This window comes from Ruegeria sp. HKCCA0235A (assembly GCF_013033235.1).
Taxonomy (GTDB): domain Bacteria; phylum Pseudomonadota; class Alphaproteobacteria; order Rhodobacterales; family Rhodobacteraceae; genus Ruegeria.
Window position 1 is genome coordinate 1 of sequence record NZ_WQDQ01000013.1, and the last position, 111967, is coordinate 111967.

Annotated in this window: 116 protein-coding genes, 2 tRNA genes and 1 riboswitch; of the genes, 57 read left to right on the plus strand and 61 right to left on the minus strand. The window is 58.1% G+C overall.

Annotated elements, in window-relative coordinates; all coding sequences use genetic code 11:
- Positions 1 to 123: 123 nt before the first annotated feature.
- Genes GOW56_RS18730 through GOW56_RS18740 form a run of 3 tightly spaced genes read right to left on the minus strand, consistent with a single transcriptional unit; the run spans position 124 to position 2090 of the window.
- Positions 124 to 474, minus strand: coding sequence for an antibiotic biosynthesis monooxygenase (locus tag GOW56_RS18730; RefSeq protein ID WP_171206850.1), 351 nt, complete (start codon positions 472 to 474; stop codon positions 124 to 126).
- Between the two features lie 12 nt (positions 475 to 486).
- Entirely contained in the window at positions 487 to 1257 is a 771-nt protein-coding gene (locus GOW56_RS18735; RefSeq protein ID WP_171206851.1) for a nuclear transport factor 2 family protein, read from the minus strand.
- 38 nt (positions 1258 to 1295) lie between these two features.
- Positions 1296 to 2090: a VOC family protein gene (locus tag GOW56_RS18740; RefSeq protein WP_171119609.1), complete on the minus strand. Its 795-nt coding sequence runs from the start codon at positions 2088 to 2090 to the stop codon at positions 1296 to 1298.
- A gap of 104 nt (positions 2091 to 2194) precedes the next feature.
- On the opposite strand from GOW56_RS18740, the gene GOW56_RS18745 reads away from it, so the two are divergent.
- A complete protein-coding gene (locus GOW56_RS18745; protein ID WP_171119608.1) occupies positions 2195 to 3076 on the plus strand; it encodes a LysR family transcriptional regulator in 882 nt (293 codons plus the stop codon).
- A 304-nt stretch (positions 3077 to 3380) separates the two neighbouring features.
- Here the strand turns inward: GOW56_RS18745 and GOW56_RS18750 are convergent, their stop codons facing one another.
- A complete protein-coding gene (locus GOW56_RS18750; protein WP_171119607.1) occupies positions 3381 to 4538 on the minus strand; it encodes an AraC family transcriptional regulator in 1158 nt (385 codons plus the stop codon).
- A 50-nt stretch (positions 4539 to 4588) separates the two neighbouring features.
- Between GOW56_RS18750 and GOW56_RS18755 the strand changes: the two genes are divergently transcribed.
- Both GOW56_RS18755 and GOW56_RS18760 read left to right on the plus strand, forming a co-directional pair.
- The gene (locus GOW56_RS18755; protein ID WP_171206852.1) at positions 4589 to 5923 is read left to right on the plus strand and encodes a DUF1254 domain-containing protein; all 1335 of its coding nucleotides are present in this window, start codon (positions 4589 to 4591) and stop codon (positions 5921 to 5923) included.
- A gap of 32 nt (positions 5924 to 5955) precedes the next feature.
- Positions 5956 to 7449 (plus strand): DUF1254 domain-containing protein, encoded by a 1494-nt coding sequence (locus GOW56_RS18760; protein ID WP_174829437.1) that lies wholly within the window; start codon positions 5956 to 5958, stop codon positions 7447 to 7449.
- A gap of 460 nt (positions 7450 to 7909) precedes the next feature.
- On the opposite strand, the gene GOW56_RS18765 is transcribed toward GOW56_RS18760, so the two are convergent.
- Positions 7910 to 7996: transfer RNA gene (locus tag GOW56_RS18765), tRNA-Leu, on the minus strand.
- 141 nt (positions 7997 to 8137) lie between these two features.
- On the opposite strand from GOW56_RS18765, the gene GOW56_RS18770 reads away from it, so the two are divergent.
- The gene (locus GOW56_RS18770) at positions 8138 to 8797 is read left to right on the plus strand and encodes a DsbA family oxidoreductase (RefSeq protein ID WP_171170660.1); all 660 of its coding nucleotides are present in this window, start codon (positions 8138 to 8140) and stop codon (positions 8795 to 8797) included.
- Between the two features lie 39 nt (positions 8798 to 8836).
- Positions 8837 to 9493 carry a lipoyl(octanoyl) transferase LipB gene (lipB, locus tag GOW56_RS18775; RefSeq protein WP_152457642.1) on the plus strand — a complete coding sequence of 219 codons (657 nt, stop codon included), beginning with the start codon at positions 8837 to 8839 and terminating at the stop codon, positions 9491 to 9493.
- Positions 9494 to 9808: 315 nt separating this feature from the next.
- On the opposite strand, the gene GOW56_RS18780 is transcribed toward lipB, so the two are convergent.
- Positions 9809 to 10750, minus strand: coding sequence for a cation diffusion facilitator family transporter (locus tag GOW56_RS18780; RefSeq protein WP_171206853.1), 942 nt, complete (start codon positions 10748 to 10750; stop codon positions 9809 to 9811).
- Positions 10751 to 10833: 83 nt separating this feature from the next.
- On the opposite strand from GOW56_RS18780, the gene GOW56_RS18785 reads away from it, so the two are divergent.
- The gene (locus GOW56_RS18785) at positions 10834 to 11256 is read left to right on the plus strand and encodes a helix-turn-helix domain-containing protein (RefSeq protein WP_171170657.1); all 423 of its coding nucleotides are present in this window, start codon (positions 10834 to 10836) and stop codon (positions 11254 to 11256) included.
- Here the strand turns inward: GOW56_RS18785 and GOW56_RS18790 are convergent, their stop codons facing one another.
- Entirely contained in the window at positions 11257 to 11676 is a 420-nt protein-coding gene (locus GOW56_RS18790; RefSeq protein ID WP_171170655.1) for an HIT family protein, read from the minus strand. It lies immediately after the preceding gene.
- 305 nt (positions 11677 to 11981) lie between these two features.
- On the opposite strand from GOW56_RS18790, the gene ctaD reads away from it, so the two are divergent.
- The 3 genes from ctaD to GOW56_RS18805 all read left to right on the plus strand — a co-directional run bounded on the left by ctaD (position 11982) and on the right by GOW56_RS18805 (position 14899).
- Positions 11982 to 13640, plus strand: coding sequence for a cytochrome c oxidase subunit I (gene ctaD, locus GOW56_RS18795; RefSeq protein WP_170346621.1), 1659 nt, complete (start codon positions 11982 to 11984; stop codon positions 13638 to 13640).
- Positions 13641 to 13763: 123 nt separating this feature from the next.
- Entirely contained in the window at positions 13764 to 14363 is a 600-nt protein-coding gene (locus tag GOW56_RS18800) for a 2-hydroxychromene-2-carboxylate isomerase (RefSeq protein ID WP_171206854.1), read from the plus strand.
- A 44-nt stretch (positions 14364 to 14407) separates the two neighbouring features.
- Entirely contained in the window at positions 14408 to 14899 is a 492-nt protein-coding gene (locus GOW56_RS18805; RefSeq protein WP_171119599.1) for a DUF2244 domain-containing protein, read from the plus strand.
- 18 nt (positions 14900 to 14917) lie between these two features.
- On the opposite strand, the gene GOW56_RS18810 is transcribed toward GOW56_RS18805, so the two are convergent.
- Positions 14918 to 15403, minus strand: coding sequence for a GatB/YqeY domain-containing protein (locus GOW56_RS18810; RefSeq protein WP_152457635.1), 486 nt, complete (start codon positions 15401 to 15403; stop codon positions 14918 to 14920).
- Between the two features lie 183 nt (positions 15404 to 15586).
- On the opposite strand from GOW56_RS18810, the gene carA reads away from it, so the two are divergent.
- Together carA and GOW56_RS18820 are read left to right on the plus strand one after the other, a co-directional pair.
- Positions 15587 to 16753 (plus strand): glutamine-hydrolyzing carbamoyl-phosphate synthase small subunit, encoded by a 1167-nt coding sequence (gene carA, locus GOW56_RS18815; protein ID WP_171206855.1) that lies wholly within the window; start codon positions 15587 to 15589, stop codon positions 16751 to 16753.
- Positions 16754 to 16834: 81 nt separating this feature from the next.
- Positions 16835 to 18712 carry a glycosyltransferase gene (locus tag GOW56_RS18820; RefSeq protein ID WP_171206856.1) on the plus strand — a complete coding sequence of 626 codons (1878 nt, stop codon included), beginning with the start codon at positions 16835 to 16837 and terminating at the stop codon, positions 18710 to 18712.
- A gap of 3 nt (positions 18713 to 18715) precedes the next feature.
- On the opposite strand, the gene GOW56_RS18825 is transcribed toward GOW56_RS18820, so the two are convergent.
- Entirely contained in the window at positions 18716 to 19363 is a 648-nt protein-coding gene (locus tag GOW56_RS18825) for a GntR family transcriptional regulator (protein ID WP_171119596.1), read from the minus strand.
- Between the two features lie 100 nt (positions 19364 to 19463).
- On the opposite strand from GOW56_RS18825, the gene GOW56_RS18830 reads away from it, so the two are divergent.
- From GOW56_RS18830 to GOW56_RS18840, 3 genes are all read left to right on the plus strand, one after another.
- The gene (locus GOW56_RS18830; RefSeq protein ID WP_171206857.1) at positions 19464 to 20108 is read left to right on the plus strand and encodes a pyrimidine 5'-nucleotidase; all 645 of its coding nucleotides are present in this window, start codon (positions 19464 to 19466) and stop codon (positions 20106 to 20108) included.
- An 85-nt stretch (positions 20109 to 20193) separates the two neighbouring features.
- Complete coding sequence (locus GOW56_RS18835) at positions 20194 to 20442, plus strand: hypothetical protein (protein WP_171206858.1); 249 nt, start codon at positions 20194 to 20196, stop codon at positions 20440 to 20442.
- A gap of 74 nt (positions 20443 to 20516) precedes the next feature.
- Complete coding sequence (locus GOW56_RS18840; protein WP_171206859.1) at positions 20517 to 21713, plus strand: UbiH/UbiF family hydroxylase; 1197 nt, start codon at positions 20517 to 20519, stop codon at positions 21711 to 21713.
- Between the two features lie 12 nt (positions 21714 to 21725).
- Here the strand turns inward: GOW56_RS18840 and GOW56_RS18845 are convergent, their stop codons facing one another.
- The gene (locus tag GOW56_RS18845; protein ID WP_171119592.1) at positions 21726 to 22853 is read right to left on the minus strand and encodes an aminotransferase class V-fold PLP-dependent enzyme; all 1128 of its coding nucleotides are present in this window, start codon (positions 22851 to 22853) and stop codon (positions 21726 to 21728) included.
- A gap of 230 nt (positions 22854 to 23083) precedes the next feature.
- Between GOW56_RS18845 and GOW56_RS18850 the strand changes: the two genes are divergently transcribed.
- On the plus strand, positions 23084 to 23785 hold the full coding sequence (locus GOW56_RS18850; protein WP_254705361.1) for a GntR family transcriptional regulator: 702 nt from the start codon (positions 23084 to 23086) through the stop codon (positions 23783 to 23785).
- 6 nt (positions 23786 to 23791) lie between these two features.
- On the opposite strand, the gene GOW56_RS18855 is transcribed toward GOW56_RS18850, so the two are convergent.
- Together GOW56_RS18855 and GOW56_RS18860 are read right to left on the minus strand one after the other, a co-directional pair.
- Positions 23792 to 24250 carry an Lrp/AsnC family transcriptional regulator gene (locus GOW56_RS18855; RefSeq protein ID WP_171206860.1) on the minus strand — a complete coding sequence of 153 codons (459 nt, stop codon included), beginning with the start codon at positions 24248 to 24250 and terminating at the stop codon, positions 23792 to 23794.
- Positions 24247 to 24702 (minus strand): Lrp/AsnC family transcriptional regulator, encoded by a 456-nt coding sequence (locus GOW56_RS18860; RefSeq protein WP_171119589.1) that lies wholly within the window; start codon positions 24700 to 24702, stop codon positions 24247 to 24249. Before GOW56_RS18860 ends, GOW56_RS18855 begins: the two co-directional genes overlap by 4 nt.
- Before the next feature lie 131 nt (positions 24703 to 24833).
- Between GOW56_RS18860 and ilvC the strand changes: the two genes are divergently transcribed.
- Together ilvC and GOW56_RS18870 are read left to right on the plus strand one after the other, a co-directional pair.
- Complete coding sequence (ilvC, locus tag GOW56_RS18865; protein ID WP_171170636.1) at positions 24834 to 25856, plus strand: ketol-acid reductoisomerase; 1023 nt, start codon at positions 24834 to 24836, stop codon at positions 25854 to 25856.
- A 131-nt stretch (positions 25857 to 25987) separates the two neighbouring features.
- Complete coding sequence (locus GOW56_RS18870; protein WP_171206861.1) at positions 25988 to 26890, plus strand: DMT family transporter; 903 nt, start codon at positions 25988 to 25990, stop codon at positions 26888 to 26890.
- Here the strand turns inward: GOW56_RS18870 and glmM are convergent.
- The 9 genes from glmM to GOW56_RS18915 form a co-directional block, all read right to left on the minus strand.
- Entirely contained in the window at positions 26887 to 28230 is a 1344-nt protein-coding gene (gene glmM, locus GOW56_RS18875; RefSeq protein WP_171170632.1) for a phosphoglucosamine mutase, read from the minus strand. The genes GOW56_RS18870 and glmM overlap by 4 nt on opposite strands.
- A gap of 33 nt (positions 28231 to 28263) precedes the next feature.
- Complete coding sequence (gene folP / locus GOW56_RS18880; RefSeq protein ID WP_171170630.1) at positions 28264 to 29262, minus strand: dihydropteroate synthase; 999 nt, start codon at positions 29260 to 29262, stop codon at positions 28264 to 28266.
- Positions 29259 to 30179 (minus strand): dihydroneopterin aldolase, encoded by a 921-nt coding sequence (locus GOW56_RS18885; protein ID WP_152457620.1) that lies wholly within the window; start codon positions 30177 to 30179, stop codon positions 29259 to 29261. The genes folP and GOW56_RS18885 overlap by 4 nt, the downstream gene beginning before the upstream one ends.
- A 101-nt stretch (positions 30180 to 30280) precedes the next feature.
- Positions 30281 to 31654 carry a multicopper oxidase family protein gene (locus tag GOW56_RS18890; protein ID WP_171206862.1) on the minus strand — a complete coding sequence of 458 codons (1374 nt, stop codon included), beginning with the start codon at positions 31652 to 31654 and terminating at the stop codon, positions 30281 to 30283.
- Positions 31655 to 31727: 73 nt separating this feature from the next.
- Entirely contained in the window at positions 31728 to 32402 is a 675-nt protein-coding gene (locus tag GOW56_RS18895; RefSeq protein WP_253285376.1) for a cell wall hydrolase, read from the minus strand.
- A gap of 154 nt (positions 32403 to 32556) precedes the next feature.
- A complete protein-coding gene (locus tag GOW56_RS18900; protein WP_171206863.1) occupies positions 32557 to 35097 on the minus strand; it encodes a pyruvate, phosphate dikinase in 2541 nt (846 codons plus the stop codon).
- An 89-nt stretch (positions 35098 to 35186) separates the two neighbouring features.
- The gene (glyS, locus tag GOW56_RS18905) at positions 35187 to 37421 is read right to left on the minus strand and encodes a glycine--tRNA ligase subunit beta (protein WP_171206864.1); all 2235 of its coding nucleotides are present in this window, start codon (positions 37419 to 37421) and stop codon (positions 35187 to 35189) included.
- A 9-nt stretch (positions 37422 to 37430) separates the two neighbouring features.
- Positions 37431 to 38639, minus strand: coding sequence for a sodium/glutamate symporter (gene gltS, locus GOW56_RS18910; protein ID WP_171206865.1), 1209 nt, complete (start codon positions 38637 to 38639; stop codon positions 37431 to 37433).
- Positions 38640 to 38647: 8 nt separating this feature from the next.
- Positions 38648 to 39169 carry a DUF6446 family protein gene (locus GOW56_RS18915; protein ID WP_171206866.1) on the minus strand — a complete coding sequence of 174 codons (522 nt, stop codon included), beginning with the start codon at positions 39167 to 39169 and terminating at the stop codon, positions 38648 to 38650.
- Positions 39170 to 39247: 78 nt separating this feature from the next.
- Here GOW56_RS18915 and GOW56_RS18920 point away from each other — a divergent pair, with 78 nt between their 5' ends.
- Complete coding sequence (locus tag GOW56_RS18920) at positions 39248 to 39880, plus strand: MarC family protein (RefSeq protein WP_171206867.1); 633 nt, start codon at positions 39248 to 39250, stop codon at positions 39878 to 39880.
- A gap of 8 nt (positions 39881 to 39888) precedes the next feature.
- Here GOW56_RS18920 and GOW56_RS18925 read toward each other — a convergent pair whose 3' ends face one another.
- Positions 39889 to 40818: a glycine--tRNA ligase subunit alpha gene (locus tag GOW56_RS18925; RefSeq protein WP_152457612.1), complete on the minus strand. Its 930-nt coding sequence runs from the start codon at positions 40816 to 40818 to the stop codon at positions 39889 to 39891.
- 206 nt (positions 40819 to 41024) lie between these two features.
- Between GOW56_RS18925 and GOW56_RS18930 the strand changes: the two genes are divergently transcribed.
- The gene (locus GOW56_RS18930; protein ID WP_171206868.1) at positions 41025 to 42764 is read left to right on the plus strand and encodes a serine protease; all 1740 of its coding nucleotides are present in this window, start codon (positions 41025 to 41027) and stop codon (positions 42762 to 42764) included.
- A 52-nt stretch (positions 42765 to 42816) separates the two neighbouring features.
- Here the strand turns inward: GOW56_RS18930 and GOW56_RS18935 are convergent, their stop codons facing one another.
- From GOW56_RS18935 to metZ, 5 genes are all read right to left on the minus strand, one after another.
- Positions 42817 to 44391, minus strand: a complete 1575-nt coding sequence (locus GOW56_RS18935; protein ID WP_171206869.1) for a thiamine pyrophosphate-binding protein — start codon at positions 44389 to 44391, stop codon at positions 42817 to 42819.
- Complete coding sequence (locus tag GOW56_RS18940; RefSeq protein ID WP_152457609.1) at positions 44391 to 45839, minus strand: TrkH family potassium uptake protein; 1449 nt, start codon at positions 45837 to 45839, stop codon at positions 44391 to 44393. Before GOW56_RS18940 ends, GOW56_RS18935 begins: the two co-directional genes overlap by 1 nt.
- A gap of 52 nt (positions 45840 to 45891) precedes the next feature.
- The gene (locus GOW56_RS18945; protein WP_217358842.1) at positions 45892 to 46815 is read right to left on the minus strand and encodes a hypothetical protein; all 924 of its coding nucleotides are present in this window, start codon (positions 46813 to 46815) and stop codon (positions 45892 to 45894) included.
- Positions 46816 to 46948: 133 nt separating this feature from the next.
- Positions 46949 to 48052, minus strand: coding sequence for a GTP cyclohydrolase FolE2 (folE2, locus tag GOW56_RS18950; RefSeq protein ID WP_171206871.1), 1104 nt, complete (start codon positions 48050 to 48052; stop codon positions 46949 to 46951).
- A 232-nt stretch (positions 48053 to 48284) separates the two neighbouring features.
- Positions 48285 to 49490 (minus strand): O-succinylhomoserine sulfhydrylase, encoded by a 1206-nt coding sequence (gene metZ / locus GOW56_RS18955; protein WP_171206872.1) that lies wholly within the window; start codon positions 49488 to 49490, stop codon positions 48285 to 48287.
- A 62-nt stretch (positions 49491 to 49552) separates the two neighbouring features.
- A riboswitch (SAM riboswitch) is annotated at positions 49553 to 49630 on the minus strand.
- Positions 49631 to 49752: 122 nt separating this feature from the next.
- Here metZ and GOW56_RS18960 point away from each other — a divergent pair.
- Positions 49753 to 50451: a glutathione S-transferase N-terminal domain-containing protein gene (locus GOW56_RS18960; RefSeq protein ID WP_171119572.1), complete on the plus strand. Its 699-nt coding sequence runs from the start codon at positions 49753 to 49755 to the stop codon at positions 50449 to 50451.
- Positions 50452 to 50520: 69 nt separating this feature from the next.
- Here the strand turns inward: GOW56_RS18960 and GOW56_RS18965 are convergent, their stop codons facing one another.
- A complete protein-coding gene (locus GOW56_RS18965; protein WP_171206873.1) occupies positions 50521 to 50907 on the minus strand; it encodes a hypothetical protein in 387 nt (128 codons plus the stop codon).
- 225 nt (positions 50908 to 51132) lie between these two features.
- Entirely contained in the window at positions 51133 to 51525 is a 393-nt protein-coding gene (locus GOW56_RS18970) for an OB-fold nucleic acid binding domain-containing protein (RefSeq protein ID WP_152459842.1), read from the minus strand.
- A gap of 127 nt (positions 51526 to 51652) precedes the next feature.
- On the opposite strand from GOW56_RS18970, the gene GOW56_RS18975 reads away from it, so the two are divergent.
- Together GOW56_RS18975 and GOW56_RS18980 are read left to right on the plus strand one after the other, a co-directional pair.
- The gene (locus tag GOW56_RS18975) at positions 51653 to 51976 is read left to right on the plus strand and encodes a 2Fe-2S iron-sulfur cluster-binding protein (RefSeq protein WP_152457603.1); all 324 of its coding nucleotides are present in this window, start codon (positions 51653 to 51655) and stop codon (positions 51974 to 51976) included.
- On the plus strand, positions 51976 to 52719 hold the full coding sequence (locus GOW56_RS18980) for a VCBS repeat-containing protein (RefSeq protein ID WP_171206874.1): 744 nt from the start codon (positions 51976 to 51978) through the stop codon (positions 52717 to 52719). The genes GOW56_RS18975 and GOW56_RS18980 overlap by 1 nt, the downstream gene beginning before the upstream one ends.
- A 135-nt stretch (positions 52720 to 52854) precedes the next feature.
- Here the strand turns inward: GOW56_RS18980 and purD are convergent, their stop codons facing one another.
- Positions 52855 to 54123, minus strand: coding sequence for a phosphoribosylamine--glycine ligase (gene purD / locus GOW56_RS18985; protein WP_171206875.1), 1269 nt, complete (start codon positions 54121 to 54123; stop codon positions 52855 to 52857).
- Between the two features lie 75 nt (positions 54124 to 54198).
- Between purD and xseA the strand changes: the two genes are divergently transcribed.
- Together xseA and GOW56_RS22030 are read left to right on the plus strand one after the other, a co-directional pair.
- Complete coding sequence (gene xseA / locus GOW56_RS18990) at positions 54199 to 55683, plus strand: exodeoxyribonuclease VII large subunit (protein WP_171206876.1); 1485 nt, start codon at positions 54199 to 54201, stop codon at positions 55681 to 55683.
- Between the two features lie 22 nt (positions 55684 to 55705).
- On the plus strand, positions 55706 to 55831 hold the full coding sequence (locus GOW56_RS22030; protein WP_367396925.1) for a glutathione binding-like protein: 126 nt from the start codon (positions 55706 to 55708) through the stop codon (positions 55829 to 55831).
- A gap of 96 nt (positions 55832 to 55927) precedes the next feature.
- Here GOW56_RS22030 and GOW56_RS19000 read toward each other — a convergent pair whose 3' ends face one another.
- Positions 55928 to 56308, minus strand: a complete 381-nt coding sequence (locus GOW56_RS19000; RefSeq protein ID WP_171206909.1) for a hypothetical protein — start codon at positions 56306 to 56308, stop codon at positions 55928 to 55930.
- Between the two features lie 155 nt (positions 56309 to 56463).
- Between GOW56_RS19000 and GOW56_RS19005 the strand changes: the two genes are divergently transcribed.
- The 5 genes from GOW56_RS19005 (at position 56464) to GOW56_RS19025 (ending at position 60700) form a co-directional block, all read left to right on the plus strand.
- Positions 56464 to 57102, plus strand: coding sequence for a lysoplasmalogenase (locus tag GOW56_RS19005; protein WP_171206877.1), 639 nt, complete (start codon positions 56464 to 56466; stop codon positions 57100 to 57102).
- A 58-nt stretch (positions 57103 to 57160) separates the two neighbouring features.
- On the plus strand, positions 57161 to 58300 hold the full coding sequence (gene ftsY / locus GOW56_RS19010; RefSeq protein WP_171206878.1) for a signal recognition particle-docking protein FtsY: 1140 nt from the start codon (positions 57161 to 57163) through the stop codon (positions 58298 to 58300).
- Positions 58301 to 58391: 91 nt separating this feature from the next.
- Positions 58392 to 59294 carry an EamA family transporter gene (locus GOW56_RS19015; protein WP_171170590.1) on the plus strand — a complete coding sequence of 301 codons (903 nt, stop codon included), beginning with the start codon at positions 58392 to 58394 and terminating at the stop codon, positions 59292 to 59294.
- Between the two features lie 16 nt (positions 59295 to 59310).
- Positions 59311 to 59916: an inner membrane-spanning protein YciB gene (locus GOW56_RS19020; RefSeq protein ID WP_152457594.1), complete on the plus strand. Its 606-nt coding sequence runs from the start codon at positions 59311 to 59313 to the stop codon at positions 59914 to 59916.
- 115 nt (positions 59917 to 60031) lie between these two features.
- Positions 60032 to 60700 carry a Crp/Fnr family transcriptional regulator gene (locus GOW56_RS19025; RefSeq protein ID WP_152457593.1) on the plus strand — a complete coding sequence of 223 codons (669 nt, stop codon included), beginning with the start codon at positions 60032 to 60034 and terminating at the stop codon, positions 60698 to 60700.
- 221 nt (positions 60701 to 60921) lie between these two features.
- Here GOW56_RS19025 and GOW56_RS19030 read toward each other — a convergent pair whose 3' ends face one another.
- The 6 genes from GOW56_RS19030 to rpiA form a co-directional block, all read right to left on the minus strand.
- Positions 60922 to 62436 carry a Do family serine endopeptidase gene (locus GOW56_RS19030; protein ID WP_171206879.1) on the minus strand — a complete coding sequence of 505 codons (1515 nt, stop codon included), beginning with the start codon at positions 62434 to 62436 and terminating at the stop codon, positions 60922 to 60924.
- A gap of 110 nt (positions 62437 to 62546) precedes the next feature.
- Positions 62547 to 62741, minus strand: coding sequence for a DUF2065 domain-containing protein (locus tag GOW56_RS19035; RefSeq protein WP_152457591.1), 195 nt, complete (start codon positions 62739 to 62741; stop codon positions 62547 to 62549).
- Positions 62741 to 63637, minus strand: a complete 897-nt coding sequence (gene hflC, locus GOW56_RS19040; RefSeq protein WP_171119562.1) for a protease modulator HflC — start codon at positions 63635 to 63637, stop codon at positions 62741 to 62743. Before hflC ends, GOW56_RS19035 begins: the two co-directional genes overlap by 1 nt.
- Positions 63637 to 64779 carry an FtsH protease activity modulator HflK gene (gene hflK / locus GOW56_RS19045; protein ID WP_171170586.1) on the minus strand — a complete coding sequence of 381 codons (1143 nt, stop codon included), beginning with the start codon at positions 64777 to 64779 and terminating at the stop codon, positions 63637 to 63639. The genes hflC and hflK overlap by 1 nt, the downstream gene beginning before the upstream one ends.
- Before the next feature lie 72 nt (positions 64780 to 64851).
- Positions 64852 to 66210, minus strand: coding sequence for a glutathione-disulfide reductase (gene gor / locus GOW56_RS19050; protein ID WP_171206880.1), 1359 nt, complete (start codon positions 66208 to 66210; stop codon positions 64852 to 64854).
- Positions 66211 to 66336: 126 nt separating this feature from the next.
- Positions 66337 to 67125, minus strand: a complete 789-nt coding sequence (gene rpiA / locus GOW56_RS19055; RefSeq protein WP_171206881.1) for a ribose-5-phosphate isomerase RpiA — start codon at positions 67123 to 67125, stop codon at positions 66337 to 66339.
- Positions 67126 to 67292: 167 nt separating this feature from the next.
- On the opposite strand from rpiA, the gene GOW56_RS19060 reads away from it, so the two are divergent.
- Genes GOW56_RS19060 through GOW56_RS19075 form a run of 4 tightly spaced genes read left to right on the plus strand, consistent with a single transcriptional unit; the run spans position 67293 to position 70769 of the window.
- Positions 67293 to 67994, plus strand: coding sequence for a glutathione S-transferase family protein (locus GOW56_RS19060; protein WP_171206882.1), 702 nt, complete (start codon positions 67293 to 67295; stop codon positions 67992 to 67994).
- Between the two features lies 1 nt (position 67995).
- A complete protein-coding gene (locus GOW56_RS19065; protein WP_171170577.1) occupies positions 67996 to 69369 on the plus strand; it encodes an L-serine ammonia-lyase in 1374 nt (457 codons plus the stop codon).
- Between the two features lie 23 nt (positions 69370 to 69392).
- Positions 69393 to 69809 carry a GFA family protein gene (locus GOW56_RS19070; protein WP_171206883.1) on the plus strand — a complete coding sequence of 139 codons (417 nt, stop codon included), beginning with the start codon at positions 69393 to 69395 and terminating at the stop codon, positions 69807 to 69809.
- Positions 69810 to 69854: 45 nt separating this feature from the next.
- Positions 69855 to 70769 (plus strand): DMT family transporter, encoded by a 915-nt coding sequence (locus GOW56_RS19075; RefSeq protein ID WP_171206884.1) that lies wholly within the window; start codon positions 69855 to 69857, stop codon positions 70767 to 70769.
- On the opposite strand, the gene GOW56_RS19080 is transcribed toward GOW56_RS19075, so the two are convergent.
- Complete coding sequence (locus GOW56_RS19080) at positions 70714 to 71421, minus strand: thiamine diphosphokinase (RefSeq protein WP_171206885.1); 708 nt, start codon at positions 71419 to 71421, stop codon at positions 70714 to 70716. The two genes, GOW56_RS19075 and GOW56_RS19080, sit on opposite strands and share 56 nt — an antisense overlap.
- A gap of 123 nt (positions 71422 to 71544) precedes the next feature.
- Between GOW56_RS19080 and GOW56_RS19085 the strand changes: the two genes are divergently transcribed.
- Entirely contained in the window at positions 71545 to 73245 is a 1701-nt protein-coding gene (locus tag GOW56_RS19085; protein ID WP_171206886.1) for a hypothetical protein, read from the plus strand.
- Between the two features lie 150 nt (positions 73246 to 73395).
- Here GOW56_RS19085 and GOW56_RS19090 read toward each other — a convergent pair whose 3' ends face one another.
- From GOW56_RS19090 to nthA, 5 genes are all read right to left on the minus strand, one after another.
- A complete protein-coding gene (locus GOW56_RS19090; protein WP_152457580.1) occupies positions 73396 to 73632 on the minus strand; it encodes a DUF2842 domain-containing protein in 237 nt (78 codons plus the stop codon).
- Complete coding sequence (locus GOW56_RS19095) at positions 73632 to 74927, minus strand: adenylosuccinate synthase (RefSeq protein WP_152457579.1); 1296 nt, start codon at positions 74925 to 74927, stop codon at positions 73632 to 73634. The genes GOW56_RS19090 and GOW56_RS19095 overlap by 1 nt, the downstream gene beginning before the upstream one ends.
- A 224-nt stretch (positions 74928 to 75151) precedes the next feature.
- Entirely contained in the window at positions 75152 to 75481 is a 330-nt protein-coding gene (locus GOW56_RS19100) for a nitrile hydratase accessory protein (protein ID WP_171170569.1), read from the minus strand.
- Positions 75478 to 76155, minus strand: coding sequence for a nitrile hydratase subunit beta (gene nthB, locus GOW56_RS19105; RefSeq protein ID WP_171206887.1), 678 nt, complete (start codon positions 76153 to 76155; stop codon positions 75478 to 75480). The genes GOW56_RS19100 and nthB overlap by 4 nt, the downstream gene beginning before the upstream one ends.
- The gene (gene nthA, locus GOW56_RS19110) at positions 76152 to 76766 is read right to left on the minus strand and encodes a nitrile hydratase subunit alpha (RefSeq protein ID WP_171206888.1); all 615 of its coding nucleotides are present in this window, start codon (positions 76764 to 76766) and stop codon (positions 76152 to 76154) included. Before nthA ends, nthB begins: the two co-directional genes overlap by 4 nt.
- Positions 76767 to 76917: 151 nt before the next feature.
- Between nthA and secG the strand changes: the two genes are divergently transcribed.
- The 12 genes from secG (at position 76918) to GOW56_RS19170 (ending at position 86160) form a co-directional block, all read left to right on the plus strand.
- Positions 76918 to 77280, plus strand: a complete 363-nt coding sequence (gene secG, locus GOW56_RS19115) for a preprotein translocase subunit SecG (RefSeq protein WP_170346559.1) — start codon at positions 76918 to 76920, stop codon at positions 77278 to 77280.
- Between the two features lie 160 nt (positions 77281 to 77440).
- Positions 77441 to 79084: a CTP synthase gene (locus GOW56_RS19120; RefSeq protein WP_170346558.1), complete on the plus strand. Its 1644-nt coding sequence runs from the start codon at positions 77441 to 77443 to the stop codon at positions 79082 to 79084.
- A 123-nt stretch (positions 79085 to 79207) separates the two neighbouring features.
- Complete coding sequence (locus tag GOW56_RS19125; protein ID WP_170346557.1) at positions 79208 to 79690, plus strand: bacterioferritin; 483 nt, start codon at positions 79208 to 79210, stop codon at positions 79688 to 79690.
- A gap of 168 nt (positions 79691 to 79858) precedes the next feature.
- Positions 79859 to 80635, plus strand: coding sequence for an isocitrate lyase/phosphoenolpyruvate mutase family protein (locus GOW56_RS19130; protein ID WP_171206889.1), 777 nt, complete (start codon positions 79859 to 79861; stop codon positions 80633 to 80635).
- A 75-nt stretch (positions 80636 to 80710) separates the two neighbouring features.
- On the plus strand, positions 80711 to 81004 hold the full coding sequence (locus GOW56_RS19135) for a DUF1330 domain-containing protein (protein WP_152457571.1): 294 nt from the start codon (positions 80711 to 80713) through the stop codon (positions 81002 to 81004).
- A 42-nt stretch (positions 81005 to 81046) separates the two neighbouring features.
- Positions 81047 to 81496, plus strand: coding sequence for a TerB family tellurite resistance protein (locus GOW56_RS19140; protein WP_152457570.1), 450 nt, complete (start codon positions 81047 to 81049; stop codon positions 81494 to 81496).
- A 20-nt stretch (positions 81497 to 81516) separates the two neighbouring features.
- On the plus strand, positions 81517 to 81954 hold the full coding sequence (locus GOW56_RS19145) for a TerB family tellurite resistance protein (RefSeq protein ID WP_171119546.1): 438 nt from the start codon (positions 81517 to 81519) through the stop codon (positions 81952 to 81954).
- Between the two features lie 5 nt (positions 81955 to 81959).
- Positions 81960 to 82718 carry a phosphate/phosphite/phosphonate ABC transporter substrate-binding protein gene (locus GOW56_RS19150; protein WP_174831921.1) on the plus strand — a complete coding sequence of 253 codons (759 nt, stop codon included), beginning with the start codon at positions 81960 to 81962 and terminating at the stop codon, positions 82716 to 82718.
- Between the two features lie 109 nt (positions 82719 to 82827).
- The gene (locus tag GOW56_RS19155; RefSeq protein ID WP_152457567.1) at positions 82828 to 83604 is read left to right on the plus strand and encodes an ABC transporter ATP-binding protein; all 777 of its coding nucleotides are present in this window, start codon (positions 82828 to 82830) and stop codon (positions 83602 to 83604) included.
- 33 nt (positions 83605 to 83637) lie between these two features.
- Positions 83638 to 84387, plus strand: coding sequence for a transporter substrate-binding domain-containing protein (locus tag GOW56_RS19160; RefSeq protein ID WP_171170557.1), 750 nt, complete (start codon positions 83638 to 83640; stop codon positions 84385 to 84387).
- An 82-nt stretch (positions 84388 to 84469) separates the two neighbouring features.
- Positions 84470 to 85357: an ABC transporter permease gene (locus GOW56_RS19165; RefSeq protein ID WP_171206890.1), complete on the plus strand. Its 888-nt coding sequence runs from the start codon at positions 84470 to 84472 to the stop codon at positions 85355 to 85357.
- Entirely contained in the window at positions 85354 to 86160 is an 807-nt protein-coding gene (locus GOW56_RS19170; protein WP_152457564.1) for an ABC transporter permease, read from the plus strand. Before GOW56_RS19165 ends, GOW56_RS19170 begins: the two co-directional genes overlap by 4 nt.
- A 94-nt stretch (positions 86161 to 86254) precedes the next feature.
- Here the strand turns inward: GOW56_RS19170 and GOW56_RS19175 are convergent.
- Together GOW56_RS19175 and GOW56_RS19180 are read right to left on the minus strand one after the other, a co-directional pair.
- A tRNA-His gene (locus GOW56_RS19175) sits at positions 86255 to 86331 on the minus strand.
- A 47-nt stretch (positions 86332 to 86378) separates the two neighbouring features.
- Positions 86379 to 86861 (minus strand): GNAT family N-acetyltransferase, encoded by a 483-nt coding sequence (locus GOW56_RS19180; RefSeq protein WP_171206891.1) that lies wholly within the window; start codon positions 86859 to 86861, stop codon positions 86379 to 86381.
- Positions 86862 to 86938: 77 nt separating this feature from the next.
- On the opposite strand from GOW56_RS19180, the gene GOW56_RS19185 reads away from it, so the two are divergent.
- Positions 86939 to 87127 (plus strand): DUF6324 family protein, encoded by a 189-nt coding sequence (locus tag GOW56_RS19185; RefSeq protein WP_171206892.1) that lies wholly within the window; start codon positions 86939 to 86941, stop codon positions 87125 to 87127.
- Positions 87128 to 87129: 2 nt separating this feature from the next.
- On the opposite strand, the gene GOW56_RS19190 is transcribed toward GOW56_RS19185, so the two are convergent.
- The gene (locus tag GOW56_RS19190; RefSeq protein ID WP_152457561.1) at positions 87130 to 87561 is read right to left on the minus strand and encodes an MmcB family DNA repair protein; all 432 of its coding nucleotides are present in this window, start codon (positions 87559 to 87561) and stop codon (positions 87130 to 87132) included.
- 114 nt (positions 87562 to 87675) lie between these two features.
- Here GOW56_RS19190 and GOW56_RS19195 point away from each other — a divergent pair, with 114 nt between their 5' ends.
- Together GOW56_RS19195 and GOW56_RS19200 are read left to right on the plus strand one after the other, a co-directional pair.
- Positions 87676 to 87999, plus strand: a complete 324-nt coding sequence (locus tag GOW56_RS19195) for a helix-turn-helix transcriptional regulator (RefSeq protein WP_152457560.1) — start codon at positions 87676 to 87678, stop codon at positions 87997 to 87999.
- Positions 87992 to 88417 carry an SRPBCC domain-containing protein gene (locus GOW56_RS19200; RefSeq protein ID WP_171170550.1) on the plus strand — a complete coding sequence of 142 codons (426 nt, stop codon included), beginning with the start codon at positions 87992 to 87994 and terminating at the stop codon, positions 88415 to 88417. The genes GOW56_RS19195 and GOW56_RS19200 overlap by 8 nt, the downstream gene beginning before the upstream one ends.
- Positions 88418 to 88631: 214 nt before the next feature.
- On the opposite strand, the gene GOW56_RS19205 is transcribed toward GOW56_RS19200, so the two are convergent.
- The 5 genes from GOW56_RS19205 to GOW56_RS19225 form a co-directional block, all read right to left on the minus strand.
- On the minus strand, positions 88632 to 88937 hold the full coding sequence (locus GOW56_RS19205) for a hypothetical protein (protein WP_171170548.1): 306 nt from the start codon (positions 88935 to 88937) through the stop codon (positions 88632 to 88634).
- A gap of 59 nt (positions 88938 to 88996) precedes the next feature.
- The gene (nusB, locus tag GOW56_RS19210) at positions 88997 to 89479 is read right to left on the minus strand and encodes a transcription antitermination factor NusB (RefSeq protein WP_171119535.1); all 483 of its coding nucleotides are present in this window, start codon (positions 89477 to 89479) and stop codon (positions 88997 to 88999) included.
- Positions 89476 to 90027 carry a 6,7-dimethyl-8-ribityllumazine synthase gene (locus GOW56_RS19215; RefSeq protein WP_171206893.1) on the minus strand — a complete coding sequence of 184 codons (552 nt, stop codon included), beginning with the start codon at positions 90025 to 90027 and terminating at the stop codon, positions 89476 to 89478. The genes nusB and GOW56_RS19215 overlap by 4 nt, the downstream gene beginning before the upstream one ends.
- A gap of 2 nt (positions 90028 to 90029) precedes the next feature.
- Complete coding sequence (ribB, locus tag GOW56_RS19220; protein WP_171206894.1) at positions 90030 to 91151, minus strand: 3,4-dihydroxy-2-butanone-4-phosphate synthase; 1122 nt, start codon at positions 91149 to 91151, stop codon at positions 90030 to 90032.
- A 99-nt stretch (positions 91152 to 91250) separates the two neighbouring features.
- Positions 91251 to 91838 carry a riboflavin synthase gene (locus tag GOW56_RS19225; RefSeq protein ID WP_171206895.1) on the minus strand — a complete coding sequence of 196 codons (588 nt, stop codon included), beginning with the start codon at positions 91836 to 91838 and terminating at the stop codon, positions 91251 to 91253.
- A gap of 141 nt (positions 91839 to 91979) precedes the next feature.
- On the opposite strand from GOW56_RS19225, the gene GOW56_RS19235 reads away from it, so the two are divergent.
- Genes GOW56_RS19235 through GOW56_RS19245 form a run of 3 tightly spaced genes read left to right on the plus strand, consistent with a single transcriptional unit; the run spans position 91980 to position 96496 of the window.
- Positions 91980 to 93305 (plus strand): capsule biosynthesis protein, encoded by a 1326-nt coding sequence (locus GOW56_RS19235; RefSeq protein ID WP_171206896.1) that lies wholly within the window; start codon positions 91980 to 91982, stop codon positions 93303 to 93305.
- Between the two features lie 53 nt (positions 93306 to 93358).
- Positions 93359 to 94492 (plus strand): polysaccharide biosynthesis/export family protein, encoded by a 1134-nt coding sequence (locus GOW56_RS19240; protein WP_152457552.1) that lies wholly within the window; start codon positions 93359 to 93361, stop codon positions 94490 to 94492.
- 3 nt (positions 94493 to 94495) lie between these two features.
- Positions 94496 to 96496, plus strand: coding sequence for a capsular polysaccharide biosynthesis protein (locus GOW56_RS19245; RefSeq protein ID WP_171206897.1), 2001 nt, complete (start codon positions 94496 to 94498; stop codon positions 96494 to 96496).
- A gap of 2 nt (positions 96497 to 96498) precedes the next feature.
- On the opposite strand, the gene ribD is transcribed toward GOW56_RS19245, so the two are convergent.
- The 4 genes from ribD to GOW56_RS19265 form a co-directional block, all read right to left on the minus strand.
- Positions 96499 to 97599 carry a bifunctional diaminohydroxyphosphoribosylaminopyrimidine deaminase/5-amino-6-(5-phosphoribosylamino)uracil reductase RibD gene (gene ribD / locus GOW56_RS19250; RefSeq protein WP_171206898.1) on the minus strand — a complete coding sequence of 367 codons (1101 nt, stop codon included), beginning with the start codon at positions 97597 to 97599 and terminating at the stop codon, positions 96499 to 96501.
- Positions 97596 to 98066 carry a transcriptional regulator NrdR gene (gene nrdR / locus GOW56_RS19255; protein ID WP_117869416.1) on the minus strand — a complete coding sequence of 157 codons (471 nt, stop codon included), beginning with the start codon at positions 98064 to 98066 and terminating at the stop codon, positions 97596 to 97598. Before nrdR ends, ribD begins: the two co-directional genes overlap by 4 nt.
- Before the next feature lie 120 nt (positions 98067 to 98186).
- On the minus strand, positions 98187 to 98600 hold the full coding sequence (locus GOW56_RS19260; RefSeq protein WP_171206899.1) for a secondary thiamine-phosphate synthase enzyme YjbQ: 414 nt from the start codon (positions 98598 to 98600) through the stop codon (positions 98187 to 98189).
- Positions 98601 to 98621: 21 nt separating this feature from the next.
- On the minus strand, positions 98622 to 99026 hold the full coding sequence (locus GOW56_RS19265) for a hypothetical protein (RefSeq protein WP_171206900.1): 405 nt from the start codon (positions 99024 to 99026) through the stop codon (positions 98622 to 98624).
- Positions 99027 to 99485: 459 nt separating this feature from the next.
- Here GOW56_RS19265 and GOW56_RS19270 point away from each other — a divergent pair, with 459 nt between their 5' ends.
- Positions 99486 to 100526 (plus strand): AraC family transcriptional regulator, encoded by a 1041-nt coding sequence (locus GOW56_RS19270; RefSeq protein WP_171206901.1) that lies wholly within the window; start codon positions 99486 to 99488, stop codon positions 100524 to 100526.
- A gap of 161 nt (positions 100527 to 100687) precedes the next feature.
- Here the strand turns inward: GOW56_RS19270 and rpoD are convergent, their stop codons facing one another.
- From rpoD to GOW56_RS19290, 4 genes are all read right to left on the minus strand, one after another.
- Positions 100688 to 102676 (minus strand): RNA polymerase sigma factor RpoD, encoded by a 1989-nt coding sequence (rpoD, locus tag GOW56_RS19275; RefSeq protein WP_170346534.1) that lies wholly within the window; start codon positions 102674 to 102676, stop codon positions 100688 to 100690.
- A gap of 113 nt (positions 102677 to 102789) precedes the next feature.
- A complete protein-coding gene (dnaG, locus tag GOW56_RS19280) occupies positions 102790 to 104736 on the minus strand; it encodes a DNA primase (RefSeq protein ID WP_171206902.1) in 1947 nt (648 codons plus the stop codon).
- A gap of 80 nt (positions 104737 to 104816) precedes the next feature.
- Positions 104817 to 105113 (minus strand): hypothetical protein, encoded by a 297-nt coding sequence (locus tag GOW56_RS19285; protein WP_171206903.1) that lies wholly within the window; start codon positions 105111 to 105113, stop codon positions 104817 to 104819.
- 119 nt (positions 105114 to 105232) lie between these two features.
- Positions 105233 to 106663, minus strand: coding sequence for a Glu/Leu/Phe/Val dehydrogenase (locus tag GOW56_RS19290; protein WP_152457543.1), 1431 nt, complete (start codon positions 106661 to 106663; stop codon positions 105233 to 105235).
- 390 nt (positions 106664 to 107053) lie between these two features.
- Between GOW56_RS19290 and GOW56_RS19295 the strand changes: the two genes are divergently transcribed.
- From GOW56_RS19295 to GOW56_RS19305, 3 genes are read left to right on the plus strand one after another with little or no spacing between them, the layout of a single operon-like run.
- Entirely contained in the window at positions 107054 to 108682 is a 1629-nt protein-coding gene (locus GOW56_RS19295; protein ID WP_253282461.1) for a Tad domain-containing protein, read from the plus strand.
- Positions 108679 to 109209, plus strand: coding sequence for a TadE/TadG family type IV pilus assembly protein (locus GOW56_RS19300; protein ID WP_171119523.1), 531 nt, complete (start codon positions 108679 to 108681; stop codon positions 109207 to 109209). Before GOW56_RS19295 ends, GOW56_RS19300 begins: the two co-directional genes overlap by 4 nt.
- 4 nt (positions 109210 to 109213) lie before the next feature.
- Positions 109214 to 109813, plus strand: coding sequence for a TadE/TadG family type IV pilus assembly protein (locus GOW56_RS19305; protein ID WP_152457540.1), 600 nt, complete (start codon positions 109214 to 109216; stop codon positions 109811 to 109813).
- Here GOW56_RS19305 and GOW56_RS19310 read toward each other — a convergent pair.
- Entirely contained in the window at positions 109772 to 110254 is a 483-nt protein-coding gene (locus GOW56_RS19310; protein WP_152457539.1) for a hypothetical protein, read from the minus strand. The two genes, GOW56_RS19305 and GOW56_RS19310, sit on opposite strands and share 42 nt — an antisense overlap.
- Before the next feature lie 157 nt (positions 110255 to 110411).
- Between GOW56_RS19310 and GOW56_RS19315 the strand changes: the two genes are divergently transcribed.
- Positions 110412 to 111323, plus strand: a complete 912-nt coding sequence (locus tag GOW56_RS19315; protein ID WP_171206904.1) for a pirin family protein — start codon at positions 110412 to 110414, stop codon at positions 111321 to 111323.
- A 21-nt stretch (positions 111324 to 111344) separates the two neighbouring features.
- On the opposite strand, the gene GOW56_RS19320 is transcribed toward GOW56_RS19315, so the two are convergent.
- The gene (locus GOW56_RS19320; protein ID WP_171119521.1) at positions 111345 to 111932 is read right to left on the minus strand and encodes a TetR/AcrR family transcriptional regulator; all 588 of its coding nucleotides are present in this window, start codon (positions 111930 to 111932) and stop codon (positions 111345 to 111347) included.
- Positions 111933 to 111967: the final 35 nt, after the last annotated feature.

Genomic DNA, 111967 nt, shown 5'->3' on the forward strand with positions numbered 1-111967 from the left:
CTTCGGTCGCTTGTTTGCCATTCTCAGTCCTCCGTTTCCTAAACATAACGGTGGACCCGTTCAGTTGGGGAGGCTCAGTGTACAGCACCCGTAATTCCTATGGATGCTGTGGAGGTTTATACGCTATCGCGCCAATTCATAGCGTTTCATCGACATTGAGGTTGCGTCGATCATACTCATGAACTTCTCGGCTGCTTGGGCGGAAGCAAAACTGTCCATCGACGCTTGCGCGGCCTCCGCGCTTTCCCAGTTCACCACGACAGCCCATTTGCCGTCCGCGAAGGCCGCTTGGCGTGAGATGAAGCCGGGCTGCTGGCTGACATGCTCTTCTTCGATGGCCTTATCGATCGGTTCGAATTCTTGTGCCGTGACATCTTCTGCGAGGTTCATAGTCACGATCTCAATTACACCAGCATCTTGCGCCATGGCTATACTTCCCAGCATCATCGTTAGAGTGATCAAGAACGTTTTCATGTTGCCGTCCGATCAGAACTTGCCGTTGTCATGGGCCATCTCGGATGGGATGTCTGCGATCACATCCCAGTGCTCGACGATCTTGCCGTCCTCAACGCGGAACAGGTCATAGAACGCGGTCGGTACGCCGCCCAATGTGCCCTCGGATGCGGTGAAGACAAAATTACCCTCGGCCACAACCATGTGCACATCGGAATAGATCATCTGGATGCCCTGATCCGCCATCGCCATCAAAGCGGCGCCCAGACCGTCCAGACCATCAGCGATCTGGCTGTTGTGCTGAATGTAGGTTTCGGCGGACAGGAAGTCGGTGATCCGATCAGTTTCACCACCTTTCAGGATGGTTTCAACGAAATCCGCGACCAGCGCTTTGTTCTCTGCTGTCCTGTCCAGATCAGTGATGTCGGTCGGGCCATCTGTTTGCGTGTGACCGGAAGGGTTTGGCGGGGCGAGCGGAGTCAGATTGTCCCAATGCTCTGCAACCTTTCCATCTTCCACGCGGAAGACGTCGAAGCCAACCAACGTATCTGCGCCAAAAGCCTGCGCATTGTTGTAGGTCGTGTGCAAAACAACCATGTCCCCTTCGGCGATCACGCGGTGAATGTTCACTTCGACCCCACTGTCCTTCAAGCCTGGAATGAAGCCAAGTATGGGGGCTGCACCTGTCGGCACGGCGGGGTTGTGCTGGATGTAGTCCGGCGCCAGCAGTTGCTGCGCTGCGGATGGGTCGAAATTGATAAAAATGGCTTCAACAGCCTCCCGTACGAGTTCTTTGGGGGTCATTGATTTTCTCCTTGTTTTGAAGCGGTGGTGATAGGAATTCACGCGGCGCGGGCTTGCGTCGCGGTGATTTTGAATTCAGTTCCCCACGGGTCGATCAGGCGACCAGGGTTTAGGCTTTCAGGTCCCGCCAGAAGTTCGACACTCGCGAGGCCTGTGCTCCATTCTGTGCGCTTCTTTGCCCCTTTGGATTGCCATTCGTTGACAGCAAGGTGATGGTGGTAACCGCCTGAACCGAACCAACGCGCCGAGGGCAGTTGGAACGTCTGCACCATTCCAATGGCCTGAGTAACAAATCGCGCGGCCTCATCCACGTCTCCAACACGCAGATGGACATGTCCGATGACAGTGCCGCTAGGCGCGCCGTGCCACGGCGTGGCATTTTGCTTCAGCGAATTCAGTTCAAGCGGTTGCGTTGTCATTTGCACTTGCTCGCCGCTGCGCTTCCAGGTCTCGCGCGGCAGGTCCCGGTAGATTTCGATGCCATTCCCCTCCGGATCACTCAAATAGAGAGCTTCGCTAACGCCGTGATGTGATGCGCCATCAAGTTGGAGTCCGCGTTCCTCTACATGGATCAACCAAGCGGCGAGGTCCTGCTGGGTTGGCAGCAAGAAGGCAGTGTGAAACAGCCCGGCTTCGCGCGGGAAAGGCCTGGCTTTGCGGTCCTGGCGGAGCTCGATTAGTGTCCCGTTACCGGTCCCCAGACAGGCGGTTTCGCCGTTGCGTTCGATCAGGCCAAGGCCAATCACGTCTTCATAAAACGCGGCCATGCCATCAAGGTCGCGCACTGTCAGGGCAACCTGACCAATCGAGATCGGGGCATGTGAACTTGCCATGTTCTTGTCTCCTGCGTTTGAGCTTGAGAAGAACTTAGATGTGGCTTTTGCTCGCTGAAATGGCGATAATTGAGAGTATGTATCGTCATTCTGGAGATAAATGATTGGACCGGATTGATGGAATGCGAAGCTTCGTGGCTGTCGTGGAAACCGGTTCCTTCGCTGCTGCTGGGCAACGCTTGGGGATTTCGAACAAATTGGTGAGCAAGCGTGTCGCCGGGCTCGAAAACCTGCTTGGCATGACGCTCCTTCACCGGACCACGCGCTCAATGTCTCTGTCTCACGAAGGAGAAAAATACCTGGAAGGGGCGCGACGTGTGCTTGCCGAGCTTGAACAGCTGGAAGCCGAATTCGATACTTCAGGTGGTTTGAAAGGTGTTATTCGCGTTGCGGCACCCCTCACCTATGGCGACACCGCGGTGGCGGTAGCCGCAACTCGTTTTGTTGAAAAACACCCGAGTGTCACGGTCGAGCTGGACCTGTCAGATCACTATGCTGATCTGGCCAAGGGTGGCTTTGACATTGCAATCAGGATTGGGAACCTTGATGACTCAAGCCTGATTGTCCGCAAGCTGGGCGAGACGCACATGAAGGTCGTGGCTGCACCGGCCTATCTTGCAGAGCATGGCACGCCTTCACATCCCGCTGAGCTTTCCGAACACATCTGTATCAGGGATGCGAACAACCCCGAACCGAACCGCTGGCCGTTTCAAGTCGAAGGCCAAACCATACAAGTGCCCGTATCCGGGCCGTTTCTCGCCAATAGCCCTCCTGCCTGTCTCGTGCCAACACGCGCAGGGCGGGGTATCTTTATCTGCCCCGATGTATTCCTCGGGGATGACCTGGAAACAGGGCGGTTGGTCGAGCTGTTCTCTGGAATCCACTCCCGCACGCTCCCGATCCAAGGTGTCCATTTGCCATCAGCTTTTCGCAAACCGCGCGTGAAAGCCTTTGTTGAATTCATGAAGGCCGAAATCAGAGCTTAGGTTCGTCAAAGATTTCGTTCAGAGTTGTTGCACGAGTACCCACTTTTGATAGGCGAACAAAGTGACGCTAAAAAAACTTGGTCGTGCGGTTAAAGGGTGCTTTTGGATTAAACTACAAGAAGGCGCTTGATAACCTGGCGGCGATGATTGCTTAGAAGGTTGAAAAATGGGGCGGTGATGCCGCTATCTCGCTCCTCTTAAGACGTCGGGCAACGATGCTCGAAGTTGCCGTTTCCTTCTTCTTCCATCAGTGACGAGTGGCAGCCCATACAAGACCTTCTAATCGAGAACTCTGTGTCCTATTTTATTTGCGATAAAGAGTGCTTCTGAATTCGGTGGGTGAAATGCCCATTTGCCTTTTAAATGACCGGCTAAAATTATTGGACGTTTCATATCCCAGCGCGGTAGCGATGTCGGATACCGCTTCCGTTGGTAAAGCCAAAAGTTCAGTCGCGCGTTCTATCCGGACTCTATTGATAATATTACGATAACGTCCGCCCTCCGCTTCAAGCCTACGCTGAAGGGTTCGCACTCCTACATCTAGAGAACGCGCAATTGAATCAATCGAAACCGCATCATCATGAAGTTGCTGGCGCGCGAGTTCTGCAACTCGTTCAGAAAGCGTCTCAGGAGGTCCTCCCAGACGCTCCCTAGCTATGTCGTCGACTGTGGTTGGATTTTCGGCGTTGGGTCGACTTGAGCGGCTGGCTTGCAAACAACACCTATCAAACTCGATCCCCAAACGCGGCGCGTCCCAAATAACCGGGCACCTAAACACATCTTCAGCTTCGTTCGCGTTCGTCACTTTGTGGAAATTCAACAGAACGGCACGCGGCGTCCAATTCGCTCCGAGATAAGCTTTAAAAATACTAAGAATGACTCCTATCGCGGAGAAGCCGACATCGGGATAGGCGCGGTGAGATTTAATACCAAAATCGTAGCAAAACCTGGCGGGTGATCCAGGGCTTTCCAACCATGCCCTATCTGTGGACGAGTGAAGCGGCATCACAAAAGAAGCACGATTGAGGGCCGTACCCAAGTTCGGGGCCGAAAGAACATAGCGCCCCCATGCGCCGTACTCTGCGACAGTCAGGTGAGGAGACCAAAAAAGACCGATGTTCTTTAGCCCGGTTGACCAAGCCGCTTCGTGTATGAACGTCGCCAGCGAATGAGCCGAAATATAGCCGGAACGTTCATCCACGAATTTATACGACAGTTCGGCTGCCCTCATCGCGGCGATAAGCCTTCTCTCCCCTGCCACATCCAAGACAAACTGCGGCATTGCTCCAAGTGCTTTCGCCGAAATCATTGGGGGTAAGCTCATGCCAGATTGTCTCGCTTCTACAAGTCCGCTGTCGTGAAATGATACGCATCCCATTTGGCTTTGTGCAATAAATTCACATCCAAGCATACGTGGAGAAAGCAATGTCGAATAACGTTCCCAGAATTGGATGCCTTTCAACTTGGGCCACCGCTGCGATCCTGTTTTTACCCATTAGCGCAAGCGCCGAGATGTCAGACGCACAACGGAACCTGATCGAACGTCGCGCGTGTGAAGCTGCGATTTGGGGCATGCCGGCGGTCGGCGTTTATGACATCGAACTTGCAATCCAGCGCGATGCCGGCGCTGATCGGGGCGTTATCGCCTATATGAGCGAGCCAATGGACAGTCGCCACGGCTTTCTAACGGCCAACGATGTCACGCCCTATGTATTCGGCGGCGGAATCACTGTTGACGAGCCTGTAGTCATTGATGTGCCCCCTGCCGGTGATAAGGCGGCCTTCTTTGGAACCATCGTGAATGCCTGGCAAGTCCCGCTGGCAGACGTCGGAACGACAGGCGAAGATGCGGGGGAAGGTGGCAAATACCTCATCCTTCCGCCTGGTTACGACGGAGACGTACCGTCAGACGGGTACTACGTTCACCAGTCCAACACCTATGGCGTTCATTTTGCTTTCCGTCCAGTTGCAAAAGATGGCGGCACAAGCGCAGACCAGGCCGCATATGCCCAAACGCTCCGAGTCTATGCCTTGTCGGATGCGGACAATCCTCCGGCAACACGGTTCATCGACGTAAAAGAGAACCCCATCAACACGCTGCCTGTATACGACATGACTTTCTTCACTGATCTGAATGCGGTCATTCAGCGCGAGCCTGTTTTGGAGCAAGACAAGGTAATGATGGCGATGCTGGCGTCTCTGGGCATTGTGCGAGGCCATCCTTTTGAACCTGACGAGGAGACACAAGCGGCCATGTTGGATGGTCTCCAATGTGCCTACGATACGATGCAAGAACACTTCATAACGCGCTCTGTCGTGCCTTTGTGGGAAGATCGCCAATGGGGTGTCTGGGCATTCGCCGAAGGCCAACCGGAAGCCGGATTTCCCTATGTTACGACAGATATGGTTTTGATCGACGACCGCGCGGGCGGGTCATATTCTTGGATCACTTACCTGCCCAAAAAGCTCGGTGGAGGCACGTTCTACCTGACAGGTTTAACCGACAGTGATGGCGCCATGCTCAACGGTGAAGATACCTACAAACTGACAGTTCCATCAGACACGCCCGCCGAGGATTTTTGGTCCGTCATTGTATACAGCATGAAAACTAAGGGCTTTGTAAAAGGCAACGAGCGGGTGGGATTGGCGACGCCTGACCTCCCTGACATACAGGTTAACGAAGATGGCTCGGCTGACGTGTATTTCGGCCCAATTGCTCCGGATGGGCTGGAAAGCAATTGGATTCCGACCGGCGAGGACTTTTTCTTGCTTTTTCGTCTCTATGGACCAGCTGAAGGCTGGATAGAAAGCGGTTGGAAACTACCCGATCTGGAAAAAGTGAATTGAATAGTAGACTTATCCCACTAGGAGAAAACGGTATGAAAAGACTGATGTTCGCAGGTGTAGCCGCATTGTCTCTTGCGATCCCGGCCTTAGCACAGGAATACAGTGCAAACGTCCCCGACAGCATCATTGTGCCGGACACAGTGGAAACACGTTTTGGTGCGTTGGAGTATTTCGATGGACTTCCAACGCCAGAAACCGCGAAGTTGTCGTACAACGCGCTTAACTTCGTGCGGGGTATGCAGATTTTCATGGATGGTATGCCCGCCGCATCGACCTATGCGATGTGTCATGGTCTTGAAGAAGGCGCTGGGGTTGATCCGATGAAAATCGGCATCTTTGAAGATTTGTATAACGCGCGTTCGCTACTGCTGACACCCAACACGACAACAATTTATATATTGAACTGTACCGATCTCTCCGAAGGTCCGGTGGTATATGAAGTGCCCGAAGGTATGCTGGGTTTCGTGAACGACGCATACATGCGATACGTCACCGATATCGGTAATGCTGGCCCTGACGAAGGCAAAGGCGGAAAATTTCTGATCGTGCCTCCCGGATTCGAAGGGGATTTGCCGGAAGAGGGCTATTTTATCGTTCAGCCACCAAGCTATCGTAACTGGTTTTTGCTTCGTGCGTTCTACGGGGATGACGGTGTTGAAGCGGCGGTAAAACGGGTCAAAGAAACTTTGCGTGTCTATCGCTGGGAAGACAGAGAGAACCCACCAGAGCAAGAGTTCGTGAATCTAACGGACAAACAGTTCAACACAATCCACGCAAACGATTTCAGCTTTTTCGATGAAATGAAAGCCGTCGTCGATAGCGAAGCCGAAGGTGCGCTGCCGGAAGAGTTGATGGGCGCAATGTTTTCGATAGGGATTCGCAAGGGAGAGCCTTTTGAACCTGATGATGAACTGAAGTCCTTGCTGAGCGAAGCCGTGGCACTTGGCACTGCTGCCGCGAAATCTCTTAACTTTGCCCCACGATCCCGCGCACCTTTCTACTATGACGACGGGTATTGGAAGACCGCGTTTGTCGGGGGCAATCACGAGTTCCAAGCCGGTGACGTCAAAATTCTAGATGCGCGGACTCTGTTCCATTACTACGCGACCGGAATCACGCCTGCGATGGTCGCTCAAAAGGTAGGAGTCGGATCGCAATACGCACTCGCGAATCGCGACAGCGATGGAAACTACTTCGACGGCGGTAAAACTTACTCGGTGACAATTCCCCCAAACCCGCCAGCAAAAGACTATTGGTCATTCGTTGTCTACGACACGCAAACCCGTTCGCTTCTCGAAACGGACCAGAAACTTGCAGGGGTCGATAGCAACCAACCCACTTTGGAAGCAAACGAGGACGGCAGTTTTACGGTTTGGTTTGCGCCAGAAGCGCCAGAAGGCAAAGAGGGCAATTGGATACAGACAATGCCCGGAAAATCCTGGTCCACGGTTCTAAGACTCTACGGTCCTTTGGAGCCTTGGTTTGAAGGAACATGGCGGCCCGGTGAGATCACACTAATCGAGTAGATCCTCGCTATCTTGGAGTAGTTTCAAAACAACGAAAAAGGCGACGTGTACTGACAACGTCGCCTTCCCTCTTGCGACCGTTCTGGATCCTCGTACTCGGTTGAGTGCTTTTTGCTTCCGGATTTCACCAGTTCAAACATCAGTTTAAAGAACACCTTCAACTATGGATTATGAAAGGTTGAAGGCAAATCGCTGCATAGGTGCGGAAGTGAAATATTGGCAACGCCAAATAGGCCGATAACATACGGACCAATCATTAGGTTCTAAACGTCGAATAGAGGAAAATTACTCAAACTTTGCAAAGTCAGCTTTCTGCGCATTTCAGTCACTATGTCAGCAAGCAGCTGCTATCGATTTTTTCCGTCCACTTCTAGCGGGCACAAGAAGGTGGTCCAAGAGGTGGCCTAATTCTTAAAGGATTCAATTATAATATTGTAATAAAACAATTATTTCAATTTTTTGGTGCGGTCGAGAAGACTCGAACTTCCACGGGAGTTACCCCACAGCGACCTCAACGCTGCGCGTCTACCAATTCCGCCACGACCGCACTGCCAATGACTTGGTAAAGCGGCGTATAGACGTTGGTGCGCGCGATGTGAAGAGGCAAAAACGCAGTGGTTTAAATTCCTTCACCACGGGCTTATCTCTGCCACTGGACAACACGCCATTGACCTGACAGGAGCCGCCGATGCCCCCGCCCGAAAACCTCCCGATCGTTCAGATCGATATCGTCTCGGATGTTGTGTGCCCCTGGTGCATTGTCGGGTTTCGACAGCTTGACATGGCGTTGCAGCAACAGGGTGTCCTTGCCCGGCTTTGCTGGCATCCGTTCGAGTTGAACCCGGACATGCCACCCGAAGGCCAGAACCTGCGTGAACATATCATGGCGAAATACGGCTCGACCGCCGAGCAAAGTCAGCAGGCACGGGACAAGCTTACCTCGATCGGGGCCGAGCTCGGCTTTGCCTTTAACTTCGACGATGACAGCAGAATGGTGAACACATTCGCAGCGCATCAGTTGCTGGATTGGGCGGAATCAGTCGGCCGACAGCATCCTTTGAAACTGGCTCTGTTCGACGCCTATTTCACAGCGCAGCGGGATGTCTCCGATATGGATGTTCTGCTGGAAGTTGTTCGATCCATCGGACTGGACGCGGACACGGCGCGACAAGCGCTTGAAAGCGGAGAACACATAGCCCCGGTGCGTGAAAAGCAGCTGTTCTGGACCAGCCGGGGAATTTCAGGCGTGCCATCCATGGTTTTTGGCGGGAAATACCTGCTGACCGGCGCGCAGGGTTCTGAAACCTATGCACAGGTGCTGCAACGTTGCCTGTCCGAGGCCGCCTGACCCCTTTTCTTGACCGATCCAGACGGATATGAGACCGGCATGGAATGGAAAATCACCGATGGTCTGACCAGCTATGACGACGCCGTTGCCTTTATGGAGGCGCGCGTCGCCGCAATCGCAAATGGCGAAGCTGAAGAATGTGTCTGGCTGCTGGAACACCCGCCGCTTTATACGGCCGGCACTTCGGCCAGGATCGAGGATCTGACCGACCCCGATCGGTTTCCGGTTTACGCTAGCAAACGCGGCGGCGAATACACCTATCACGGGCCCGGTCAACGTGTGGCCTATGTCATGCTGGATTTGAACAAACGTGGTCGCGACGTGCGTCAGTTTGTGAAACAGCTGGAGACCTGGGTGATCTCGGCGCTGGCGGAATTCAACGTGCAAGGCGAGATCCGTGATGGGCGCGTGGGGGTTTGGGTTCGGCGTGATGACAAGCCGTTGACAGCGACCGGCAAACCGGCGGAAGACAAGATCGCCGCCATTGGCCTGCGCCTGCGCAAATGGGTCAGTTTTCACGGGATCTCAGTGAATGTCGAACCGGATCTGGAGCATTTTTCCGGCATCGTCCCTTGCGGGATAAGCGAATACGGCGTGACCTCATTGGTCGACCTGGGCTTGCCGGTAACGATGGCAGACCTTGATGCCGCACTGAAAAAGACTTTCGCAGACGTTTTTGGCCCAGTGGCACCCTGAATCCATCTGTCGATCACTGCGCAGCGAATCGCTGCGCGCCACTGTTGCAAACAACAATCCCTGTGACCGGCTGGCTCTGTTTCCCATGCGTAAGGCAATTAACCCTGAATTCGGTGGGTTTATGGAAGTCTTAAAGCATTTTTTAACTCAGCTAGATACAAAGGCTCCGTTAACGAGTAATATGGAAATGCCAATCAAGAGTGAGTGGTATGTTAACCGGTGATCCAGGGCTCGCCCTCGAAATCCGAGAAGTGTTTGGTTACGAGTCTGCCGTTCCGACCCCAAATCGGAACGGCAATTCTCTTTCAGGCACCGCTATTCTTCCTGGTGGCCAAATCGGGACGAACCGACGCAGGCGCGGCCAGCCTGTTCCAGTTCGAGCGTCGCATGCCCTACCCCGAAACGAACTTGCAGCGTGTGCCTGACACTGTCCCGTACCATTTCGGCAGCTGACCACGCGTTCGCATCGATGACCAGATGCGCCGTCAGCGCGGGCTGCCGCTCCTGCATGGCCCACAAATGCACATGATGCACTTCGGCCACCCCATCCGTTTCTTCGATCGCCGCGGCTACCTGCTCTGGCTCCAGGTCGGGCGGAGCGCCCAGCATCAGAACGCGGACCGTCTCGCCTATCTCTTCTTTGACATGCCACATGATGTAGACCGAGATCAGGATCGTCACCGCCGGGTCCACCCATGTCCAGCCGAACAGGATCACTGCGGTGCCCGCTACGATCACGGCGATTGATCCCAAGGCGTCCGCAACATTATGGATGAATGCGGCCCGGATATTCATGCTATCCTTGGCCATGGTATACGTCAGAGCGGCGGTTACGAGATCGACCACCAATGCCAGCGCGGCGACCCAGACCACAAGCCATCCGTTGATCGGCTCGGGTTCAAAAAACCGCATGACGCCTTCGTAGAACAGGTAGACCGACAATACGATCAACGTAGTGTAATTGACCAAGGCCGCAACGACTTCGGCCCGGCCATAGCCAAAGCTCATCCGTGGATCGGCCGGACGCCGTGCGATCTTGCGGGCAAAAAACGCAATGATCAGCGCAACAGCGTCCGAAAAGTTGTGCAGCGCATCGGCAATCAACGCCAGAGAACCCGAAATGATGCCCCCGATGACCTGAGCCAATGTCAGGAACATGTTCACCGCAATCGCCCAGGCGACGCGCGCATCGCCAGCGTCTGGATCAATGTGGTTGTGCTGGTGACCATGCCCGGTGTGGGAATGCTGGTGTGCCATATCGTTTCATGTCCCTTGTTACGGCTTCCCAGAGCATGTAATTCCTCTAGCCACTAGAGGTTCAAGAGGTCAAAACCGGAAAAATGTATTCGATCGGGGACTTATCGCGCCGAACCGGAGTGAAAATTCCGACAATCCGGTTCTATGAAGACAAAGGCCTGTTACCCAAACCAGAGCGAACCGCGGGCAATCAACGCCGGTATGACGCAGCCGCGTTGAAACGGCTGATCTTCATTCGCCATTGCCGTGATCTGGGATTGCCACTGGCCGACGTCGTGGGCCTGCTGTCTCTTGAGGGCACCTCTGGCAGCGACCTTAACCGGGCGCACGAAATTGCCCAAAAACAACTGGCCGATCTGCGGGACCGAATTGCCCGCCTGCAAAACCTCGAAGCGGAACTGACCCGAATTTCAGCGGCCTGCGACGGGCAGCACGATCATGTCTGTGCCGTGCTGCACGCGTTTCAGGATCATGGCGCATGCATGGGGCCCCATGGCGCCGAATGATCAAGCGAGAGCGGCGCTGATCTTTTTCGCGTGTTCACCGATAAGCTCGAAATCCCCCATTTTGCCCGGCGGGCGCATGGAAACCCCTTCGTGGCGCGGCAGGACGTGGAAATGCAGGTGGAAGACTTCCTGCCCGCCTGCCGCCTCGTTGAATTGCTGAATCGTCACCCCGTCCGCGTCGAATGCAGACTTGACCGCCCGGGCCATCTTCTGCACCGTTTTTATAACCGCCGTCAGTTGCTCGGGCGTGGCATCCAGTACGTTGCGGCATGGTGTTTTGGGGATCACCAAAAGATGCCCGTCCACGCGAGGCATGATATCCATGAAAGCCAGCGTTTCATCATCCTCGTACACGCGCATGCACGGGATTTCTTCGCGCAGGATTTTGGCAAAGATATTGTCGGGGTCGTAATCAGCCATCTCAAACCTCTGGATTGCGGGTGTTGGCACAGTTCTGAGACGCGCGCGGGCGACGGTCAAGGCGGAACTCTGCCAACGCCCATGCCGCATCGACAGTCCGGACTTGAATTCTCATCCGCCATGCCCAGATACCCCACATTCAAGGCCGGAAAATCGTGCGGCGCCCGCGTGCCCGCGACAATTAATCTTGATCCAGATCAAACTCGGCCATTGAAGGTGCCCTCTTCACATTCTAAAACCAGCAGGAATCCCGCGCGTTGGAGAGGTCCGACTGCGCGGTGCAGTTGCAACAGGAGGCACCTATAATGGCAGACGCAGCCATTCACGGTCACGACCATGAAGATCAGCGCAGCTTTTTCCAGCGCTGGTTCATGTCGACCAACCACAAGGACATCGGGATTCTGTACCTGGTCGTTTCGGCCCTTGCCGGTCTGATCTCGGTGGCGATGACCGTTTACATGCGGCTCGAGCTGATGCACCCGGGCGTTCAGTACATGTGCCTGGAAGGCTTCATGGCCGACCCGTGTACCCCCAACGGACACTTGTGGAACGTGATGATCACCTATCACGGTGTTCTGATGATGTTCTTCGTTGTCATCCCTGCCCTGTTCGGCGGATTTGGCAACTATTTCATGCCGTTGCAGATCGGTGCGCCGGACATGGCGTTCCCGCGGATGAACAACCTGTCCTTCTGGCTGTATGTCGCCGGCACTTCGCTGGGTGTTGCCTCGCTGCTCAGCCCGGGTGGGAACGATCAGCTCGGCTCGGGTGTGGGCTGGGTTCTGTATCCGCCGCTGTCGACGACCGAAGGCGGCATGTCCATGGACCTGGCGATTTTTGCCGTGCACGTATCGGGCGCCTCCTCGATCCTCGGCGCGATCAACATGATCACCACCTTCCTGAACATGCGTGCCCCTGGCATGACCCTGTTCAAGGTACCGCTGTTCAGCTGGTCGATCTTCGTCACCTCATGGCTGATTCTGCTGTCGCTGCCGGTTCTGGCAGGCGCGATCACCATGCTGCTGATGGACCGCAACTTTGGCTTCACCTTCTTTGATCCGGCCGGTGGCGGTGACCCTATCCTGTATCAGCACATCCTGTGGTTCTTCGGCCACCCCGAAGTGTACATCGTGATCCTGCCCGGTTTCGGCATCATCAGCCACGTGATCGCCACCTTCTCGCGCAAGCCGATCTTCGGCTATCTGCCGATGGTCTGGGCGATTATCGCAATCGGCGTGCTGGGCTTTGTCGTGTGGGCGCACCACATGTACACCGTCGGCATGTCGCTGCGTCAGCAGGCCTATTTCATGCTGGCCACGATGGTCATCGCGGTTCCGACGGGGGTCAAGGTGTTCTCGTGGATCGCCACCATGTGGGGCGGCTCGATCGAGTTCAAGACACCGATGCTGTTCGCCTTCGGCTTCCTGTTCCTGTTCACCGTCGGCGGTGTGACCGGTGTGGTTCTGTCGCAGGCCGGTGTCGACCGTGCCTATCATGACACCTACTATGTTGTGGCACACTTCCACTACGTGATGTCGCTGGGTGCTGTCTTCGCGATCTTTGCCGGGGTGTACTTCTACTTCAGCAAGATGACGGGTCGTCAGTACTCTGAGTTCTGGGGCAAGGTTCATTTCTGGCTGTTCTTCATCGGCGCCAACCTGACCTTCTTCCCGCAGCACTTCCTGGGCCGTCAGGGCATGCCGCGCCGCTACATCGACTACCCCGAGGCATTTGCCCAGTGGAACTTCGTTTCGTCGATCGGCGCGTTTATCTCGTTCGCCTCGTTCCTGCTCTTCTTCGGGATCGTGTTCTACGCCCTGTTCCGTGGTGCGAAAGAGACACGTCCGAACCCGTGGAATGAATACGCGGATACGCTGGAATGGACCCTGCCGACACCGCCGCCCGAACACACGTTCGAGCAGCTGCCCAAGCAGGAAGACTGGGACAAAGGCCACGCGCACTGATCCCGATCTGATCCCAAAAAAACCCCGCCCAAGTGGCGGGGTTTTCGTTTTCCACTTCTGTCGGTTCGCCAAGTGTACCAAAATCCGCTATGATACCCGCACAGAACAGTCGGAGGATCGGCAATGCCGGAAATCGACTTTTGGTATTCAATCGGCAGCACTTACAGCTTCCTTACCGTGATGCGGCTGGACGACTGGTGCGCAGAACATGACGCCACCGTTAACTGGCGGCCCTTTAATGTGCGCACGGTCATGTCAGCCCAGCAGAATATCCCGTTCGCCGGAAAACCCGAAAAATCCGCATATATGTGGCGTGATATCGAACGGCGCTGTGCCAAGTATCACATCCACGCCAGCCTGCCCGCACCCTATCCGATTTCCGATCTTGCCCTGGCCAATCAGGTCGCTTTGTTTGGTATGAGGGATGGATGGGGCAAGTCATTTACCCAGAACCTATACCGCATCTGGTTCGAGGATGGCGTCGAGGCAGGCAGCGAAAGCGCCCTGTCCGAAGCATTGCTGCGGTGCCAGCAGGATCCTCGCCTGACGCTGGCTCGCGCGCGCAGCCCGGATATCGTCACCGCGCTGGAAGCTGAAACAGACATAGCCGTGAAACTGGGTGTTTTCGGCGCCCCCAGCTTCGTGGTGAGGCAAGAGGTGTTCTGGGGCGACGACCGTTTGGATGACGCCTTGTCGTGGGCGCGTGTGGGCCACGTGGTCTGATCAAAACCCGTCGACATGAGGCGGCACTGCGATATGTTTCCGGTATGCCGTACAAATGGAATCAGACATCCGAAACCGAACAGGAACTGCGCCTCTGGCCGCATAACTCTCTGCCGCGACGTGGGGCGATGATTGCCATCCTGTCCGTATTTCTGTTCGGTTTGATCCCATTGTTGGCCGTGCTTGGGTCGGTCGTGTTGTGGGGCCTGTTACCGTTTCTGCTGTTGACGGTGCTTGGGCTTTGGCTGGCGATTCAGGCGAACTATCGCGCGCGCAGTGCGTTTGAGGTTTTCACCTTGTCCGGTTCACAAGCCCGCCTGGTGCATCACACTCCGGGCAAAGACCAACAGGAATGGTCGTGCAATCGCTATTGGGCACGACCTGAAATGTACGAAAGAGGCGGCCCGGTTCCACACTATGTCACGCTCGTCGGAGACGGGCGTGAAGTAGAAATCGGGGCGTTTTTGTCGGAAGATGAGCGCATCACGCTCTATGACGATTTGGCCAGGAAACTGCGCGACCCTGTCGCGCAGTAGGTGTTTCAGCCTGATGTCTCAGCAGTCGCCGTTTGACGCGGCGCAGAGGTGGTCCTTGACCATAGGCCCGACCTTGCCGAAATCCATCTGTCCGGTATAACGGGTTTTCAACTCGCCCATGACCTTGCCCATGTCGCGAATGGAACCGGCACCGGTCGAAGTGATTGCAGCCTGAATCGCCTTTGACACCTCATCATCATCCAACTGTTTGGGCAAAAACTCTTCGATGACGGCGACTTCCTGCATCTCGCGCTCGGCCAGGTCCAGGCGACCGCCCTCTTCATAAGCGCGCGCACTTTCCTTGCGTTGCTTGGTCATTTTTCCAAGAATTTCAAGCACCTCTGCATCACCGCAGCCTTTGACCTCTTCATTGTCCGAGGCGCGCGCGGCGATGTCGCGGTCCTTGATCGCCGCGTTGATCAACCGCAGCGTCGACAGACGCTCGGCTGCTTTGTCTTTCATTGCTTGCTTCAGGGCGGCATTCACCCGTGATCGCATGTCCATTTGGCTTGTCCATCCCCATGACAACGGAACCCCGAACATATCTAAACAAAAAGCGTGTTACAACCGGGGGCGAACAAGCTTAACCCATTGAAAAATAACGATAGCCCAAAAATTGAACAGACTTGACCCAAGCGCTTAACCCCCTTAGGTATGCGCCGGTTTACCTTGCAGGAGAGTCGCGCCATGGCCCAGAACGCCCCGTCCAAGCCCACCGCATGTCTGGCTTTGGCCGACGGAACGCTGTTTTACGGCATCGGTTTCGGTGCAACCGGACAGACCGTGGCAGAACTCTGCTTCAACACAGCGATGACCGGATATCAGGAAATCATGACCGATCCATCCTATGCCGGGCAGATCGTCACCTTTACCTTCCCCCATATCGGCAATGTCGGCGTGAACCCCGAAGATGACGAAACCGCTGATCCGGTTGCCGCTGGCATGGTCGTCAAATGGGATCCGACCCAGCCGTCCAACTGGCGCTCGGCCGAAGAACTCAAGGGCTGGCTTGCCCGCCGTGGACGCATCGCCATCGGCGGCGTCGATACCCGCCGTCTGACCCGCGCCATTCGCCAGCAAGGCGCGCCGCATGTGGCGCTGGCTCATGATCCCGAGGGTAATTTCGACATCGAAGAACTGGTAGCTGCGGCCCGCGGCTTTGCCGGGCTGGAGGGGATGGACTTGGCCAAGGATGTCACCTGTGCCCAAAGCTACCGCTGGGATGAAATGCGCTGGGCGTGGCCGGAAGGATACAAGCGGCAAGAGGCCCCCGCCCACAAAGTCGTGGCTGTCGACTATGGAGCAAAGCGCAATATTCTGCGCTGTCTCGCCTCGGCTGGATGTGATGTAACCGTGCTGCCAGCAACGGCAACCGCTGCCGAAGTGCTGGCCCATCAGCCGGATGGCGTTTTCCTGTCGAACGGTCCCGGCGACCCGGCCGCAACGGGTGCCTATGCTGTGCCGATGATCAAGGAAATTCTGGACACAACCGATCTGCCCGTCTTTGGTATCTGCCTTGGCCACCAGATGCTTGCGCTGGCGTTGGGCGGTCAGACAGTCAAGATGAACCACGGCCACCACGGCGCGAACCATCCGGTCAAGGATCTGGAAACCGGCAAGGTCGAAATCACTTCGATGAATCACGGTTTTGCCGTGGACGCACAATCTTTGCCGGAAGGCGTGGTCGAGACCCACAGATCGCTGTTTGACGGCTCGAACTGCGGGATTCGCATGACTGACAGACCTGTATACTCGGTACAATACCACCCCGAAGCGTCGCCCGGACCCCAGGACAGTTTTTACCTGTTCGAACGTTTCGCCGAAGCGATGGAAAAGAAAAAAGGGCAGGCATAAACCCTTAAGTTACCAGAGTTAACGGCACATTAACCTTGTTTGATCAACCCTGAGCGCAGGTAACTGTGCCAGGGTTTTTTAATGGTTGAACTTAACCTTCAGGATTTTACAAACGCGTCCCCGATCCCGGCGCCCGGATTTCGCAAACCGCTGGGCACTTGCCTGCTGGAAGCCAATGTCATCACGTGCTCGCAACTGGACCATGCGTTGAGCTTGCAGACCAGGCAGAAAGCGCCGCTTGGCGAGATTCTGGTTGGCGAGGGGTATGCCACCAGGCAGGACGTTCTGAAAGCTCTGTCCACGCAGTTCGGGTGGCAGATCGCGGACCTCGAACAAATTCCAACGATGCCCGGATTGTGCAACCTGAAGCCGGTAGATTTCTGGCTTGAGCACAATGTCATTCCCTGGATGCGCATCGGCCCGTTGCTTTTGGTCGCCACTGCCCGGCCCGACCGTTTTGCAACCGTGGCAGCCGAGATGCAGGATTGCGACTATTCCATCCTGCCGGTTCTTGCGGATTCTCATCAGATCGACAGGGTTATTGCACAGCACTTCTCGCAGACACTCGCAAAAGCGGCCGAAACCCGTGTGAACGCGGCACAAAGCTGCCGCAACTGGACCGCCGGGTCCCGGCTCGTATCATCAGCAACAACGCTGGGTGTGCTGTGTCTTTTCGCCCTGTTCCCCTCGATTGGATTGATGGTTTTGTTGGGCGCGGCCGTAGGTAGTTTGGTTCTTTTTGCAGCCTTTCGGATAATGGGCGCCCTGGCCTGTCTCAGCGACCGCATGAAAAAGCCGACCGAGCCAACAGAGGCGGCGATCGCGCTGCGTCACCCCTGCGTGTCCATCATGGTGCCGTTGTACAAGGAGCGAGAAATCGCGAGTGCTCTGGTGCAACGGCTTCAAAGGCTGACCTATCCCAAAGCGCTGCTGGACGTCATTCTCGTGCTTGAGGCGACGGATGACGTGACGCGCGACGCCCTTGCGCGAGTGGCTCTGCCCAGTTGGATGCGTGTTGTTGAAGTCCCCGAACTGAACGGGTTGACCACCAAACCGCGCGCCATGAATTACGCGCTGGACTTTTGCCGCGGTGACATCGTTGGCGTTTGGGATGCCGAAGACGCACCACAGCCGGATCAGATTGAACGTGTGGTTGCGCATTTCACCCAAGCTTCGCCCGAGGTGGTTTGCCTGCAAGGTGTTTTGGATTACTACAACCCCCGCACGAACTGGCGGTCACGCTGTTTTACCATCGAATACAATAGCTGGTTTCGCGTAATCCTGCCGGGCATCGCACGTATGGGGCTGGTCGTCCCGCTTGGGGGAACGACGTTCTTTTTCCGCCGCGAAAAGCTGTTGGAACTGGGCGGCTGGGACGCCCACAATGTCACTGAAGATGCCGATTTGGGCGTGCGGCTTTGCCGGGCGGGTTACCGGACCGAGACGGTGGACACCGCCACCTTTGAAGAGGCGAATTTCCGAGCCTGGCCGTGGGTGAAGCAACGCTCACGCTGGCTCAAGGGGTTCATGGTCACCTATCTTGTGCACATGCGGGACCCGCGGAAACTGTATGCTGATTTGGGTGCGGCCAAGTTTATCGGCCTACAGGCATTCTTTCTGGGCACTCTGGGTCAGTTCCTGCTGGCCCCTGTTCTATGGATTTTCTGGTTATACGCCCTGGGCATACCCAATCCGATGGAGCAGATCCTGCCGCAGCAGATCACGACGGCGCTGATCTGGCTGTTTCTGGCAACCGAGGCTCTGAACATATGCGTCGGGATCATCGCTGTATCCGCGCGTGAACGGCGGTTTTTGCTGCCGTGGGTCCCGACGATGTGTTTGTATTTCCCTCTGGGGGTGGTTGCCGGCTACAAAGCCCTTTGGGAACTGGCGACAAATCCGTTTTTTTGGGACAAAACCCAACACGGGCAGGCCAGCGAAGACGTTCCGCTGACCTGACGTTCATTTGTCGCGACGACTGGCATCCTGTTTCAGACGCGTCATGAAGGCGACCGAAATATGTTCCTTCAACGCCTGCCCTGCAGCCTCCTCGTCTCGGGCTGCGATGGCATCGACGATTCCCTTATGCTCACTTTGCGCAATCTCACCACGCCCCTGAACTGCCAGCGAAGTGGTCGCCATCAGGGCCATCGTCCGGTGAACCAGATCAAGCTGCTGAACCAGATAGCGGTTGTGTGACGCCAGATGAATCTGTTCGTGAAACCGTCGGTTGGCGCGCGACAAGGCCGTTGGGTCATCGATCAGCTTGTCATCTTCGACGACCATGTCCTGAAGAACCTTGATTTCTTCTTCGGTGGCGTGTTTTGCGGCAAGGCGCGCAGCCAGCCCCTCAAGTTCCCGGCGCACGATGTAAAGCTCGGCCATCTGGTTGTGATCCAGGGATGCGACGATTAACGACCGCCCGTCCCGTTCCAGCAGAGACTGGGTTTCCAAACGTTGCAACGCTTCGCGGATCGGGGTGCGTGACACTCCGAAACGGTCTGCCAGTTCGCTTTCGACCAACCGATCACCGGGCTTGTAGACGCCCACATCGATGGCTTCCAGGATAAGGCTGTAGGCGTCCTTGGTCGGGGATCGGGTCTGGCTCATGGGATCGTTTGTCTCCTCGTTCGGACATGTCTAGCCGTGACAGGGGGCGGCGATCAAGTACAGCATTGAAAACCGACCGACTGCGCCCTAAACCCAAGCCATGGTCAAACCTTCGTTTAGTCATGTCACACAATGGGTGTTCGATCTGGACAACACCCTGTACCCACCGCATATGCGGCTGTTCGATCAGATAGAAGTTCTGATGACGGATTATGTCGTGCAAACCATCGGTGTTGACCGGGCCGAAGCCGACCGGCTGCGCGCGCATTACTGGCGGGAATACGGGACCACGCTGGCTGGGTTGATGGCCGAACATGATCTGGACCCCGACCCCTACCTGCACGCGGTACATCAGGTTGACATGAGCCACATGGACCCGGATGCGGAGCTGGCCGATCACATCCGCGCCCTTCCCGGCCGGCGGATCGTCTACACCAACGGCAGCGCGCCCTACGCGGAACGAGTCCTTGAGGCACGCGGCCTGACAGGCCTGTTCGACGCGATTTACGGTGTCGAACACGCAGGGTATCGACCAAAGCCGGAAAAAGCTGCCTTCGAAGCGATCTTTGAAAAGGATGGCCTCCAGACCGAAATGGCGGCCATGTTCGAAGATGACCCACGCAATCTTGCGGCCCCGCACGAGATGGGAATGCGTACGGTGCATGTTGCCCCTGACCCGCATGAAGCCGATCACATTCATCACCATACGGACGATCTGACCGCGTTTTTGGCCCGCCTGCGATAGCCTGTCACAGTGCGACGATCTGCACGTTCCGCACCTGCATCTGCATACCTATATGCGCGTCAGCGACGAACAGATGGAGACCCCGATGAGCGCGATTGACATGCCGCTGCGCCTGCCGATTTGGCAGCGCATTTTCTTTGCAATTCCCGTCTTTGGATGGCTGGCGCGCGACGCGGTCAACGCCAAGGCAGAAGACTTGTATTACACCACTGCTGCGATTTTCAGCATGTGGGGCTGTTCCATCATGTTGTTCGGCCTTCCCGGCCTCTACATCCCTGCCCTTATGATGGTGCCGCTGATGTTTCTTATCCTCATCCTGATTTCACGGGGCTGAAATACGGGACAGGATGTCACTTGGCACTCGGGGCAGATCCGAACTAGGTTCTGCCCAAAATGATGAGAGGCGCCATGTCCGACAGCTGTGACATCCTGATTTCCGGTGGCGGGATCGCCGGCCTGACCGCTGCGGCGGTATTCGGAACAGCAGGTTTTGAAGTGATCAGCGTTGATCCGAGCCCTCCAATCACCGAGCGGGACGTGGACGGTTCAGACCTCCGCACCACGGCTTTCTTGCAGCCTGCGCGCGGCCTGCTGGAACAATGCGGTCTGTGGGCAAGACTGGATGCACAGGCGGCTCCGTTGCAAGTCATGCGGATCGTTGACGCCGGGGGCGACTTGCCCGAGCCACGCGTCGTCCGCGACTTCAACGCGGCCGACATCTCCGAACAACCTTTCGGCTGGAACCTGCCCAACTGGCTGTTGCGCCGTGAAATGGTGGCACGACTGGCCGAGTTGCCAAATGTCGATTTCCGTCCCGGCACCGCGACCACCAGCCTGTTCACCCGAACCGCCGAGGCCCGCGTGAGCCTGAGTGATGGCAGCCGCGTCCGGTGCAAGCTTGTGCTTGCTGCCGATGGTCGCAACTCGCCAATGCGCGAAGCAGCCGGCATCAAGGTGCACACAACACGATATGGGCAAAAGGCGCTGGCATTTGCGGTGACGCACCCCATTCCACACGAGAATGTCTCGACCGAGATTCACAGATCCGGGGGGCCATTCACGCTGGTGCCTCTGCCGGACTGGAACGGGCAGCCCTCGTCCGCCATCGTCTGGATGGAACGCGGACCGAAGGCCGTTGAACTCCTGAACCTGAAACCCGAGGCATTCGAGGCCGCCATGACCTCTCGATCCTGCGGGTTGTTCGGCCCGCTGAAATTGGCATCCCGCAGAACGATCTGGCCCATCATCAGCCAATCGGCGGAACGGCTGGCGGGTGAACGCATCGCGCTGATGGCCGAGGCGGCGCATGTGGTGCCTCCCATCGGGGCACAAGGATTGAACATGTCTCTGGGCGACCTGCGTTGCCTGCTGGATTTGGCACAGGCCCGGCCCGAAGGTCTGGGAGACGAGCAGATGCTGGGTGCCTATCACAAGGCCCGTCACACCGAGATCGAGATGCGCGTCAAAGGCATTGATCTGCTGAACCGCGCCTCGATGATTGAGACGCGGCCGCTGCGAGATGCACGGGCGATGGGGCTGAGCGCGCTCTATTCCCTGCCACCAGTGCGCAAGACTTTGATGCAGATGGGCCTTGGCGTTCGCTAAGGCCCGGTCCGCTTACAGAACCTGATCCAGCACCCGTTTCAAACGCGCGATGGTGCCGTCCACGTCGTACAGCTTGTCAAGCCCGAACAGACCCAACCGGAACGTGCTGAACCCTTCGGGCTCATCACATTGCAACGGAACACCCGCGGCAATCTGCATGCCAAGTGCCGCAAATTTCTTGCCGTTCTGGATTTCGGGATCCGAGGTGTAGCTGACCACAACTCCGGGCGCGCCGAAACCGTCGGCCGCAACCGAAACGACACCCTTGTCCTTGAGCATCGATCGCACACCGTCACCCAGCGCCCACTGCGCCGCACGCAACTTTTCGAACCCGTATTCACGAGTCTCTGCCATGGTGTCGCGGAAGGCCAGCAACGCATCGGTCGGCATCGTGGCGTGGTAGGCGTGGCCGCCGTTTTCATAGGCTTGCATGATCTGCCGCCATTTCTCCAGATCAAGGGCGAAACTGTCGGAACTGGTCTGCTCCAGACGTGCCTCTCCGCGTTCAGACAACATGACCAGACCGGCACATGGCGAGGCGCTCCACCCTTTCTGCGGCGCCGAGATCAGAACATCGACACCGGTGGCTTTCATGTCCACCCAGGCGCAACCCGACGCAATGCAATCCAACACCATCAACGCACCCGCCTCATGCGCCGCGCTTGCCAGCGCGGTCACATAGTCATCCGGCAGAATAACCCCCGCCGACGTTTCAACATGCGGAGCAAAAACAACACCGGGCTTTTGTTCGCGAATCGCGGCGACGACCTCTTCGATCGGAGCAGGCGCAAAAGGCGATGGGCTGGAATTGCCGGTCTCGCGCGCCTTCATGACCGTGGTCGAGTTGTTCAGAGACCCGCTTTCAATGATCTGGCTCCACCGGTACGAGAACCATCCATTGCGAACCACCAGCACATCTGCGCCGCGCGCGAACTGTCGGGCGACCGCTTCCATGGCATAGGTTCCACCGCCGGGAACAACGGCGACGCCATCCGCGTTGTACACGCCCTTCAACATATCGGAAATGTCGCGCATCACCTGCTGAAACTTCTGCGACATATGGTTCAGCGAGCGGTCGGTAAATACGACCGAGAATTCTTCGAGCCCGTTCGGGTCAACGGTTTCCAGCAAGCCTGGCATGGCGCATCCTCTCCAAAGCGTTTTCGAAGTCTTGTCCGCTTTGTCAGTTCGGGTAAAGCCCCTTCGCGGCAAAAATTTGACCCAACGTAAAGCTTAACAAACACTTAATTTTTTTTCGCTAAATTCGTGAAAGCACGAAAATGACGCCAACCAGTGTCACTTCCCCTTTACACTTCTACTTGCTTCTGAACAGATGCGCACACTTTATACTTGAAGGGATAGATTCACCCGTGACGATACAAAAGCGGATTAGCTTCCAGTTCGTTCGAGACGAAGTAAAACGACGCATTGAAAGCCGTGTCTGGCCACAAGGATCGCTTTTGCCGACAGAGACCCAGCTGGCAGAGGAGTTCAATTGCGCCCGGGCCACTGTGAACAGAGCCTTGAGAGAACTGGCCGACCAGGGCTTTGTCGAGCGCAAACGCAAGAGCGGCACACGTGTCAAGAAAGAGCCCAGCAAACACGCCAAACTCGAATTGTCACTGGCGCGGCAAGTGGTCGAAAGCCAGAATGCAAACTATCGTTATGCGCTTGTTGAAAGGAATGTCGTCACCAGCCCAGGATGGCTTTCCTCGCAGATCAACGTGGCACCGGATGCGCGTGTTCTACATGTAATCTGTATGCACTATGCGGACAATCGGCCCTTTCAGATGGAAGAACGATGGATCAACATCGAGGCCGTACCTGATGTGGAGGACGCGGACCTGTTCGAACAGGGGCCACATGAATGGCTGTTGACGGCCGCACCTTTCACCGATGCCGAGGTCGCTTTCTGTGCCATTTCCGCAGATGCGCGACTGGCAGAATTCATGGGCACCACGGCGGGAACATCCATGATTCAAATGGAGCGCACCACCTGGAAAGAAGACAGGCCGCTTACCTTTGCGCGTATGACGCATCATCCGGGCTATTGCATCCGCACCAAGTACTGACACTGTTCAGCCAATGGGACCGGGCAGACGTTCTTCGCTCAGCAGAACGTTGGCCTCGACGTCGCCTGCACCCGGCAGAGTCATGATCCGGCGCCGCAAAACACGTTCGAAATCGGCCAGGTCCCGGGCCACGACACGCAGTCGATAATCATACAGCCCCAGCACGTGCTCGACGGTCTGCACCTCGGGAACGGCACTGACAGCGCGCTCAAAATCTTCAAGACTGACTTGGCCCTTGCGCCCCAGCTTGATGCCCAGAAAGACTGTCACACCGAACCCCAGCGCTTCGGCATTCAGACGCAGCCGACGGCCCTTGATTATTCCTGCGTCCTCCAGCCGGCGAATGCGACGCCAGGTGGCGGGTTGGGATAATCCGAACCGGCGCCCCAATGCTCCGGCACTTTGCGTGGCATCCTGTTGCAGCGCGCGAAGAAGACGGCGATCAATCTCATCCAGCTCGATCATACCGGCAGCACCTCGTCCCGCTTGACCCGCGCGATGTGCATAAGGGCTTCGATATCAGCAATATGCGGCAGGGTCAGAATCCGGTCGCGATAAAGCTGCTGATAGTGCTTCATATCTCTTGCAATGACGGAAAGACGAACATCGACACGACCCAGAAAGGTCTGGATTTCGATCACCTCTGCCACGTCACGCGCCGCCTGCGTGAAATCGTCGAAAGCTCGGGCCTGCGTCTTGTCGAGCGTGATGCGAAGCGAAACCTCGACGGCATATCCCATCGCGGCCCAGTCTATCACGGCCTCCTGCCCTTCGATGATCCCTGCGGCCTGCATCTTTTCGATTCGCCGCCAGCAGACGCCCGCACTGATCCGGCAAAGATCGGCCAGTTCCGCTGTTGTCAGGCTCGGGTCTGCTTGAAAGTGGCGCAGAATACGCCGATCAATATCATCAAGCATGATTTTTTCACATTCTCCGATTATCGCGAATTATTCTTCATCTTTTTCGCAAATACTCAAGCCCAACCCTATCGCCATTGCGCGAACGGGCAGATACAACCGCCGCAATCAAACCAGAAAGGACCGGCGAAATGCGCGTCTATTACGATCGCGATTGCGATATCAACCTGATCAAAGACAAGAAAGTGGCTATCCTGGGCTATGGCTCGCAAGGTCACGCGCACGCGCTGAACCTGCGCGATTCAGGCGCAAAGAACCTGGTCATCGCCCTGCGCGAAGGTTCGCCTTCGGCCAAGAAAGCCGAAGCCGAGGGCCTGGAAGTCATGGGCATCGCCGAGGCGGCCGCCTGGTGTGACGTGATCATGTTCACCATGCCCGACGAGCTTCAGGCCGAAACCTACAAAAAATACGTCCACGACAACATCAAGCCGGGTGCCGCGATTGCATTCGCCCACGGCCTGAACGTCCATTTCGGCCTGATCGAGCCGAAAGAAGGCGTCGACGTCATCATGATGGCCCCCAAGGGCCCCGGCCACACCGTGCGCGGCGAATACACCAAAGGCGGCGGCGTGCCCTGCCTGGTCGCTGTCCACAACGATGCAACCGGCAAGGCGCTGGAAATCGGCCTGTCCTACTGCTCGGCCATCGGTGGCGGCCGCTCGGGCATCATCGAAACTAACTTCCGGGAAGAATGTGAAACCGACCTGTTCGGCGAACAGGCGGTTCTGTGCGGCGGTCTGGTCGAACTGATCCGCTGCGGCTTTGAAACTCTGGTCGAAGCCGGTTACGCCCCTGAAATGGCCTATTTCGAGTGCCTGCACGAAGTGAAACTGATCGTTGACCTGATCTATGAAGGCGGCATCGCCAACATGGATTATTCGATCTCGAACACCGCCGAGTACGGCCAGTACGTCACCGGACCGCGTATCCTGAAATACGACGAGACCAAAGCGCGTATGAAAGAGGTCCTGAACGACATCCAGCAGGGTAAATTCGTTCGTGACTTCATGCTGGAAAACGCCGTTGGCCAGCCGACCATCAAAGCGGCGCGCCGTGCCAATGACGAGCATATGATCGAGGAAACCGGCGCCAAGCTGCGCGGCATGATGCCGTGGATCTCGGCCGGAAAGATGGTCGACAAAGAAAAGAACTAAGAAGGGCGGAAGCCTGTCACAGGGCGGCCCGCGTGGCCGCCCTTTTCGTTTGAACAAAGGTTCGGCAAGGCACATAAACAGCCGGTCAGGTTTAATTTCTGGCGCACCCGCGCGTTCCGACAGGACAATCAATGGTTCAACAGCCGACAAAACAGGACTGGAGCGGCGTCTTCACGCTTGGCCTGATCTGGGGCGCGACCTTCATGGTCGTTGCCATGGCACTTGAAGGGTATGGCCCAATCACCGTTGCCACCTCACGAACTACGCTGGGCGCAGTTACCCTGTTGCTGATGATGAGGGCGACCGGTCGCAAGCTGCCGGTTCTGACGCCGGCGCTGAGTGTTTCGATTGTCCTTATCGGCGTGCTGTCTACTGCCGTACCCTTCATGCTGCTCAGCTGGGGGCAGCAATTCGTGCCATCAGCCTTTGCGGGGCTGTCCATGGCCGCCATTCCGCTGATGGTATTGCCACTTGCGCATTTCTTTTCTGATGAGCCGCTCAATCTACGTCGCCTGCTGGGCGTGTGTTTGGGCTTCTCGGGAGCTTTGGCATTGATCGGCCCCGGTCTGGCACAGCTTGGCCAAGGGGCCGAACCCCTAGCCCAATTGGCCTGTATCACTGCCGCATTGTGCTATGCGTCTTCGTCGGTTTTGACCCGTCGCTGTCCGCCTGTCGACCCGTTGGCGCTTGCTGCGCTGACCCTGCTGGTTGGGGCTGCGTTGTTGGTGCCAATCATGCTGATGACCGAAGGCTTGCCCAAATGGCAAGGCACGCGCCCCACACTTGCTCTGATCGTGCTGGGCTTGGTGCCAACGGCGTTCGCCACCCTGCTGCGCGTGTCCATCACCCGCAGCGCAGGTTCCGTGTTTCTGACACTGGTGAACTATCAGGTACCCATCTGGTCAATGGTATTCGGCGCCTGGATTCTGTCCGAGGCCCTGCCCCTGCGCTTTTTCATCGCCCTTGCGCTGATCCTGACAGGCATGGCCATCAGTCAATGGTTCAGCCTGCGCAAGGTTCTGTTCGGGCACTAGCTTGTGGCGGCTTCGACCTCTGCCACGATGCTGTCGACAACTTGGGTCAGCAACCCATCGTCTTCGCATTCAGCCATCACGCGGATCAGAGGCTCGGTCCCGGATTTGCGGATCAACAACCGGCCCTGCCCGTTCAGCCGCGCCTCGGCATCGGCGATGGCCGCCTGAACACTTTGAACCTCCAACGGTGTTTGATCGCTGGAATAGCGCACATTCTTCAGCAACTGCGGAACGGTTTCGAACTGCTTGGACAGATCAGATGCCTTGCGCCCCGACAGAACCATTTCCGCCAGGAAATGCAGCCCTGCCATCAACCCATCACCGGTGGTGGCGTAATCGCTCATCACGATATGGCCGGACTGTTCCCCACCAAGGTTGAACCCACCTTCACGCATCCGTTCGACCACGTAGCGATCACCGACGGCCGTTCGCTCCAGACGCAAACCCTGCGCTGTCAGATGGCGTTCCAGGCCCAGGTTGGACATGACGGTCGCGACTAGGGCGTCGCCCTTCAACTGGCCCGATTTCTTCCATGCCGTCGCCAGCAAAGCCATAAGCTGATCGCCGTCAGCCACCTGGCCGGTTTCGTCGACGACAACCACCCTGTCCGCGTCGCCGTCCAGACATATGCCCACGTCGGCGCCATGCGCGACAACGGTTTCTGCGGCCAGTTGTGGCTTGGTCGATCCGCAGTTGAGATTGATGTTCTTGCCGTTGGGCGCGATTCCCACGGGGATCACTTCTGCGCCCAGCTCCCACAGAACTTCTGGCGCGGTGCGGTGGGCTGCGCCGTTCGCACAATCGATCACCACCTTCAAACCATCCAGACTGACGTTCCGCGGCAACGACGACTTCACACGTTCGCCATAGCGAAACCGTGCGTCGTCAACCCGGCGCGCCCGGCCGATATTCTGCGCCTGGGCGGGTCTGACGCCTTCGTCGATCAGCCTTTCGATCTCGACCTCGGCCTGATCGGACAGTTTATAGCCGTCCGGCCCAAAGAACTTGATTCCGTTGTCTTCGGCAGGGTTGTGGCTGGCCGAGATCATGACGCCCAGATCAGCCCTCATGGACCGCGTCATGAGGCCAACGGCGGGTGTCGGAACGGGCCCCAGCAGCAGCACGTTCATTCCAGTGGACGTCAAACCGGCCGTCAGCGCGTTTTCCAGCATATAGCCGGACAAACGCGTATCCTTGCCGATGACAACCCGGTGCACTCCTGTCGCGTCTCGTCGGAAATACCGCCCGACAGCGGCCCCGATGCACAACGCCATCTCTGCCGTCATCGGATGCGTGTTGGCGGTGCCCCGCACCCCGTCGGTTCCGAACAGCTTGCGCATAGGTGTCACTCCGTGATTTGCCGTGCGACCGGATTACCGGACAGCAGCCCATAGGCGCAAGGCCTGAGAGGTCTCGGCCACGTCATGAACGCGGATGATCTGCACGCCCTGAGACAATCCTGCCAGAGCCACCGCGATTGATCCCGGCGCGCGGGCAGTCTTGCAAGGCTCTTTTCCGATGGTACCAATAAAGCCCTTGCGCGACACGCCCAACAGGATCGGGCAGCCCAAGCCGTGGAACAGGCTGAGATTGCGCAGAAGGGTCAGGTTGTGATCCTCGGTCTTCCCAAACCCGATCCCGGGATCCACAACGATCTGATCGCGGCTCAGGCCAAGACGTTCCAGCAACGCGATCTGGCCTTCGAGAAAATCGTAAACATCCAGCAATACGTTGTCGTATTGCGGATTGATCTGCATCGTCGCCGGATCACCCTGCATGTGCATGACACAGACAGGCACTCCATGCGCGGCACAGAACGGTGCCAACGCCGGATCGAAGGTGAAGCCCGAGACATCGTTGACCAACCCTGCCCCGGCCGCGCAGGCAGCCTTGGCGACATCGACCTTTCGTGTATCGATGGAAATCAAAGCGCCTGTTTCCGACCGGATCGCTTCGATCAACGGGCGGGTTCGCGCGATCTCTTCCCCGGCCGGGACAAAATCCGCACCCGGACGGGTGGACTCTCCGCCGATATCCAGAATCGTGGCACCATGCGCCACCATATTCACCGCAGCCACGCGAGCAGCATCTACCGAGCTGTGAACACCGCCATCCGAGAAACTGTCCGGCGTGGCATTCAGAATCCCCATGATATGAGGCAGCTGCATATCAAGGCCCGCCACGTCAGCCCGCGATTGGCTCAAACGGCTCAGGTGATCTGGCGGAACGTCCGAGGCCGCGACGATTTCGGGTTCGAACCCGCGCCGCAGCGCTTCGACATGGGTGAACCAAAGGGGTTGGCCCGCCAGCGGCACAGCGCCTGTGGGACGGGTCGCTCCATGCTGGGTCAGTGGTCTGAAATAGGTTCTCACAGCTGGGCCTGATCCACCGCAACAGCGCGCAAGGGCGTTTTGGGTTCCGTCGGCAATGCGCCGCCGATCACCATCATTTCGCTCGCTTCAAAGGTCGCCGCGAACCATGCAGCCAGTGCCACGGCATCCGACGGGGCGGCAGACGGGCCGTCAACGGCATCCAGAACGATCTTGGATGGGGCCCAGACACAGATCTGGCCATTCTTCATCGCCCAATCCAATTCGGTCCGCGTTGAGACCACCACACAGCGATGGTCCCGTGCCGCCAGAACCCAGGCATTCTGTTCAATTGCCAACAAGTCAATTCGGCGTTGCGTCATCGCATGACCCGTTTGCGGAGCGGCCAGGTCGGACGCCCCGACACACAGGATCAGCGGGCGCTGGCGGTTCTCCAACTGATCGATCCAACCCTTCAGGTTTTCCGAGGCGATGGCGTCATTCGACAGGAAGACAAGGCGGGGATGCGGGCGTTCTTCTTCGGCGACCTCATGATGGACCGAGTCTTTTCCGCGCACGATCTCAACCCCCAACGCACCCGGGCCCCGATCCAGTTTTTCGATGCGAACAAAGACTCTTACAGCCTGAGGTTCAAGCAGGATGCGTTCCGCAACGCGTTCGGCCAATGTCTCAAGCAGGTTCAGGCGCTCGGCTGCCAGCTCATAGGCGATGGATTCCGTTACGCGGTCATATGAAAGGATGCGATCCACATCATCATCAATCGGGTCCGTCAGAGGCCGGACTTCGACCACGATGTTGAAGCAGATCCGCTGGGTTGTTCCCCGCTCGGCCTGGAAGGCGCCAATTTCGACTTCGACGATATGGTCGCGCAACGAGATACGATCCAACGGCCCCCGAGGAGACGTCGCCTCGGACCGTTCGGACGGGTGTGCGAATGCCAGACGGATTTCAGAACTCATGGGTCAGGCCTTTTCGGGCTCGTTGCATAGTTTGCCTACTATAGGCGTCGCGAGGGCCTATAGCATTCAAACAAGCGCCATTCCAACCGCCGAATGCGGCGTCACGAGACCCGAAACCAGCTCATCATCCCCGAAGCAGCATGCCCAAGCATATGACAATGCAGCAACCAGTTGCCGGGATTGTCCGCGACCAATGCGATTTGGCGCGCCTGTCCCCGCCCGACCAGAACGGTATCACGCCAGGGGCCCAGAGAGCCATCGTCCATGATCAGCCGGAAGTGATGCCCGTGCAGATGCATTGCGTGCGGAAATGCGGTTTCATTCACGAACTCGATCCTGTGCAAACTACCGACGGCCGCATCCAGAAACGGATCTTCGGGGCGCTCGGCGTAACCGTTCAGTGCCCAGAATTTGCCCAACTGCGCCAGCTCGCGGCCTGACAGTTCCGTTTCACCCAGCCGGGCGCTTTCCAGCCAGCGCATTGCGCCACCTTGCAGAACCATCCGGTGCGTTCTGGCATTTTGAAGATTTCCGATCTCAGGCAAAGGGTTAGACGGCAATGCTGACACGCCGTGCCTGTGCGCCCCGGCAGCGTTTCCACCAACCTCGAACCGTGCCAGCCCAAAGGAACCATCTCTTTCGACGCTGACCAGGCTTGCCGTTTCGCCCTCGGTGACGACATCCACAATCAGATCCGCACGCTGCGCAGGTGCTAGCGGGAAAGAGCCCGACAGCCGCAGCGGTGTTTCCACGGGCATTCCATCCAAGGCGACGATCCACCCCGAAAGACCATCAAGATCCAGATCAAATATCCGGGCATTGGACGCGTTGACCAATCGAAGTCGCATTCGCTCGTTTCTGCGTACCGCAAACGCGGGATCGAATGATCCGTTGACGGTCAGGATGTTCCCAATCCGACCTGCATGGCTCAGATCATGGCCATTGTCGAAATCATCCGTTATCTGCGCGGTCTCAGGGTTCAACCGCCAATCATCCAAAATCAGCACCAGATCCTGATCGACATCCGGTGCCGTGGCCTCTGCAACGATCAGCGGCCCGTAAAGCCCGCGGGCAACTTGTTCCATCGACTGGTTGTGCGCGTGGTACCAATAGGTGCCCGCATCCGGGACAACGAAATCATAGTCAAAAGTGCCGCCCGGTTCGACAACATCCTGCGTCAGGCCGGGCACACCATCCATGGTGTTATCGATGCGTATTCCGTGCCAATGCACCGATGTGGGTTGGGGAAGGTCATTCACCAGCTTGCGCTGAACGCGTGCGCCCTGATCGACCTTTATGATCGTACCGGGGACTGTGTCACCGTAACTCCAGACCGTCGTGTCAGGAAACCCATCGGACGCAACGCGCTGTCGGCTCAGACGCGCCTTGAGCGGCGGATAACCAGCCTCGGCCGCGACTGGCAAAATGGCGACTGCGGCGGCTGTTTTCAGAATGTGTCGTCGGGTGAAAAGCATTACGGGCCTCCTGGCCCGTAATATAGACTGCGACCTGCCACGCGCCATCAAGCTTCCAGCGCGGGTGCGTCAATCAGTTGCTCGCTGTCCGATAGTTGTGGCGGTAGAAAATGTGCACACCGATCCGCGCAGTCTGTTTATAGACCCGCGACCAAGATGGCCGAACCGCGGTCGTGTGGTAATGGGTCGCCCCTTCGGTCAGCTCATGGCCGATACCATCAATGGCCGCCCGAGCGACCTTGGACACGCGCTCATAGGCTTTCTTCTCGTGGATGACCTCTTTGCGACCGTCACATGTATAGGTGAACTGGCACTGGTATTTCTTGCCGGTGCCCTGGCGGATCACACCACACAGTGAGCTTGGAAAGCGGCTGCTTTTGACCCGGTTCAGAATGACCTCGGCCACCGCAAACTGACCACGCACGCTTTCGCCTCGCGCTTCGAAGTACAGCGCCTCGGACAGGCACTTCCAGTTTTCGTCACCGGTCGCCTTGGGCTGTTGGTCAAGCCAATCCTTGGAGTATGTTACTTCAACAGGTTTGGCCGCCTTGCGCGGCTGGAACAGTTTGAAATAGTCGCGAAAGCTTTGCGCCGGCAATTCGCTGCGGGCGACAAGTTCTTTCTTTGCAGTATCAATTGCTTCCCTCTCGGCGAAGGACGCACTCGGCAGCACGGTTGCCGCCATTGTGGCAACAGCCATTATGTAACGTAGCATCAGATAACCTCGCACAGGCACTTCACGCGCCATACCCTCCCCCGGCGGGCGCGACGAGGCATCTAACGCAATCGAGCGCAAAGGTCCAGTCATTCGGAAAATGCAAGTGGAATCTTGCCCGCAGCGAAGATAAATTTCGCCTGCGAGTATTCTGACAACCCACTAATCCTTGGGTTTTCAGCCCCTGTCAACCCCCAAGTCTGGAGGAAATCGCCAGTTGAGCGGCAGCCAGCCGAGCGACAGGAACCCGGAACGGCGAACACGAAACATAGTCGAACCCCAGATCCCTGCAAATGGCGATTGATTCGGGGTTTCCGCCGTGTTCTCCGCAAACGGACAGGGTTACATCCGGTTTTGCGGCTCGTCCCCGCTCGGCTCCCAGCTTCAGCAATTCCCCGACCCCATCCGGATCAAGAACGTGGAACGGATCTTCGCCGAAGACACCCTGGCGAACATAAGCGGACATGAAACGGCCGGCATCGTCGCGGGACAGACCATAGGTCATCTGCGTCAGGTCATTGGTCCCGAAACTCATGAACGCGGTCTGCGGGGCGATCTCTTCTGCGCGCAGACAGGCACGCGGGGTTTCAACCATCACACCCAGCCGATATTCAAATTCCTGCCCTCGTTCTGACGCGACCGCGGCCGCCACCGAATCGATGCGGGACTTGACCAGTTCGACCTCTCGTTTCGCAGAGACCAGCGGGATCATCACTTCGGGCACGACCGGGGCGCCGTTCTTTCTGGCATCAAGCGTGGCTTCGAAAATCGCGCGCGCTTGCATGTCATAGATTTCCGGCACCGTTACGCCCAGACGAACGCCGCGCAAACCCAGCATCGGGTTGTATTCAGTCATCGCATTGACCCGGCGTTCGACATCGGAAACCGGCAAATCCAGCGCCTCGGCCAATTCCCGTTGACCGCTGCGCGTGGTGGGCAGGAACTCGTGCAAGGGCGGGTCGAACAGGCGAATGCAAACAGGCTGCCCTTCCATGATTCTGAACAGTTGAACAAAGTCTTCGCGTTGCATCGGAAGCAAACGTTCCAGCACAGCCGCCCTGCCCGAGGACGTTTGCGCAAAAATCATCTCGCGCATCACGATCAGGCGACCGGGTTCAAAGAACATATGTTCCGTCCGGCACAGGCCGATCCCCTGAGCCTGAAAATTGCGCGCCGTCTGCGCATCGGCCGGCGTGTCGGCATTGGCGCGGATGTCAATATCACGCTCGGCATCGGCCCAGGCCATCAATGTCTGAAAACAATCATCCAACGCGGCCTCAAGCATGGCTGGCTGCCCTGCCAGCACCTGACCGGAACTGCCATCGATTGTCAGAATATCACCGGTTTTGAAAACACGGCCATCGGGCGCGGTCAGCATCTTCTTTTTGGTCTGGAACCGCATGTCTGAGGCACCAACGATACACGGCAGGCCAAGTCCACGACCAATCACGGCGGCGTGGCTGGTCATGCCGCCCTTTTCCGTCAGAACCGCCACGGCGGCATGCATCCCGCGCACATCCTCGGGCGAGGTTTCGCGGCGGACCAGAACGCAGGCCTCTCCGCGCGCGGCACTGGCCTGCGCTTCTGCCGACGTAAACACGATCTTTCCGGTTGAGGCGCCCGGGCTGGCACCGATGGCCGTTGTCAGAACATCACGCCGCGCTTCCGGATGGACCTGCCGGTGCAAAAGTTCATTCAGCGCGTGGGGGTCCACACGCATCACCGCCTCTTGCGGCGGTATGATCCCGTCCTCAGCCAGACGAACGGCGATCCGCATCGCTGCGCGCGACGTTCTCTGAACCCGGACGCCATCCAGAATGTGCACTTTGCCGTTTTGAATGACGAACTCGACCTGCATTTCTTCGCGCAGTTTTTCGCGCATCAGCGCGGCTTGTTCTTTCAACTCGGCAAAGGCTTTGGGCGCGACTTCTTCAAGCGACGGTCCTCGCGGGTCTTTCTCAAGAAACAGCGCCGCCACATCTTCGCCCAGCGCATCCCGGCCCTGGCTCTGGCTCAGGTAGCGCCCCGTGATCTGCGGCATTCCGGTGGTCGAGTCGACCAGTTGAAGCACGCCTGATCCGCACTCACCCTGCCCGACGCCCGGGATCATCTCTTGAATGACAAGCCCAAGACCGGCATCTGCCGGGGCACCCTTGGCCTGCCGCAGCAGCCGGGCGGATGTCCCGTCCCATGCACGGGCCATCGAGCGTAAAACCCCGATCAACTGCTCACCCCGATCCTGCGGGAAGGCTTCGTCCGTTTCATCTTCGTAAGCGCGCAGGGAATGGCGCAAGCCTTCGCTGCCATCCATGTCGATGTCATCAAACACATCCGCGTCCAGCCGCGCCACGTGGATCGCATAGCTTTGAACGAACCTGAGATACAGCGCAGCGGCGGCCTCCGCCCCCATGGTATCGGACAGGTCCACATAGCGTGCATCATTCATGCCAATGTTCAGAACCGCACCGGGCCCACCCCAGTCGGGATCTTCAGAACTTGGTCGGACGCACAGCAAGGTCGCCGGATCGAATTGCTCAAGGATCGCGTCAAGGTTCGGAACGTCGCCTTCCGCAATCTGATGGACCGCATCAAACGACAAGGCGACGGTCCGGGGCACCGGCAGGTCCAGTCGGACCAGCCGTTGCAGACACTTGGCCCGCCCGCCATGGGTATGGGCCGTGACCGGAGCATCGGATGTAATGAGCGTGGTATGCGGATTATTCTGCACTGCAGCACCTTTTGATTTGAGTGCAGCATAAGCGCTTGCGCCCTTCGTGCAAGGGCGTTGTGGGCACGCATCACTGCGTGCCCGAGGTTTTAACCTTCGATCCGCGACAGATCGGCCACGCTGGAACAAACCTGCCTGATCTGACTGAGCAGGTTCAACCGGTTACGACGGATCACGTCATTGTCGGTGTTGACCTGTACGTCCTCAAAGAACGCATCCACCGGCCCGCGCAGCGCGGCCATCGCCGCCATTGCAGTTGGGAAGTCTTCGGATTTCAGGGCCACGTCGATTTGCGTCTGCGCCCCATCCAAAGCCGCGAAAAGCGCCTTCTCGCTGTCGGTCTCGGCGAATTTCACATCCGCACCGTAAGAGTATTCCACGCCGTCCTTTTCCTCGGCCTGGGTCAGGATGTTGTTGGCCCGCTTGAACCCCTGCACGAGGTTCTCGCCATCTTCAGTCGCGATCACTGCATTCAGGGCGCGGGCGCGTTTGACCAGCAGGTTGAGGTCGTCATTCCCCTCCATCGCGATGCAGGCATCGATGATGTCGTGGCGGATGCCCTCGTCACGGAGGAAGACCTTGAGGCGGTCGTGGAAGAAGGACAAAAGGTCATCTGACGTATCGGGTACCTTCCGTTCAAGATGCAGAAAGTCCGTCATTTGGTGCGTCCCGGCCTTGTCGCCCGCAAGCTTCTCCTTCACCGTACGGAACGCTGCTCCGAAAACACCGTGGTCGGCAATCTCATCCAACAGCTCTGCGACATGCCCGTCGTGCAAGGCTTCGTTCGAAGCCGCTTCGGCCCGAACGAGTTGCGCGTCGAAGAAACGGTCGAGCTTCAGCCGTAGATCATTGTTCAAGATCAACCGGATCACCCCCAAGGCCGCGCGACGCAGCGCGAACGGGTCCTTCGACCCGGTGGGCTTTTCATCGATCGCCCAGAACCCGGCCAGCGTATCAAGTTTGTCCGCAAGCGCCACGGCGACCGACAGAGGTGCCGCAGGCACATCATCCGACGGCCCCAGCGGCGAGTAGTGTTCTTGCGCCACAGCTGCCACCGCGGCATCCTCGCCGGCGGCTTCGATGTAATACCGCCCCATGAGCCCCTGAAGTTCGGGGAATTCATAGACCATCTCGGAACTCAGATCGGCCTTGGCCAGGCGCGCGGCTTTCTCGGCCTGATCCGGGTCGGTGCCCGTCACCGGGGCCAGTTCGCGGGCCAGCGCGGCGATGCGCTCGATACGTTGGGCCTGAGTGCCCAGCTTGTTGTGGAAGGTCACGTTCTCCAGCGCGCGGGTCCATTGGGCGATGTCCGTTTTGGCGACGCGCAGGTCGTTTTCCCAGAAGAACTTGGCATCGGCCAGACGTGCCGACAGCACTTTTTGGTTCCCCGCCAGAATGGTTGCGCCATTATCGGCGGTTTCACGGTTGGCGACGGTGATGAACCGTTCGATCCGACCTGTCTTGGGGTTCTTCACCGAAAAGAACTTCTGATGTTCTTTCATCGAGGTCTGCAACACCTCGGGCGGCAATTCGAGGAATTCCTCGTCGATTATCCCCATCAACACCACAGGCCATTCCACCAGCCCGGCAACCTCGGCCAACAGTCCCTTGTCTTCGACGATTTCCAGACCGGCGGCAAAAGCCATGTTCTGCGCATCATTCCAGATGTGTTCGGCACGTTCATCCTGTGACAGCAAAACGAATGCGCGTTTCAGCTTGGCAGCATAGTCCTCGAAAGACGTAACCGAGAACCGGTTGGGGGCCATGAAACGATGACCGGCCGTGGTGTCACCGGAACGAATGCCATCGACCTGCATCGGAACAACCTGCGCCCCTGATTCATCCGACAAGATGCACAGAATGGAATGCAACGGACGCACCCACCGCAGACTGCCACTGCCCCAACGCATGGATTTGGGCCATGGGAAATTGCGAATGGTGGCTTCCAGCACTTCGGCAATGATCTCGGCGGCCGGGCGGCCCGGTTTCTCTATGGTGGCGAAATAGACAGCGCCCTTGGGTGTCTCACGCTCTTCCAGTTGGTCGCGGGTCAGGCCCGCGCCCCGCAGGAACCCTTCGATCGCCTTGTCCGGCGCGCCAACCTTGGGCCCTTTGCGCTCTTCCCGGATTGTCGGGCTTTGCGCCAGCAGACTTTCCACCGCCAGTGTCAGGCGGCGCGGTGTGGTCAGTGCGGCCGCGTTTGAATAGGTCAAACCGGCCTCGACCAGACCATCGGTAATCCGCTTTTTCAGATCCTCACCGGCACGGGTTTGCATCCGCGCAGGAATTTCTTCGGAAAACAGTTCGATCAGCAGGTCGGGCATAGTCGGTCCTTAGAAGTTCACAATCGTCTGAATGACGATGGCATTGGCGATATCCACAAAGAAGGCGGATACAAGGGGCAGCACGATAAAGGCAATAGGCGACGGCCCATATCGCTTGGTTACTGCCGTCATATTTGCAATCGCCGTGGGTGTGGCGCCCAGGGCAAAGCCTCCGAAGCCCGCTGCCAGCACCGCTCCGCGATAATTCGAGCCCATCAGGGGAAACAGTACCCAAATCACGAAGACGACCGTAAACACCGTTTGCGCCGTCATGATCACGGCAATCGCCACACCCAGTTCCGCGATGGTCCACAACTGCAAGCTCATCAGTGACATTGCCAGAAAGGCCCCAAGCGCAAATTCAGACAGCAATGCCAGCGACGGTGTCCGTGCAACCGGCGGCGCGGTCGGAGCGATGGCCGCTCGGACATTCGAAATCACGATGCCCATGATCAGACAGGGCACAAACAGCGGCAGTTTCAGCCCCGCAGCCGAAATCGCCTCGCCCAGCGCATATCCCAGAATGATGGCAAGGTTCAGATGCAGCAGCACGCGCATGATTGTCACATGGTCAATTTCGGTGGCTGCGGTCGTTTCTTCCGGCAGTCCGACCGTATGTTCTTCGTCAGGTCGGTCCGGCGACAGACCTCGTGTTTCCACCAGAAGACGGGCGATGGGGCCCCCCACCAGCGCAGCAAGCACCAGTCCGAGCGTCGCCACGGCAACGCCAAGTTCGGTTGCACCGTCCAGACCCGTTGCGCTGGCAACTTCGGGTGCCCATGCGATTGCGGTTCCGTGTCCACCAATCAACGCGGCCGAACCGAACAGAACGCCAGCTTGCGCCGGATAGCCAAACAAGGAAGCCCCTGCCGCGCCGATAACGTTCTGCGCAACAATCGTGACAAGCGTCAAAATCAGAAGGATCAACAAAGGCTTACCACCGGCAATCAAGTCAGAAAGCCGCGCGTTCAGTCCGATCCCGGCAAAGAACAGAACCAACAGAGCGTCCCGGGTCTGCAACTCGAATGACAGTTCTACATTGGCAAAGAGATACAGAAGCAAAACCACGAGCGAAGCCAAAAGGCCGCCCGTGACCGGTTCAGGAATATTGAACTGCCTCAGAACTGCGACTTTGCTGTTGATCCGGGCGCCCAACAAATACACCGCAAACCCCAGAGTTGCAGTAATGAAGTCCGGGATCAAAACGGCGTCAGCCATGGTTTTCCTCAGTTTTCAGGGCGTTTCGGGCACTCCTCACCCACCACCGTACCGTCATAGGCTTTTTCACCGCAGTTGTTCAACGCGTGCCAGACATATCCCTTGCCATCCCTTGTAATCGCCACGATCCGGTCGACGCCGAAATGGATGTTCTTCTCACTCAAAAACGCCTGCGCCTGCCCCGATTTCAGCGCATCGCCCAGCAAAACGGCGTCGTAACAGTCAAACCAACCAGGCGCGGTCAAGGGTTCGGGGTTTTCAACAGCAATAAACTCGGCCATCTGATCCGGCTTCAGATCCGTTTCAAAACAGCCTCGGTAGCGGATCGGAGAACTGTCTGCATCGATCGCCTGAAAGTCCGAATAGGTGATTGGGACAGGCGCATCGCTTTGGTCCGTCATCAGGACCACGTCCTGGCCGGGCTGCGGTTCGACCTCATAGTAGAAACCGTAAATCTGCAAATAATACATTCCGGCCCCGGCCACCAAGGCCGACAACAACAGAACAATTGCCAGCAGTTTTCCCGTCATGTTTCAGGCTGCCTCTTTCAAGTTCTTGTAAAATAGGACAGGTTTCGTCCGGGTACAGGCATCAATGAGGTCAACACCATGGAATCCACGCTTGCTGTCGGTTTTTTCGGCGCATTGTTTGCCATCATGAACCCGGTTTCCAACCTGCCGGTGTTTCTGAGCGTCACTCAGGACCTGCCTGCCGCCGACCAGCGCAAGATTGCGGTGAAGACGGTGATCTATTGCCTGATCCTTGGCGGTGCCTTTGCGCTGGTCGGAAGTCAGGCGCTTGGCCTTTTTGGCATCAGCGTCAATCACCTGCGCGTCGCCGGCGGCCTGGTCGTTATGATGATCGGCCTCAACATGCTGAACGGAAACGAAAGCACCTCTCATCATGGAACAAAAGGAGAGAAGGAAGCTTACCCCGAAACCGATACGGTAGCCTTTTACCCGCTGGCCTTTCCCATTCTTGTGGGCCCCGGCACGATAACCACCCTGATCCTGTACGCACATCAGGTTAAAACCACGGTCGAGGCTTTTGTTTTTATGGGAGTATTTCTTGTCGTGGTCGGTCTGCTTCTGATCACGTTCTGGAACGCCGCCTGGCTGGCTGAACGCCTGTCCAGCAACGCGCGCGTGATCATGAGCCGCTTCATGGGTATGATCCTTGCCGCCATTGCCGTCAGCATGATCGCAGACGGGCTCAAGGCGCTTTTGCCCGGGCTGGCCTGATTGCCTCATCAGGCCTGAAACCCGGCGGCCTCGGTCTGCACGAACGCATCCGCACATTGTTTGGCCAACGCCCGGACGCGCCCGATATAGGCCTGCCGTTCGGTCACCGAGATCACGCCGCGCGCGTCCAGCAGGTTGAAGATGTGACTGGCCTTGATGCATTGATCATAGGCCGGGTGCGCCATGATGATGCGTTTGCCCGTCTTCGGGTCCACATGCTCCTGGCTCAGAATGGCGGCGCACTCGGCCTCGGCCTCTTCGAAGTGGCGCAGCAGAACCTCGGTGTTGGCCACGTCAAAGTTCCAGCGGGCATACTCCTCTTCGGTCTGCTTGAAGATATCGCCGTAAGTCAAAGGACTCGGCGACTGGGGGTCATTGAACGGCATGTCCATCACGTGATCAATGCCCAGCACATACATGGCCAGACGCTCCAGCCCATAGGTCAGTTCGCCTGATACCGGCGCGCAGTCATGGCCGCCAACCTGTTGGAAATAGGTGAACTGGCTGACTTCCATTCCGTCACACCAGACTTCCCAACCCAGACCCCACGCGCCGAGCGTCGGGCTTTCCCAGTCATCTTCGACAAAACGGATGTCGTGCAGGTCCATGTCGATGCCAATCGCCTCGAGGCTTCCCAGATACAGCTCCTGCAAATCCGGTGGGCTGGGTTTGATCAGCACCTGGTACTGATAGTAGTGCTGCAACCGGTTCGGGTTCTCGCCATAACGCCCATCCGTCGGGCGGCGTGACGGTTGAACGTAAGCCGCAGCCCAGGCTTTCGAGCCAAGCGCGCGCAGGGTGGTCGCGGGATGGAACGTTCCGGCCCCGACTTCCATGTCATAGGGCTGTAGAATGGCACAGCCTTTAGACGCCCAATAGGTCTGAAGCCGCAGGATGATCTCCTGAAATGAACGCGGTGCGCTGGTCGGTTCGGTCATGGCATTCCCTCTGGGCGCCTTTGCGCCCGGTTCCGTTCGGTTTTGCCCTTCCTATGCAAGGGGCAAAGGGGCGTCAACGGGGCTTGGGGTCAAGCCTGTATCTGCAGGGCCACACCGTAAATTCCCCGCATTCGCGGCATGGCTTTTCGCAAATGAATTCGCGTATTCTGCGCCAAAGCACGAACACTGCATAAGACGGGCAGACTATGACACGCGTATTTTCAGCAATCCTATTGTTTCTTCTGGTCGGCCTGCGCGCCGCAGCCGCACAACAAGATCCCGGCGTCTGGGTCCAGGTCGAGGCGCGGCCCTCGCTGCGCGAAGCGCAGGAACGGGCACAGGCCTATGCCAGCGCTTTGCCGGACGTGAACGGGTTTCGCCTGAACAGCGGCTGGTACGCGATCGTGATCGGCCCCTATGCGCGGGCCGACGCCGAACAGGTGCTGCGCGTCTATCGGGCGGAAGGCCAGATCCCGCGCGACAGTTACATCGCGTTTTCCAGCGCGATGGGGCAACAGTTCTGGCCCATCGGGGCAAACGTTCTGAACCGTGGCGCCGTCGCGGCACCAATTGAACAAGCGCCACAACCGGAAGAGGCTCCGGCAGTCGCCACACCACAGGATTCGGATGAAACCCGTGCGCAGGCGCTTCAGTCCGAACGTCTGTTGACCGCGCAGGAACGCAAGGATCTGCAAACGGCTCTGCGCGCGGCGGGGTTTTACAACTCGACCATTGATGGTGCGTTCGGGCAAGGCACCCGCCGATCGATGAGCGATTGGCAGCGCTATAACGGGTTTGACGCCACGGGCGTTCTGACGACGTTGCAGCGCAAGGCCCTGATGGATGAATACAACGCGCCGCTGATCTCTGTCGGAATGGAGCGGTATTCCGACGACAAGGCCGGGATCGTGCTCGACATGCCTCTGGGCGCTGTTAGCCTTGATCGCTATGAGGCCCCCTTCGCACATTTCAAAAGCAGCTCTGACCTGAACGCCAAGGCGCTGCTGATCAGCCAGGAGGGGGACAAGAACACGCTCCGCGCGCTTTACGAGGTGATGCAATCGCTTGAGATCGTTCCACTGAATGGCCCTCGTGAACTGGGCCGCGACCGGTTTACCCTTGAAGGACGCGGCAACGGCAAAGTGTCCTTTACGCAAGCGCAATTGGCCGATGGAAAAATCAAGGGCTTCACCCTTGTCTGGCCCGAAGGAGACGAGGCACGTCGCCTGCGAGTTCTGTCAGCGATGACGTCCAGCTTCAGCACGACGGATGCGGTTCTGGATGCCGCCGCCGGTGCTTCCGCAGAACAGCGCATCGATCTGGTGTCGGGCCTTCAGGTCCGCAAGCCTCGGCTGACGCGCTCTGGTTTCTTCGCGGATGAGAACGGGACAGTACTGACGGTTTCCGAGGCCGCGGAGAGCTGCACGCGGATCACTCTGGATGGTGATCAAGAGGTTCAACTGGCCCTGACGGACCCTGAACTTGGCGTGGCAGTCCTGCGCCCTGCAAAAACGCTCGCCCCCATGAGCGTCGCCGCGTTCAGTGCCACCAAGCCGCGCATCAAGTCGGAAGTGGCCGTGTCCGGCTTTTCCTATCAGGGCGCATTGGGTGGCCCCACCCTGACCTACGGGCAGGTCGCGGACATACGTGGGCTGAGCGGTGAGACCGGCGTCAAGCGTCTGGCGCTGAACGCCCAACCCGGTGATGCAGGCGGCCCGGTCTTCAACGACAGCGGCAACGTCGTCGGAATGTTGTTGCCCACACCGTCCGAAGGGCGCACCCTGCCCGCTTCGGTCAGCCTTGCGGCCACCGTTGATCGGTTGACCGAAATTCTTGCAGAGGCCGGAGTGTCCGGTCAGTCGAGCGAAGAAACCATACAGATATCACCCAATGAGTTGAACCGGCGCGCAACCGGCATGACGGTTCTGGTTCACTGCTGGGATTGATCCGACAGCACCTCAGCAAAAAAGCGCCGCATGAAAGTGCGGCGCATTTTCGTTACAGAATGTCAGGTGTGACGTGGATCAAGGTCGGCACAGGCGCATCGAATGCGGCCCTTACTGCACTTTGCATCTCTGCCACATTCGAAGGCGCCGAGGAGCGCGCACCAAAGGCTTCGGCAAGTTTGCAGAAATCGGGATTATGCGCCATGACCGCGTTGGGCGCGATCTGGCTGCGCACCATACTGTCCTCGATTTCCTTTAGTTTGCCATTGTCCCATAGAATGATGGGCAGCGACAATCCCAACTCAACCGCCACGCCCAGTTCCTGCATTGTGTAATGGAACCCGTAATCCCCGGCGATAACCGCCGTGGGTTTGCCGCGCCGGGCAACCGCCCCGCCAATACCGGCGGGCAACCCATAGCCAAGAGTGCCAAACCCCGTCGGATGATGCCAGTGATGAGGATAGGCCATGTCCCATACCTCTTTGGCGACATAGGCAAACTGCGTCATGTCCGAATAGATCATGGTGTCGGCCGGCATGGCCGCACGCAAAGCGTCCGCGATCGGCACGATTCCGGGCCGCTCTGCATCCACCTCGGCACGCCAGCGGGCGCGCATCTCGGCGACTTCCTCGGGTGACCAGCCTGTTGCTGGTTTCATGTCCTGAGTTGCGTGCCACAAGGCGCGGGCAAAGCTCTGGCTGTCGACTTGCAGCTTGATGGCGGCGCGATGGCGATCGGAAAGAACTTCGGGGTCGAGGTCGACGCGTATCAAGGTCGCCTTGTGCCCCAAATCCTGCCGCCACAAATCGACCTCGCCCAGCTCGGCCCCCACCGCAACGACCAGATCCGCCGACGCGATTACCTCGGCGCTGCCGGGACGCGGCAACATGGACCCGAAGTCCAGCGGATAATTTGCGCCCGGCAGCCCGCGCCCGGCATACGTGGTAAAACAGGCCGCCCCCAGCTGTGTCAAAATCTGACGCCAATCATTCGACCTGCATCCGCCGCCCAGGATGAACAGCGGCCTGCGGGCCAGGTTCAACATGGACACGACCGATGACACGTCAGGCGGCAAGGCTTTGGTGCGCAGCGCGGGCTGGTTGGGGAACGGCGCGGAGTCGGCCTCGGCCTGCAACTGCGCGATGGGCACCTGAATGTGCTTGGGGCGCGGGCGCGAAAGCTCAAATTCTTCAAACGCCCGTTCTATCAGCCCATAGGCAGCTTCGGCGGAGTTGGCCTGTACGGACCAATCCGCAACCGTACCGGCGGCAGCACGTTGATCTTTCATCTGGTGCAACTGACCCCGGACAGCCTGCGTTTCATCCAGACAGGAGGACAGAATCAGCATCGGAACCGAGTCGCTGTAGGCCTGTCCGATCGGGGTCATGATGTTGCACAAACCGGGACCGGTGATCACATAGGCGACGCCCGGCAGGCCGGTCGCGCGCGCGTAACCGTCAGCCATGAATCCGGCCCCCTGCTCGTGCCGGGCCAGAACATGCGTGATGCCGGCCTCTTCGATACCACGATACATTTCCTGGTTGTGGACGCCCGGTATACCGAAAATCACATCCACGCCACGATCCTTGAGCATATGCGAGATTTGCGCGCCAAGGGGTCTTTTCATCAGCCTCTCCAGAATTGAACGGTGAAGATCGCGTATACCGCTAAAAGCTCGAGCCGCCCGACCAGCATTCCAGTTGTCAGCAGCCATTTGGCCGTATCGTTGAGACCCGCAAAATTACCCGCCGGTCCGATCTGATCGCCGAGACCCGGTCCAACGTTCGCCAGCGCCGTCGCGGCCCCGGACACCGAAGTAATGAAGTCCAGACCTGTCAGTGCCAACGCCCAGGACAACACTCCCATCGACAGAACGAAGAACATGAAAAAACTCATCACCGAGGTCAGAACGTCCCGTCCGACCGGCCTTCCATCATAGAGCGGCATGAACACGCCATGTGGGGACCTGATCCGTTTGATCTGGCTTTTGATTGAGGCGAACAGCAACTGATAGCGAAAAACCTTGATCGAGCACGCAGTCGACCCCGCGCATCCACCGATCAATCCGATCAGGAAAAACAGCATGATCGGAAAGCTGCCCCACCCCATGTAATCGACACTGGCATATCCTGTCCCCGAAATGATCGAGGTGATGTTGAACAGTGACTCGCGGAACGCCTGTTCCCAATGATGCGGAAAGACCGAGGTCAGAAAGACTGACATGATGACAACCAGAACCAGAATGGTCGCCAGAAATGCCCGGATTTGACTGTCTTTCCATAACGACGCCGTATGACCATTGGCCAACTGGACATAGCGCACAAAGGGAAGAGCCGCCAGTATCATGAAGACGGATGCAGCATATTCGGCCGGGCCTGAAAATGTTCCAAACGAGGCATCATAGTTCGAAAAACCGCCCGTGGACACCGTCGTGAAAGCATGCACTAACGCGTCAAAAAAGCTCATCCCAAACGCGGCATAGACCAGCACGCACACAAGAGTCAGGAAGACGTAGATCAGGGAAATCTGCCCCGCAATCTCCTGCGCGCGAGGCAGGATTTTCCCCATGGTTTCAAATCCTTCCGAGCGGAAGATTTGCATGCCACCAACCCGCAATTCGGGCAGGAATACCATCGCGACGACGATGATACCGATGCCTCCCAGCCATTGCAGGATACCGCGCCACAACAAAAGGCCCTTTGGCAGCGTGTCCAACCCTGATATTACGGTCGAACCGGTCGTCGTAAGGCCTGACATCGCCTCAAAATAGGCATCGACAAAGCGCAGCTCGGTTTCACCGAACAGAAACGGGATTGCACCAAACACCGGCAGCGCGACCCAAACACCGGTTGTCAGCAAAAAGGTCTGCCGGATGGTCAGCCCCTCGCCCACACCGTTCGAGCAACTCATCGCCAGGACGGATCCGGTCAGCATTGTGATTATCGCGCTTTCCAGGAACACATTCCATTCGCCGCGACCTTCGATAATGTCCGCGAGCATAGGAAACAGCATGGTCGCCCCAAGAATGGCGACCAGCAAGCCAATCACATATCCGACCGGGCGAAGATCCATCATAACGCGCAGCGTTGGCGCGCCAGCCCGACCGTGTCAAGCAGATGATCCCGGTTTACGTGTCTGTTTTGGTATCCGCTCCCGGCATTGCGGGCGGTTTCGACGGCGGTCGCGTTTTGCGCGCCTGCGGTTTTGATTGTTCTGCCGATGCCGCAGGTTTTGACCGCGCAGCAGCGGGCGCCGACTGCTGAGTTTCTGCTTTGGGAGCAAGGGGCGCGGTTTTTGCTGGGGTCGAAACGGTTTGTTCGATAGGCTTAGCGGCTTTGGCACGCGCAGCAGGTGCCTTGGTCGCAGAAGCCGCCGGTCGGGTACGAGGTTTTTTTGCCGGGGCCGACGCGCGAGAGGAAGACGTGGTTGCAGTCGCGTTCCGCGCAGCCGGTTTGGCGTTTTTTGCAACAGCTGCAGCCGGTTTCGATTCTGTTTTTGGCTGCGGCGCCGGTTTGGGTGCTGGTTTTGGTACCGGCTTTGCTATCGCCGCAGGTTCAGCCTTTGGCGTGACGGCGGCGCGCGGCTTCGCGGAAAACTCCGCAGGTTTGGGCTCAGGTTTACCGGCGGTGACCTTCGTTACGGTTTTTTTCACTGCTGCGGTCTTTTTGACGGCAGCTTTTTGCACACGCGGCGCAGTGGCTTTTGCCTTGACCGTCGTCTTTTCCACCGGCTTTTCCGGGGACGCCGCAGCCACGTGCAACGCCTGCACAGGAGCCATCGGCAATTCGAACGCTGAACGGGCTACGATCTGCATGATCTTCATCTGGTTGACCATTGCGTAACCAGCCATGCGAATTGCCGCAGCTTGAAACTCCAGCGGTTGGGTAATCGGATTCATTACATGCTTCTCCTGTAATAACGATGCAGCACAAATGTGATGGATAAAACGCCTTGCCCTCTTCGATTTCTCGAACGGTGGTCGCGGTCTTGCAGTCCAAGGCGTCTCACGTCTCGGCATCCTTTTCGGGGCGGCCAGCCAATCAAATGGCAAGCATCCAGCTGCTGCATTCACGATAGATATACAACAAACGACTGCGCAAATGCAGCATTTTTGCTGCATTGCGGCAAAAGAACGCCTACCGCCGCAATCTCTGATTAAATCCTAATCGCTTACACGGCGGTGTTCACCCAACGTGAAACAAAGTGTTGAACAATCTTGGATCCAAGCTGGATGCCGCAAAGGTTGGGCCTTCGGTCAGAATCGACACAGCGTCGTGGCTATGCAGGCTTTCCTGATGGCTGGCTATTATCCGGAAATCACCAACATGATGATCTGCCAGCAATTCAGCGCAGAACAAGCGCGCCGCATCTTCGACAAAAATCGGATTGGCTGCGTTCAACTCGGCAAAAGCCTGTTCGTCTTCACGTTTGACCATGACCTGAGTTTCGGTCGGCACCGCGCGTCGGCACAACCCGATCAGGTCTTCAAACCAAAGACAATCGGCATCGCAATCCACCACCACGGAAATCCGCGCGACAGATCGTTGCGAATGCGGTGTCGCCAGTTGTCCCCGCATGGCACGAGCATGTTCGCTCAACTCCAGAGAGCACGGGCAGGTCGAGGAATAGACATAGTCCAGATGCATGATCTTCTGGCGCACACCGCCCGACTCCACCAGTTCCAGTGCGATGTCGTAATATTGATATCCTTCCAGACCTGATCTCAGGCTCTTGACCTTGTCGGGGTAAGAAAACCGCATTTGGATACGAGCGTCAAAGCTGTCCAGATCGGTCATATAGTCGTCAAGCGCCGCCTGCATCACTTCGAAGCTGAATGTACGCTCGGCATGTTTGTAAAAAGACCGCATGATCCGGGACATATTGATGCCCTTTTTCTCGGCCTCAAGGCTGACGGTGCCCGTAACAGACGTCTCAAGCGTCAGGTCTTCCCCATCTTTCCGATGGAAACGGATCGGCAGGCGAAAGTTCGAGATGCCAACATGCTGAATCTGTTGTTTGGCACCGCGTATCAAGCTGGACGGGCCGTTTTGCAAGTCGGGCAAAGACGCGCGGTAATTCGCGTCAACCGAGAAACCCTCCGGGTACTCGCGCGAAAGCGAAGGATAGTTCACCTGCGTCAGGCCGGGCACCAGCCGCGCAATAGCCGGATCCAGCTGGGTGATCTCGGATGCCGTCGCAGATTCCGCCCATTGCCGCAGAACTTTCAGGGCCTCGGCGGCTTTTTCCTGATCCGGGGTCTCATCAATGTCGCGCGGGTGGATGTTCATCGGCTGCGGTTCCTCGATTGGTCGTAGAAATATATACGACTGCAGGTGATTTACCAGTTTAACCCAATACGCAGGCAATAGCAGTCCGGATTGAAAAAACCGGCGCAAAACCGTCATTCTGCAACGAAATACGCCTTTCGCAGACACAAAGGCCAAGCTTCAACCGCGAACACCACCCGGAAAGACGCCGCGTTCACAGATAACGCGACGACCCCTAGTGGTAAGAGGCTTGTCACTGTGCTGCTGTTTGCTTCTGCGAAGCCTCCAATGCCTGCTGGATGTCTGCCAGCAGGTCTCCGGCGTCTTCCAGGCCAACGGAAAAACGGATCAGGCCCGGCGTAATGCCCAACTCGTCCTTCTGCGCATCGCTCAGACGCTGGTGCGTTGTGGTCGCCGGGTGCGTTGCGATCGACTTGGCATCGCCCAGATTGTTCGAGATCACAGGAATGGTCAGCGCATTGAGGAAAGCAAAAGCCGCGTCCTTGCCGCCCTTGACATCCAAGGACAATACAGTCCCGCCTTTTCCACCAAGTTGCGATTGAACCAGAGCATTTTGCGCGTGGGTCTTCAAACCGGGGTAAAGGGTGCGCGCCAACGCGTGATGCCCTTCCAGCGCCTCTGCGATCCGTTGTGCACTGTCGGCCTGCGCATTGACGCGCAGCGCCATGGTTTCCAGACCTTTGAGCATGACCCAGGCATTGAACGGGCTGAGCGCGCCGCCGGTATGCTTCAGATACGGCTCGACGGTTCCGCGGATGAAATCCCTGGTGCCGATGATGACACCGCCCAGCGCACGGCCCTGTCCGTCAATATGCTTGGTCGCCGAATAAACGACTACATCCGCGCCCTGTTCTATCGCGCGCGAAAAGACGGGCGTCGAAAACACGTTGTCCACCACCACAATCGCCCCAACGGCATGGGCCAACTTTGACACGGATGCGATGTCGATCACTTCAAGAGTCGGGTTCGACATCGACTCGAAGAAGACCGCCTTGGTGTCCGGGCGGATCGCTGTCTGCCATTGCTCCAGATCGGTGCCGTCCACAAAAGTCACCTCGACGCCAAAACGGGTCAGGATGTTTTCCAGAATGTACAGGCAGGACCCGAACAGTGCCTTTGCTGAAACAACATGGTCCCCGGCCTTCAGCATCGAGGTCAGCGCACCGTTCACCGCCGCCATGCCCGAGGCCGTCGCGAACGCATCCTCGCCACCTTCAAGGGCCGCGATGCGCTGTTCGAACATAGACACGGTCGGGTTGCCATAGCGGGCATAGATGAACTCATCGGGGCCGCATTCCAGAAACCGGGCTTCGGCCTGTTCGGCAGTTTCGTACACAAAGCCCTGCGTCAGGAAAATCGCCTCGCTCACCTCGTTGTACTGACTGCGGCGGACACCGCCATGGACGGCTTGGGTGCGTTTGTTCCAGTTCTCGCTCATCTCATTCCCTTTCAGCCTCCGGCGGAGGCAAACAAAAAACCCCAGACGCGGCCAAGCGAAAGGGGTCTTTCATCCTGACCTTTTAGCGGTGTTGTTTAGCGTGGCCCGCAATCCGGTAACAAATCGCCACGAAGCTCTGGGATGGCAATACGCCCCGGGCGGTTTGCGGTCAAGCCCGGCCTGCGTTTCAGTCACGCTTTCGTAAGCGGCCCTTGCCGAACCGGCAGAAACCCGCATGATCCCTTCAACATCAGGAGAACACATGGCCGACCCGATTGATCTGTACTTCTGGCCCACACCGAACGGCTGGAAAGTGTCCATCGCCCTTGAGGAGATGGAACTGCCCTACACCACGCATCTGGTCAATATCGGAAAGGGCGATCAGTTCGACCCGCAGTTCCTGAAGATCGCCCCGAACAACCGTATGCCCGCAATCGTGGACCCTGACGGGCCGGATGGTGCACAGATCTCGGTTTTTGAAAGCGGGGCAATTCTGATGTATCTGGCCCGCAAGACCGGGCAGTTCTATGGCAAGACCGAGCGTGATCGGATCGCCGTCGAAGAATGGCTTATGTGGCAGATGGGCGGTGTTGGCCCGATGGCAGGTCAGGCGCATCACTTCCTGAAATACGCCCCGCAACTGAACCCGCCACAGGACCTGCCCTATGCCAAAGATCGATACCGGGCCGAGGTCGGTCGTCTGTACGGGGTGCTCGACAGACGGCTGGCCGAGAACGAATACGTTGCCGGAGACTTCTATTCGATTGCAGACATGTCGATCTGGGGCTGGGCCAGCCTGTGGGAAGGGCAGCAGCAAGTGCTGGATGACAAACCCCACTTTGCGCGCTGGCTGAAGACCGTCGGCGCCCGCCCCGGTGTTCAGGCCGGACGCGCTCTGCACGCAGAGCTACGAGGAGACAATCGTGACAAGCAGGCGCAGGAGGTCTTGTTCAAACGATGACTGCGTTGAAAACCCGTTTGGATTGACGCGGATCATCAGCCCTGTCCGCCTTGGCCACGGCAGGTTCGGCTAGCGAAACTTGAATTCGGGTTCCTCCGGGAAAGGCATCGGGGTGTTCCTCCAAGCTCCACTGCGCAGCGCGGCAGGATTTCTGTGGTCAACGCGCATCCGGGGTGTCAGAACAAAAGCCGCTTGCTTCTTCCCATCCGTTTCCCGCACCAAGCGTGTCATCTCTTTTCGCTTCAGACGCTGCAATTCCGAGAGGTATTTTTGGGTATTCCCAAGGTGTCTGCGCTCGAAAGAGTGGGCACTCAATGCTTCCTCGATCATTCTGGCGGTATGCACGTATCCTTTTGAACGCGTATGCTCCAACAGTTCGCCAAGGCGACCGGCAATCTGGCTCTCATCCAGCTGGACGGTTTTTTCGAACGATCCATTTCGTGTTACTTCGGGCATCTGAACTGACTCTGAGAAGATGTTGAGTAGCGTGCCGTCGCGCCTGCGTTCAGACACAGGCCGACGCATAGAGATGCCCGCAGTACTAACACGACATCAAAGAGTCGACCGACCAATGCCGAATTGGCGGAAAAGCGCCTTTGACCCAGCGTGATATGCGAGAACTTACCGACATTCATCGGCGCACAGGTCTTGCTGTGCGCAAGGCGGCAAGACAGCCGCTCGCTATTGTCCGTCACGGCAGGCCGCCCCTGCGCCCTGAACCAGCATATCCAGCATCCCCGAAATATCCTCGATTTCTTCCGCAATCACATGGGTCACTGAATGCGCCCGCTGCATCCGGCCCGTCACCTTCAGCAACCGCCCCGAAATCACCGCACGGCGGAACCGTTCGTAGATTTTGCGCCACACCACCACATTCACGATCCCGGTCTCATCTTCAAGCGTCAGAAAGATCACGCCCTTGGCCGTCCCCGGCCTCTGCCGCAGGATCACAAGCCCGGCCACAGCCACGCGCGCGCCCTCGGGCGGGGAATCCAGTTGGCTGGAAGGCAGACAGGACGGCGGGCGCGGCCAATCCCGGTTTGAAACCACAGGGCGAATGGGTGTAACAAGCATAAGAACAAAAATAGAACAAACCACAAGAAAGTCCATACACGGCGCGCTGAGTCGCAAATGAGGCTGGAAAGACCTAAATGCCTTCACTAAGGAAGAAATCGAACATCGCAAAAGGAAGACGCACGCAATGGCAAAGATCACCTATGTCGAGCACGGCGGTACCGAACACACAGTCGAGGTCGCCAACGGACTGACCGTCATGGAAGGGGCCCGTGACAACAACATTCCCGGCATTGAGGCCGATTGTGGCGGCGCCTGCGCCTGCTCGACCTGCCATGTCTACGTCCACCCCGACTGGGTCGAGAAAATCCCGGCCAAGGATGACATGGAAGAAGACATGCTGGACTTTGCCTATGAGCCCGACCCGGCCCGCTCGCGCCTGACCTGCCAGATCAAGGTCACCGATGCGCTGGACGGTCTGGTCGTTCAGATGCCTGAAAAGCAGATCTGATGCACAACAATGCGCCGCGCCTGCCCCGCCGCTTTTGGCAATCTCGGGCACGCGGCGCTTTGCTATCTTTCGGACTTTGGCTCTCACAGCAACCGGCTGACGCGGCGGAAACCATCAACGGCGCCCGTTTCACAGAACCAACCACCCGTTACGCCCATGGCGTCCTGGGTGACACGATCGAATATGGCGCGCTGGAATTCACGACCGACACTACGGTCGTAACTGTTCGACTGCCGCAGGATCGCGTGTTCGAAGACCTCGCTCCGCGTTTGGCAGACGTCAACCTGGACGGCGCGCGCGAAGCAATTGTCGTTGAATCCCACGACAAATCAGGGGCTCAACTTGCGATCTACGACGCCGCCGGAGACAAGATCGCGGCCACGCCTCATATCGGTACCCGCTTCCGCTGGCTCGCCCCGATCGGGGCAGCCGACCTGGACGGCGACGGACATGTCGAGATCGCCTATATCGACCGTCCGCACCTTGCCAAAACGCTGCGCATCTGGCGCTACAAAGACAACGCCCTGACCGAAATCGCGGCTCTGCCCGGATTGACCAACCACAGGATCGGTGAAGATTTCATTTCCGGTGGCCTGCGCACCTGCGGCGACCGCCCGGAATTAATCGTGGCCAGCGCCGACTGGACGCGGATCGTCAGCGTCTTCTACGACAACGGCTGGATCACATCCGACCGGGGCCCGTTCCACGGCCGCAAAAGCCTTGCCCAAGCCCTGAACTGCTGATCCGCCTCTTCATCTGGCCAAAAATATCCTGGGGGGGGTGAGCGGTTGAAAGGAAATCGTCCAGTGGACGATTTCGACCGCGAACGCGCGCAGCGCCGGGAGGCCGCAAGGCCGAGGGGGCACCCCCCTGCCCCGTCAACCTTCCAAAGCACGCCATCCGATATCGCGCCGGTAAAACCCGTCAGGCCAACCCACAGCTTCAACCATTTCATAGGCCCGGTCGCGCGCCTCTTTCAGCGTGTTCCCACGGGCGGTCACGTTCAGCACGCGCCCGCCCGATGCAACCACCTGTCCATCGACACTCTTTGTACCAGCGTGGAACACCATGTTCCGGCTGTCTTCGGGCAGGCCTTCGAGCCCTTTGATCGCAGTGCCTTTCTTGTAAGCACCCGGATAACCATTGGCCGCCATTACAACCGTGATCGCATGGTCATCCGCCCAATTCACCCGCATTTCACCCAACCTGCCCTCGGCCGCGGCGTGCATCAGGTCCATCGCCTGCGCGCCCAACCGCATCATCAACACCTGACATTCCGGATCACCGAAGCGGACGTTGTATTCAACCAGCCTTGGCCGCCCGTCCTTGATCATCAAACCTGCATAAAGAACGCCCTGAAACGGCGTTCCCCGGCGTTTCATCTCGGCGATGGTGGGGCGCACGATCTCTTCCATCGCGCGCGCCTCCACCTCTTCGCTCAACACCGGCGCCGGAGAATACGCGCCCATCCCGCCCGTGTTCGGCCCGGTATCGCCTTCGCCAACCCGTTTGTGATCCTGGGCCGTCCCGACTGAAAGAATGTCCTCACCATCACACAGAACGAACAGCGAGGCTTCTTCCCCATCCATGAATTCTTCAATGACGACTTCCGCACCAGCACCACCAAACGCACCGCCGAACATGTCGTCAATGGCGTCCAGTGCGGTCTTTTCGTCCATCGCAACGATAACGCCCTTGCCCGCGGCCAGACCATCGGCCTTGACCACAATCGGTGCGCCCTGTTCGCGGATATAGGCTTTGGCAGGCTCAGCCTCGGTAAACCGGGCATAAGCTGCGGTGGGGGCGTTGGCCGCGTCGCAGATTTCCTTGGTGAAGCTTTTCGACGCTTCCAGCTTCGCCGCCTCGGCTGAGGGCCCAAAAACCAATATTCCGGCTTCGCGCAACCGATCACCCACACCGGCCGCCAAAGGCGCCTCGGGCCCGACGATCACGAAATCAATCGCATTTTCTTCGGCAAAGCCGACAACAGCCCCGCCGTTTTCAATATCCAGAGCGGCACAATCCGCGATCTGCGCGATCCCCGCATTCCCCGGAGCAACGATCAGGCGATCACATTTGGGGTTTTGCAGCACTGCCCATGCCAGGCTGTGTTCGCGCCCTCCGCTGCCGAGAATGAGGATATTCATGAAAGCTCTCCGATCTGCTTGGCCTTGCCTGCGCGGCGTTCTAAGCTGGGCGCGCATTTGAAACAAGGCGCTGAAATGTCCGACCTGCTTGATGACCCGATTCCGGGCCAAAACACCCCTGAATACACAGTGTCCGAAATTTCGGGTGAGGTGAAACGGACGCTCGAAGGCTCATTCGGCCGAATCCGCGTGCGCGGTGAGGTTGGGCGCGTGTTCAAAGCCCGATCCGGGCATCTTTATTACGACATCAAGGACGACCGGAACGTTTTGGCCTGCACCACGTGGAAAGGTCAGATTTCCGGCCTGTCCGTTGTGCCCGAAGAAGGGTTGGAGGTCGTCGTCACCGGCCGCCTTACCGCTTTCGGGGCGCAATCCAAATACAACCTGAACGTCGATGAGGTTTCTGTCGCGGGTCAGGGCGCGCTCATGGCGCTGCTGGAGAAGCGCAAGAAACAACTGGAATCCGAAGGTCTGTTCGCACCTGAACACAAGAAACCCCTGCCGTACCTGCCGCAGATCATTGGCGTTGTGACATCCCCTTCCGGTGCCGTGATCCGCGACATTCTGCATCGGCTCAGGGACAGGTTTCCGCGCAAGGTGCTGATCTGGCCTGTGGCGGTTCAAGGGGCCAACTGCGCGCCCGAGGTCGCCCGCGCCATCGAAGGCTTCAACCAACTGACACCCGGCGGCGCGTTGCCGCGGCCCGACCTGATCATCGTCGCCCGTGGCGGCGGATCGATCGAAGACCTCTGGGGTTTCAATGAAGAGATCGTCGCCCGCGCCGCAGCCGCGTCGGACATACCGTTGATCTCGGCCGTTGGGCATGAAACCGATACCACCCTGATTGATTTCGTGTCGGACCAGCGCGCGCCGACGCCCACCGCGGCCGCCGAACTGGCCGTTCCGGTGCGCATGGAACTGCTTGCCTGGACCGAAGAGCAAGCCGCGCGCCTGTCCCGCGCGGCAACGGATGCCGTTCAACGCCGAACGCAAAGGCTGCGCGATCTGTCCCGCGCCCTGCCGCGCCCGGACAGCCTGTTGAACACACCAAGACAACGCCTTGATTTGATTGCAGATCGCCTCACACCCGCCTTGATCCGAGGGGTGCAGAACCGTCGCCTACAAGTGGTGGAATTGTCTGCTCATCTGCGCCCCTCGACCCTGCGAAGCTTGATATCGACGCGACAGGAATCGCTGCGCAACCTGTCATCGCGCCTGTCCTTGCGACCGATCCAAAGGGAAATCGACCAGCAGCGGCAAAACCTCGATCGTTTGCGCGATCGAATGCACACGGCCCAAACCACGCGACTGGACCGCCTCAAACAGCAACTCGAAGCGACGGACCGCCTGCGCGAGACGCTGAGCTACAAAGCCACTTTGGACCGCGGATACGCAGTCGTCCGGGCCGAAGGGAATGTGATCACCACCAAGGCTCAGGCCGCCAAACAAACGGCGCTCGAGATCGAATTCGCCGATGGTGTTCTCAGCACCGGCCCGGGCGCGAAATCACCCTCGAAGAAACCCAGGCCGGACACCCCGGATCAGGGATCACTGTTCTAAGCCGTGTTGACCATCTGGGGCCGTGACAATCGCCGATGCGCAACTTTCTGAAAACGCTTTCCTGTGCGGTTCCTGCCTGACTTTGGCCGATATCCAGTTGGGACACATACTCTATCGCTACTATGACATCGATATTTCGCGCGCATAACTGCGCAGTTTGCGCCGCTATCATGAAGGGTTGACGGACAGGACAGCTTACCAAACCCATGTCATGATCGATTATGATGAGCTGCGCGCCAACTGATCAAACGCCAACGTCCGGCCCGTAACAAACCATTTCTTCCCCAAGATCCTCGGCCTCATACAGTTCGGTCGCTTGCGGATTGCCTTCGAACTGCGCAATCAAACCGCCACCGGATTGAGTGAAAACCCAGCATTGCGGATCCAGCCTGTCTTCGTAGACAAAGCAGATCTGCTCACCCTGCTGATACCAGATACCTTCCTTGCAATTCCCGTCGAGAAAAGACCAGATCACACGACGGTTCGGAAGATACCGCTCCACCCCGTAAATCTGACCTTCGAACCCGTAAAACAGAGTTTTGCCCTGCGTATACTTGTCGAACTCCGAGCCAGACAAAGGCGTTTGTGCCGCCACGGAATGTGCGGCAAAAGTCGCGAGAATCATCAGGAACCTGAACATGCTTCCATTTTGTCAGAAGCGCTTCGGTCATGCCATTCGCCTGTTGGATCGGGGTCATCACAAGGCGCTTAACTCAACGTAAGCGGTTGATTTCACGCCACGTCCCAGATCAGATTATTCTGAACCGGCGAGGAGATGACATGCCAACCCTACTGTTCTGGATCGCCTTTGGCTGTGCCCTTGGGTACCTGCCGCTGACCTCCCGGCCCGCCGGTTCTTTGCGCACTGCACTGAAAACCGCATCGGTCGCCCTATTGGCGGTCACGGCCATCATGAACGGTGGGCCTTGGCTGTTGGTTCTTGCGCTCGCTCTTTGTGCGACAGGCGACGCGCTGCTGTCGCGCGAAACAGATGCCACCTTCATGACGGGCATCGCCGCATTTGCCGCCGGGCATCTGGCCTATATCGCTCTGTTCCTGACATTGCCGATCAGTTCTGCCGGGCTGATCCTCAGCGCGCCTGCGATTGTATGGTCCTTGATCATTCTGGGCATCATCATGGCCACATTGCTTGCGCCCCGCGCCGGAGACCTGAAGGGGCCCGTTCTGGCCTATATCCCCATCATTCTTGGCATGGGGATCACGGTGCTGGCACTGCCGGATGCCGGTCCCCTTCGGTGGGCCTTTCCCGCCGCAATGGCCTTCATCGCGTCAGATCTGATCCTCGCAACCGAGAAGTTCCTGCTGCCGCCGCACCATCCGGCCCTCAAGGTGACGCCCTATCTTGTATGGCCCCTTTACTGGGGTGCTCAGCTTGGCTTTGTCCTTGCGTTTGCGTGACCCTTTGCAACTGCCGCAAATCCGCATTAGGTGAAGGGAACACCTGTGGAGACCAAGTATGGCGTTTTTCTCAAAGCTAAAGGACAAGCTGTTCAAATCTTCATCTCGTCTTGAAGAAGGGCTGGAAGCCATCGTCGAGGATGGCGGCGAGGAAACGGCGGCACCGGACCCGGTGATCCCCCAGCCGCAGCCGGATCCGCAACCCGTTCCGGAAGTGCCAGAACCTGCCCCGGCCCCGCAACCGGCTGAACCGCCGGCACCGATCCCGGCTGACCCCACGCCTGTCGCTCCGCCGCCGGAAATACCGGAATCCAAGGGTATCCTGAACCGCCTGTTCAATCGAGGCGCCGTCACGGAAATGCGCCGAACCCTGGACGATGACATGCTGGAGCAGCTCGAAGAGCTGCTGATCGCCTCGGACATGGGCGTCGACACGGCCTTGCGTGTCACGTCGAACATGGCCGAGGGCCGCTTTGGCCGCAAACTGTCGACCACAGAGATCAAGCAACTCCTGGCACAAGAAATCGCCCGCGTGATGGAGCCTGTGGCCAAGCCTCTGCCGATCTATCCCAAACGGCCACAAGTGGTGCTGGTCGTCGGCGTCAACGGCTCGGGCAAGACCACGACAATTGGAAAACTGGCCAGCCAGTTCAAAGAGGCCGGCAAAAAGGTCGTCATCGCCGCCGGCGATACCTTCCGCGCCGCGGCCGTGGAACAGTTGCAGGTCTGGGGTGATCGCGCCGGAGTTCCGGTTCTGACCGCCCCCGAAGGCTCGGACCCCGCCAGCCTCGCCTTTGACGCGCTGACCCGTGCACAGGCAGAGGGCGCCGATCTGCTGATGATAGATACGGCGGGCCGCCTGCAAAACCGCACCGACCTGATGGAGGAACTGGCCAAAATCGTCCGCGTCATTCGCAAGGTTGATGACACTGCTCCGCACAACACCTTGCTCGTACTCGACGCCACCACCGGACAGAACGCGCTGAGCCAGGTGGAAACGTTCCGCAAACTGGCGGACGTTTCCGGTCTGGTCATGACCAAGCTGGATGGCACGGCCAAGGGCGGTGTTCTTGTTGCCCTGGCAGACAAATTCGGGTTGCCCATCCACGCGATCGGCGTCGGTGAACAGATCGACGACCTTGCCCCTTTCGACCCCGAAGAATTCGCCGCCGCCCTCACCGGTCTCGACAAAGGCTGATCCCAGGCTTCATCTGGCCCCAAATATCCTCGGGGGGTGTTGGGGGGCAGACAGCCCCCCACCTTCTCCGCTCCGCAAAAGGTCCGCGTATTTGAGCGACTGGCTGATCTCTCTCGAAGGCACCGAAGCCGGACACCAGCTGGCATTGGCGCTGGCTTTGATGGCCGCGTTCCTGCACGCGGTCTTCGGTGCATTGCAAAAAGGCAGGCATGACCCATGGCTGTCCCGCGGCGCGATCGACGCCTGCTATTGCCTCATGGCCGCCCCCTTCGCCTTTTTCGTGGTGCCCTGGCCCGAACCTCATATGTGGCCGATCTTCGCGCTCGTCTGGCTGATCCACATCGCCTACAAGACATTGCAAGCCATGGCATATACCAAAGGCTCTTACACCGTCGTCTATCCGGTGGTGCGCGGGACGGGTCCGCTGTTCACCGTCATCGGTGCCTATCTTCTGTTCGGCGAAACATTCTCGGCCGTTCAATGGCTGGGCGTGGCCACCTTGCTGGCGGGGATATTTGGGTTGGCTGCCTACAACTTCAGGTTCCTGGAAACCAACAGGGATACGCTGGGCATCGCGCTGACACTGGCGATCATCACTGGCCTGTTTGTGGCCCTGTACACCACCTATGATGCCTATGGCATTCGCGCCACCGCCGATCCGTTCACCTTTTTGGCCTGGTTCTTCATGATCGACGGCGCGGCCATGCCGATCTACGCATTTCTCAGGTGGCGCGCGATGGCGCACAGACCTGCGCCTGGCCCGCTGATGTTGCGCGGCCTCGCTGGCGGTATCATCGCCCCTTTGTCCTTCGGGGCGATCATGCTGGCCACCCGGCTGGACAAGGTCGGTGAAGCAGCCGTTCTGCGCGAAACCTCAACAGTCTTCGCTGCGCTGATCGGCTGGCTTGTGCTAAAGGAAACGGTTGGCCCAAGACGCATTGCCCTGATGGCATTGATTGCACTTGGCGCCGTAATAGTTGAAATGGGCGGATAAGCAGCAGGAAGTACAGATGACAGGCAAAAAAGACATCAACCCTTTTCTGAAACAGGTTCTGGAACTTGGCCCCCCGCTGGCCTTCTTCTTCATCTACCTGCGCCTGCGCGACGACAGCTTTCTGATCGGCGGCATCGAGTATTCCGGCTTCATTATCGCCACGATTATCTTTGTCCCCCTGATGCTGGGGGCAATGGGTATCCTATGGTATTTGACCGGCAAACTCAGCCGGATGCAGATCTTCACGGCCATCATGGTGATTTTCTTCGGCGGTCTCACAGCCTGGTTCAACGACGAGCGGTTCTTCAAGATGAAAACCACACTTGTCTATGGTCTGTTTGCCCTGATCCTCGGCATCGGTCTGATGCAAAAGAAATCCTACCTGGCCTATGTTCTGGACGAAATGCTGCCGATGAAACACGAAGGCTGGATGATACTCACGCGCCGTCTGTGTGCTTGTTTCGCCGTTCTGGCCGCCGCAAACGAATTCGTCTGGCGCACCATGTCGACGGATCTGTGGGTCAAGATCGAGACCTTCGGCTTTCCCATCGCGCTGATGGCCTTCCTGATGCTTCAGTTCAGCATTCTGCAACGCTATATGGACGATCCCGAGCAGAAATAGCGGCCTTTACACCCGCCAGACCTGCCAAAACAAACAAAATTCTTGGCTTGAGCGCCCAGCTATGGGAAGTTGTGCCACCACCCACTCTCATACCCTGCCCAAGATCGGTGCATACATGACGGCCTTTCCCACCAGCGGCTTCCTTGCCGAAGCTTCCGACGGGCTCAGAGAAATGCTTTCGGCGCAGGCGACCGAAATATCTCTGTCCCAAGGTGAAATACTTTTTGAACAAGGTGACGAGGGCGACTCTCTCTATGCCATTTTGGAAGGCACGTTAGAGGTTTCCTTTCTGGCAATGAGCGGCCGCAAACTGACACTTACCTTGATGCGCCCCGGCGAAGTCTTCGGTGAAATCGCGTTGTTCGACAATGGTCCGCGTACGGCCACCATTGCGGCGGCCGAAAAGTCGCGTGTACTGCGTGTGCGCCGCAACGACGTTATGAACCAGATCAGGCAACAGCCTGATCTGGCCGTGGATATGATCCGTCTGGCCGGATTGCGGATGCGATGGATGGGATTGCAATTGAACGAGCAGGTCTTTCTGCCCATGCCTATTCGGCTGGCCCGCAAGCTGCTGCACCTGTCCAGTTTACAGGACGACCCGACCGCGCGCATCACCCTGTCGCAGAGCGAACTGGCCGAATTTGTCGGTGCCACACGCGAGGCAGTATCCAAAACCATCTCGATCTGGAAACGCGACAACATGGTCGAAGCCTCTCGAGGTGGTTTGCTGATCCAGGACTTTGAAGCCCTGCGAGAATTGGCTGATTCAGATCTTATTTGATCCGGTGTGATCTGGTTCACAGACCATCGATTACGCTTTGACCTAACGTGAGATTGTTACCGTAGGAGGTCAGAGAATCATCCCCGATATCTGTCCACTGACCTCTCCCTGTATCTGAGCCATACGCAATCACTGCGTATGGCTCATTTTTTTTGCGTGGCGGTGATACCCGGTCTGGCCCGTAATAAAAAAAGGCCGGGAGGGTTTCCCGGCCCGTTCAATCAGTTCTCGAGGCTCAGCGCCACAAAACGCGGATCGCCGCCCCTGCGCACCAACAGCAGCAAAGATTTGCGACCAGCTTCGCGCGATTCTTCCATGCGGGCTTCAAGATCTCCGATGGTTTCCACCTTTTGCTGGCCTGCTTCGGTGATCAGATCACCTGCCCGCATTCCCTTGGCATACGCCTCAGATGCTTCATCGACATCTGTAATCACAAGGCCGTCTGCATCACCATCCAGACCCAAATCTGAACGCAGCGTATCGGTCAGGGGGGAAATCGTCAGGCCCAGAATATCCGCGTTCTCTTCAATCGGAGCTTCCTGCGGTTCCTCCTCGCCAGTGTCAGCGCGTTCTGCATCTTCCCGACGCCCTAGTGTCACAAGTACGGTCTGGGTTCCGCCGTCGCGGTGCACGACCACTCTGACCGACTTGCCAACTTCTGCTTCACCGACCTGACGCACCAGACCTCGCGTGTCTTCCACCTCGACGCCATCAAAGCTGAGGATCACGTCACCCGCCTTCAACCCAGCTTCCTTGGCGGGGCCGTCCGGTACATCGCTGATCAGCGCCCCGCCTGGCTTTTCCAGGCCCATGGCCTCAGCCATGTCCTCGGTTACGTCCTGAATACGGACGCCCAACCACCCGCGGCGGGTCTCGCCATATTTGCGCAGTTGATCCACGACCTTCACGACAACATTCGACGCCATCGAGAAACCAATGCCGATTGAACCGCCGTTGGGCGACAGGATTGCGGTGTTCACTCCGATCACTTCGCCGTCCATGTTGAACAGCGGCCCGCCCGAGTTGCCACGGTTGATCGCCGCGTCCGTTTGAATGTAATCGTCATAGGTTCCGCTCAGCGCTCGGTTGCGGGCTGAAACGATCCCCGCCGATACCGAAAAGCCTTGCCCAAGCGGGTTGCCCATGGCGATAACCCAGTCACCCACACGCGCTACGTCGCTGTCGCCGAATTTCACGTATTTCAGTGGGCCCGAAGCCTCGACCTTGAGCAGCGCGATATCGGTTTTCTCATCCGTTCCGATAACCTTGGCCACCAGCTCTTTCTTGGGTTGCCCATCGCCGGGGAAGAATTCCACAAGGATCTCATCAGCTTCGGCAATCACATGGTTGTTTGTGACGATAAAGCCATCTTCCGAGATCACGAACCCAGATCCCAGCGCGTTACTTCTACGCGGCGCGTTGTCACCGTTGTCACCGTTGCGATCCTGAAACTCGCGAAAGAAATCCTCGAACGGAGAGCCTTCAGGAACAATACCTTGCGGTCCAGTCTGGCCTTCGATCAAAGTGCTGGTGGTAATGTTCACTACTGCCGGGCTGATTTCCTCAGCCAGCGGTGCCAAACTTTCACTTTTGGCCTGCGCTGCAACCGATTGCGCCAGCAACAGCAGTGAACCTGCAAAAGCCAGCCACATCAGCCGCATCCAAACACTCACTTCGTCCCACCGGACGGATACACTGCGCGCTTTCGCCTGCACTTGAGCTCTCCTTGTCGACATTCACGCCAAGACCGCTTGTTCTCGGCCTTTCTTACAAACCAATGTAGTCAGTTTGCCCCCACGAGCAACTCGGGATCGCAGCGAAATCACCAGCAAGTGAAACCACAGCGTCAAAATCCCAATTGTTGCGCGCCCCAAAGCAGGACCAAACCGCTGATCACGCATAGCAATCCGACCAGGCGCCGGGCTTGCTCTGGCATGTCCCGCAAGGCTTCAAGCATCCGCTCTATAAGCGAAGGGGCCAGCGCATAGGCCAGCCCCTCGACAATCAGTACCAGCCCGAAAGCCAGAAGGATCATACCCATTATTCAGACGCCGCAGCCGCCGGTGCTCGCCGTCCGTTTGGCGAAGCGAGGTAGTTGAAAAACTCGGAATCCGGGCTCAGGATCAATGAGCTATTACCACCTTGCAGCGCATTTTCATACGCGGTCAGCGAACGGTAGAACTCGAAGAACTCCGGGTCTGCACCATACGCTTCGGCAAAGATCGCGTTGCGTTCGGCGTCAGCTTCACCGCGGATGATTTCCGCCTCACGACGGGCATCCGAGACCAGTTCGACCACGGTACGGTCTGCCTGCGCGCGAACACGTTGTGCAGCTTCGTTACCGCGGGCGCGCTCGTCGGTCGCCTCACGTTCGCGTTCAGCCTTCATCCGGTCGAATGTTGCCTCGAGGTTCGCCTGCGGCAGGTCGGTCGCTTTCAGGCGCACGTCGATCACGTTGACGCCCAGCGCCCGCGCTTCGGCAATCGCGCTGTTGCGGATGCGCAGCATCAGCGCGGCACGGTCTGAACTGAGGATGTCACGCGAGGAGACCGAACCCAGTACTTCGCGGGTTTCAGCGCGCAGGATACGATCCAGACGGTCTTCGGCGACCGGAATACCACCCACACCAACGGCCTGACGGAACTGTTCCAGATCAGAAATCCGATAGCGGGCGAAGGCATCAACCACCAGTCGGCGATCATCCAGAGGCGTAACCTCCAACGGCTGAACGTCGATGGACAGGATCCGGTCGTCATAGCGGACAACTTCCTGAATCAGCGGGATCTTGAACGCCAGACCCGGCTCTTCCTTGACCGCAACAACGCGGCCAAATTGCAGAACCAACGCGCGCTCACGTTCATCCACGATGAAGATCGAGGACAGTACACCAACAATCGCGATGAAAACGATCGGCAGAATAAAGGTCGCTTTACGCATCAGTTGCTCTCCTGTCCGGAATTGCGGCGCAGTTCGTTCAGCGGCAGGTAAGGTACGACGCCCTGCCCCGATCCGGTCGAGTTTTCGTCCAGAATGATCTTGTCCACGTCACCCAGAACCTGCTCCATCCGCTCCAGGTACAGACGTTTGCGAGTCACATCAGGCGCTTTGGAATATTCTTCCAGAACCGCGCTGAAACGGCTGGCCTCACCCATGGCGCTGTTGATCTGTTGTGCGCGGTAGGCTTCGGCTTCTTCCAGAACCTGGGCAGCTTCACCGCGCGCCTCAGCCAAAACCCGGTTGGCGTAGGCGTCCGCCACGTTCTGCAAGCGGTCACGCTCCTGCGCGGCGGCCTGAACATCGCGGAAGGCGGCGATCACGTCCTGCGGCGGGTCGGCCTTGTCAAAGTTCACGCGGATGATGTTCACACCCGAATCGTAGCTGTCCATCGTCGTCTGGATCAGTTCCTGAAGGCGCTCAGCAATGATGCCGCGATCCCGGTTCAGGATTGGTGCCAGCTCGCTCTGCGCGATAATCTCACGCATCGCCGATTCCGACACGGCACGGATCGTCTGACGCGGATCACGCAGATTGAAAAGGAACTTGGCCGGGTCGTTGATATTCCAGACGACCTGATAATCGATATCGACCACGTTCTCGTCGCCGGTCAGCATGAGGCCATCGTCGCTGCCCCGGGCTCCGCCCATATCTTCGGTCTGTTCGCGGGTGACCGGAATCACCTCGGCAGTGACAAACGGCCATGGCGCGAAGTTCAGACCCGGATTGCCAACCGCAGAAAACTCACCCAGAAACAGCTCAACTGACTGTTCTTCCGGTTTTACAGTATAAAAGCTGGCCAGCCCCCACAAAACGGCAGCCGCCACCAGACCAATCGCAACTGTACCTTTGGTAAAGGCCGGGCCTCCACCGCCCTGACCACCGCTGCCACCACGGCCACCGCCGCCGCGACCGCCCATCAGGACGCGCAGCTGCTCCTGGCCTTTTTTCATCAGCTCGTCGATCTCGGGAATCTGCGGGCCGTCGCCTTCGGGTGGGCGTCGCCCGTCCCCGTTGTTACCCCGATTTCCTCCACCTCCTGAAGAGCCTCCGCCCCCCCAGGGGCCACCGCTGTTGCCCGCCATATGTATCATTTCCTTCGTTTAGGCCCGTGTGATCACGGGCACACTTGTAACTTGTGTGCGCGCGCTTGCAAATCAAGCGGAGCGTACAGGTTGCCGCATTGTCACCAGTTCTTCCGCCATAACGGGATGTACTGCAACCGTGCGATCGAAATCTTCCTTTGTCGCGCCCATCTTTACGGCAATTCCGGCCAGCTGGATCATCTCTCCTGCTCCGGGGGCAACAATATGGCAGCCCAGAACCTTGCGGGTGCCCTGGCTGACGATCAGTTTCATCAGAACGCGTTGCGTGCCACCGGCAAACGCCTTCTGCATCGGTTTGAACGAAGTGGCATACACATCGATCGGTTCCTGGGCCGAGGCTTCTTCCTCGCTCAGGCCGACTGTGCCGAATTCCGGTTGCGTGAAAATGGCGGTTGGGATCAGCGCGTGATCCACAGGGGTCGGGTTGCCTTTGAAGACGGTTTCCACAAAAGCCATACCCTCGCGGATGGCCACGGGTGTCAGGTTGACCCGGTCGGTGACATCGCCAATGGCATAGATCGACGGAACGGCGGTCTGGCTGTATTCATCCACGACGATCTCGCCCTTGCGCCCACGTTCAACGCCCAGCTCTTCCAGCCCGAGGTTATCGGCATTCGGCGCCCGGCCCGTGGCGTACATGACCACGTCAAAACGATCCTCGGTGCCGTCCGTCGCCTTGACACGTATCTGGTCGCCATCTTTGGCCATTTCCAGCACATTGGTGCCCAGCCGTACGTCGATGCCGTTCTGGCGCATCTCTTCGCAGATCAGCCCACGCGCTTCTTCATCAAAGCCACGCAGGATCTGCGCACCGCGATAGAATTGCGTGGTCTTGACGCCCAGACCGTTCATGATCCCGGCAAATTCGCTGGCGATATAACCGCCACCAACAATCAGAATGCTTTCGGGCAGTTTATCCAGATGGAAAATCTCGTTCGACGTGATCGCAAGATCCGATCCCGGGAAATCCGGCACCACCGGTCGACCGCCTGTTGCAATCAAGATGTGTTTGGCAGTTTTCCGGGTGCCATCGGCCAGCTCGACCGTGTGCGCATCCACCAGGCGCGCCCGCTGATCAAAGCTTTCAACGCCGTTGTTTTTCAGGATGCTGCGATAAATCCCTTCCAACCGGTCCAGTTCGGCAACCAGTTTGCCGTGAAACATGTCCCAGTCAAACGCGCCAGACTGAACATCCCAACCATAAGCTTGCGCATCTTTGATCATGCCCGAGTATTCACTGGCAAAGACCATCAGTTTCTTAGGCACGCAGCCCCGGATCACACAGGTGCCGCCATAGCGATCTTCTTCAGCCAGCGCGACCTTTGCACCGGCTTCACCCGCCGCCACGCGTGCCGCCCGGACCCCGCCCGAGCCTCCGCCGATCACAAAAAGATCATAGTCAAAGCTCATGCCGGGTTCCTTCGTTCAACTTGCAAAAATCCTCTGGATATCTGGGCGCGAAAACCCCGGTGCCAACCCCCGGGCGTGGAATTTTCGATCTTTTGCCGACGCTTGTCCGATTGGCTTGCATAAAACTCAGTCCGTTTGGTCGGAAAACAGGTTTTCCCGGGATCCGCTCAGCAGCTGATTCAGTTCCAGGGTACCCGCGTTGATATCCCGCAATTCGACCCGCCCGTCGCCATGGCCGATGATGACCTTGTCACAGATATCGATGAACAGGCCGTTTTCCACCACGCCGGGAACCTGGTTGAGGATCAGGGCCATCTGACGCGGATTGCCGATGCGTTGCAGATGCAGGTCGAGAATGTGGTTGCCCTCATCAGTCACGAACGGGGCCGCGCCATTCATACGCAGCGCCGACGAGGTTCCAAGTACATCCATCGCGTCCAGCGCTTCTTCGATCAGTGTTCGCGTGGTTTGCCAGCCAAATGGAACAACCTCGACCGGCAAGGGGAAAGCACCCAGCGTTTCCACCTCTTTCCCCGCATCTGCGATGACGATCATCTGATCGCTGGCCGTGGCAACGATCTTTTCCTGCAAATGCGCGCCGCCGCCGCCCTTGATCAGGTTCAGGTCGGCGTCGAATTCATCCGCGCCGTCGATGGTCATGTCCAGCCACCCGGCCTGATCCAGAGAAATGACTTCGATCCCGACCTCGCGTGCCAGCTGCGCGGTGCGGGTGGACGTGGGAACGCCCTTGATCCGCAGACCTTCGTCCTGCACCCGTTCGCCCAAACGACGGACCAGCCAGGCCGCAGTGGATCCCGTTCCAAGACCCACGCGCATGCCGTCCTCGACCATCTCGGCGGCACGACATGCGGCCACGTATTTTGCGGTGTCGATGGGCGACAGTTCTCCGGTCATAGCAGCTTTCCCAGTTTGGCCTGCCGGAGTTATAGGGAATGCGCCGCGCGACTGCGACCACATTTTGCGGTTCGGCAAGCGTAAAGATGCCTGAAGACTGCGCGTTTCCTATCGGAAACGTCGCAATCATGTCTTACGCCCTCATCTTTGTCATATAGATTGCCCGCATGTTGACCCGATACCGCCTGCACTACGCCCCTGACAACGCCTCGCTGGTGATCCGGCTGGTGCTGGAAGAAATGGGTGTGCCCTATGAAACTGTGCTGGTCGATCGCCGTCGCAACGAACAGGACAGCGCGGCGTACAGGGCATTGAACCCGAACGGGCTGATCCCGGTGCTTGAAACTCCGCAAGGGCCGATCTTTGAAACGGCGGCAATCCTGCTGTGGCTGTCCGAGCGCCACGGGCAACTGGCCCCGGCGGCAGGCGCCCCCGAACGCGCAGAGTTTTTGAAATGGCTGTTCTTTGCGTCCAACACGCTGCACGCCGATCTGCGCATTCTGTTCTATGCCGAGAAATACATCACCCCACCACAGGCTGATACCCTGCGCGCAGGCATCAGACCCCGTTTGAAGCAGCACCTGCAACTGCTGGACGCGCTGGCAAAACGCGCGCCAGCCTGGTTTTGCGCGGAATGCCCGTCGGTTGTGACCTATTATGTCGCCTGCATGATGCGTTGGATGGCCTTGTATCCGGCCGAGGCAGATCGCAGTTGGTATGCGCTGTCTGACACCCCGGCCCTGCAAACCATCCTGGCACAGCTCGAGACACGCCCCGCCACTCACACGGCCATCGCGGCCGAGGGTCTGGGCCCCGCACCCTACACCTCTCCAATTTACGCCAACCCCTTAGAAGGCTCAGCTACCTGACATGTTCCTCTCTGTCTTCGATATGTTCAAAGTGGGCATCGGCCCGTCCTCCTCCCACACCATGGGCCCCATGGTGGCGGCGGCGCGCTTTCTGGATATGATGCGTGCTTCACCCTTTGAATTTGCGGGTCTGAAGGGCTCGCTGCATGGCTCGCTCGCCTTTACCGGCGTCGGCCATGCGACCGACCGGGCGACCATACTGGGCCTGGCCGGCTTTGTTCCGGACACCTATGACAACGACAAGGCCGAGGCCGCATTGGCGGATATCGCCAAGACGCACACGGTTACCCCCGACGGCCTGCCGACGCTTCAGTTCGATCCCAATACAGACCTGATTTTCGACTATGACACCAACCTGCCGGGACACGCCAACGGGATGATCCTGATGGCCACGGACGCGCAGGGGGACGTGATCCTGCGCCAGGTGTTCTATTCCATCGGTGGTGGTTTTGTCCTGACCGAAGAAGAACTGGCCGAAGGCAAGGCAACGGATGAGGGCGCACCGGTGCCGTTCCCGTTCAAGTCCGCGGCTGAAATGCTGGAGATGGCCAAATCCAGCGGCAAAACCATCGCCGAGATGAAGCGCGCCAATGAGATTGCGCGCGGCTGCGCCGACAGTTTCGCCAAAGGATGCGCCCGTCTGTGGGACGTCATGAATGCCTGTATCGAACGCGGTTTGACGACCGACGGCATTCTGCCCGGCGGGCTGAAAGTGCGACGCAGGGCAAAGGGTATCTATGACGCGCTGATGGCCGAACGCGGCATGAACCTGACCGCGCCGCACACGATCAACGACTGGATGAGTGTCTACGCCATGGCGGTCAACGAAGAAAACGCCGCCGGTGGGCAAGTCGTAACGGCACCGACCAACGGGGCGGCGGGCGTTCTTCCTGCGGTGCTGCGCTATTACCTGGACCACGTTCCCGGTGCCTCGGAGAGCCATATCGAAGATTTCCTTCTGACCGCGGCCGCGATTGGCGGGCTGGTCAAATACAATGCGTCCATCTCGGGGGCCGAAGCGGGGTGTCAGGCCGAGGTCGGCAGCGCATCAGCCATGGCCGCGGCGGGGCTCTGCGCCGTGATGGGCGGTACGCCCGAACAGGTTGAAAACGCCGCCGAGATCGCGTTGGAGCATCATTTGGGCATGACCTGCGATCCCGTCGCCGGGTTGGTTCAGGTGCCCTGTATCGAACGCAACGGGCTGGGGGCCATCAAGGCTGTGTCCGCTGCGTCTTTGTCCCTTCGCGGGGATGGCGAGCATTTCGTGCCGCTGGATGCGGTGATCGAAACGATGCGTCAGACCGGTCATGACATGCACGAAAAATACAAGGAAACCTCGCTTGGTGGATTGGCCGTGAACGTGCCAAACTGCTGAGATCGCAACAAATGGGGGTCGATATGCGTGGACATTGCCTGTGCGGCAGCATCAAGTACGAAATCGACCCTCCTGCCCTGTCCTGCGTCACCTGTCATTGCGACAGCTGCCGACGCCAATGCGCCGCGCCGATGACAACCTATTTCGCGGTTCGTGACGGGCAGTGGCGCTGGATCGGAGAAGAGCCGAAACGCTTCAACTCTTCGCCCGGAGTCGAGCGCAGCTTTTGCCCGGATTGCGGCACGCCAATCTCGTTCCGCTCGGCCAAAATGTCGGATGTGCTGCATCTTTACGTCGCCACTTTGGAGAACCCCGAGGCAATGCAGCCCACATTGCACGTGTCTCATGAAGAAAGGCTGAGCTGGCTGCATCTGGATGACAACCTGCCCACCTGCACCGGGCCGGATTACACAAAGGTTCAACCCCTGCCCGACGCCTGACATTCGACCTTTCCACTGCGCCGCGAAGCAGATAGCGTCGCGCGCATGACTCAGGATCGTCCCGTCTTTGGCATCTTCTTGATGCTCGGTTTTTGCGTGCTTGCACCCTTGGGGGATGCGATGGCAAAGCTGTTGGGCGAAACGACACCGTTGGGTTTGCTGGTTGCAGCCCGGTTCGCGGTACAAGCGCTGATTCTCATCCCGCTGGTGATGATGACAGGCCGGCCCTGGCGGATGCACGGGCGTATCCTGCGCCTGACAGTCATCCGCACGCTGCTGCACATCATCGGCATAACCGCGATGTTCAGTGCGTTGCAGTTCCTACCCCTGGCTGATGCCATCGCCATTGCATTTGTCATGCCGTTCATCATGTTGCTGCTGGGCAGATACGTTCTGGGCGAAGAGGTCGGCGCGCGGCGCCTGGTGGCCTGCATCGTCGGTTTCATCGGCACACTCCTGGTCATACAGCCCAGCTTTGCCGAGGTGGGCTTACCTGCCCTGCTGCCGTTGATCGTTGCCGTGGTCTTTGCCCTGTTCATGCTGGTCACGCGGCAAATCGCCAAGGAAACTGATCCGATTTCCTTGCAGGCGGTGTCTGGTGTCATGGCAACTGTGGGGCTGGTTCCTGTCCTCGTGATCGGAACATCGCTTGGTATCTGGAACCTGTCAGCCGCCTTGCCCGCCCCCGACATGTTTTGGCTGCTGATCGCGATAGGAGTTTTGGGAACTGTCGCACATCTGCTGATGACATGGTCGCTGCGCTATGCACCTTCGGCCACGCTGGCCCCGATGCAATATCTGGAAATCCCTGTGGCGACTCTGATTGGCTGGGCAATCTTCAGCGACCTGCCCGACGGGCTGGCGGCGGTTGGGATCATGATTACCGTCGCCGCCGGTTTGTACGTTATTCTTCGTGAACGGGCCACCGCTCGCTCTGCCCCGACAGAAACACCTGCATAAGCGGATCGAGTGCGGCGCGGGGAACCATCACCAACAGGCCGGGCCCATCCATCTGCAATTCAACATCCGACAGTGCGCGATTGGAGGTGCCCACCTGGTCGTCCGGTTGCAACAGAAGGCCGTCGATGGGCCATTCCAGCCCGGTGCTGCGCCCCGTCACAGGGCGCATTGGAAACAGCGACACCACATCCCCCGGCAAAACCGGCAGCCGCATTTGGCGGGGTGCGTGAAACACCACCTCATGCGCGCCCAGCAGAATGCAGGCCTGTTCCCGACGTCTGACCAGCACGTTCAGAACAGCAAGCTGATGGTCAAGCCGTCCGCCCAGAAAACCGGCCCCCAAAACCAGTGGAGCCTGCACATTGCGCAAGGCCTTGTCGAAATCGGTGCTGTCCTGTTCACGAATGGCAAAAAGCCGATCAGACGGGATATTGGCTTTCGTTGCTTTGTCCAGCGAATCGAAGTCCCCGATGACCGCATCCGGAATCCGGCCTGATTCTGTCAGAACTGCCGCTCCACCATCAGCTGCAACGACAGAGGTGACGCGGTTCAGCACCAAATTCAGGTCCTCGGAACCGACAAAACCACCCCCAAACAACCCGATTGGATCGGCAGAGCGTACAATTGGTTCATTTTTCCAAAGATTGGCCATTTTTCCCGGATTTGGACACATTAAGACCACAAAATGATAGGTTCATGCATAAAGTTCAGAGCCCTCGTGTGCTCCCGATTCCGGGTAAGTGGGCTCTCGTAGTTTGTAAAGGACGTGCGTCTGATGGTACAGAATAACAAGGTATTAACCGTTTCATATGGAACCTTCTCCTGCACTTTGGAAGGATTCGACGATTCCTTTGAAACGATGAAAGCCATTGCCGAATATTTCCGCGATCTTGCTGCAGATGATCGTTACTTCGGCTCAGAGCCTCCACAACCAGACGCCGAAATGCTGACCCGTATCGCACGCCGCGACGCATCGCAACGCGTCGAAGCCAGCCAAAACGAATCCGGGCTTCTGCTGCGTGCCGCTCCAAATACTGAAGCCCCGGCACCGGTCGCTTCTGACGCAACGGGCCCGCATGCGCAAAATGCAGATGCTATGACCACCCCCCCTCCCGGATATGCGCAAGCAAGCCCGGGGCAGACCGCGTTCACGAACGCGGAGGCCGTCGATGCCACCACATCTCCGCCGGCCGACAGCATTGCCGCAAAACTGCAACGCATCCGGGCCGTTGTTTCCCATTCGGACGTCCCCCCCACTGCCTATTCCGAAGACGAGGAATCTTCGCTGCTGGCCAACACCGCCCCCCCGGTGGACGCCGTGGCCGCTGCGTTCGAAGCAGGTGCTCTCAATGCGGATGACTTTGCTGAACCTGCTCAGCCCGAGGCCGCAGAAATCGAGGATCTGCAAGCGCTTGACGCCGAAGAGGTACAAGACGACGCGCCGGCAGTATCTGAACACCAGGCCTTCGAATCCGCCGCGCCGAATATCGAGAACAATTCCGAACAGCAGGTGCAGCTGACCCCCGACCACCTGCGGGATGAAGAAATCGAGATCGCAACAAACGACGCGCAGCTTCCTGCTGAGCCCCTGTTTTCGGATCTTGAAGAGGATACCGACGAGGAAATCGACGAAGAAGATGTTCCAAACATCCTCAACGTCGAAGACGTGGCGATCGAATCCGAAGATGAAGCAGATGACGAGCCGCAAGACGATCAGGCGCAAGGAGTATTGTCGGAAGAGGACGAAATTCAGCTGCTGTCCGAGATTTCCGAAATCGAAAAAGACATGGCAGGTCGTTCAAGCCAAAAACTGACGGATGACGCCGATCCTGATCAGGATATCTCGCGACTGATGGCCAAAACCGGTGAACATATGGAGGATCCCTCCAGCAGCGACGCGCGAGAAACCTATTCGCACCTTCGCACCGCCGTTGCCGCGACCGAGGCCGACCGTGATGACCAACCGGCCCCGAAAACCTCGCCTGTTGATGAGTATCGCGTTGATCTTGCGTCAGCGGTCAGCCCGCGCCGCCCCGAAGTTAACGTGACCAGCATACGCCCGGAAGCAGACGCTCCGGCTCCGTTGAAGCTGGTTGCTGAGCAGCGCGTGGACGATCAAAGCGAATCCAATGGCCCCGTGATGCCGCGTCGCGTGACCACTCAGGTGGAAGAAACCGGGTCGGAAGAAGGCGGTTTTGCGCAATTCGCACAGGATCAGGGTGCACAGTCGCTCCAGGACCTGCTTGAAGCGGCCGCAGCCTACCTGTCTTTCATCGAAGGACAGCAACAATTCTCGCGCCCGCAACTTATGAACAAAGTCCGTTCTTTGAAGCAGGATGAGTTCAATCGCGAAGAAAGCCTGCGCTCCTTCGGACAGTTGCTGCGCGATGGAAAAATCGAAAAAGCCGGCGGCGGACGTTTTGCGGCCTCTGACCTGATCGGCTTCCGACCTGATGATGAGCGCGCAGTAGGCTGACTGCCGCGCCAATTGACAAAAAAGGGCCGGGTGAACCCCGGCCCTTTTGCTATGGCGCGCCCAGAGACAAACGCACGTTGTTAAACAAGACACAGCGTTGCCCATTGTACCGGGCCCGACCAGCCGCCTTGGTCCGAGCAATGGCCCGGCTCAGGATTGATCCGGGTCCTCTTTGCCAACGCCGCGAAAAACGAACTTGAACGGCAGGGCCCAAAGAATGCCCAGAACGATATAGACCAGAAGTTCCATCCATATCGGGGGGCGCTCCAGCCAGTTCAGAACCGTCACCACCGCCACAATGTAAAGTGGCAGGCCGATCACAAGAATAACCAACGACCAGCGCCGGCGCGCCTTATAGCTCAGACCTGTTTTCTGCTCTTTGTTCATCAATCTGCAAACGGGTCGGTCACCAGAATGGTGTCGTCCCGCTCCGGGCTGGTGGACAAAAGGGCCACAGGGCATTCGATCAGCTCTTCCACCCGGCGCACATACTTGATTGCGTTGGCGGGCAGATCGGCCCAGCTGCGCGCGCCTTCGGTGGATTCGCTCCAGCCCGGCATTTCTTCGTAGATCGGGGTGCAGCGCGCCTGCTGTTCTGCGGCAGTCGGCAGATAATCGAGGCGCTCGCCGTCCAGTTCATAGCCTGTGCAGATCTTCAGGGTTTCGAACCCATCCAGAACGTCCAGTTTTGTCAGAGAGATCCCGTTCACGCCACTGGTCGCGCAGGTCTGACGGACCAGGCACGCATCAAACCAGCCACAGCGGCGCTTGCGACCTGTCGTTGTTCCGAACTCATGCCCGCGTTCCCCAAGGCGCTGACCATCCGCATCCTCAAGTTCTGTCGGGAATGGGCCTTCGCCGACACGGGTGGTGTAGGCTTTGACAATCCCCAGCACAAAGTCGATCGATCCCGGTCCAATCCCCACCCCGGTCGCGGCCTGACCTGCGATCACGTTGGACGAGGTCACGAATGGATAGGTGCCGAAATCGATGTCCAGCAGAGCGCCTTGCGCCCCTTCGAACAGGATGCGTTTACCCGCTTTGCGTTTTTCGTTCAGCACTTTCCACACAGGCGCGGCAAACGGCAGAATCTCTTGCGCGATCTCTTTCAATTGGGCGATCAGCGCGTCGCGGTCGACCGGCTCGATTCCCAGACCCTTGCGCAGCGGGTCATGGTGCTGCAAAGCACGGTCCACCCGAGCCTCGAGCGTGGCCTCATCCGCCAGATCCGCGACGCGAACGGAACGGCGCCCGACCTTGTCTTCATAAGCGGGTCCAATCCCACGACCTGTGGTGCCGATCTTGGTTCCCTTGCTGGCCGCCTGTTCGCGCGCACGATCCAACTCGCCGTGGATCGGCAGGATCAACGGGGTGTTCTCGGCAATCATCAGCGTATCGGGGGTGATTTCCACACCTTGTGCCTGGATGGTCGCGATTTCTTTGACCAAATGCCAGGGGTCCAACACCACGCCGTTGCCGATGACGCTCAGCTTACCGCCGCGCACGACACCGGACGGCAGAGCGTGCAGCTTGTAAACTTCGCCATCAATCACCAGCGTATGTCCGGCATTATGCCCGCCCTGAAAACGCGCGATCACGTCCGCCCGTTCGCTGAGCCAGTCGACGATCTTGCCTTTTCCTTCGTCACCCCACTGGGCGCCGACAACAACCACGTTGGCCATATCCGGTCCTTTTGCGCTGAGTTATCAAACCCGGCTCATATAGCGGGGCGCAAACGGCAGGGAAACCGATATTTCGCCGCAGATGAAAATCGCGCGATCGCGCGATGCCTCCGGCGGGGATATTTATGGCCAGATGAAAAGCGGATCCCCTGCTTCATCTGGCTGAAAATATCCCGGGGGAATCGCACCGAACGGGCGGCGGGGGCAGAGCCCCCTGCCCGGCATCAACGCAGATGCACCGGTTGCCCATGAGGCGTCGTCAGATAAGCCTCTTCCCAAGACTCATGTAGCCCTTTTACCTCCTGAGGCGGCGCGACGCCCTGCTCGGCCAGCAACCCCTCGAGCGTTTCCAGCCATGCACGGAAATAGTCGTCGCCGCCATCCAGCTCTCGCGCGAGCCCGTGGCGTTTCAATGTGCCCGAGAACCGTGCCGCCCAATCGGACCAATTGAACCGCCCCGCCTCGTTCAGGGCAACGGTGACGGCAAAGACCTGAGCGTGCCAGGGTTCGGCAAACACCGGTTCTGGGGCTGAATGCTCATTGCAGCCGCTCATGCCGGTTCCAGATAGCTTTGCCAGAGATCCAGAACCACTTCGTCATCCGGATGCTCCGGGCTGGCCCAAAGTTCCGAAGCGGGGAAGACCACGGCATAGATCGGTTCGGGCGCTTCGCCCAGCCCATGGGCATTGGAATCGGGCAGGACATGGGTTCCGTGCAGGCGCAGTATTCGACCCCTGGCACCGGACGCATAATTCGGCAGGCGTGTGTGCCCGCCATCCACAATGCGATTTCCCGCCGGACGGGTCGTGACCACCTGTTGACCGACAGAAAACTGCACCGCCACGTTCGAAGGTCTGTCCGCTGGCCCACCTTTGGCCAGGGCGGCTGACACGGCGTCCGCCTTGAGTATCCGTTCTGCCAACGGATGCGGCCCATCCTCTCCGCCGCTGCGCAAGTCATCCAGAGAAAGAACGCCGCGTTCAACCAACAGGTCAGCCAGGCCCGAAATCCATTTCTCGTAGTATGAAAACCGGGCGTAGTCCTTCGGCGACAACCGTTCCCTTGCGTGACGGGATACGTCGATATTCCACTGCCCCAGAAAGCCGGATGCAAGTGTCACCGCAAGCGCCCGCGCGTGCCAGTCTTCGGCAAAAACCGGCCCATCCTCGGCCTCGGGATTTATCGGACCATCTCCAAAGCGGCCGCCCATATCGTGAACGCGGGTCATGAAGGGGCCTTCGGCTGGCCCGTGCCGATCATGCTGTCACGTGTCACAAGTGCGGCAAGCGCCTCCTCATCCATCCCATCAGTTCCATCGGGACGCATCGGCAGAACGAGATAGCGAACCTCGGCCGTCGAATCCCACACCCGCACCGAAGTGTCTTCAGGCAGGGTGAGGCCGAATTCGGCCAGTACCTTGCGGGGTTCACGCACCGCTCGGGCACGGTAGGCATCAGATTTGTACCAGCCCGGCGGGATACCCAGCAACGGCCAAGGATAGCAGCTGCACAAGGTGCAGACGACCATGTTGTGCCGGGTTGGCGTGTTTTCGACAACAACCATGTGTTCACCCTGGCGACCATAATAACCAAGATCCGCGACCATCGAGGTGGCGTCTTCCAGCAGCGCGGCCTTGAAAGCTGGGTCGCGCCAGGCTTTGGCAACCACCCGCGCACCGTTCTGCGGGCCAATCTTGTTCTGATAGGTGTCGATGATTTCGTCCAGAGCCGCCGGGTCGATCAGGCCCTTCCGGGTCAGAATCGTTTCCAGCGCTTTGACGCGCAGCGCGGGTTCGGGCGGCAAAAGGGCGTGCGGGTGGTCGTGGTCGTCATGAGGCATGGGCCGCAGCCTGCGTCACGCATCGGCGTTCTGTCCAGTCCCTTTGACGTGATATGACATATCACGTGCGGTGATGCGAACTCGTGACTTGCCCCCGCTGGCAAACTTGCATAAGTACCACGCGATACACGCCACGCTGTACAGGACCACCATGGAAAACGTCGTTCTCATCATCCACCTTCTTTTGGCTCTGGGCCTGATTGCCGTTGTTCTGATGCAACGGTCCGAAGGCGGTGGCCTTGGCATGGGCGGCGGCGGTGGTGCCATGACAGGCCGTGCAGCAGCGACCGCTTTGGGCAAACTGACCTGGATCCTCGCCGCTTGCTTCATCGTGACCTCGATCACGCTGACCATTCTGGCGGCGCAGAAGTCTTCGGGCAGCTCGGTGATCGACCGTTTGGGCGTCCCGGCTCCGGCTTCAAGCGAAGAAAACACTCCGGCAATTCCGTCGGCGGATGACCTTCTGCCGCCTGCACAGGGCGACAACGCGCCGCTGATCCCGCAGGCCGACTGACCTACAAAACCTAGAAACCTGGAAGAGGACTGCAACAGCATCTTGCGGTTCTCTTGCGCTTTTGGCGCGAATCCTTTATACGTGAAGTCCCGTGATGCAGCGGTTTTTCGAAACCGTCGGGCAGCTGATTTTGACGTCTCACGGGAGCAGCCGAAAAACTATGGCGCGTTTTATTTTCATCACTGGTGGTGTGGTTTCGTCCTTGGGCAAAGGACTGGCTTCGGCGGCGTTGGGCGCCTTGTTGCAGGCCCGGGGATACTCGGTACGCCTGCGCAAGCTGGACCCCTATCTGAACGTCGATCCGGGCACGATGTCGCCGTTCGAACATGGTGAGGTTTTCGTCACCGATGACGGGGCGGAAACCGATCTGGACCTAGGCCACTATGAACGCTTCACCGGGGTGGCCGCACGCAAGACCGACTCGGTCAGCTCGGGGCGGATCTATTCCAACGTGCTCGAAAAGGAACGCCGCGGCGATTACCTGGGCAAGACCATTCAGGTGATCCCGCACGTCACCAACGAGATCAAGGATTTCATCGCCATTGGCGAGGATGAGGTCGATTTCATGCTGTGTGAGATCGGCGGCACCGTGGGCGATATCGAGGGCCTGCCGTTTTTCGAGGCGATCCGCCAGTTCAGCCAGGACAAGCCGCGCGGGCAGTGCATTTTCATGCACCTGACACTGTTGCCTTACATCAAGGCCTCGGGCGAACTGAAGACCAAACCGACTCAGCACTCGGTAAAGGAACTGCGCTCGATCGGTCTGGCGCCCGATATTCTGGTCTGCCGCTCGGAAGGGCCGATCCCGACCAAGGAACGCGAAAAACTCGCCTTGTTCTGCAACGTGCGCCCCGACAGTGTGATCGCAGCGCAGGATCTGAGCACCATCTATGACGCGCCGCTGGCCTATCACCGCGAAGGTCTGGATCAGGCCGTTCTGGACGCGTTCCAGATCAGCCCTGCGCCCAAACCCGATCTGGCAAAATGGGAAGACGTCAGCGACCGCATCCACAACGCCGAGGGCGAAGTGAAAGTTGCCATCGTGGGCAAGTATACACAGCTTGAAGACGCCTATAAGTCGATTGCCGAGGCGCTGACCCATGGCGGCATGGCCAACCGGGTCAAGGTCAAGGTCGAATGGGTCGACGCCGAGGTGTTCGACAACGAAGACGTCGCACCGTATCTTGAAGGTTTCCACGCCATCCTCGTCCCCGGAGGCTTTGGCGAACGCGGGACCGAAGGCAAGATAAAGGCCGCGCAATATGCGCGCGAACACAAAGTCCCCTATCTGGGCATCTGCCTGGGTATGCAGATGGCCGTGATCGAGGCCGCCCGGAATGCGGCTGGCATCACCGAAGCAGGGTCCGAGGAATTCGACCATGAAGCCGGGAAAAAGCGTTTTGAGCCCGTCGTGTACCATCTGAAGGAATGGGTGCAGGGCAACCACAAGGTCGAGCGCAAAGTCGGCGACGACAAGGGCGGCACCATGCGTCTGGGCGCCTACAACGCGGTGCTGGCAGAGGGATCGAAAGTCGCCGAGGTTTATGGCGGCACACAGATCGAGGAGCGCCACCGTCACCGTTATGAGGTGGACATCAAGTACCGTGAGCAGCTTGAAAAGGCGGGGCTCAACTTCTCGGGCATGTCGCCGGACGGTCGCTTGCCGGAGATCGTGGAATGGTCGGATCACCCATGGTTCATCGGCGTGCAGTACCATCCGGAACTGAAATCCAAACCGTTCGACCCGCATCCCCTCTTCCGCGATTTTGTCCGCGCTGCGAAAGACACCTCGCGCCTGGTCTGACCTAGGGCTGTGTCGGACTGTCACCCCGCGTTGTTTTGTGTGGGCTGATCTCTTAACTGTGGGTGTAAGCAGAACTTCTGCTTACACATGTTCGATGCCGTTCAGAGTTTCAGGAGATTTCCGATGAGCAACGCAACAACGATTACCAACCTTCAACAAGCGCTTCACATGGAGCTGACGGCGGCGCACCAGTATCAGCTGCATGCCCATGTGCTGGAGGACTGGGGGCTGGACATCCTTGCCGAAAAAATGCGCGCTGAAATGCAGGAAGAACTGGGCCACTCCGACGCGTTCATCGAGCGTATCCTGTTCCTTGGCGGCGTGCCCGAGCTTGCGTTTCAGAAAAGTCCGGCAGCCGCGGGGTCTCTGGAAGACATGTTTGCCGCGGATCTGAAGGATGAAACCGAGGCGGTCGACTTCTATACCAAGGCCGCGTTGCAGGCCGCCGAGGTCGGCGATGTCGGGTCAAGGACCCTGTTCGAACGCATCTTGCTGGAAGAAGAAGGCCACAAGGACTGGCTGGACACCCAGTTGAACCTGTTGAAGCGTTTGGGTGAGGCCAACTTCAGCGCAAAATTCGTATCCGGCGCGGCAGAAGAAGCCTGAGGCACGCACCGCCGCCTGCCCATGCACCAGCATGGCTCGGACCATCTTGCCGTGGACCGGGTCATGCGGTTTCCGTCACTTCAATGTGACGCGACCGAGCAAAAAAACCTCTACTCGGTCTGCCCTCATGGGGTTAACTGTTGATCACACCACGACAGGAGAGCCCCGATGAGCGATCAATCCCAAAGCGCGAAGACCTTTACCAGCCTTCACAAAAAGGGCGACCCCGTCATTCTGTTCAACATCTGGGATGCCGGCAGTGCCGGCGCGGTGCGGGACGCAGGCGCGCAAGCCATTGCCACCGGCAGCGCACCTGTTGCCATGGCACAGGGTTTTGGCGACGGTCAGAACATCCCGCTAGAGGCCGCATTGGACAATGCGCGCCGCATCGTTGCAGCGGTTGATCTTCCGGTGACACTGGATTTCGAAGGGGCATATGCCGAAGATCCACAGGGCATTGCACAAAACGTCAAGCGTGCGCTGGGTTGCGGCGTGGTTGGTTTCAACTTCGAAGATCAGATCATCGGCGGCGACGGGCTGTACGATACAACGGTTCAGGCCAAACGCGTCGGAGCCATGCGCGCGGCCTGCGAAGACGCGGGCATACCTGCCTATGTCAACGCAAGAACCGACATTTTCCTGAAGGCCCCGGCGGAAACACATGATGAGGCGATGCTGAACGACGCCATTGCCCGTGCTTCGGCCTATGAGGCAGCGGGCGCCAGTGGTTTTTTTGCTCCGGGGCTGAAAGACGAGGCGATGATCGGCCATCTGTGCGAGCGTACGAACCTACCGGTCAACATCATCGCCCTGCCCGGCACCCCCGGCACACCGCGTCTGGCTGAACTGGGGGTTGCGCGCGTCAGCTATGGTCCGGTTCCTTATCGCCAGATGATCAAGTGGTTAACAGATCAGGCGCATGCCGCTATTCACTACCGCACCTGATCACCCTGAAGTTGTGGGATTGCAATTGCCGCCACTTCTCACCACCCTGCTTTTGAAACTGAACAGGAGGCAAGCCTGATGAAAGGCTATTGGGTTGCACATGTCGATGTGGACGACATGGACACGTACAAGACCTACATTGCTGCAAATGCGGAACCCTTTGCAGCTTATGGTGCGCGCTTTCTGACGCGCGGAGGAAAGCGCGAAGTTAAGGAAGGCGCAGCGCGCGCCCGGACCGTCGTGATCGAATTTCCCAGCTATGAGGATGCGCTTGCCTGTTACGAAAGCGAAGCATACCAGAAAGCCAAAGCACTGCGCGCCCCGGTATCGATGGGCGATCTTGTGATCATTCAGGGCTATGACGGGTAGACTAAGCTTGGCGCACCACAAAATATGGAATAATCTATTGCCATGTTGAAAAAGTTCCTTCAGGCGCTCAGACCGCCCCAGCATGAACATCTTCCGGACCCGGATGCCGAACTTGCTCTGGGGGCGCTCATGGTGCGCGTGGCGCAGGCTGATCGGGACTACAAGCTGGAAGAGATCCGCCTGATCGACAAAATCCTGGCCCGTCTTTACCAGCACAACGCGATCGAAGCAGCCAAGGTGCGCGCCACATGCGAAAAGCTTCACGCGGCAGCACCGGATACCGATACCTTCGGCAAGCTGATCCGTGAGACCACGGATCTGAAGGAACGCCTGGCCGCTCTGGATGCGCTATGGGAAGTTGTCCTGGCAGATGGAAACACCGACGAAGGCGAGGTGAAAATCGTCGAGGAAGCCCGCGTTGCCATGGGGTTGAGCTTTAACGACAGCAAGGCTGCGCGTGAACGCGTTCAAAGCCGCTTGGATGTGAGTTAGTCGCTCGCTATATCTAACGCATGTTCAGTGAATTTCTTTCCAGGCTCACGCAGCCTCAGCCCGATCCTCTTGTCGACGATGACGCCCGCCTAGCCCTGACGGCCCTGCTGGTGCGTCTGGCACGGTCCGACAATGACTATTCCGATACCGAAATGGCCCGTATCGACCGAATTTCGGCGCAACGCTATGGCCTGTCGCCGTTCGAAAGCGCCGCCCTGCGCGCCCGCGCTGAAGATCTTGAGGCCGAGGCCCCGGACACCGTCCGCTTTACCCGAGCCATCAAAGAGGCGGTTGCCTATGAAGATCGGCTTGCGGTCGTTCAGGCACTGTGGTCCGTGGCGTTGGCCGATGGGCACCGCACAAGCGAGGAAGATTCGCTGCTGCGTCTGGTGGTCAGTCTTCTAGGCGTAAGTGACGTGGATTCCGCTTTGGCACGGCAAAAGGCTGCAAAATCGTGATTGCCATGCTGGGCATGTATGACATGCCTGCCCTGCAAGCCGCCAATGACAGGTTATGGAACCTGATTCGCGCCCAACTTGGATCAGGCCCGGAACACCTTACCCGCGACAAAGACGTGTGGACGGTCTGGCGGGACCCAAAACTGATTCTGGCACAAACCTGTGGCATGCCGTTTCGAACCCGATTGCATGGTCACGTGCAACTGGTTGGCACCCCGGACTATGGCCTGCCCGGATGTCCCCCCGGATACTATTGCTCGGTCTTTGTGTCTCGGAATGACGACGACCGGGATCTGGCGGGGCTGAGCACAGGCGTGTTCGCGTATAATGAGAGCCTGTCCCAATCCGGCTGGGCAGCCCCGATCACACATATGACCCAAGCAAACCTGCACCCCGCCGGACTGTTGGAAACCGGCGGGCATGCGCTGTCTGCCCAAGCCGTCGCAGATGGCAAAGCGGACTTTGCCGCACTGGACATGCTGACGTGGCTGATGCTGCAACAACATAGCAATTTGGGGACCAAACTGCGCGAACTGGCAAGAACGACTCCGACTCCGACCCTGCCCTACATCACATCGATGGGTCAGAATCCGCAGGTCGTTGCAGGCGCTGTTCGGGCCGCGATTGACCAGCTTTGCGACGACGATCAACGATTGCTGCATATACGCGGGTTGATCGATATTCCCGCGGCGCACTACTTGGCTGTCCCCACTCCAGCGCCCCCCAAAGACGGCGGATCAACGACTGCCCAATTTGTCGACTGATTTTGGCCAATTTGGGTGTTTCTCCGCTTGATTCTGTCATTTGCACATTGCATTGACCTTTTTTTTCGGTCCTAGTACCGGACCAACACCACCAACCACTGGACTGCCCGTGACAGAAACTGCACCCGTTATCGAAATCAAAGACCTTCACAAAAGCTTCGGAAATCTTGAAGTGTTGAAGGGGGTCGATATCACGGCACATCGCGGTGACGTGGTATCACTGATTGGGTCGTCCGGGTCCGGCAAGTCGACGCTTCTGCGATGCTGCAATCTTCTGGAAGACAGCCAGCAAGGAGAAATCCTTTTCAAGGGTGAGCCTGTGAAATGGTCCGGGGAAAGCCACGGGCGCCGCCCCGCCGACTCCAAACAGGTTCTGCGCATACGCACCAACCTGTCGATGGTGTTTCAACAGTTCAATCTTTGGGCGCATATGACCATCCTGCAAAATGTGATGGAAGCCCCCGTGACCGTTCTGGGGCGCGACAGGGCCGAGGTGGAAGAGAGCGCGCGCAAGTATCTGGATAAGGTTGGCATCGGCGACAAATGCGACGCCTATCCGGCGCAATTGTCCGGCGGGCAGCAACAGCGCGCCGCCATCGCCCGCGGCCTGTGCATGGAACCCGAAGCCCTGCTGTTTGATGAACCGACTTCGGCTTTGGACCCTGAACTGGAGCAGGAAGTGATCAAGGTGATCAAGGACCTGGCCGCCGAAGGGCGTACCATGATCATCGTGACGCATGACATGAAAATGGCCGCCGACATTTCAAGCCACGTGGTGTTCCTGCACCAGGGCCTGATCGAGGAAGAAGGCACGCCCGAAGATATCTTCACATCTCCTGAATCCGAACGGCTTCGGGGTTTTCTCTCCGCCACTCAGGCGGCTTAACTTCAAAAACAGAACCAAACTGGGGAGCAACCAATGAAAAATCTGATTCTGTCCACTGCCGCACTGGCGCTGACCGCCGGTATCGCCATGGCCGACACGGTCCGCATGGGAACCGAGGGCGCCTACCCTCCGTACAACTTCATCAATGATGCGGGCGAAATCGACGGCTTTGAGCGTGAAGTCGGCGACGAACTGTGCAAGCGCGCAAACCTGGAATGTGAATGGGTCAAGAACGACTGGGATTCGATCATTCCGAACCTGGTCTCGGGCAACTACGACACCATCATCGCGGGTATGTCGATCACCGACGAACGTGACGAAGTCATCGACTTCACCCAGAACTACTTCCCGCCTGCGGCCTCGGCCTATGTCGGTGCGTCTGCGGATGTTGATGTCACCACCGGCGTCGTTGCCGCACAGACCGCCACCATTCAGGCAGGCCACGTAGCCGAGTCGGGCGCGACTCTGGTCGAGTTTGCAACTCCGGAAGAAACCATCGCAGCCGTCCGCAACGGTGAAGCCGATGCCGTGTTTGCCGACAAGGACTTCCTGGTGCCGATCGTTGAGGAATCCGCCGGAGAGCTGGTCTTCGTGGGTGATGACGTTCCGCTGGGCGGTGGCATCGGGCTGGGCATCCGTGAGTCGGATGGCGAACTGCGCGGAAAGTTCGACGAGGCGATCACCTCAATGAAAGCGGACGGTTCGTTGAACGAACTGATCATCAAGTGGTTCGGCGAAGGCGTTCCGACCTACAACGCTGACGGTTCGGTCGTTACAAACTAATCCGTATCAAGCGGTTCGGCGCGTCCATCGCGCCGAACCCTGCCCGGTGGAATAACCGGGTACGACGCTCGAAAGACGCTTCATGTTTTCCTATTGCGCTGACCCTGACACGCTTGGAACGTTCCGCTGGTTCTCCTGCTACCTGACCAACGGCGTGCACTGGTCCTTCTACCTGTCGTTCCTCAAGGTGTTGGGATTGCTGGCGGTGACCGCGCCGGTCGCATTGGCGTTTGGTTTTGTTGGCGCAATGGCCGCCCGATCACATTTCCCGCCCCTGAGCTGGCTGGGCAAAGGGTATATTGCCATCGTGCGTGGTGTTCCGGACATCGCTTTCTTCCTGTTTTTCGTGATAGCTTTGGATCAGGCATTCGAATGGACGCGGCACAAGATATTGTGCCGCGAATGGACCGACCCGATCCGGCAGGGAAATGACTTTATCGTCTGTCAGGCGGCCAAGCTGCCATTGGGGACCGCACCGGAATGGGTGCATGAAACCTACGGCTTTTTCCTGGCCGTCGTTACCTTCTCGATTGTTTTCGGCGCGTTTGCGGCAAACGTTCTGTTTGGGGGAATGCGCGCCGTGCCCCACGCGCAGCTTGAAACTGCCGAAGCATATGGCATGTCCCGTCGCCAGACCTTCTGGCGCATCCTTGTGCCGCAGATGTGGGTCTATGCCCTGCCCGGCCTGTCGAATCTTTGGATGGTTCTCATCAAGGCCACTCCGCTGCTGTTCCTGCTGGGGATCGAAGACATCGTTTATTGGGCCCGCGAACTTGGCGGCACCAAGACGTCCAAGTTCACCCAGTATCCGCATGGCGACTGGCGCATGTGGTACTTCCTGTTCCTGCTTGTCTTCTACCTCGGCATGACGCGCGTATCTGAACTTGGGCTTGAAAAGCTGATGCGGAAACTGTCCCACGGGCAGGCCACGTCCGGCGGTGAGCTTCTGCGCAAGGAGACCACGGCATGAGCTGCTTGCAGACGATTCAAGATTACGGCCTGCGGTCCCTGGGTATCGGCGAGCGACTACTGCCCAAAAGTGACTTCACCCTGTGCGAACAGTTCACGCTGATCGGGTCGGGGATGATCTGGAATGTCTATTTCGGGATCATGGCGCTGGCGACCGGCTTTTTTCTGGCCACGGCCCTGGCCGTCGGCAAGGCGTCAGCAAACAAATGGCTTCGCAAGCCTTCGGAATGGTTCATTTTCCTGTTTCGCGGCTCGCCCTTGTTTATCCAGTTTTTCTTCGCCTATTTCCTGTTCCTGTCGCTGAAGAAATCCAACCCGATGTTCGACGCCTTCACCTCAGCCTGGCTGGGGGCGCTGATCGTGCTGTTCCTCAACACTGCCGCCTATTCAGGCGAGATCTTTTACGGAGCGCTAAGATCCATTCCCAAGGGCGATATCGAAGCCGCAGATGCCTATGGCATGTCAGGCTGGGCCCGTTTTCGCCGGATCGTCTGGCCCACCATGTTGCGGCTTGCCTGGCCTGCCTACACAAACGAAGCGATCTTTCTTTTCCACGCAACAACGCTGGTCTTCTTTTCAGCCTTCCCGGCATGGCAGCAACGCGGAGACGCCCTGTATTACGCCAGTTACTTTGCAGACAAGACGTTCAACCCGTTCATCCCATACCCGATACTGGCGTTCTATTTCATCCTGCTGACGCTGGTGATTGTCGGGGGCTTTGGCCTGATCAATAAACGCCTGAACCGGCACCTGCCGGTCGCAAAACGGGCCAAGATGCGGTTCAAACTGAACCTGGCGCGCTGAGTTTCGGCGCGCCAGTCACGTCTGGACACCAAACCAAATCAACGCCAATCACCGCGCGCCCGCGCGCTTTACAGCACATTCAAAAGGGGAGAAGTGGTACCGCCTCCCTGGCTTGAACAGGGGACCTCTGGATCCACAATCCAGCGCTCTAACCAACTGAGCTAAGGCGGCACTCGTGAGGGGCGATGTACCGAACACGCCCGCGGAATGCAAGAGCATTAAAGCCGAAATTTCCAGCTTTGTTCGACAAGATCGACACCGAAGGAATGCACCGCTTTGCTGTCTGTCAATTCCCAGCCGGACGCCTTGTAAAGTGCGCAGGCGGCGGTATGGCTTTCGTGCGTCCACAGAACCATTTCTTTGTATCCTGCCCCGCGTGCGAAGGCAGTGCATGCTTGCAACAGGCGCTTTCCCAGCCCCAGCCCTCGTGCTTGCGGGACAAGCAGAAACAGCCGCAACTTGGCGGTATTCCGGTCAACAGCAACGCAGAAAATACTGCCCAGACGCTGCCCGTCCTGCTCGGCGATCCAGCCTCTTTCAAGCTCGGGGTCACTGTTGGCCATGAAGTCGTCAAGGATGCTGGCCACTAGGGGCGCAAAGCTGTCATCAAACCCTTCGTCGCGCGCATAAAGCAGACCGTGCTGTTCAACCAGCCACGCGGCGTCATCGGGGTGAAAGGGTCTGAGAACGGCGTCTTCCATATCTCATCTGACCGCAAAGGTGACTTGATTCTCAACCCCGTGCGCGCTAGCAGGAACGCTCAGTCTCGGAGGCACAGATGGGCATCAATACCGAACGCGACATTCAGGCAAACCTGCAAATCGGTCCGACCGATCAGGGTATGGTCCGACTGTTCATCGAAGCTGACGGCATCGAAATACCGATGGATTTTGACCCGGAAGAAGCAGCAGAAATCGCCGACGAAATTCGTGCTGCGGTACAAGCCGCCCTTGCCGTCAAAGGTTGACCTTACAGCCTGGGATCCCGAAGCGCGTGCAAACGGCGCGCGGCATCCGTTGCAAATTTCTGGATCATCTTCTTGCGCCGCGCCGGTGCGATTTTGTCCTCGGGCGCCATGCGCACGATTTCCGCATCATAGGCATCGGCGATGATCAGGCCTGTTTCATCAGGCAACAGATCGGTCGGGAATTCTGTATCGACGGCCCAAAAGAAGCGGTCACACCATTCCAAATAGCCCTGCCATTTCGAATCCGACTGATAATCGGCACGGCTGGATTTGCATTCAATCACCCACAACTCACCCTTTGGCCCCAGCCCCATCACGTCAACGCGCAACCCGCGCGCAGGTACGAATTCCTCCACAGAAACAAAGCCATGGGCCGCAAGATGCCGCGCGACGCCACGTGCCAGTCTCTGTCCAGGTTGCAGATCCAAAGTCATAGCTGAAAATGTGAACAATTAGCGAACAAAAGTAAAGCGCCTTTGCGTCTTGACATAGTACCTTTTGGTATTACATTCATATGACGCCAAAAGGTACTATTTCTGGGGTTGCTTATGGAGAACCAAACTCAAAACGCGTTTCGCGCGCTGGCCGATCCCACACGCCGGAACATCGTGCGACTGCTCTCGTCACAGGACATGACGATCGGGCAGTTGACGGACCGGTTCGACATGACCCGCGCTGCGGTCAAAAAACACCTGACGATTCTGTCCGACGGTGGGTTGATCACAGTCGAAGCGCGCGGCCGGGAACGCATCAATCGACTTGAACCACAGGGTATGGCCCCGGTGCTCGACTGGCTCAGCTATTTTGACCAGTTCTGGGACGATCGCCTCAACTCTCTCAAGGAAGCCATTGAAAGGAAACAAAATGACTGATGCCGTATTGAAGAAATCGATTTTCCTCAGGGCGGAACCGGAAACCGTTTGGGCATATCTGACGGAACCTGAGCATTTGGCGGAATGGTTCCACAAACCTGAAAGAACACTGGCAGAAGGTCAGAAGCTTGAGATGTTCGGCACGACAAGCGGCGACTTGCTGATCTGGGGAGAGGTCCGTGTCGCCCGCCCCCCAAAATATCTTGAACACACCTTCACCGTCAAACCGATGGGAGACGCTGTCAGCGTGGTCAAATGGACATTGGAGCCGGTCTCGGGCGGCACACGTCTTGAGCTTGTGCACGAAGGATTGCCGCAAGGCGTCGCAGCATTTGATCTGATCCTGGCCCTGGACAAAGGATGGGATGAACATTTCGGCAAGTTGCGTGTGGCATTGCACGAAACTGTTGACGCCTGACCTCTTGCGCGAACCCGTCAGACACCCTACTTAAGCGCGTGGCGGGTTCTGCCCTTCTTGTGACAGGTAGCATTCTGGTGGCCTTAAGCAATTCCGAGGGGGCTGGCTCTGTTCAGGTCCTGGCCTGATTACCCGGCGCCCACCTGTACATACAGGTCCTCGGGAATCAAACCGCACGGTTGACTGGTGGTCCCGCCGCACTTTCCCTGAAATATCAGCGCCCTGCGTGGGCTTCCTGTTTCACGGTTGCCGGCTCGAAGCTGTGTGCGACCGGTGTTCCCCGACGCGGCCCCTGCGGCTTTTCCGCCATGCTCATGATCTTGTACGCGAACTGAACGCCGGCAAAGACGATGCCGTTCATGAACCAGATCATCACCAACGCTATCAGGCCGATTTCCGACCCGGTGATCAGATGCCGAAGGTTCGCGACGTTCAGCGCCAAGAGCACCCCGACAAACACGGCCGAAATGACAAAACCCCAGGCGACTTGCGTGATATACAGGCGGATCAGTTTGGGCATGGCGAACCTCCTTGCGCTTCGAAAACAATGCTAGCGCATGTCTGGTTCAGGTAAACGTGTCAGAACGCCTCGGGCTGGGCCTCGCGCGCCATGTGATCCAGCACGGCATTGACGAATTTTGGTTCCTTACCCTCAGGGAAAAATGCACGTGCCACATCGACAAACTCGGTGATCACCACCTTGGGCGGTGTGCCGCTTTGGGTCAGTTCCGCACCCGCCGCGCGAAACAGCGCGCGCAGGGTCGGGTCGATGCGCGCGATCGGCCATTTCGCCACCAGCGCGCGGTCGGTCATCTGGTCGATCGGCGCCTGATAGTTCACCGCGTCATCCACCAGCTTGCGGAACAGCGTGCTGTCGCCCTCGAGCATCTCGTCGCCCTCGTAGACCGCGCCGAACCGGTGGTCCAGAAACTCGTTGACCACCTGCTCGGTCGTCTGGCCCGACTGTTCCATCTGGAACAGCGCCTGCACGGCATAAAGCCGCGCTGCGGATTTCATCAGGCGTTTCCGGTTTGCCGGTTTCGGCGTGTCTGTCTGGGTCATGCTGTCGTTGATCCGTTGCTGTCGCCCGCCACCAGGATGGACTCGGACGGCGGCTTGAATCCGACGCCCTTTTTCGAAGCGCCCCACTTACGGCTGAGCGCGATCAGATGCAAGGCCGCAGCGGCCGCGCCGCCCCCTTTATTCATCTTTTCGGGGTTGGCGCGGACTTCGGCCTGCTCGTCATTCTCGACCGTCAGGATGCCGTTGCCGATGCACAGCCCCTGTAGGCCCAGCAGCTGGATCGCGCGGCTGGAGTCGTTGCAGACGGTTTCGTAATGCGTGGTCTCACCGCGGATGACGCAGCCAAGCGCGACATAGCCGTCAAAGTTGCACTGTCGGTCGGCCATGGCGATGGCCGTGGGAATTTCCAGCGCGCCGGGCACTTCGACCACTTCGCAGGTGCCGCCAGCCGCTTCGATCTCGGCCGTGGCACCCGCAATCAGGTTGTCGGCGATCGAGCGGTAGAACGGAGCCGCCACGATCAGCAGTTTCACCGGCTTGTCGAAGCTGGGTGTCGGCAGAATTCCGTGTTTGTCTTGTTCAGCCATGTTCAGTCTTCCTTCAGAATCGAGCGGGTGCCGACGATGGACAGGCCAAACGCGTCCAGCCCAAGATACACCGTTTCAGGAGAGTCGGTCAGAAGCACCAGTTCCTGAATCCCCATCTTAGACAGGATCTGCGCCCCCAGACCGGTTTGCTTGATGGTGCGCGGGCCTTCATCTTCGACCGCATACAACGAGTTGCGCGGCTGGCGGAACAGGCAGACCACGCCGCGGCCCTCTTCGGCGATCTTTTCCATCGCGCGCGGCAACTCGCGCGATGATTTCGGACCAAGCCCCAGGATATCCGGCGCTTCGTGCAGGGCGTGCGTGCGCGTCAGAACGGGCTCGGGCGTGGTGATGTCACCTTTGATCATGACAACATGTTCAATGCCGTGGGTCTGATCGGTGAAGATCCGCATTTCCCACTCACCGCCGTATTCCGAGGTGACTGTTTGACGAGAAGTCTCGACAACCAGATTGTCATTGCGCGACCGATAGCTGATCAGATCGCTGATCGTGCCGATTTTCATGTTGTGCTTTTTGGCGAACTCGACCAGATCCGGCAGGCGCGCCATGGTTCCGTCTTCATTCATGATCTCGCAGATCACGCCTGACGGGTTCAGCCCGGCAAGACGCGAGATATCCACGGCGGCCTCGGTATGGCCTGCGCGCACCAGCACCCCGCCCCGCTTTGCCCGCAACGGAAAGACATGGCCTGGGGTGGCGATATGCGCCATCGTATTCTGTTCATTTATTGCGGTCGCCACGGTCAGCGCCCGGTCGGCGGCTGAAATCCCGGTGCTGACACCTTCGCGCGCCTCAATCGATACGGTGAAAGCCGTCTCGTGCCGGGACGAGTTGTTCACGGCCATCATCGGCAGCCCCAGCGCATCTATCCGTTCCGCCGTCATCGGCAAACAGATCAGACCGCGCCCGTGGGTGGCCATGAAGTTGATCGCCTCGGCATCCGCAAACTCGGCCGGAATCACCAGATCGCCTTCGTTTTCACGATCTTCGTGATCGACCAGAATGTACATCCGGCCTGCGCGCGCTTCTTCGATGATTTCTTCGATCGGGCTGATCGCGTCACGCAACTGGGCCTCGACCGGTCCGGGGGTTTCAAAGCTCATGGGGCAGCCTTTCACATGGCAGGTTTGCTCGGCGGAATAGACCACTGAGGGCGCAAAGACCAGTCCACAAACGGCGCAGGTGCTTTCCGACGCGACGTATCAGGACATCTCGGCCAGACGCGCGACGTACCGGGCCAGCGTATCGATCTCAAGATTGACGTGATCGCCCACACCCACATCGCCCCAGGTCGTGACTTCCTTGGTGTGAGGGATGAAATTGATGCCAAACTCGCAATCATTCACGTCATTGACCGTCAGCGATGTCCCGTTCAACGCAACCGACCCTTTGGGCGCTATGAACCGGGCCAGTTCCTTCGGTGCGCGCAAGGTGACACGCGTGCTGTCGCCTTCATCCTCGACCGCGACCACTTCGGCCACACCATCCACATGACCCGAAACGATGTGACCGCCCAGTTCATCACCGACTTTCAGCGCTCGCTCCAGATTGACGCGTTTTCCGACGGCCCAGGTGTCAAGATTGGTCTTCGAAACCGTCTCGGCGCTGATCTGAACATCATACCAATCGTCGCCCAGCGCGATCACCGTCAGGCACACACCATCACTGGCAATCGAGGCTCCGATATCGATACCGGCCGTGTCATAGGCCGTCTTGATCCGGGCGCGCAGATCCCCCTGCTGTTCCAGCTCGGTGACGGTGCCGATGTCGGTGACGATCCCTGTGAACATTCCGTTAACCCTCAGTTCCTAACCTGTGCCTGCTATTCACCGTCGAGGTAAGCCCAATGGGCCGCGCGGGCAAGCCCCGCCTTGCCGTACAAGACCCAAACGGGCATAGTTTCGGCAACAAATACCAAAAGAGCCGTCCAGATGCCGCAAATGCCTTCAGGCTCAGACAAACGGGTCTTCCTGTTTCTTCAGGGACCTCACGGGCCGTTTTTCTCGACACTCGGGCGGATGTTGCGTGCCACGGGGGCACAGGTCTGGCGGGTTGGGTTCAATGCGGGGGATCAGGCGTTCTGGTTCGACAAGGCAAGTTTCATCGCATTCCGGAACAGGCCCGACGATTGGCCCGAGACATTGAACAGGTTGATTGCCGACAAGGGCGTCACGGATATCGTTCTTTATGGCGACACGAGACCGGTCCACGCCCGCGCAGTTGAGATTGCGAAGTCTCAAGGGCTGACAATTCACGTTTTCGAAGAAGGTTACCTGCGGCCTTGGTGGGTTACGTACGAGCGGAACGGGTCAAACGGGCACTCGCGCCTGATGTCACTGAATGTCGACCAGATGCGGCAGGCTCTGGCCCGGTCGGACAGCAAAACGCCCCCGCCACCATCGCATTGGGGGGATATGCGGCAACACATATTCTACGGCGCCCTCTATCATTGGTTCGTCATGTTCCTGAACAAGGGATACCGCAATTTCCGGCCTCATCGTGATCTGTCGGTTTCACAGGAATTCCGGTTGTATTTCAAACGCCTGATGCTGATGCCTGTTCATCGCCTGCAACGCAGCATTGCCACGGCGCGCGTCAGATGGGGGGGCTTCCCCTATCACCTCGTGTTGCTGCAACTGGGGCATGACAGTTCGGTTCAGGCCCATTCCGAATTCTCTTGCATGTCCGATTTTCTGGAACTGGTCATCGCAGGATTCGCGCAAGGCGCACCGGCGCATCACAGGCTGGTTGTAAAAGAGCACCCTTTGGAAAACCACCGTGAACCATTGCACCTTCGCGCCATGGAGATTGCCAGGAAACACGGGGTGCAGAACCGTGTTCACTATGTCCCCGGCGGAAAACTGGCAGGTTTGCTGGATGAGGCGAACTCGGCCGTCACCGTGAATTCCACTGCGGGGCAGCAGGTCTTGTGGCGGGGTATTCCGCTGCGTATTTTCGGACGTTCGGTTTATGACAAGACCGACTTCGTATCAAAGCAGTCGATCGCCGCATTTTTTGCCGAACCAGACGCGCCGGATGTCGACGCCTATCGCTGTTACCGGCAATTCCTGCTGGAAACCAGCCAGGTTCCGGGCGGGTTTTATTCCCGGCGCGGCAGGCGGCAGTTGCTGCGCCGCGCCGTGGACATGATGCTCAGCAGCAGTGACCCTTATCAGGCCCTTCTGAACAAGAACGAGGCACCGACGCCACAGTTGAAAATCGTCGAGCAATTCGGGCGCCCTGTGACTGGAAGTTGAGCTGCTTCTTGGCTAATCTTCCCGCAACAACAAAAGACTGAGGATATCCGGCAGTGCAATTCTCTCCTAAGCGATGGATGCGGGGGGTTTCCCTTGTGGCCGCAATCGGCTTGATGGCGGCCTGCCAACTTCCGAAATCCGGGCCGAACAAGACCGAAATTCTGGCGGGCGCAGTCCAGAATGGCGGCAACGCGTTTGTCGTCGAAGTCGATGACCGCGTGACACGCCTTGCATCCGCCGTGCCTCAGTTTGGCTTTTCGTCCTCGTTCAGCAGCGCCCAGGCCTTGACCGCCGACACTGTCCGCCCCGGTGACGTGCTGGGCCTGACCATATGGGAAAACGTGGACGACGGGTTGCTGTCCGGCGAAACCGGTGCGGCGACCATTCTGGACGAAGTTCAGGTCGACAGCGATGGTTTCATTTTCGTCCCCTATGCGGGTCGGATTCGGGCCGCGGGCAACACGCCCGAACAGCTTCGCGTTTTGATTACGAACAAGCTGCGGGAACAGACACCCGACCCACAGATCGAAGTGCGGCGTGTTGCGGGTGACGGTTCCACCGTCTCGCTGACGGGTACAGTCGCAACCCCCGGCATCTATCCGATCGAACGCCCAACCCGTTCCCTGCTTGGCATGCTGTCCAAGGCGGGCGGGGTCTCAGTAGCGTCGGATATCGCACTGGTGACATTGATCCGAGGGGATCAAAAGGGCACCGTCTGGTACGAAGATCTTTTCCGCAACCCGAAACTGGACGTCGCTTTGCGTGGCGGCGACCGCATTTTGGTGGAAGAAGACAGCAGATCATACATAGCTCTCGGCGCGACCGGGGGTCAGTCTCGCGTGGCCTTTGACAGTCAGGACCTTACCGCCTTGGAAGCACTGGCTCAGGTCGGTGGTCTGCTAACACTGTCCTCTGATCCAACCGGCATTTTCATTCTGCGAAAAGAGCGTCAGGACATCGCGCGCAGCATCACCGGACGCGCCGACCTGAAGGGGGATCAACGCATGATCTACCTGCTGAACCTGACGGCCCCCAACGGCCTGTTCATCGCGCGGGATTTCGTGATCCGCGACGATGATACGATTTATGTGACCGAAGCACCCTATGCACAGTGGAGCAAATCGATCTCGCTGATCGCTGGTGGTCTGACCCCCATCGCAAACGTCGCCACGCTGACCGGCAACTGATGCATGGTACCTGATCCGGACAGCGCAGCCGGGGCCGAGCGCACCCGGCTGTTCGTCTACAACGGCGGGTTTCTTACGCAAAAACGCCTGAGACGGATTCTGACGCTTGCCGGATATGACATTCGTCTGGGTCTTCCCAATGATGGCGATTGCGTGGGCATATGGGGCAACAGCCCGACCGCGTATCGGGGCCTGCGCATCGCCGAAAAACACCGTGCACCCGTTCTGCGGGTCGAGGATGCCTTTCTCAGGTCTCTGCACCCGGGGCGCGCCGGTGAACCGCCCTTGGGTCTTTTGCTGGACCGTTCAGGCCCGCATTTCGATGCGGCAGAACCTTCCGACCTTGAGAAGCTGCTGAACAGTGACCCCTTGGACGACACCGCGCTGCTGAACCGCGCACGCGCGGCGGTGGAGCGGGTCAGGGAATTGCACCTCAGCAAGTATTCCGCGTTTGACCCCGATCTTGCCGCACCTGACCCCGGCTATGTACTGATCATCGACCAGACGGTTGGCGATGCCGCCGTCTCGGCAAGCGGTGCCGATCGTGCCCGTTTTCTTGAAATGCTCGTGGTCGCGCAGGAGGAAAACCCAGGCGCGCGCATTCTGATCAAGACACATCCAGAAACGATGGCAGGTCATCGTCAGGGGCATTTGATCGATCAGGACCTGTCAGACCGGGTCACGTGGTTTGACAAATCGATCAGCCCCTGGCCCCTGCTTGAGGGTGCCGTTGCGGTTTATACCGTTTCCTCGCAGCTGGGCTTTGAAGCAATCCTGGCCGGTCACAAACCGCGCGTTTTCGGCCAACCGTTCTATGCCGGCTGGGGCCTGACTCAGGATGAATTCCCAGTCCAACGCCGACAGCGCAACCTGACCCGCGCGCAACTGTTCGCGGCCGCGATGCTGCTTTACCCGACCTGGTACGACCCCTTTCGCGATCAGCTCTGCGAACTGGAAACGGTTCTGGACATTTTGGAGGCGCAGACCCGCGCATGGCGGCAGGACAGGCGCGGTTGGACGGCTGCCGGTATGCGTCTGTGGAAACGCAGGCACATGCAACAGATTTTCGGGCGGCATGGCAAGTTGCGCTTTACGGCCACACAGCCTGATGCCTCGGATCGCCCGCACATGGTCTGGGCCAGTCAGGCGCGCGACAGCGAAGGGGCCGTTCGTGTGGAAGACGGTTTTTTGCGTTCCCGCGGACTTGGGGCTGCGCTTGTTCCCCCCCTATCCCTGGTAACCGACGAAATCGGCATCTACAATGACCCCACAAAGCCCAGCCAGTTGGAAAACCTGATCAGCGAGCGTGCAACATTGCGCCCGGATCAGGAATTGCGCGCTGAACGGCTTGTTGAGAGATTGCTGGCCGATGGTTTGAGCAAATACAACACAGGCCAATCCGCGCCTGTTCTGCCCCATGGGCACCGAATTCTGGTGCCCGGACAGGTTGAAGATGACGCCTCGATCCTGCTGGGCACCAACGCGGTGCGCAGCAATCTGGACTTGCTGAAAACGGCGCGCGAAGCCAACCCCGATGCAATCCTGATCTACAAACCGCACCCTGATGTCGAAGCCGGGTTGCGGGATGGCCAGATAGACGCAGAGTCACTTGCGGACCTTGTCGTGACCCGAACTGACCCAGCCTCGCTGCTGACGCAGGTGGACGAGGTTTGGACGATGACATCGCTATTGGGTTTCGAGGCATTGTTGCGCGGGGTGAAGGTCACGACCCTGGGCGCGCCCTTCTATGCGGGATGGGGTCTGACCACCGATCTGGATGCCGTCCCCGTCAGGCGAGGTGCACGGCCGTCGCTGATGGGTTTGGTGCACGCCACCTTGATTGACTATCCACGCTATTTCGATCCGATCACCAGACAACCCTGCCCTGTCGAAGTGGCTGTTGAACGCTTGGCGCTGGGGTATTCGGCACCGTCCGGTCCGTTCAACCGGTTTCTGTCAAAGCTTCAGGGCGTGTTCGCAACGCACGCTCATCTTTGGCGTTGACGTTATTCCGACGCTCTGCGCCAACGGTGCAATACATCCCCGCCGACCGCCTGCGTCTCGATCAATTCGAACCTGGGGGCGGCCTCCAGCGTTTCCAGACCTAGTGTCCCGACCGCGGCCAGGCCCTCGGCCCCGATGGTTAAGCCAGCAGTGAACCCGATCAGCTCGTCCACCAGATCTTCGGCCAGCAGCGAGGCCGCAAGCGCGGCCCCGCCTTCGCAGAAGACACTGGTCAAACCGGCCTGACCCAGTTGCTGAAGCAGATCCACCGCATCGATATGATGATCTTTCAACGCACAGGGGATCAGCTTTGCCCCCAATCCCTCCCACGCCTGTGCACGTTCGGCATCCGGGTGATGCGCATGGCAGAGCCAGACAGGTATCTTTGAGGCCGAGCGCGCCAGCTGGCCCATCAGAGGAATATCCATATGGCGGGACACCACGACGCGGACGGGTTGATGCTCAACGCCAAGATCCCGAACGGTCAGCGAGGGGTCGTCGGCGCGCGCCGTCCCTGCCCCGACCATAACCGCATCGTGACGTGCGCGCATGGCATGGACCACACGACGTGCCTGCGGTCCGGTGATCCATTGACTGTGCCCTGTCGAGGTTGCGATACGCCCGTCAAAACTGCTGGCCATCTTCAGCGTCACAAAAGGCCGGCCTTGTTCAGTCTTGAGGAAAAAGCCTTCCAGATCCCGTTCTGCCTGTTGCGCAAGAACGCCAGTTACAACGTCAATCCCCGCCTCGCGCAACATGGCAAAACCCTGCCCGGCCACGCGCGGATCGCTGTCTTCGACAGCGGCCACAACGCGGGAGACACCTGCCGCAATCAAGGCCTCGGCGCAGGGTGGCGTTTTGCCGTGATGGGCACAGGGTTCCAGAGTTACATAGGCGGTCGCACCACGCGCACCCTGCCCGGCCTGAGCCAAGGCTTCGGTCTCGGCATGAGGGCGGCCACCCGGCTGTGTCCAGCCCCGCCCAATGATCCGGTCATCACGAACGATGACACACCCCACAGCGGGGTTCGGCCAGCACGTCCCCTGACCGCGCCGCCCCAAAGACAGGGCAAGCGCCATGAATCGCTTATCTGTTTCGTTCACTCGTCAGTCGAAGGCTGCGGCGGGCGCAGTTCGTGGACGAACTCCTCGAAATCATCGGCCGCCTGGAAATTCTTGTACACACTCGCAAAGCGAACATAGGCGACAGTGTCGATCCGCGCCAGAGCTTCCATAACGATCTCACCGATCTTGTTGGACGGGATATCCGTATCGCCCATGCTTTCCAGACGGCGCACGATGCCCGAAATCATCTGATCGATCCGTTCGGGATCAACGGGGCGTTTCTGCATCGAGATACGGATCGAACGCTCCAGCTTGTCGCGATCGAAATCTTCGCGTTTACCATTGGTCTTTATGACAACCAGATCACGCAGTTGCACACGTTCGTAGGTCGTGAACCGTCCGCCACAGGCCGGACAGAACCGGCGTCGGCGGATTGCCACGTGGTCCTCTGCCGGGCGTGAATCTTTCACCTGAGTGTCGATATTTCCGCAAAACGGGCAGCGCATCCGCCGTCTCCTCGTCCCATGTTCGGCCTCTTTTTGTAAGCGCTGCGGCTTACTTATCCACAACTATAGGGCAGCCGCTAGGGTTTGGGTAGTCGGAAATTCAAACCGCTAAATAGTGGGTCAGGCCAAATACGCCGCAACCTTCCTTTGATGCGGCGCAGTGCGGTGTTCAAACAGGTAAATACCTTGCCATGTTCCAAGAACAGGCCGTCCCTGTGACACCGGGATCGTCAGCGAAACCGGCAAGAGCGCGGCCTTGATATGCGCAGGCATATCGTCCGGGCCTTCATAGGTGTGCCGCAGATAGGACATGGCAGGGTTGTCTGACGGTGGAACCAGCCGTTCGAAGAACGCCTGAAGATCTGTTTGAACTTCGGGGTCCGCGTTTTCCTGGATCAGCAATGAGCAGGAAGTGTGGCGAACGAACAGGGTCAAGACCCCATCTTTCGCCACCCGTTCAAGCCATTGCAGAACGTCGGACGTGAATTCGTACAGCCCCGGTCCATGGGTGTGCAAAACGAACTCGGTCTGCATCGTGACTATCCTGCGCGTTTGTCAGTCGTTGAAGAACGGTCGATAATTACACCGTGCATTCGCACCTTGTACAGATTCACTGTTGCCAGGCTGAAACCCGAACGAGACAAAGCTGCTTGGTTGCACATCAACCGTTTGAGGTTGCTTGATGGAAAACTGAACCGCTGTTCTGCGACCGGTTGTGACACTGGGCCCGTACCCCCGCAGCACGTAAATCCGGTCCGTCCAGCCCAATCCCAAGGTTCGGCGCGCAAAATCTGCGGCCGCGCACCAATAGCCTTCGGTACGCATGTCGCCGCGGGGGATGACCTCAAAATCAGTGGCGTTTATGGGTTCCGTTCGAAATCCGTTCCGTGCAGCATCTGCTGTCAATGGAACACTGAAGGCCAAGGCTGCCAGCGCGGCGAAAGTGTATGACTGTTTCATGGTAATTTCTTCCCTGATTGCTTGTTCCAAATAGTGACCTCTGAATAGGTTAGTCGAACTTCACCGCGTGCACAGGGTGCCTCACGATCAATTCAGCCCGTCTGGTACATAGCGTAATCCGGTGTGAGCCAGCCTTGACAGCGGATCAGCAGGCCCAAGCCCGGCGTCGCAATACAACGCGTCGCTTGCGGGAAAAAGAGCGTGCCGGGGAGCCCTGAGCAGAGATTGGTGATTTCTCCGAGGCTCTGACCTCATCCCCATAAAGGTCCCGACCCGGCAACAAAGCTGATTTGGACAGCCCCGCTCTGCACTTCATGCGCGTTCCGGTCAAAACCTTTCGAGAACTTGCCAACAAGTAGTACTCAAGTGCAAAATCCTGTCTGCCAATAGCCAAAGTCAAAAGAGGGATTCCCCTGGTAAACTGTTAGTGTATTTGAGAATGTAAGGTGTTGTACCACGATGGATGTAGATATCGACCGACTACATTTTTTGATCCAGGCACTGGATCGCCACGCCGGCAACAGCAAAGTATCCCAGCGGGTATTGAAACAGGCCGGGCTGCGTCAGCAGGATATCGCGCCCCCTGCCGCAGTCTACAGCGCACATAAAGAGGCTCTGTTCATCCGGCACGCCTGTGACGCCGTTGGTGACATCACATTTGCGGCACGCACTGGGCTCGAGGTCACGTCGGCCTCGACCGTGACGGGGTATATCAGTAAATACTCCCGCGATTTGAGGCAGGTGATGGAAAACCTATCCCGTTTTCACGGCATCATCGATCCGGCCATCGGGCTCAGCTTCCGTGTTGCCGGTAACTTCGCGGCCCTTGAGGCCGATTGGAAAGACGCCAGCTTTGCCCGCTATCATCGGCGCACGGAATTCCTGTTGTTCGCTGCGCTGGCCAGGATGAGAAACCTCACGCAGGTGAAGTTGCACCCGATCGAGATGCGCTTTCAGCACAAAGTTGGAAGCCACGCCAAAACCTACGAAAAGCTGGCAGGCTGCCCGGTGGTTTTCAGCGCTGAAAAGATTGAGATCATTCTGCCGCTATCTGCGCTGGAATTGAAAGTGCCGACCTATGATCCCAAGCTGCGTGAGCATTTGTTGGAATACGGTGAACGTCTGCTGGCCGAAAAACCACCCCCCAAGCACCAGACCCGCGCCCGCGTCGAAGGGCTGATCACCCGATCCCTGCCCGGCACAATCCTGCAAGCCGAAGATGCGGCGGCTGATCTGGGGATGAGCCTCAGAACCTTCAGCCGACGTCTCAAGGATGAAGGCACAAGCTATCGCGATATTGTAGACGATCTAAGGTGTGATCTGGCCCAGACTTTCATCACAAATGGCATGACTCTGTCTGAAATCTCATATGCGCTGGGGTATGCCGATCAGGCGGCTTTTTCGACCGCCTTCAAACGGTGGACAGGTCAGCCGCCCAGCGCCTTCAAAACCCGAGTGGAACATCCCATTCGGACAGCTGGCCGGGGGTCATCAGCCTGAAAAGCCTCGCCCCGGCCTGTCCCATGAGTGGACAAGACCGATATAGAAAGGCACACCGCCCCGGCCTTGTGCATTCGCGCCAACGTGATGCGAGAACCAGCCAATGTGAACGAAAAAAGGCGCCTCTGACGGGGCGCCTTTGTTCTGATAGATCTTTGTTCTTATTGATCCAGGAAAGACCGGAGTTTTCGTGAACGGCTGGGATGCTTCAGCTTCCGCAGCGCCTTGGCCTCGATCTGACGGATCCGTTCGCGGGTCACGCTGAACTGCTGGCCCACCTCTTCCAGAGTGTGATCGGTGTTCATGCCGATGCCGAAGCGCATCCGCAGAACCCGTTCCTCGCGCGGGGTGAGCGAGGCCAGAACCCGTGTGGTGGTTTCCTTGAGGTTTTCCTGAATGGCGCTGTCCAGAGGCAGCACGGCATTCTTGTCCTCGATGAAATCGCCCAGCTGGCTGTCTTCCTCGTCGCCGATCGGCGTCTCCAGAGAAATCGGCTCTTTGGCGATCTTCATCACCTTGCGCACTTTCTCGAGCGGCATCTGCAACTTTTCGGCCAGCTCTTCCGGCGTCGGCTCGCGGCCGATTTCATGCAGCATCTGACGGCCCGTGCGCACCAGCTTGTTGATCGTTTCGATCATGTGAACCGGAATACGGATCGTGCGGGCCTGATCCGCGATCGAGCGGGTGATCGCCTGACGGATCCACCAGGTCGCATAGGTCGAGAACTTGTAGCCACGACGGTATTCGAACTTGTCCACCGCCTTCATCAGGCCGATGTTGCCTTCCTGAATAAGATCAAGGAATTGCAGGCCGCGGTTGGTGTACTTTTTGGCGATCGAGATCACCAGGCGCAAGTTGGCTTCGACCATTTCCTTCTTGGCCTGCCGCGCCTCTTTCTCGCCTTTCTGAACCTGCTGCACGATGCGGCGGAATTCCGAGATATCCAGACCGACATATTGGCCGACCTGAGCCATATCGTTGCGCAGTTCTTCGACCTTCGCGGTCGAGCGTTCGATGAACATCTGCCATCCCCGGCCCGGCTTTTCGGCCATCTCGGCCAGCCAGTTCGGATCCAGTTCACGGCCCCGGTAAGCTTCGATGAACTCGCGGCGGTTGATACGTGCCTGATCGGCCAGCTTGACCATCGCGCTGTCCAGAGACATGACACGGCGGTTGATGCCGTAAAGCTGGTCGATCAGCGCCTCGATCCGGTTGTTGTGCAGGTGAAGACCATTCACCAGCTCGACGATCTCGGCCCGCAACTTCTGATAAGTAGCCTCGTCTTTTTCGCTGAAAGTGCCGTCTTCGTTCAGCGTGGCCGAAATCCGGCTGTCCTGCATTTCTGACAGCATCGAAAAGTCGGTCGAGATACGTTCCAACGTGGTCAGGACCTGATCCTTCAGCGCCGCTTCCATCGCGGCCAGCGACATGTTGGCTTGGTCGTCGTCATCGTCATCGTCGTCGTTGTTCAGCGGGTTGCCATCCGCATCCAGCTCGGGGCCGGTATCCTTGGCTGGCTTGTTCGCCTGCACCGCCGTCGTATCAACGACCGGCTCATCAACGTCGCCGTCTTCGTCCAACTGGTTGCCGAACGTGGTTTCCAGATCAATGACATCCCGCAGAAGAATGTCTTCGGACAACAATTCGTCATGCCAGATGGTGATCGCCTGGAAGGTCAGCGGGCTTTCACACAGGCCCGCAATCATCGTGTTGCGACCGGCTTCGATCCGCTTGGCGATTGCGATCTCACCCTCTCGGCTCAGCAGTTCGACCGACCCCATCTCACGCAGATACATGCGCACGGGATCGTCGGTGCGATCCAGCTTTTCAGTACCGGAACCGGCCAGTGCCACCTCACGGTTGCTTTCCGCGGCAACCAGTTCGGTCGAGCCCTTGTTCTCTTCTTCTTCGGCCTCTTCATCTTCGATGATGTTGATGCCCATCTCGGACAGCATCGACATTACGTCTTCGATCTGTTCCGAACTGACCTGATCAGGCGGCAACACCTGATTGAGCTGGTCGTAGGTGATGTAACCTTTCTCGCGAGCTTCGGCGATCATCTTCTTGACGTTCGCCTGGCTCATGTCCAGCGAGATTTCCTGTTCCTGCTCGTCGGATTTGCGGTCTTCGTTCGTATCCTTGGCGGCCATTCAATGCTCCTGCAGGGATGGGTGATTCGTCTCAGCCGAATCATTAGCGCGTATAAGTGATTCGGCCACCCGTTTACCCGTTTTTCTTTTCCAGTGCCTTACGAAAACACCACTTATCGGCGTTTCCGCTCGAATTTGATGCCAGACATGATCGCCGCAAAAGCGTCTTTCTCGTCACGATTGATTCGCGCGCCATTGTCAGCAATGTCGAAAACGGCCCTATCCTCGTTCTGGCTTCGACTCGTGCGGTTGCGCTCTTCGGCGGCTTGCGCCAGCCGGTATGTCAGCGCCTCATCGGGCAGATCGGACAGTTCCTCCGCCGCTTCGGCAATCTCGGCATCCAACCCCCGGAGCGCTTTGATCTTTGCGAGTTCCTCGGCCAGTGTCATCTCGGCCTTTTCAACGTCGCCTGGCTTGGACACACAGGGGATGACTGCCACATGGCGAAGGGTCAGCAGGTTTTCAAGGGCGTCCGGCCCCATTGATGCGATAATGTGGTCTTTCAGGTTGTCCGGATCATCAATTGCGTGACGCAGGACAGCATCGCGCAACGCCGCGTAGTCAGGATTGTGACATTCCATTTCTTCCAACTGTTGCTCAAATTGGACAACAACCTTGGGATTCAGAATTGAAATCGCCAGAATAGCGGCTTCACGCAGCTGGATATCCGCGTTTTCCGAAGAGGCCAGAAACGAACTGCGCGCGCCCGGCGTCGCGGTCTGCTGCGGCTGCCATTTTCCCCGCGGTTGCCACGGACGGTTTTGAGGTTGTCGTCGGGGGCGGAACAGTTGCCAGCGCAGGTCTTTGATTTCCTGACCGTAATGCGAGCGGATCGAGGGATCTCGGATCAGCTTGATCTTGTCCCGCAGTGCCTTGTCCAGTGCTGCCTTGCGTTCCGGGCTGTCGAATACCTTTCCTTCGGTCTCGCGCTGCCACAGCAGTTTGACCATCGGCACGGCCCCTTCCAGAACGGCCTTCACGGCCCCTGCCCCTTCGGCGCGCAACAGATCGTCCGGGTCCTTGCCTTCGGGCATCAAGGCAAAACGCAGGGATTTTCCGGCCTCCAGCAGCGGCAGTGCCAGATCAACCGCCCGCATGGCCGCCCGCAGACCCGCGGCATCCCCGTCCAGCGCTATGATCGGTTCATCCGCGATCCGCCAGAGCAGTTGCAATTGATGTTCAGTAATGGCCGTTCCCAAAGGCGCAACCGACGCACCAAACCCCGCCTCGGCCAGCGCGATCACGTCCATATACCCTTCGGCCACGATCAGCGGCTGCCCTTTGCCCGCCGCCTGCCGCGCCGGACCTTGATTGTAAAGGCTGCGCCCCTTGTCGAACAACTCGGTCTCGGGCGAGTTCAGGTATTTCGCGTTGTCATTCGGATCCATCGCGCGGCCACCGAATGCAACGCAGCGCCCACGCGGATCACGGATCGGGAACATGATCCGGTTGCGGAATGTGTCATAGGGTTTTTTGCCTTTGTTTGAAGGCTTGGCCAGCCCGGCGCCGAGGATCAGCTCCTCTTGGATGCTCTTGCCGCGCAGGTGATCCCAAAGCGCCTGCCAACTGTCCGGCGCAAACCCGATCTCCCACCGATCCAGCGCGCTTTGATCCAAACCCCGACGCGACAGGTAATCCCGTGCCTCTGCCCCCGCCCCTGTTTTCAGCTGCAAGCGGAAAAACTGCACCGCCTGTTCCATCACATCGGCAAGCTGACTGCGGCGATCCTGCTTTTCCTGTGCTTTCGGATCCCGCGCAGGCATCGGCATGCCAGCCTCGCGGGCGAGGATTTCCACCGCTTCGATGAACGAAACATTTTCCGTTTCTTTCACAAAGCTGATTGCGTCGCCCTTGGCGTGACAGCCGAAGCAGTAATAAAACCCCTTCTGATCATCGACATGGAATGAGGCCGTCTTTTCGTGATGAAAAGGGCAAGGCGCCCACATGTCACCTTTGCCTTGATTGGATTTGCGCTGATCCCAAATCACCTTGCGCCCGACGACCTGAGACAGGCTCAGGCGGGTGCGCAGTTCATCCAGAAATCCTGGGGGCAGTGACATGAGTCAAACCTGACAGAAACAGGAAAGCGCGCCAAGGGGAAGGCGCGCGTTTGTCCACAGGGAAATGTCCGGGCTGTGGATTATTGTTGCAAACACAGCTCAAGCCAAGCGGCGCCCAGATCCTTTTTGCGCACGTCGCGCATCTTTTGTTCATAGACCCACGGCGTGATCAGCGGAATCGCGGCGTTGTAGTTCTCGGGCCATGTCGGGCCACTATCAGCCACGGCTTGCGCCACATCTCGTTCTTTCACGCGGTCCAGCCGCGCCCGTTGGATCGCTGCCACCACATCCGCCTGATACTTGCAGCTTTGTTCCTTAGTTTCCTGAGCGGCCAAAGGGGTGGCCAGCAGAGCCGCGACAATGGCTATACGCAACATGGAGGTCTCCGGGATTCGTTTCTCTGAGTGTCTACTATCCGTCAAACTAACGGGCCGCCATCGACATTCAAGCCACGGCGCGTACCGGCGGGGCGAAATGATCACCCCGCCCGCCTGCTTCAGAGCCCCTTGGCGCGATAGCTTTTGGCCACGCGGTCGATCGCCACGATATAGGCCGCAGTACGCAGGTCTTCGACATCGTCGCGGCTGTGCCACACTTCACGCATCGACTGGTAGGCAATACGCATCGTATCGTCGAGGCCCGAGCGCACCAGTTCAAGCTCATCAGCACCCTTGAGGTATTTTGCTTTGAAGTCCGGAGACATCGACCACGCGTCACCCAGATAACGGTCCAGCCGCTCCAGCTCGCTGACGATCAGTTCATGTCGCGCCTCTTCCTGCCGACGCTGCATCCGGCCGAAACGAATGTGGCTGAGGTTCTTGACCCATTCAAAATAAGACACCGTCACACCACCCGCGTTGGCATACATATCCGGGATGATAACGGTACCTTTCTTGCGAAGTATCTCATCCGCGCCAGCGGTGACCGGGCCGTTCGCTGCCTCGATGATCAAAGGTGCCTTGATCCGCTCGGCGTTGGAAAGGTTGATGACACCCTCAAGGGCAGCCGGGATCAAAATATCACACTCAGCCTCCAGAACGCTTGTGCCTTCCGCTGAATGAGTCGCGTCCGGATAATCCTTGACGCCGCCATGCTTGACGATCCACTGGCGGACGGCTTCGACGTCGATACCATCCGGGTTATAGAGCGCTCCGTCCCATTCAATGATACCTACAACGCGTGAACCGTCCTCCTCGCTCAGAAACTTCGCAGCGTGATAGCCCACATTGCCGAGCCCCTGCACCACAACACGCTTGCCGTCCAGCTTGCCCGACAGGCCTGCCGCCCTGACGTCTTCGGGGTGACGGAAAAATTCGCGCAGAGCGTACTGAATGCCACGTCCGGTGGCTTCAACCCGCCCAGCGATACCACCTGCGTTCAATGGCTTGCCGGTCACACAGGCCCGTGCATTGATGTCGGTGGTGTTCATCCGGGCGTATTGGTCAGCCATCCAGGCCATTTCGCGTTCGCCCGTTCCCATGTCGGGCGCGGGAACGTTTTGCGACGGGTTTATAAGATCCCGCTTTGCAAGTTCATAGGCAAAGCGTCGTGTGATTTGCTCCAGCTCGTGTTCTTCGTATTTCCGCGGATCAATGCAAAGCCCGCCTTTCGATCCGCCAAAAGGCGTTTCGACAAGAGCGCATTTGTACGTCATCAACGCAGCTAGCGCTTCGACCTCATCCTGGTTCACAGCAGTGGCATAGCGAATGCCGCCTTTGACCGGCTCCATATGTTCGGAATGGACGGACCTGTATCCGGTGAACGTATGGATCTCACCACGCAGACGCACACCGAACCGAACTGTATAGGTCGCGTTGCAAACCCGGATTTTCTGCTCCAGCCCCGGCGGCAGTTCCATCAGGGCGGCCGCCCTGTTGAACATCAGGTCAACACTCTCGCGAAAGCTTGGTTCTTGGATGCCGGTCATAAAATCCTCCGTACCGCTGGATGACGAAACGTCATGACGTTTTGTCGCACCACTCAAGTCTGGCTGCAATCAAACAATGCACTTTTTTTCATCACCTTCTTAACAGAGACTTGAGGACCTGATGGTGAGTCGCCCAATCCAGTCAATCGCTTAACTGATTGTCTTCATTTCATCGACAGACCAGGGGAAAACGTGAAAATTATACCCCTTGAGTGCGCAAAAAGGCCAAAACCAAGCCTTTTTCGCCCAATTCACGCCACGTTTGAAAATTAAATTTAACCGGAATTTCCTTTCTTTGGCGCACGACTTCTATGTGCGAGGCGGAGTCATCAAATGATAATTTTCTCGCTTCAGAACGACGGCTCGAAGCCGAAACACAAGATTTCCCAGTTGCGGCTGTTTGCCCGAAAAGAAGACGGCACTTTTACGATATTCACCCTGCTCATTTTAATCCTGATGCTGGCCATTACCGGCATGGCGATGGATCTGATGACGTACGAGCGCGACCGCGCCAGCCTGCAATCCACGCTGGACCGCGCGGTGCTTGCTGCAGCAGATCTTGACCAAAAGCTGCCACCCAAGGATGTTGTCGACGCCTATATGGAAAAGGCCGGGCTGGGCCATCTTGAGAAAACCGTGACCGTCACCGAAGGGTTTGGCTCCAGAAAAGTGGCCGCGACCGCCAATGCAGTCGTTCCGACGCGCTTCATGAGGTTCGGAAAAGTTACCGAACTGAATATGAAAGCGGCAAGCACTGCCATAGAGTCCATCGGTTCTGTTGAAATCTCGCTGGTTCTGGACATGTCCGGTTCCATGACAAGGTCTTCTGCGACCGCCGGAAAGTCGAAGATCGAAGTCTTGAGAACTGCGGCGAAGGGCTTTGTCACCAAAATGCTTGAGGAATCTGGTGAAACGAAGATTTCGATGTCGATTGTCCCCTATGCCACTCAAGTCAATGCCGGGCAGGACATTCTGGGTAAATTCACCAACGTGACCTCAGAGCACAACTATTCCCATTGCGTGAACTTTACTTCCGGACAATTCGGATCTGCGACGCTTAGCCCGAATACCTTCTATCAGCGTACTGGGCATTTCGATCCTTGGCGATACAATTCGGCAAACGTCAACGGCGTTTCAACCGATGGAGAACAGCCCCCGGCCTATTTCGTATGCCCTGTTCGCAGCGGCAGTGAAATTACAGCTGTCACCGACAATGTCCAATATCTGCACAACCGCATCGATGCCCTGACCGCAAGTGGCAACACATCTATCGACGTAGGCATGAAATGGGGTGTCGGCATGCTGGATCCGTCATTCCAGCCTGTGATCAATGCCTTGGCCACCGAAAACAAGGTTCCTGCAAAATTCGCTCTGCGCCCGGAATCTTATGACTCGGACGTGCTTAAGGTCGTAATCGTAATGACCGACGGGCAAAACACTTCGCAGTACATGTTGGACTCGTCCGCGCGTAGTGGCCTGACTGAAGTTTGGTTCAACCCTGACTATCAAAGACCCGACGGGAAAAAGGGTGAATATAGTATCCGCTATTCGACCAACCCGGATCGTTGGGTCTGGATGCAACATACAGAAGAAAACGGCAGCTATGTCACGGCAGGCCATCCTTTTGGGAATCCACCCAATGAAAACTCCTCTAACGAAGAGATTGGCACCGCCACTCGCCTGACCTATCCCGAGCTTTTTGCCCGAGCTTCGCTGTGGTGGAACGCCAAGAACAACTTCTATTGGCAAAGCAACCACGAGAATAACTGGTACTACGGCCTCAGAAAATCAGTGGGATCTTCCACAAAGAACGCGCGCACGACCAGCATCTGCGGCGCGGCCAAAGACAAGGGTGTCATCATCTATGGCATCGCTTTCGAGGCCCCCACCAGCGGCTTGAATACCATCAAGTCCTGCGCAAGCTCGGACAGCCATGTTCACAATGTAGCTGGATTGGATCTGGACAAGGCGTTTACTGCGATTGCTTCGTCCATCCGCAAATTGAGGCTGACGCAATGATCCGCAAATCACTGTCAAAACTCCGTACTTTCAAGCGATCCGAGTCCGGGAACGCGACGATCGAATTTGTCATGATCATTCCGTTTTTCCTGGCATTCATTGGTATTGGTGGAGAGATGTCTATAATCACCACCAAGCACGCCGCGCTGGAACGGGGAGTTGATCTGGTCGTTCGGGATATCCGTCTGGGCACAGGCACCAACTGGAGCCACGATGTAATCAAGGACCGGATTTGCGACATTTCCGGTATCAAGAATTGTAAAACCAACCTGCGGCTGCAAATGCTCCGCCAGAACGCATTCAATGGTATCGTACTTTCGGACGAAATACCCTGCACCGACAGTTCGGAAGACCCCAAACCAGTGCTCGACTTCAAAAGCGGGGCCTCAAACGAGTTGATGATTTTGCGGGCCTGCCTGCGTATCGATCCTGTTCTGGAAAGCTCGATCATCGCAAACACAGTGGTCGACGAAAGCGGCCACTATGCAGTGACCGCAACGACCGCATTCGTGCAGGAGCCACGGTAAAGCTATGTTTGTATTCAGAAACGTGAAAAACCGCATCAAGGCCTTCAAGCAGGACGAAAGTGGTATTCTGACCGTCGAGGCCATCATGATCTTCCCGCTGTTGTTGTGGACGATTACGTTTACGTTCACCGCATTCGAGGGATTTCGTCAAAGCGCGTCGAACCTGAAAGCTGCCTATACGGTCAGCGATCTGATCTCACGTGAATCGGCCGCCGTGACTGATGTTTACATCGACTCGCTTCACGAACTTATGGGCGAAATGGTCAACAACCGGTCTGAAGTGCGCATGCGTGTCTCGCTGATCCGTTTTGACGAGAACGACAACCGCCACTACGTGGATTGGTCGACCGTGCGCGGCTATGACACGGAATGGAACGACAACAACATCCAGGAAATCGAAAACCGTCTGCCGCCGATGCCGGATCAGGACACGGTCATTCTGGTGGAAACATCCAACGAGTATATTCCTCAGTTTAAACCTGGCTGGGATCTGGCGACCGGCATTAACTTTCAAAACTTCATCTTCACCCGTCCCCGCTTTTCCACCAAGGTCGCTTGCAACCTAGTGCGCCCTCCGGTCGTCTGCGTGGATAATAGCGCTTAAGACTTCTGACATGAACTTGGCCTCGGCGGCAGACGTCATGCCGCCGACGCCGACCCGGCGACCAATCCGCCACCACAATCCGGGGGCCCATTGGTACGTATCTTTGTGCTTGGTGCGAACCAGAAAGCCGTTTGACGGCTTGAACGCGAATACGCCGCGATCCACCGACTCAATATCAGCCACCTTTGCGATCATTTGACCTGACCCGGTACGCAATTCCGACTGTGTCAGTTCAATATGGTCCTGGGTCGCGTGCCATACACGATAGGCCAGCCAAAGCGACGCGCCCCCTACGGCAAACAGAAATACTTGCCACGCCGGTTCGGGCGGCGATGCCAAAGCGACGTATGTGACCAGCACCCCAACCGTCGACAGCATCCCTACTCCGATCCACCGTCTGGGGGATGATGCCTGAATCGTTGCCAGCACTTCGTCCTGCATGGATGTCTCCTGTCCGTTCCGCTTCGACTTAGCGACTTTCCAGGGGAAACAACAGGGCTTTGGTTGCTTAGCAAATTTGCACAGCTCCGGTTAATTGACGCTGATTGACCGCAATCACGCAGGGGTTACATGCTGATCAAACGAACCGGAGGCGAATATGTCCCTTAGACCCACACTGGAAACACGCAGGGCCACCCCGACGATGGAAGGGGCTGGCGTGAAACTTCACCGCGCATTTGGGTTTCAGGACCCGTCCGAACTTGATCCTTTCCTGCTGTTCGACGACTTCAGGAACGAACGCCCGCAGGACTATCAGGCCGGTTTTCCCTGGCATCCGCATCGCGGAATCGAGACGATCACCTATGTTCTGGCCGGATCGGTCGAGCATTCGGATTCGCTGGGCAACACCGGCACGTTGGGCGCGGGCGACGTACAGTGGATGACGGCGGGGTCCGGCATCCTGCATCAGGAAATGCCGCAGGGAAACACCTCGGGGCAGATGCACGGGTTTCAGCTGTGGGGTAACCTGCCTTCGGATCAGAAGATGACTGCCCCGCGCTATCAGGATGTTCAAAGCAAGGATATCCCCGAAGTCACTGATGACGACGGCACCACCGTTCGTGTGATTGTCGGAGAGTTCTGGGGCAAAACCGGCCCCGTGGACGGCATCGCGGCAGATCCACAATATCTGGACATCTCGGTTCCCGCGGGTGTGAAGAAGACCTTCCGCATCGACACTTACCGCCGAGCCTTCGCCTATGTCTTTCAAGGTCAGGCAGCTTTTGCAGATGCGTCACGCCCGTCCGGTGTGCTGTTGGAAAAAGAGGTCGCCGGGCAAGAGATGAATATCCGGGATATGTCGGGCGACCGCACGCTTGTACGTTTTGGGACGGGGGACGAAATCACCGTTCAGGCTGGCCCCGAAGGCGTTCGGTTTCTGTTGATCTCGGGGGCTCCGATCAATGAGCCCGTCGCATGGCACGGGCCCATTGTGATGAACACGCGGGCCGAATTGGAACAAGCGTTTCGCGAACTGCGAAACGGGACCTTCATTCGCCCTGCGCACTGACACAGTGACGGTCTGGCCCTGTCAGGCCGTCACCGCCTTATGCACCATGTTCCAATAAATCCGTTCGACCTCGTCCAGTGACAGCCGCCCTCCGGACCTGTACCAGGTCATCACTCCGTTCAACATGGCAATCACCGCCAGCGTCGCGATCTTGGTGTCCGGTATCGCAAACTGTCCAGCCTGCTGGCCAGAGTGAAGGATGTCTTCCAACGCGTTTTCGTATTGGCGCCGAAGGTCTTCGATTTCGGCGAAGTTTTCGGGCGAGAGGTTGCGAAGTTCCATATAGGCGATGAACACCTCGTCAGGGCGTTGCAGGTGGAAACGAATGTGAAAACCGACAAATCGGCGCAACGCTTGCCGGCAGTCATCGCAGCGCTCCAGTGCGTTGAGCGCCGAAAGCAGATCCTGCATATGCTCTCGCATCAACCGATACAGCAAACTCTGCTTGTCCGGCGTGTAATTGTATAGCGCCCCCGCCTGAACGCCGACCTCTTTCGCGATCTGCCGCATCGAAACCGCGGCATAGCCGTGGCGGGCAAACAGGTTCAGGGCCGCCTTTCGAATGCGTGGGCCTGTGATATCAGAGTGGGAGCCTTGAGTACGTGCCATCCGCCCACAGTATCTGAACAAATGTTCATATAGAA

Bases quoted from the DNA above. Each gene is read 5' to 3' on its own strand.
- GOW56_RS18730 (WP_171206850.1), bottom strand. From the start codon at position 474: ATGAAAACGTTCTTGATCACTCTAACGATGATGCTGGGAAGTATAGCC.
- GOW56_RS18735 (WP_171206851.1), bottom strand. From the start codon at position 1,257: ATGACCCCCAAAGAACTCGTACGGGAGGCTGTTGAAGCCATTTTTATC.
- GOW56_RS18740 (WP_171119609.1), bottom strand. From the start codon at position 2,090: ATGGCAAGTTCACATGCCCCGATCTCGATTGGTCAGGTTGCCCTGACA.
- GOW56_RS18755 (WP_171206852.1), top strand. From the start codon at position 4,589: ATGTCAGACGCACAACGGAACCTGATCGAACGTCGCGCGTGTGAAGCT.
- GOW56_RS18760 (WP_174829437.1), top strand. From the start codon at position 5,956: ATGAAAAGACTGATGTTCGCAGGTGTAGCCGCATTGTCTCTTGCGATC.
- GOW56_RS18770 (WP_171170660.1), top strand. From the start codon at position 8,138: ATGCCCCCGCCCGAAAACCTCCCGATCGTTCAGATCGATATCGTCTCG.
- lipB (WP_152457642.1), top strand. From the start codon at position 8,837: ATGGAATGGAAAATCACCGATGGTCTGACCAGCTATGACGACGCCGTT.
- GOW56_RS18780 (WP_171206853.1), bottom strand. From the start codon at position 10,750: ATGGCACACCAGCATTCCCACACCGGGCATGGTCACCAGCACAACCAC.
- GOW56_RS18785 (WP_171170657.1), top strand. From the start codon at position 10,834: ATGTATTCGATCGGGGACTTATCGCGCCGAACCGGAGTGAAAATTCCG.
- GOW56_RS18790 (WP_171170655.1), bottom strand. From the start codon at position 11,676: ATGGCTGATTACGACCCCGACAATATCTTTGCCAAAATCCTGCGCGAA.
- ctaD (WP_170346621.1), top strand. From the start codon at position 11,982: ATGGCAGACGCAGCCATTCACGGTCACGACCATGAAGATCAGCGCAGC.
- GOW56_RS18800 (WP_171206854.1), top strand. From the start codon at position 13,764: ATGCCGGAAATCGACTTTTGGTATTCAATCGGCAGCACTTACAGCTTC.
- GOW56_RS18805 (WP_171119599.1), top strand. From the start codon at position 14,408: ATGCCGTACAAATGGAATCAGACATCCGAAACCGAACAGGAACTGCGC.
- GOW56_RS18810 (WP_152457635.1), bottom strand. From the start codon at position 15,403: ATGGACATGCGATCACGGGTGAATGCCGCCCTGAAGCAAGCAATGAAA.
- carA (WP_171206855.1), top strand. From the start codon at position 15,587: ATGGCCCAGAACGCCCCGTCCAAGCCCACCGCATGTCTGGCTTTGGCC.
- GOW56_RS18820 (WP_171206856.1), top strand. From the start codon at position 16,835: ATGGTTGAACTTAACCTTCAGGATTTTACAAACGCGTCCCCGATCCCG.
- GOW56_RS18825 (WP_171119596.1), bottom strand. From the start codon at position 19,363: ATGAGCCAGACCCGATCCCCGACCAAGGACGCCTACAGCCTTATCCTG.
- GOW56_RS18830 (WP_171206857.1), top strand. From the start codon at position 19,464: ATGGTCAAACCTTCGTTTAGTCATGTCACACAATGGGTGTTCGATCTG.
- GOW56_RS18835 (WP_171206858.1), top strand. From the start codon at position 20,194: ATGAGCGCGATTGACATGCCGCTGCGCCTGCCGATTTGGCAGCGCATT.
- GOW56_RS18840 (WP_171206859.1), top strand. From the start codon at position 20,517: ATGTCCGACAGCTGTGACATCCTGATTTCCGGTGGCGGGATCGCCGGC.
- GOW56_RS18845 (WP_171119592.1), bottom strand. From the start codon at position 22,853: ATGCCAGGCTTGCTGGAAACCGTTGACCCGAACGGGCTCGAAGAATTC.
- GOW56_RS18855 (WP_171206860.1), bottom strand. From the start codon at position 24,250: ATGATCGAGCTGGATGAGATTGATCGCCGTCTTCTTCGCGCGCTGCAA.
- GOW56_RS18860 (WP_171119589.1), bottom strand. From the start codon at position 24,702: ATGCTTGATGATATTGATCGGCGTATTCTGCGCCACTTTCAAGCAGAC.
- ilvC (WP_171170636.1), top strand. From the start codon at position 24,834: ATGCGCGTCTATTACGATCGCGATTGCGATATCAACCTGATCAAAGAC.
- GOW56_RS18870 (WP_171206861.1), top strand. From the start codon at position 25,988: ATGGTTCAACAGCCGACAAAACAGGACTGGAGCGGCGTCTTCACGCTT.
- glmM (WP_171170632.1), bottom strand. From the start codon at position 28,230: ATGCGCAAGCTGTTCGGAACCGACGGGGTGCGGGGCACCGCCAACACG.
- GOW56_RS18885 (WP_152457620.1), bottom strand. From the start codon at position 30,179: ATGAGTTCTGAAATCCGTCTGGCATTCGCACACCCGTCCGAACGGTCC.
- GOW56_RS18890 (WP_171206862.1), bottom strand. From the start codon at position 31,654: ATGCTTTTCACCCGACGACACATTCTGAAAACAGCCGCCGCAGTCGCC.
- GOW56_RS18895 (WP_253285376.1), bottom strand. From the start codon at position 32,402: ATGGCGCGTGAAGTGCCTGTGCGAGGTTATCTGATGCTACGTTACATA.
- glyS (WP_171206864.1), bottom strand. From the start codon at position 37,421: ATGCCCGACCTGCTGATCGAACTGTTTTCCGAAGAAATTCCTGCGCGG.
- gltS (WP_171206865.1), bottom strand. From the start codon at position 38,639: ATGGCTGACGCCGTTTTGATCCCGGACTTCATTACTGCAACTCTGGGG.
- GOW56_RS18915 (WP_171206866.1), bottom strand. From the start codon at position 39,169: ATGACGGGAAAACTGCTGGCAATTGTTCTGTTGTTGTCGGCCTTGGTG.
- GOW56_RS18920 (WP_171206867.1), top strand. From the start codon at position 39,248: ATGGAATCCACGCTTGCTGTCGGTTTTTTCGGCGCATTGTTTGCCATC.
- GOW56_RS18925 (WP_152457612.1), bottom strand. From the start codon at position 40,818: ATGACCGAACCGACCAGCGCACCGCGTTCATTTCAGGAGATCATCCTG.
- GOW56_RS18930 (WP_171206868.1), top strand. From the start codon at position 41,025: ATGACACGCGTATTTTCAGCAATCCTATTGTTTCTTCTGGTCGGCCTG.
- GOW56_RS18935 (WP_171206869.1), bottom strand. From the start codon at position 44,391: ATGAAAAGACCCCTTGGCGCGCAAATCTCGCATATGCTCAAGGATCGT.
- GOW56_RS18940 (WP_152457609.1), bottom strand. From the start codon at position 45,839: ATGATGGATCTTCGCCCGGTCGGATATGTGATTGGCTTGCTGGTCGCC.
- folE2 (WP_171206871.1), bottom strand. From the start codon at position 48,052: ATGAACATCCACCCGCGCGACATTGATGAGACCCCGGATCAGGAAAAA.
- metZ (WP_171206872.1), bottom strand. From the start codon at position 49,490: ATGAGCGAGAACTGGAACAAACGCACCCAAGCCGTCCATGGCGGTGTC.
- GOW56_RS18960 (WP_171119572.1), top strand. From the start codon at position 49,753: ATGGCCGACCCGATTGATCTGTACTTCTGGCCCACACCGAACGGCTGG.
- GOW56_RS18965 (WP_171206873.1), bottom strand. From the start codon at position 50,907: ATGCCCGAAGTAACACGAAATGGATCGTTCGAAAAAACCGTCCAGCTG.
- GOW56_RS18970 (WP_152459842.1), bottom strand. From the start codon at position 51,525: ATGCTTGTTACACCCATTCGCCCTGTGGTTTCAAACCGGGATTGGCCG.
- GOW56_RS18975 (WP_152457603.1), top strand. From the start codon at position 51,653: ATGGCAAAGATCACCTATGTCGAGCACGGCGGTACCGAACACACAGTC.
- GOW56_RS18980 (WP_171206874.1), top strand. From the start codon at position 51,976: ATGCACAACAATGCGCCGCGCCTGCCCCGCCGCTTTTGGCAATCTCGG.
- purD (WP_171206875.1), bottom strand. From the start codon at position 54,123: ATGAATATCCTCATTCTCGGCAGCGGAGGGCGCGAACACAGCCTGGCA.
- xseA (WP_171206876.1), top strand. From the start codon at position 54,199: ATGTCCGACCTGCTTGATGACCCGATTCCGGGCCAAAACACCCCTGAA.
- GOW56_RS19000 (WP_171206909.1), bottom strand. From the start codon at position 56,308: ATGATTCTCGCGACTTTTGCCGCACATTCCGTGGCGGCACAAACGCCT.
- GOW56_RS19005 (WP_171206877.1), top strand. From the start codon at position 56,464: ATGCCAACCCTACTGTTCTGGATCGCCTTTGGCTGTGCCCTTGGGTAC.
- ftsY (WP_171206878.1), top strand. From the start codon at position 57,161: ATGGCGTTTTTCTCAAAGCTAAAGGACAAGCTGTTCAAATCTTCATCT.
- GOW56_RS19020 (WP_152457594.1), top strand. From the start codon at position 59,311: ATGACAGGCAAAAAAGACATCAACCCTTTTCTGAAACAGGTTCTGGAA.
- GOW56_RS19025 (WP_152457593.1), top strand. From the start codon at position 60,032: ATGACGGCCTTTCCCACCAGCGGCTTCCTTGCCGAAGCTTCCGACGGG.
- GOW56_RS19030 (WP_171206879.1), bottom strand. From the start codon at position 62,436: ATGTCGACAAGGAGAGCTCAAGTGCAGGCGAAAGCGCGCAGTGTATCC.
- GOW56_RS19035 (WP_152457591.1), bottom strand. From the start codon at position 62,741: ATGGGTATGATCCTTCTGGCTTTCGGGCTGGTACTGATTGTCGAGGGG.
- hflC (WP_171119562.1), bottom strand. From the start codon at position 63,637: ATGCGTAAAGCGACCTTTATTCTGCCGATCGTTTTCATCGCGATTGTT.
- hflK (WP_171170586.1), bottom strand. From the start codon at position 64,779: ATGGCGGGCAACAGCGGTGGCCCCTGGGGGGGCGGAGGCTCTTCAGGA.
- gor (WP_171206880.1), bottom strand. From the start codon at position 66,210: ATGAGCTTTGACTATGATCTTTTTGTGATCGGCGGAGGCTCGGGCGGG.
- rpiA (WP_171206881.1), bottom strand. From the start codon at position 67,125: ATGACCGGAGAACTGTCGCCCATCGACACCGCAAAATACGTGGCCGCA.
- GOW56_RS19060 (WP_171206882.1), top strand. From the start codon at position 67,293: ATGTTGACCCGATACCGCCTGCACTACGCCCCTGACAACGCCTCGCTG.
- GOW56_RS19065 (WP_171170577.1), top strand. From the start codon at position 67,996: ATGTTCCTCTCTGTCTTCGATATGTTCAAAGTGGGCATCGGCCCGTCC.
- GOW56_RS19070 (WP_171206883.1), top strand. From the start codon at position 69,393: ATGCGTGGACATTGCCTGTGCGGCAGCATCAAGTACGAAATCGACCCT.
- GOW56_RS19075 (WP_171206884.1), top strand. From the start codon at position 69,855: ATGACTCAGGATCGTCCCGTCTTTGGCATCTTCTTGATGCTCGGTTTT.
- GOW56_RS19080 (WP_171206885.1), bottom strand. From the start codon at position 71,421: ATGGCCAATCTTTGGAAAAATGAACCAATTGTACGCTCTGCCGATCCA.
- GOW56_RS19085 (WP_171206886.1), top strand. From the start codon at position 71,545: ATGGTACAGAATAACAAGGTATTAACCGTTTCATATGGAACCTTCTCC.
- GOW56_RS19090 (WP_152457580.1), bottom strand. From the start codon at position 73,632: ATGAACAAAGAGCAGAAAACAGGTCTGAGCTATAAGGCGCGCCGGCGC.
- GOW56_RS19095 (WP_152457579.1), bottom strand. From the start codon at position 74,927: ATGGCCAACGTGGTTGTTGTCGGCGCCCAGTGGGGTGACGAAGGAAAA.
- GOW56_RS19100 (WP_171170569.1), bottom strand. From the start codon at position 75,481: ATGAGCGGCTGCAATGAGCATTCAGCCCCAGAACCGGTGTTTGCCGAA.
- nthB (WP_171206887.1), bottom strand. From the start codon at position 76,155: ATGACCCGCGTTCACGATATGGGCGGCCGCTTTGGAGATGGTCCGATA.
- nthA (WP_171206888.1), bottom strand. From the start codon at position 76,766: ATGCCTCATGACGACCACGACCACCCGCACGCCCTTTTGCCGCCCGAA.
- secG (WP_170346559.1), top strand. From the start codon at position 76,918: ATGGAAAACGTCGTTCTCATCATCCACCTTCTTTTGGCTCTGGGCCTG.
- GOW56_RS19120 (WP_170346558.1), top strand. From the start codon at position 77,441: ATGGCGCGTTTTATTTTCATCACTGGTGGTGTGGTTTCGTCCTTGGGC.
- GOW56_RS19125 (WP_170346557.1), top strand. From the start codon at position 79,208: ATGAGCAACGCAACAACGATTACCAACCTTCAACAAGCGCTTCACATG.
- GOW56_RS19130 (WP_171206889.1), top strand. From the start codon at position 79,859: ATGAGCGATCAATCCCAAAGCGCGAAGACCTTTACCAGCCTTCACAAA.
- GOW56_RS19140 (WP_152457570.1), top strand. From the start codon at position 81,047: ATGTTGAAAAAGTTCCTTCAGGCGCTCAGACCGCCCCAGCATGAACAT.
- GOW56_RS19145 (WP_171119546.1), top strand. From the start codon at position 81,517: ATGTTCAGTGAATTTCTTTCCAGGCTCACGCAGCCTCAGCCCGATCCT.
- GOW56_RS19150 (WP_174831921.1), top strand. From the start codon at position 81,960: ATGCTGGGCATGTATGACATGCCTGCCCTGCAAGCCGCCAATGACAGG.
- GOW56_RS19160 (WP_171170557.1), top strand. From the start codon at position 83,638: ATGAAAAATCTGATTCTGTCCACTGCCGCACTGGCGCTGACCGCCGGT.
- GOW56_RS19165 (WP_171206890.1), top strand. From the start codon at position 84,470: ATGTTTTCCTATTGCGCTGACCCTGACACGCTTGGAACGTTCCGCTGG.
- GOW56_RS19170 (WP_152457564.1), top strand. From the start codon at position 85,354: ATGAGCTGCTTGCAGACGATTCAAGATTACGGCCTGCGGTCCCTGGGT.
- GOW56_RS19180 (WP_171206891.1), bottom strand. From the start codon at position 86,861: ATGGAAGACGCCGTTCTCAGACCCTTTCACCCCGATGACGCCGCGTGG.
- GOW56_RS19185 (WP_171206892.1), top strand. From the start codon at position 86,939: ATGGGCATCAATACCGAACGCGACATTCAGGCAAACCTGCAAATCGGT.
- GOW56_RS19190 (WP_152457561.1), bottom strand. From the start codon at position 87,561: ATGACTTTGGATCTGCAACCTGGACAGAGACTGGCACGTGGCGTCGCG.
- GOW56_RS19195 (WP_152457560.1), top strand. From the start codon at position 87,676: ATGGAGAACCAAACTCAAAACGCGTTTCGCGCGCTGGCCGATCCCACA.
- GOW56_RS19200 (WP_171170550.1), top strand. From the start codon at position 87,992: ATGACTGATGCCGTATTGAAGAAATCGATTTTCCTCAGGGCGGAACCG.
- GOW56_RS19205 (WP_171170548.1), bottom strand. From the start codon at position 88,937: ATGCCCAAACTGATCCGCCTGTATATCACGCAAGTCGCCTGGGGTTTT.
- nusB (WP_171119535.1), bottom strand. From the start codon at position 89,479: ATGACCCAGACAGACACGCCGAAACCGGCAAACCGGAAACGCCTGATG.
- GOW56_RS19215 (WP_171206893.1), bottom strand. From the start codon at position 90,027: ATGGCTGAACAAGACAAACACGGAATTCTGCCGACACCCAGCTTCGAC.
- ribB (WP_171206894.1), bottom strand. From the start codon at position 91,151: ATGAGCTTTGAAACCCCCGGACCGGTCGAGGCCCAGTTGCGTGACGCG.
- GOW56_RS19225 (WP_171206895.1), bottom strand. From the start codon at position 91,838: ATGTTCACAGGGATCGTCACCGACATCGGCACCGTCACCGAGCTGGAA.
- GOW56_RS19235 (WP_171206896.1), top strand. From the start codon at position 91,980: ATGCCGCAAATGCCTTCAGGCTCAGACAAACGGGTCTTCCTGTTTCTT.
- GOW56_RS19245 (WP_171206897.1), top strand. From the start codon at position 94,496: ATGGTACCTGATCCGGACAGCGCAGCCGGGGCCGAGCGCACCCGGCTG.
- nrdR (WP_117869416.1), bottom strand. From the start codon at position 98,066: ATGCGCTGCCCGTTTTGCGGAAATATCGACACTCAGGTGAAAGATTCA.
- GOW56_RS19260 (WP_171206899.1), bottom strand. From the start codon at position 98,600: ATGCAGACCGAGTTCGTTTTGCACACCCATGGACCGGGGCTGTACGAA.
- GOW56_RS19265 (WP_171206900.1), bottom strand. From the start codon at position 99,026: ATGAAACAGTCATACACTTTCGCCGCGCTGGCAGCCTTGGCCTTCAGT.
- GOW56_RS19270 (WP_171206901.1), top strand. From the start codon at position 99,486: ATGGATGTAGATATCGACCGACTACATTTTTTGATCCAGGCACTGGAT.
- rpoD (WP_170346534.1), bottom strand. From the start codon at position 102,676: ATGGCCGCCAAGGATACGAACGAAGACCGCAAATCCGACGAGCAGGAA.
- dnaG (WP_171206902.1), bottom strand. From the start codon at position 104,736: ATGTCACTGCCCCCAGGATTTCTGGATGAACTGCGCACCCGCCTGAGC.
- GOW56_RS19285 (WP_171206903.1), bottom strand. From the start codon at position 105,113: ATGTTGCGTATAGCCATTGTCGCGGCTCTGCTGGCCACCCCTTTGGCC.
- GOW56_RS19290 (WP_152457543.1), bottom strand. From the start codon at position 106,663: ATGACCGGCATCCAAGAACCAAGCTTTCGCGAGAGTGTTGACCTGATG.
- GOW56_RS19300 (WP_171119523.1), top strand. From the start codon at position 108,679: ATGATCCGCAAATCACTGTCAAAACTCCGTACTTTCAAGCGATCCGAG.
- GOW56_RS19305 (WP_152457540.1), top strand. From the start codon at position 109,214: ATGTTTGTATTCAGAAACGTGAAAAACCGCATCAAGGCCTTCAAGCAG.
- GOW56_RS19310 (WP_152457539.1), bottom strand. From the start codon at position 110,254: ATGCAGGACGAAGTGCTGGCAACGATTCAGGCATCATCCCCCAGACGG.
- GOW56_RS19315 (WP_171206904.1), top strand. From the start codon at position 110,412: ATGTCCCTTAGACCCACACTGGAAACACGCAGGGCCACCCCGACGATG.
- GOW56_RS19320 (WP_171119521.1), bottom strand. From the start codon at position 111,932: ATGGCACGTACTCAAGGCTCCCACTCTGATATCACAGGCCCACGCATT.